Genomic DNA, 115343 nt, shown 5'->3' with positions numbered 1-115343 from the left:
TGGCATTTTGTAAGACTTTTAGTTTTTCCTCGCTGAGTGTTTCCTCCGGAGCTTCCCTGCCTGCCTGCATCAATAAACTGATGAACCTTTCCATACGTTGCGGAGTAGGCTTTTCTTTTTCTATCTCATAAGAAGATCGGGTCTCCTTATTGTACAAATAGTTCGTTGCTCTATGGAAAATTTCCGGAGAATAAGCTTCTTTCAAATGACTTAGACCAGCTTTTAAGTCAAATTTCAGTAACTCATCTAAATGCTCCGTTCTTTTGATGACCGGACAAAAATCAACAGTCCCCAAAAGGTTGTCATTGATTTTCCAACGTTTATTTTTTATGCTTTCTCCCGTAATGTAATGTTGAGTACTCAGTAAATCGACATAATTTCCGGTTATTTCGATATTTAGGTCCAGCTCTTTTTGAGTCAGAAATTCATACAGGAAACCTATTCTGCGCGCATACCTTCCTGATGGAGCAGCTTCAATATAATTAATCAGTTCCTGCGGATCGGTATGCTGGAATACCTTTTTTAGGAAGAATAGATTCAAATCATCGTATTTCAAAGCAAATTCCAGATGATCCGGAACCATATCATTTGATGGGGCGTACTTTATGCCATAGATCTGGTTGATTTCCCCGGTTTGAGCCAGTTCAATCTTCCCATTACTGCCAATATAGGAGCGGTGTGATATGGAGAATTGTTTTAAACCAAGTTTTTCTTGTAGCCATAGATTTCCGGCAGATCTAAGTTCCATAATGATGATTTTTACTGTAAAACGATTATTTCGTACTGTAATTGTTATAAATATAGCAATTCCTACTGTAAAACAGTTGCGTTTTTCGTTAAGGAACCAGGATGATGATTTGAAATATTATGCTGCGGCGCTCAAACCCATTTTTATCGCCATACCCACTAACACTGCTGCCATTACCCATTTCTGCACCTTTACCCAGGTTGGATTGTTGGCAAAGAACCGGGCAACCTGTGCCGCACTCAACACGATTAAAAAGTTAATTGAAGCACTGATACTGACTTGGGTAAGTCCTAATTGTATGCTTTGTAGAAATACCGAACCATATTCTGGTTTGATGAAATAAGGGAACAACGACAAATAGAACACCGCGACTTTAGGATTAAGCATCGTGGTAATCACGCCAATTTTGAAAAGTCTTGCCGGTGGATCATTGGCTAATGTGGTATTGGCCTCAAATAAAGGCTTCCCATTTGGGTTAACGGACTGGTAGGCCAGATAAAGCAGGTAAATCACCCCTAGAATTTTAATCGCGGTAAAAGCATGAGGAACTGCAAACACGACGGCCGTGAGGCCAAAAGCGACCATGAAAATATGGAAAAGGAATCCGCACATTAATCCGGCTAAAGAAACCAGACCGGCATTGCGGCCCTGTGTGATAGACCGGGAAATCAGGTAAACCATGTTCGGCCCCGGACTCAGAACCAGCATTAAAGCGGCTAAAGCAAAATAAGTAAGTTCTTGAATGGGTACCATGGTGTTCCGGCTGGCTGCAAAATTACTTAAAATAATCAGATTGATTCCAGAACCGCCGGGATTTTGCCAAAATGGAGGGGTTGTGGTCGGGTTGTGGTCGGGAAGAGTGGCATCTTCGGATAGAGTATGGAAAGGGGTCAGGATGAGTTGTTCATAGTTTGATGTACATTTAGGTATCCAGACCCTTTCCTATAGTTTAGGCAACCATAACCAGTATAAACACTGTTCCCGACTACAACTAAACCAGTTCAGGATCTGTTTTTCTGCGCTTCGATTAAAGACCTTGGCGTTTTAGCAATAAGTTGTAATTTTAGCGGATGGAAGAAATAACCTGGAATGATTTTGAAAAAGTCGAACTTCGTGCAGGGACGGTTCTGGAGGTTTTAGAATTTCCGGAGGCCAGAAAGCCCGCTTACAAGCTGAAAGTTGATTTCGGCGACTACGGTATCAGAATGAGCAGTGCGCAGGTGACGAAGCATTATTCAAAAGAAGAGCTTGTGGGTCAGCAAATTGTAGGCGTCGTCAATTTTCCCAAAAAACAGATCGGTAAGTTTATGTCTGAGTTCCTGGTAACGGGTTTTGCAGATGAGCATGGCGATATTGTGTTGACAACGTTAAATGGTACCGTGCCGAATGGCAGTAAAATGTGTTAAATGACTTATTTTAATTTTTCAGAAGAAGAAGATCCTGCTGCTCAGGATGAACATTATATGCGCCTTGCTTTGCAGGAAGCGCAGAAAGCCTATGATGCAGAAGAGATCCCGATCGGGGCGATTATCGTGTGTAAAGGAAGGATTGTGGGCCGTGGATATAACCTCACCGAACAATTGAATGATGTTACTGCGCATGCGGAAATGCAGGCTTTTACTGCCGCAGCACAGACTTTAGGGGGTAAATACCTCAAAGATTGCACTTTATATGTTACGATTGAACCTTGTGTAATGTGTGCCGGTGCAAGCTACTGGACGCAAATCGGACGCCTTGTTTATGGCGCTACAGAGCCTAAACGCGGTTTTAGCTCCAAAAATGCGAACCTGCTTCACCCGAAAACGGAATTGAAGGGTGGCGTACTGGCAGAGCAATGCGGGTCCTTAATGACGCGGTTTTTCGCCAACAAAAGAGGCTAACTTGACAAACTATTGAACAAAAACTAAGCTTTGAATGTTATATTTGTACAAGAAATAATATTTAACCTTAAAATATAATAATATGGCTTTTGAATTACCTGCGTTACCTTACGCAACAGATGCACTAGAACCGAATATTGATAAACTTACTATGGAAATTCACCACGGTAAACATCACCAGGCATACGTTACCAACTTAAACAAAGCTTTAGAAGGTAAGCCAGAAGCGAATCAGAGCATCGAAGAAATCATTAAAAACATCTCTAAGTTTCCTGCAGCAGTAAGAAACAACGGTGGTGGTCACTATAACCACTCTTTATTCTGGGAAATTTTAGGCCCAAACAAAGGTGGCGAACCTAAAGGTGAATTGGCTGAAGCAATCAATGCTGCTTTCGGTTCTTTCGCTGATTTCAAAACTAAATTCGCAGAAGCTGGTGCTACTCGTTTTGGTTCTGGATGGGCTTGGTTAATCGTTACTCCTGAGAAAAAATTAGCAGTATGTTCTACGCCAAATCAAGATAGTCCATTAATGGATATCGCTGAAGTAAAAGGTACTCCACTATTGGGTATGGACGTATGGGAACATGCTTACTACTTAAAATATCAAAACAGACGTCCTGATTATATTGCAGCTTTCTGGAATGTAGTAAACTGGGATGCAGTTGCTGAACGTTTCAAAAAAGCATAGTCAACGAGTTTTCAAAAGAAAAGCCTGTAAGGAACTCCTTACAGGCTTTTTTCATTTATGATCTTTTGCTTTTAGCAGCAATCAATCAGGAGTCAACAGGCGTATTTTCAATAGCCCCTTAAATCCCAACAATATCTTTTCTCTTTTTCTGTTTCATGGCCTTAGGAATCACTGCCAGAATTTCTTCTTTTAAAGCGTTCAGCATGCGTTTCTTAATGAAGTTCTTATGAGTCACCAGACTGATCTCTCTAACCGGTTCTGGGGACTTAAAATGGCGTACTTTGCTGAGTTGTTTACTGCTCAGGTCGGTTAAAGCCAGTTCAGGAAGTAAAGTTGCGCCATTATTCACATCTACCATGCGGATCAGGGTTTCTACACTGCCCGTGTTATAGGTTAATCCGGCCAGGCGATTGTCTTTGGTAGAGCGACAAATATTTAAAACCTGAGATCGCATACAATGCCCTTCATTTAGAAGCCAGATGTTTTCTTCTTCCAGGTCATTGGCATCAATAGTTTTCTTTTTATAAAGCTTGCTGTTCTTGCTGATATAAGTCACAAAGTTTTCATAATACAGCGGAAGCTCATGGATATGGTTGTCGGCAAGGGGGGTGGCCAGAATACCACAATCCAATACCCCCGTTTTCAGGTGGTGAATGATGTCTTCAGTAGTATATTCCCAGATCAGCAGCTTCAAATCAGGAAATTTTTCCATCATTCCGGAGATCACCCTGGGTAGTAAATAAGGGGCCACCGTAGGAATAATCCCTACTTTAAGCTCACCTACAACGTCTTGCTGCTGACTACTAATAATTTCTTTGATCTTTTGGCTTTCCTGTAGCACCAGTCTGGCCTGTTCAATCACCTGGGCGCCGATTTCTGTAGGGACTACCGGTTGTTTGCTGCGGTCAAAGATTTTGACATTCAGCATTTCTTCCAGCTTTTGTACCTGCATGCTTAAGGTTGGCTGTGTCACAAAACACTTTTCTGCGGCGCCAACAAAGCTTCTGTAGGTATCTACGGCAACAATGTATTCCAGTTGAACTAAGGTCATATAGTTAAAATTTATCTAGTTTGGCAAAGATATCAATTTAAACTATATGACCTTGATGTAGGTTTAGTTGTGACCTAAATATGTTTCGCTAAAAAGTCCAGATAAGCCATTTTAATGCCTTCTTCCAGTTCTATAGTGTGTTTCCAGCCTAATTCATGCAGTTTAGAAACATCCATTAATTTACGAGGTGTTCCATCAGGTTTACTGCTGTCTAAAGTCAATTCTCCTTCAAAACCGATCACTTTTTTGATCAGTAAAGCAAGATCTTTGATGCTCAGGTCTACTCCGGTTCCGATATTCACAAAGCCAGCTTCGTTATAATTTTGCATCAGGAAATAACAGGCATCTGCCAGATCATCGGCAAAAAGAAACTCGCGCATTGGAGATCCGGAACCCCAGATGTTGACTTCCGTAACCCCATTTACCTTTGCTTCATGAAACTTACGGATCAAGGCAGGCAGCACATGGGAGTTTTGCGGGTGATAATTGTCGTTATAACCGTATAAATTGGTCGGCATTACCGAGATAAAATTGCAGTTGTATTGCGCTCTGTAAGCTTCACACATTTTGATTCCCGCGATTTTAGCAATGGCATAAGGCTCATTGGTTTCTTCCAGCAGGCCGGTCAGCAGGTATTCTTCTTTCAATGGCTGAGGTGCCAGTTTCGGATAAATACAGCTCGATCCTAAGAACATCAGTTTCGTTGCCCCGGTTTTGTAAGCCTCATGGATCACATTGTTCTGAATGCAAAGATTTTCATATAAAAAGTCTGCTCTGTAGGTGTTATTGGCAATAATGCCACCCACTTTTGCTGCGGCAAGGAAAACATATTCCGGTTTTTCTGCTGCAAAGAAGTCGGCCACATCCTGCTGATTGCGTAAATCCAGTTCCGATGAAGTTCTGGTGATCAGTTGGGTATATCCTTCCTTAACCAGCTTACGATAGATTGCGGAGCCTACCATACCGCGATGGCCGGCTACATATATTTTTGCGTTCTTTTCCAATTAAAATTCGATTATAGGGGCAAAACTACGAAATAGTTCGCATCATCTTTAAGACACTGATTTAATTGTATTTTTGCATAAAAATATTTTAGTAGTGGGTAAAGATAAATTAAGAAAATTTGCAGAGATAGATACTTTTTCCAATGTATATCAGATGGAAGAAGGGAAACCTTTACAGGGTAAATGGGGTTCAGAACATTTCAAAAATGAGCAGCCAATTGTATTGGAACTGGCTTGTGGTAAAGGAGAATACTCGGTAAACATGGCGAAATTCTTTCCGGAGAAAAACTTCATCGGGATCGATTTAAAAGGAAACCGTATCTGGAGAGGCGCAAGAACAGGTGTGGATGAGAACATTGAAAACCTGGCCTTCCTGAGAATTCAGATTGAAGACCTGACGGAATACTTCGCCAAAGGAGAAGTGGATGAGATCTGGATTACTTTCCCTGATCCGCAGCCTCAGGACAGCAGAGAGAAGAAAAGATTAACTTATGATCGCTTCCTGGATATGTACAAAATCCTGCTTAAACCTGGTGGAAGAGTAAATTTGAAAACTGATAATGATGGTTTATACGCATATACCGTTGAAAAAGTAGCGGAATTGGGCTTAATTTGTCATAAGAAAACAGATCATTTATATACTTCGGAATACTATGATGACGTTTTAAAGATTAAAACTCATTACGAGCGTATCTATTTGAAACATGATAAAAATATCAATTATATACAGTTCTCTTTTGAATAGGTAACCTTAAAAAACTGCCATGGAGCAATCATTTTATGACCAGGTTTTTGAATTGGTGAGGCTCATTCCTAAAGGAAGGGTGTCTTCTTATGGTGCAATTGCGAAAAGTTTAGGCGCCGGTGGTTCCGCTCGTATGGTAGGTTATGCCATGAGTACTGCCGGTGCCGCGCATCCGCCTGTTCCCGCCCATCGGGTGGTGAATAGTTCCGGTTTGCTGACCGGGAAGTTCCATTTTAAGACTCCGGAAATGATGCAGGAATTGCTGGAAGCAGAAGGGGTACTGGTGAAAAATGATAAGGTGCAGAATTTTAAAAACCTGCTTTGGAATCCTTTGCTGGAACTTTAAGCGACTTACTTTAGTAGATTATACGATGTCAGAAATTATCAGATGCGGATGGTGTGGTACCGATCCTTTATATGTAAAATACCACGATGAAGAATGGGGTAAGCCGGTTTATGACGACCAGACCTTATTCGAATTTCTAATTCTCGAAGGTGCCCAGGCTGGTCTCAGCTGGATCACCATTCTAAAGCGTAGAGCAGGGTATCAAGCTGCTTTTGCAAATTTCGACGTGCAAAAAGTAGCCGCATTTACGGAAGCCGATGAGGAGCGATTAATGAACGACCCGGGTATCATCAGGAACAAATTAAAGGTAAAAGCAGCGATCACCAATGCGCGTCTTTTTATTGATATCCAAAAAGAATTTGGTTCATTTTCAGATTTTATCTGGGGATTCCTGCCGGATAAAAAGCCCATTGTGAACGTAGTAAAGACTTTAGCAGACGTTCCTGCGCGTACAGAAATATCGGATGCCATCAGTAAAGACATGAAAAAACGGGGCTTTAAGTTCTTCGGGACAACGATTTGCTATGCGCATATGCAGGCCACAGGCATGGTTAACGACCACCTGGATAGTTGTATCTGTAAAGCAAAAAAGTAAATCTTTAATTTTTATGGGCTTCATTGTAAGCCGTCACAAAAGCGATAATTAACTTTGAATCAAAGTTTTCTGTCGCTTTTATTCTTTCTGCCAGATCCGCATCGTCGCCTAGTTGTTCCAATAATACTTTCTTGATCTGCTCGTTTTTCTCCGGTATTCCGGCACCTTCAACAGGCATTTCCATCAATCGGCCAGTGCCTGGCTTCTCTATAAAGAAGGTAGCAGGCATCATTTTCCTTGCCGGCGGATCTTGTCTGCGGCCACCTAAAATGGTGATTCCGGCACCAATTCCTACGCCACTGCCGAAACTACCTGTACCGGCTCCAATGCCAATACTCGGTATAATCCGCGTTTTTTTAGGCTCCGGAGCATCAGCCAACGCATTTCCACCTCTTGAATACAGGTTGATCGGGCCATGTTCGATGATTTTGAAAAACTTGTACTCCTTCTTTTTATTGATCACTACGGGTTTACTCACATACGTTTCCCCATTCCACACAAATTCATGGATGTCTGAAGCTTTGAATTTTACCACAGATTCGTCGTCTTTAGTGAAAATTACGGTCGAATAGTCGGTTCCCTGGATGGTTCCGCGGATGAAATTTCCGGGTTCTATCACTATAATATCCTGCGCCATTGCGCCAATACCTGCAATCATTAGGATAACTAACAGGTTAAGGGTTTTTATCGCTTTCATCATAATCAAATAACGGAAATTATTTGCGCTTGTTATGGATAATGACAAACAATTATTTAAGTATTAGTACCTTTATCCGATGCGGTTAATTCCGGGATGGTGCGAAGCTTCCATACCCATAACCGGGTTATAATAACGTACAAATATAATGGAGGATCAGCAGCTGATGATGACTTCCCAATCCATAAAATAACGACATACTGATGAAAAAACTTTTTCTTCTTGACGGCATGGCGCTCATCTACAGAGCGCATTTTGCATTGAGTAAAAACCCCCGGTTTACGTCCACAGGAATCAATACATCGGCAGTGATGGGTTTTGCAAACACCTTAATGGAGGTGCTGAAAAAGGAAAAACCAAGTCATATTGCCGTAGTTTTTGACACATCGGCTCCTACCGAAAGACATACCGATTATGAGGCTTATAAAGCCCACAGACAGGCCATGCCGGAAGATCTTTCTGCGGCTTTACCATATGTGTTTAAACTGATTGAAGGCTTTAAAATCCCTGTGATTACCAAAGATGGCTTTGAGGCGGATGATATCATCGGAACTATGGCCAAAGAAGGCGAAAAACAAGGGTTTACCGTGTTTTGCATGACGCCCGATAAAGATTTTGCACAACTGGTGTCTGAAAATATTTTCATTTACAAACCTGCACGTATGGGGAATGAAATGGAAATTATGGGCGTAGATGAAGTGAAAGCGAAATGGGAAATTGAAGATGTGAAGCAGGTTATTGATATCCTGGGCCTTTGGGGTGATGCAGTGGATAATATCCCTGGTATCCCCGGTATCGGAGAAAAAACGGCGAAATCATTGATTCAGAAATATGGCTCAATGGAAAACATCATTGCGCATTCTCATGAGTTAAAAGGAAAACAACGTGAAAACGTAGAAACCTATGCAGAACAAGGGTTATTGTCTAAAAAACTGGCAACGATCATTCTGAATGTTCCCGTATCATTTAATCCGGAAGAGCTGATTTTAGAATCTCCGAGTAGGGAGTTATTGGAGCCATTATTTGCAGAATTAGAATTCAGAACCATCGGTAAACGTGTTTTTGGAGAAGAATTTAATGTGAATGAGGCAAAAGCGCCTGCCGCTTCTCAACAAATAGACTTATTTGGCAGCCCTGTGGATCAACCAGCAGCGAAGACCGGCACTTTTGTGTCTGCTCCAACCTTCTCCGAAGAAACACAAGCGTCGAAAACCATAGAAAATACGACCCACGATTACCAATTGGTGGATACTCCGGAACTGCGCAAATCATTGATCGCGCACCTGGAAAAACAAGAAAGCATTTGCTTCGATACCGAAACGACAGGAACTGATGCCAACCTTGCTGATTTAGTAGGGATGTCTTTCAGTACCAAACCCGGCGAAGGTTATTATATACCTTTATCGGCAGACCGTGAAGAGGTATTGCCTATTCTGGAAGAATTCAGAGGGCTTCTTGAAAATGAGAACATTGGAAAAATCGGACAGAACATCAAATATGATATTCTGATCATGAAATGGTATGGCATTGAGATCAAAGGAAAACTTTTTGATACGATGCTGGCGCATTACCTGATCGATCCGGATACCAGACATAACATGGACGTTCTGGCGGAAAACTATTTGGGTTATACCCCAATCTCTATTACCAAACTGATTGGCGCGAAAGGGAAAAATCAGGGAAATATGAGAGACGTTCCCGTAGCGGATGTGGTAGATTATGCCGCAGAAGATGCCGATGTGACTTTACAACTGGCTGATATTTTCAGACCGATGTTAAAGGAACTGAATGTAGAAGAACTGGCCAGAGATGTTGAAAATCCTTTGGTATATGTGCTTGCTGCCATTGAAAAAGAAGGGGTGAAAATCGACGTAGACACGCTAAACAACTATTCAAAAGAACTGGAAATCGACATCAGAAAATTTGAACAGAATGTTTTCGAAAAATGTGGCGTTACTTTTAACCTGGCTTCGCCAAAACAACTTGGGGAAGTTCTTTTCGATAAATTACAACTAGATCCTAAGGCTAAAAAAACTAAAACCGGACAGTATCAAACCGGCGAAGACGTGTTATTAGCATTGGCCAATAAAAGTGATATTGTACAGGACATCCTTGATTTTCGCCAGTTACAAAAGCTAAAATCTACTTACGTTGATGCTTTACCGCTATTGGTAAATCCAAAAACCGGACGCGTACATACCAGCTATAATCAGGCTGTAGCGGCTACAGGAAGGTTAAGTTCTAACAATCCAAACCTGCAAAACATCCCTATTCGTAGCGATCGCGGTAAGGAAGTGCGTAGAGCCTTTATCCCAAGAGATGAAAATCATGTGTTGCTTTCTGCGGATTATTCACAAATTGAACTTAGAATCATTGCCGAAATCAGCAAGGAAGAAAATATGCTGGAAGCTTTCAATAATGGAATTGACATTCACACGGCTACCGCAGCCCGTGTTTATGGAATTGCCATTGATGAAGTAACTTCCGATCAACGTCGTAATGCGAAAGCAGTAAACTTTGGGATTATCTACGGCCAGTCTGCCTTTGGATTGTCTCAAAACCTGGGCATTCCAAGGAAAGAAGCAGCGGCCATTATTGAACAATATTTTGAACAATATCCCGGTATTCAGCGCTACATGTCTGATACCATGAATTTCGCCAGAGAAAATGGCTTTGTAGAAACCATATTAGGCAGAAGAAGATACCTGAGAGACATCAACTCCGCCAATCAAACGGTACGTGGTTTTGCAGAGCGAAATGCGATCAATGCCCCAATTCAGGGTTCTGCCGCAGATATGATTAAGGTAGCCATGCTGAACATCTATAAAGACATTCAGGATCAGGGCTTACAATCTAAAATGACCATGCAGGTTCATGATGAGTTGGTCTTTGATGTGTTGAAAACGGAAGTGGAAGCCATGAAAAAGATCATTACACACCGCATGAAAACCGCTATAAAAACCACAGTGCCGATTGAAATAGAAATCGGTGAAGGTAATAACTGGTTAGAAGCGCACTAAAAAAATACTCCGGATTTTGTATACTCAAAATCCGGAGTAGCACGAATAAAAAAAGGAGATATGTCGGGAGATTCCCCGGAAATTTTGCCCTTCTTCAGGGTAAAAGATTCCAGAATCGACGACATGTCTCCTTTTTATTATAGACTTATTTTAGTTTTATACAATCTACTCAGATCGCACTTACAATTCAATCGTCTCGCCAATCGCTGGCAACAACAACACTTTATTTTCTCTGTTAAACTTTGCAACCGCCTCTTCCGTATCAATCTCGATCACCGGAAAAGTATTGTAATGTACCCCAATCACCTTGTCACAGTCGAAATATCTCGTTGCAATCAGTGCATCATCTACATTCATTGTATAATTTCCACCAATCGGTAAAATCGCATAATCTAAATTGTAAAGTTCCGCAAGCAATTTCATTTCTATTGTTAACGAAGTATCACCGGCAAAATAAATGCTCTTTCCGCCAGTTTCCAGTACAAATCCAGCAGGATTTCCACCATAACTGCCATCCGGCATAGAGCTCGAATGCGCTGCCCATACCATTCTTAATTTACCGAACTCAAATTTCTGAGCGCCATAATTCATATCATGCGTATTGGTAACGCCCTGAGCTTTTGCCCAGGCGATGACTTCCGGCATGGCAATTACCTGCGCATTCGTTTGTTTGGCAAGGCTCACCAGGTCGGCCACATGATCACCATGTCCATGACTCACCAGAATATAATCTGCTTCGATCCTGGTGGTGTCAATGTGTTTCGCCAGCCCATTCGGACTAATAAATGGATCAAAAAGAAATTTCTTGCCAGCTGCTTCTAATAAAAAGCAGGATTGACCAAAATAAGTATACTTCATGAGGCTATGAAATTAAGGTTAAAAACGACTATTGTCCGAACATTCCACCAAGGCCACCCATCATAGATTGAGTTGCTGCTTGCATTTCATGTGAACTTACTTGCTCTGCCTGGGCTAAAGCTTTGTTGATCGCAGTTAGTAAAAGCTCTTCTAATTCTTCTTTATCTGCTTGTTTAAAAAATTCTTCATCGATTTCTACAGCAGTAATTGCTTTGTTTGCGGTTGCAGTAATGCGAATGGCACCACCTTCTACTTCACCAAAAACAGAAACGGTGTCTAATCTCTTTTTTATCTCTTCGGCCTGCTGTTGTGCAGCCATTAATTTCTCGAACATAAGCTTGTTTATTTTATTATAACAACGAAATTAAGGGAAATTGGTTTAAAGAAAACATTTTGTGCAAAGATTTCCTGGTGGAGATTTAAAAAAAACAGCCGTACCCTAATGGATACAGCTGCCGTCATAAGTAGATAAAAGAAGGTTACATTCCTAAGCCAAGGGTCATTGCGGTCACTGTTTTCGGGAAATCAGTAACTGAGGTGGCTATCCCGCTGGTTAGGTTAATCGTATATATTTTGTTGATACCGCCAACCGTAAATATGGCGTATGCGGTTCCGGAGGCACTGCCGATGTCGAAGCCATTGGTGCTTTCTACATTGATGCCCAGACTGCCAACCTCGACTAAAGTTCCGTCATTTGGTGGCGTTTGTTTGTACAATTTATCGGTTGCATGGTCGATATCGAAGAGGATGGTTTCTGTGGCTCCGGCAAAGTTATTGGTATAAGCGGCGGCACTTACCGATGGTGTTCCGGGTTTTAATATTCCGTCTATAGCGGCTACAGCCCCTGTTTCAGGGTGTAATCGTAAATTCTGACCGTCATTACCCACCACGCGAATACGATCTACGGTTGGGTTGAAATCAAAGCCATAGCTAGTGCCGGTCAGCAGGGTAGTCAAGACACCTGGACCCACCAGGGTAAAAGCACCTGTTGCGGTATTTACGGTGTAGAGTCTACTGCTGCTCCCTAAAGCATAAATCTGGCCGTTAAGCGGTCTGAAATCAATGCCAAGCACAGTTTCAGCAGCGGCTAAACCGGTGATCGGTTTAGAAACCATTCCTGTCGGATTTGTTGGGTTAAAGATTAAAAAGTTGTTGGCATTGTCTACCGCATAGGCTACCGGATCTGTAGGAATCGCCAGGCCTTCAATTGGTGTAGCTGCTGGAAATTTCCCTGCAAGCGTCGCTTTTCCGCTTTCCAGATTGATGGTATAAAGGCTGGAAGCACCGGAAAGGGTTCCCGCAGCAAGCGCTTTGGTATTGTCAGGGGAAATGTCAAAAGCAGCGCTAGTACCGATTTCTACGCCTAATGCGCCAACTTCTACCAGTTTTCCGTCGTTTGGCGGATCTTGCTTATAGAGTTTTTTGCTCGTCAGGTCGATATCAAAAAGAACAGTAGTTGCAGCTCCGGCTTTACTATTGGTATAGGCTGCACCGGAGATATTTGGATTGGTAACGCCATTGATATTACCGTCTGTGGCCGCTACAGCGCCTGTTTCCGGGTGTAATCTCAGGTTTTGTCCGGTATTGGTAATCAATCTGATGCGGTCTACAGTTGGATTAAAATCCAGGCTAACAGCCGTACCGTTAATTGCAGGGTTAAGGCCAGTGCCAATTGCCCGTGCCGCTCCGTTTAACCGGATCACAAATAATTTATTGGTATTGCTGACACCGTAAAGTTCGCCTGTGGCAGGGCGGAAGTCGATACTCAGGATTTTCTCCGTCCCGGTAAGTCCGGTAATGGCCACAGTAGACATTGCTGTGGTAATGTTTTTCGCATTAAATTTAAGGATGCTGTTGTTGGATAAGGCGTAAAAAACCTGATCGGGCCCGACAACAGGTAGTGTTGGCGGTTCAATAACCAGCGCTTTATCTTTCTTACAGGCGGTTATCGTTGCTGCAAAAAGCAGCAGGAAGAGCAGGGATTTTGCGGGGACTATCCCTTTTAGGTTAAAGTTTTTCATAGGTAGGTGTTTTTAGTAGAAGGTTAGGGTACCTACGGAAAAACACCAGGACTGGTTTTGTGCGTCCTGACCTTAGCTTATTTCATTAACGCAGTGTTGAAATCTACAAACAATTTGAAAAGGTTTTCAAATGCGGTAAACGGTAAAGTCGCGGCTTGATCATTGACATCATGGTAAGCCGCAATCCCACCTAATGTGTAGATGAAAAATGCCGGAACACCCTTTTCTGTGAAAAAGTAATGATCACTATTTGCCGCTTTTCCTCTGGAATTGATTTTAGGTAAATAGCTTTTATCCTGATTGATCTCCTGAAGCATGGCGAATTCTTTGGGGTGTAACGTGGCATTCACTACAGTAATGCCGTTTTCTCCGGTGCCCACCATGTCTACATTGGTCATAAACCTGATTTTGCGAAGGTCAGTTAAAGGGTGTTCTGTAAAATACTTAGAGCCTAACAAGCCGATCTCTTCGCCGGCAAAGCAAATAAAGGCCATGGTATAGGGCTGTGGGCGATTGGCGTAATATTTTGCGAGATTCAGTAATAAGGCAACCCCACTGGCATTGTCATTGGCGCCGGGGAAATAAGTATCCTTCCCTAAGCCTCCTAAATGGTCGTAATGTGCGGTAATTAACACCACTGAATCTGGATTTCGGGTGCCTTTTACCAGCCCACAGATATTGGCGGCCGCAAATTCAGGAAGGAATTTGTTTTCTATATTGATCGCTATGTTTTCAGGAGTACCGGATATCGCTTTAGGGTCTACTTCTATCCCGGTAAAATCCGCTACTGCGGGTGCTACAGACCAGGTGAGTTTGTCTTTTAATTTTAGCAGGATCCGGTGCTCCGGACTGAGGAAGGTGATGCTGTCTTTCTGTGTCAACGTGCCCTCTGCTTGTTGTCCCATGCTTTCCGGACGCACTAAAAATTCTTTCCCCGGAAGTAGCTGTTTTCCATTAATACGCAAAGACATTGTTCCGGGAAAGGTGTTTGCCGGGTAGTTAAAGCGTTGTTTGAAATCTTTGCCATCCATTGGAACCAATCCGTAATCCGCAAAGGTTGCGCTGATAAAGTCGGCTGCTTTGGCCATCCCATCCTGAGTATAACCACGTCCCCACATTTCTTTTGAGGTCAGTGCATCTACCACCTTTCTTGCGCTTTTTAAATCCTGTCCGAAGACTGGTCTGGTAAAAATAAACAGCAGGAGCAGCAGGCACTTTTTCATGGAAAGAGGTGGTTTGAAAACGAATATAAGGGATTTATAGCTGTTGGAGATTAAAACACATCGGTAAAACTATTGTTATTGGCTAAGCTGATGTGATTGTCTGCTTCCAGACCATTTCTGAATACCTGAACCCCTAAACGATGAACATTAGATCAAATGAACCTTTCTGGTTAGTGAAAAATGGATTACTGCATACTTATCCTTCCCTGAAGGAGAATATCATTTGCGAAGTCTTAATTGTTGGAAGCGGGATTACCGGTGCATTAATGGCCCATTCCATGATGAAGCAAGGATATGATACGGTATTGATCGACAAAAGAGAAATCGCCCATGGCAGCAGCTCGGCCACCACTTCCATGCTACAATATGAAATCGATGTGCCACTCTACCAATTAACGGAAATGATTGGGGCACAAGGTGCAATTGCCAGTTATAAAGCTTGCAGGGATGCCATTTACACCCTAAAAGATGTGGTTGCGGAGATTGATTCGCCCTGCGGATTTGAAAGGAAGGATTCGCTTTATTTTGCGGGTAGGCGCAAAGATGTTCCCGGGCTTAAAAAGGAGTTTGAAGCCCGTAAGACCGCTGGTTTTAAGCTGGAATGGTTAGAGAAAAAGGAAATTAATGAGCGCTATGGGCTGCTCGCTGAAGGTGGGATTTTATCAGCAGACGGAGGAAGTGTGGATGCTTTTTGTCTGGCACATGATCTCTTGTTTTTTAATGCGAAAAAAGGGCTGCGGGTGTTTGATAAAACGGCTTTAAAAAAGGTAAAGTACGAAAAAGATCAGGTTTTGGCCGAGCTGGAAACGGGATTGCAGATTAGGGCAGGAAAGATCATTTATTGTACCGGTTATGAAACACAGGCGATGTTACCGGAAAAAATTGTCTCGCTAAAAAGTACTTATGCCATGGTGAGCGAGCAGGATCGAACCTTATCACCGGAAATGGAAAACACCCTGTTTTGGAATACGGACACCCCATATCTGTATATGCGGACTACCGCCGACGGGCGCTTATTGGTTGGTGGGGAAGATGAAAACTTTAAAAATCCGGGATTAAGAGATGCTTTACTCGGCCGTAAAAGAGATAAACTGATCAAGACCTTAAAACAGTATCTGCCAGATAATCAGTTTGTTGATGACTTCTGCTGGTGCGGAACTTTTGGCGAAACCAAGGACGGGCTCCCTTATATCGGAGCGCATCCGAAGTTCCCAAACAGCTATTTTGTATTGGGCTTCGGTGGGAATGGCATCACTTTTTCTGTAGCAGGGATGGACATCATTCCCGAAATGATGAAAGGGACACCAGGCTTGCTTTCTCATTATTTCAGGTTCGGAAGGTAATTTGTTGTTTCTAAGTCATTTATAAGATTCCCTGGTTTGGAGATTTAATGAAAACTTAATGCTTATAGGTGTCATACTTTTATCTATTAGCTTAATTTTGAACGATAAGTTAAAACCAGGATGGGTCATATTTTAGAAAAACCGTTGATGTTATGTCATTTAAATGGACATAAAAATAGAAAGGGAGGACAAAAACAGAAAGCATGAAAAAGGGGCTTGATTATTGATAAAATAGAGCAGCGAAAGGAGAGAAGGGAACTCCGTTTTTAAATCTATCTTTTTTCACCTAAAAGTGTAAAAAAACTAAAAACGTATTGCACAACTCAATATTTATTTAAACCTTTGCGCCTCAACTATTTTAAAGAAGTATCAGACACAAGAAATGATTAAGCAAATTATACATAAACTTTCTATTGTAGAAGCAAAGAACATTGCTTCCAAAAGTCTGTTTATTGTCCGTTTGCGACCCATATTTTCTGTTACCACTAATCGGCAAAATTTCACGCCCCGGATTTGAATCATTTCTGAGTAACCCTCAGTACATTTCCATAGAGGATTGCCTCTTAAAAAACAATTAATCAGAACATTTATTTTTTTCGTTAACCTATTAATGAATACAAACGATTTTATAGTGCAAGTTGCACTTCCTGAACATCGTGTCTTTGCCGAAGAAATTTGCGAAGAAATGGCCGAATCGGCCAAAGCACGTGGTACAGGTATCGCTAAACGCTCTCCGGAGTACGTTGCAGGTAAAATTTCGGATGGAAAATCTGTCATCGCTTTCCATAAAGATGGAAGCTGGGCAGGTTTCTGTTATATCGAAACCTGGAGTCATGGACAATTTGTGGCCAACTCTGGCCTCATCGTAAGTCCTAAATTCCGAAAGGCGGGCCTGGCCCATGCCATCAAAGAAAAAATCTTCGAACTTTCCAGACAGAAATATCCGAAAGCTAAAATTTTCGGCCTCACTACTGGTCTGGCGGTCATGAAGATCAATTCTGACCTTGGCTATGAGCCGGTTACCTACTCCGAACTTACCCAGGATGAAGATTTCTGGAAAGGGTGTCAAAGTTGCGTGAACTTTGAAATCCTGACGATGAAGGAACGTAAGAATTGCATGTGTACCGCAATGCTCTACGATCCTGCAACGCAAAAGCACGATGTGGCAAAGAAATTTGCAGAAGAATTAGCGCGAAAGCCGAAATTGTATGAACGCTTTATGCGCATCAAACAAAGACTGGTCCTGAGACCTAAACCTTCGGGAAAAGGGGGATTAAAAGCCCTTGTATTATTGTTTACCTTTTTATTTAAATAGCGGTTATTTTAAGATGAAGAAAAAAGTTGTTTTAGCTTTTAGCGGAGGTTTAGATACTTCGTTTTGTTGTATTTATTTGGCACAGGATCGTGGAATGGAAGTTCACTCTGTGATTGTTAATACCGGTGGTTTTTCTGAGGAAGAACTTCAGGAAATTGAAAAACGTGCTTATTCCTTAGGTGTAGCTTCTCATGCAGTAGTGGATGAAACCACCAACTATTATGAAGGCTGTGTTAAATATTTAGTGTTCGGTAATGTGTTGAAAAATGCAACTTACCCGCTTTCTGTAAGTGCAGAACGTGTGAGCCAGGCAACTGCCATTGCGAACTATGTGAAAAAAATTGGTGCTGATTATGTTGCTCACGGGAGTACCGGTGCAGGAAATGATCAGGTACGTTTCGATATGATTTTCAATATCATCATCCCGAATGTAGAAATCATCACGCCAATCAGAGATTTAAAATTATCCCGCGAAGCGGAAATAGAATATTTAGCCAATCATGGCGTAGATTATAGTGCTGAAAAAGCAAGATACTCTATCAATAAAGGGTTATGGGGTACTTCTGTAGGAGGAAAAGAAACTTTAACTTCTAATGAAACTTTACCTGAAGAGGCATGGCCAACGCAGGTTTCGGTAACGGAGCCACGTAAATTGGAGCTGACTTTCGAAAAAGGTGAATTAGTAGGTATCGACGGAGAAACTTTAGCTCCGGTTGCTGCCATCCAGAAATTACAAGCGATTGCACAGCCTTATGGCATTGGAAGAGACATTCACGTTGGTGATACCATTATCGGGATCAAAGGTCGTGTAGGTTTTGAAGCTGCGGCTCCAATGGTGATCATCAAAGCACACCATACTTTAGAAAAACATACTTTAACCAAGTGGCAGTTGTCATGGAAAGAGCAATTGGGTTCTTTTTATGGAAACTGGTTGCATGAAGGTCAGTTCCATGATCCGATTATGCGTAATATCGAAGCTTTCTTAGCCGATACGCAGAAAACAGTGAGCGGAAAAGTATTCGTAGAATTGTTGCCTTACCGCTTCCAGATCATCGGTATCGAGTCGGCACATGATTTAATGAGCAATAAATTCGGTAGCTACGGCGAAATGAACAACGCATGGAGTGGTGAAGATGTGAAAGGTTTCTCTAAGATTTTTGGCAACCAGGTGATGATCTGGCACAAAGTGAACAGCGATGAAAGTTAGAGCCGGAATCGTTGGCGGTGCCGGTTATACCGGTGGGGAGATGCTTCGTTTGCTGATCAACCACCCTTCGGTAGACATCGTTTTTGTAAATAGCAAAAGCAACGCCGGAAACCTGATTTCTGACGTACACACGGATCTTTTTGGAGATACCGACCTGCGTTTTACCGGAGCATTGTCTTCGGAAATTGACGTCTTGTTTTTATGTGTAGGTCATGGCGATGCGAAGAAATTTTTGGAAGCTAATCCTGTGGCTGCTGGGATCAAAATCATTGACTTGAGTCAGGATTTTAGATTGAAAGCTGCGGCGGGGGAAGATTGGGTTTATGGTTTACCTGAACTGAATCGCGAACGCATAAAAACAGCAAGTTATATTGCAAATCCAGGTTGTTTTGCCACTTGTATCCAGTTGGGATTATTGCCACTGGCGGCTAAGGGCTTGTTAAAAGGAGAGGTACATGTAAACGCGACGACCGGTTCTACCGGCGCCGGACAAAGTTTATCGGCAACTTCTCATTTTAGCTGGAGAAACAATAACCTGTCGATTTATAAAGCTTTTGATCACCAGCACCTCAATGAAATCGGCGAAAGCCTGTTACAGATGGACCCAAATTTTGATGGTGTCCTGAATTTCATCCCACAACGTGGAGATTTTCCAAGAGGAATTCTGGCTTCCATGTATGTGGAAAGTGATTTGACGGCTGAGGAAGCGCAAACCTTGTATGAGGAATATTATGCGGCACATCCTTTTACGCATGTGAGTAAGAAAAATATAGATTTGAAACAGGTGGTGAACACAAATAAAGCGTTAGTGCATGTAGAAAAACATGGCAATAAGCTGTTTGTGATCAGTATCATCGATAATTTATTAAAAGGGGCGAGCGGACAGGCAGTGCAGAATATGAATTTGATTTTTGGACTGGAAGAGCGGCAGGGTCTGGCGCTTAAAGCAGCAGGGTTTTAATTAAACCCCGCTGTACGGAACGTTGTTCCCAAACCGTTTAATCTTTTGATCACCTATTCAAACCCAAAAAAATGAACTTATTTGACGTATACCCGTTAAACAATATTGAAATCGTAAAAGCCGCAGGTAGCACCGTTTGGGATGCCGATGGCCAGGAATATTTAGACCTTTATGGCGGCCATGCCGTGATTTCTATCGGTCATACGCACCCTCACTATGTGAAAAGACTGACTGATCAGTTGAATAAAGTGGGTTTTTATTCTAATTCCGTGAAAATTCCTTTGCAGGTAGAACTGGCTGAAAAGCTGGGGAAAGTCTCTGGAAAAGTAGATTATCAGCTGTTTTTATGTAATTCAGGCGCTGAAGCGAATGAAAATGCCTTGAAATTAGCCTCTTTCTATAACGGTCGTAAAAAAATTATTGCCTTCAAAGACGCCTTCCACGGAAGAACTTCTTTAGCAGTTTCTGCGACAGATAACCCTAAAATTATTGCTCCGGTAAATGAAACGGAAAACGTTGTTTTCCTTCCTTATAATGATGAAGCCGCTTTAGAAGCAGCTTTCGCTTCCTTCGGAAACGAGGTTTGTGCGGTAATTATCGAAGGTATTCAAGGTGTAGGTGGCATTAAAGAGGCTTCTGTAAGCTTCCTTCAAAAGATCCGTTCCCTTTGCGATCAGTATAATGCGGTTTACATTGCGGATAGTGTGCAATGTGGCTATGGCCGTACAGGAAAATTCTATTCTCATGATTATGCCGGCGTTGATGCTGATGTGTACACGATGGCAAAAGGAATGGGGAATGGCTTCCCGGTAGGTGGTATTTCTATCGCTCCGAAATTTAAACCATGGCATGGGATGTTAGGCACTACTTTCGGTGGTAATCACCTGGCTTGTGCTGCTGCATTATCCGTACTGGAAATCATGGATCAAGATCAACTGATGAAAAATGCGGAAGAAATCGGTGCTTACCTGATCTCGGAACTTCAGAAAATTGAAGGCGTAACAGAGGTTCGTGGTCGTGGTCTGATGATCGGGATCGAACTTCCGGAAAGCTTACCAAACGTAAAGAAAGACCTGCTGTTTAAGCACCATATCTTTACCGGTGAAGCTAAACCGAATGTCATCAGATTATTGCCGGCTTTAAACTTAACAAAAGCACAGGCAGATCAGTTCTTAACCCATTTTAAAATCGCTTTAACAGGATCATAAGATGAAACAATTCACTTCAGTAAATGATGTTGATGACATCAAAGAGTTAGTAGAAGCGGCATTGGCATTGAAAAAAGAGCCTTATGCGCATCAGGAATTAGGAAAGAACAAGACTTTAGGTCTGGTTTTTCTGAATCCGAGCTTGCGCACCCGCTTAAGTACGCAAAAAGCAGCCCTGAATCTGGGTATGAACGTAATGGTGATGAATATGGACAAGGAAGGCTGGGCATTGGAAACACGTGATGGTGTGGTGATGAACGGTACAACTGTAGAACATATCAGGGAAGCTGCCGCTGTAATGGGGCAGTATTGTGATGTATTGGGATTGCGTTCTTTTCCGAAATTAATAAACAGGGAAGAAGATTATAACGAGGAGTTTTTTAATAAATTTATCAGCTTTTGCGGCGTTCCCGTAGTGAGTCTGGAAAGCGCTACCCGTCACCCCCTACAAAGTTTGGCGGATCTGGTAACGATCAAAGAAACCTGGAAAGGCAGCAAAAAGCCGAAGGTAGTTTTAGCCTGGGCTCCACATATCAAGGCTTTACCACAGGCTGTACCGAATTCTTTTTCGGAATGGATGTGTAAAGCACAGGATGAGGGAATGTTGGATTTCACAATTGTGCAACCAGCAGGTTATGAGCTTTCTAAAGATTTTACGCCAGGTGCGAATATCAGTCATAATATAGATGAGGCTTTGAAAGATGCCGATTATATTTATGTGAAAAACTGGTCGAGCTACAACTATTATGGAAAAGTATTGCCTTTTCCAGAGGGTTGGATGATCACCAATGAACGGCTAAAAGGGACAAATGATGCGAAAGTGATGCATTGTCTGCCAGTGCGCCGGGATCTGGAACTGTCCTCAGAAGTGCTGGACGGGCCAAATTCTTTGGTGATACAGGAAGCTGGAAATCGCCTTTGGGCCGCGCAGGCAGTCCTGAAATCAGTTTTAGAAGATTTATAAATGACATAGAGGATGCCGGAATAAATCCGGCATCCTTTTTTTATAGCCCCTGGTTTTTTCCATCGGGCTTGTACCTACTGAACATTGAAAAAATTTGGAATAGAAATGAAGAAACTTAGTGTAATTAAAATCGGCGGAAATGTAATCGACAACTCGGAGAAACTGCATCAGTTCTTACTGGACTTTAAGGCACTTTCCGGAGATAAGATTTTAATTCATGGTGGGGGTAAAATCGCGACTGAACTCGGAGTTTCTCTGGGTGTAGCAGCGAAAATGGTAGAGGGCAGACGCATTACCGACATCGAAACGCTGCGCGTGGTGACGATGGTTTATGCCGGACTGATCAACAAAAATATGGTGGCACAATTGCAGGCGAAAGGTTGCAATGCAATCGGCCTCAGTGGTGCTGATGGAAACATCATTAAGGGCGTTAAGCGTCCTGTAAAAGATATTGACTATGGTTTTGTAGGCGATCTGGATGAACATTCGGTGGCTTCCGGAACCCTGGATAGTCTGATGAAAGCTGGTTTAGTACCCGTTCTATGCGCGATTACGCATGATGGCGAAGGTCAGTTATTAAACACCAATGCGGATACGATTGCCTCTGCGGTAGCCATCGCAATGTCTGATTTATACGATACCGTATTGGTCTATTGTTTTGAAAAAAGAGGCGTGATGCGTGATATTGAGGATGATCACTCTTTAGTTCCTGAGATTAAAATGGAAGAATTTGAAGGATTAAAATCCGAAGGGGTCGTATCCGGTGGAATGATTCCGAAATTACACAATGCTTTTGAAGCGATTAAAAAAGGAGTAGCCGCGGTTTATATCGGCAAGGCCGATGAGCTTCCTCAGTTAAATAAAGCGGGTTTTGGGACCCGGTTAATCATTTAACTACCTTTGAACACCTGCAATCAATCACCAACCAAACATATAAAAGATGAAACAGTTTAACGGCAATATCGCCATTTTAGGAAGCGGAAATATTGGCATTTCTTTGGCCAGGGGACTAGTGAAAGCAAATTATGCAACACCCGGTCAGATTAGTTTAACCAGGAGAAACGTTGACAATTTAGCCCCCTTTGCAGCGCAAGGCTTTATCGTTAGTGGCGATAATGCAGCGGTTGTTGCTCAGGCAAACGTGATTGTGCTGGCGGTTTTGCCCCAGCAGTTAAACCAGTTAATGGATCAGATTCGCCCTGCGGTAGACCTGAAAAAACATCTTTTTATCTCGGTGGCCTCCGGTGTGAGCTGTGCGGATATCAGAGCTAAACTGGGCGAGGAAGCTCAGGTAGTTCGTGCCATGCCAAATACGGCCATCGCCATCGGGCAGTCCATGACTTGCATTGCGACCGATCAGGCTTCTGCCGAATATATGGAAGAGGTGACCCGGATGTTTGAAACTGTAGGTGCGGTAGTGAAAATAAATGAAGACTTAATGACAGCCGCTACAGCGCTTTGTGCCTGTGGCATTGCTTTCTTTTTAAGAGGAATCAGAGCGGCTTCGCAAGGTGGGGTAGAGATTGGTTTCCATGCGGATGAAGCCTTGAAAATGGCGGTTCAAACGGCAAAAGGAGCCGCAGACCTGCTGTTGCAAATGCAGTCGCACCCGGAACAGGAAATAGATAAAGTAACTTCGCCGAAAGGCTGTACCATTGCCGGATTAAATGAGATGGAGCACAACGGCTTTAGCTCCTCTTTGATTAAAGGCATCAAGCTGTCGGCTCAAAAAGCCGGCGCTTTATATACCAAAGAATAAAAATTATGATAGAACAACTGCAAAAAGATAGTTTAGAACTGTTGAAACAATTGATTAGCATCTCTTCCTTTTCTAAAGAAGAAGATCAGACCGCTGATGTAATTGAACAGTTTTTGCAGACGCGCGGGGTAAAAACTCAGCGCAAATTGAATAATGTGTGGGCTTATAACAAGCATTTTGATCCGAAAAAGCCAACCTTGCTTTTAAATTCGCATCATGATACGGTGAAGCCAAATTCGGGCTTTACACGTGATCCATTCGCGCCAACTGTTGAAGACGGTAAATTGTATGGATTGGGGAGTAATGATGCGGGAGGATGCCTGGTTTCGCTTATCGCAACCTTTCTTTACTTCTATGAGCAGGAAGGTTTAAGTTACAACCTGTGTCTGGCAGCTACTGCAGAAGAGGAGATCTCGGGAAATAATGGTCTGGAGTGTATTCTTCCGGAATTAGGGGAACTGGAGTTTGCCATCGTAGGCGAGCCTACTTTAATGAATTTAGCGGTCGCAGAACGCGGTTTGCTGGTTTTAGATTGTGTAACTACCGGAAAAGCCGGTCATGCCGCCCGCGAAGAAGGTGACAACGCGATTTATAAAGCGTTGAAGGATATTGAATGGTTCCGCAATTACCGTTTTTCTAAGGTTTCAGAAATGTTTGGCCCTTTGAAAATGTCGGTAACCATTATCAATGCCGGTTCTCAGCATAATGTGGTGCCTGCAACTTGTACATTTACCGTAGATGTGAGGGTAACGGATGCCTATGCAAATGAAGAGGTTTTGAGAATCATCAGAACGAATGTGGATTGTACGGTAACCCCAAGATCTGTTCGTTTGAAACCTTCTTCAATTGATAAGGATCATCCGATTGTGCTTTCCGGTATTGCGTTGGGTAGAACAACTTATGGTTCTCCTACAACTTCTGACCAGGCGTTATTGAGCATCCCTTCTTTGAAAGTAGGACCTGGTGATTCTGCCCGCTCCCATATGGCAGACGAATATGTGTTTGTAAATGAGGTAGAAGAAGGAATTAAGCTGTATATCGAAATGTTAAAACCAGTAATTAAGGGGAAATAAAAGTACGATCAGGTTTTTATTCAGGTCAGTTTTCCTGAATGGATCTTTTTGAAATAAATGAACATGGCGCAACACCGATTTGGTATTGCGCCATGTTTGTTTTGGACTAAGTATGTTTTTTATTGTTCTTCAGCGTTTTCAAATGCTCTGGCTTCCAGGTGTTTTTCCATGTCAGAACGGTTGATTCCTTTTGCCCACCAATCCGGTGCCGGTTTATCTTTCAACATATAATCGAAATATTCCATCATGCGAACCGCGTAATCTTTTCTGTTTGGCAATTTAGCGATCCCGTGATTCTCTCCGCGGTAAGTGATCATTACCACCGGTTTATTCAGTCTTCTAAGCCCGTTATAGTACTCAATACCTTGTGTATAATCCACTGCGCCGTCTTTGTCGTTGTGTAGTAATAACAATGGGGTTTGTACTTTTTTGATGTGGTATATCGGAGAATTTCTGGTAAAAGCATCCCAGTTGTCCCAATAGCCTGGAGTTAACCTGCCCTGACTTGCTTCAAAAATCGCCTGATTTGTACCACCACTGTTCCAGTAAATCAGACTATACATACTGATCATATTGGTTAATGGAGCACCAGCCGCTGCGGCTTTGAAAATGTTGGTTTGAGTAATCAGGAAGGAAGTTTGATAACCGCCCCAGGAATGTCCATGGATGGCCACATTTTTCTCATCCACAATGCCGGTCGCAATTGCCGCTTTTACCGCTGGAACCACACAGGCAACAGCCGACATACCAGGATCGTTTAATTTATACTTGATATCAGGCATTAAAACCGCATAACCATTGCTGGTATACATGGCTCTGTTGAAACCTCCGCCAGGGAAGCCAGGCATCGCATAACTATTCATTTGATCTGTTAAACGCTCATAGATGTAAGTGATCGTAGGATAGCTTTTTCCTTCCTGATAGTTTGCCGGGAGGTATAAAATTGCCTGCAAAGAATCGCCGTTTGCACTTAAGTAATTGATGAGCTTAACGCCCTTAGACCAGGCATATTTTTCCTGATCAGGTGTGTTTTGAGTAATTTGTTTAGCACCGGCCAGATGAGCAGAAGTAGTTGCATAAACTTCCGCCGATTTTTCATTGTCCTGTTTCGCGTAAATGAAAACATTTCCATCAGTTGCTTTGCTGATTCCGCCGTAAATATGATCATCTAAGAAAAGCGGCTTGATACTGGTTTTACCGGCTTCTAAGATGCCAATTCCTGATTTCTTATTCTGGTTATTGAAAATAGTATAGTATTGGTCTTTGCTCAGGTCTGTCCCTTTCTCTTTCGGGTAGCTAAAAGATCTTCCCTGTACCTGTAGCTTTTTGCTTTTCCAGTTGTCAGAAAGAGCAACCGCAGTTTTTCCATCCGCAGAAATACGCCATAGGTCGTAATTGTCTTTGATCAGTGCATATTTGGAATCGGCAGTCCAGCCGAAATTGGATGTAGCAGGTTTAAGGACATTATGGTCGTCCAATTCATCTACAAAAGAAGCTTTGATGTTTTGAGTCAGGTTGTATTGCTGCCCGCTTTCCAGATTGATGCTGTAAAAGGCGCCATCTTTGCTGAAACTGGCCCATTTTCCGTTTGGAGCCATGCTCAACAAGCCTCTGCCTTCGGTATAGAACTTTTCAAAAATACGCTTTTTAGCCCCTGTTTTTAAGTCGATTACGTAGATGTCGGTATAGCCTTGTCCATCCAGATTACCCATTAATTCATAGTTAGAATCGTCATAACCGATGGCATATAGGTTTTTCGGGCCCATGACCACGGTTTTTAACGTGCTATCTGCCAGCTGACTGAATTTCTGATCTGCAATGCGGTAAGCACTGAGGTAACTGTAGTTTTTATCTCTGGTCTCCTGAGTTTGTTGTGCAGATTGAAGACGTTTATCCTGCCAGTTCCAAATGATCATATCCGGTTTTTCAATATCTTCTTTTGCCAGAGATTTATGGTCCGCTTTGGATTTTATGGTGCTGTCTGCTTTAGCGTTCGCTAGCTTGCCGGCAGTCTTATCTTTTGCCGTGCTATCTGTTTTCTTTTCCTGAGTACTGATCCCAAAAAACAGCGTAGTTTGGTCTTCTGACCAATAAGGAGTACCATTGCCGCTAATTCCCATGGTGTTTGGGAAGTTTTTAGTGCTGAGTCCGCTGAAAGATATCTTGTTGCTCAGTTCTCCGGCAATTTTATTAATCCCGATGACGGTAAAAACGGCTTCTTTATATTTTTCATTCTTGTTGGATTTGAGCAAGGCAAATGCGTCGCCATTCTCATTCCAATTGATGCTTTTATAATTTGCTTTGTCGTTTTCTATGGCGGTGATGAGTCCGGTTTTCATGTCTCTAATGAAAGTTCCGTTTCCATTTTGACCGTTGGCATCAATGATATAAGCCAAAATTGTTCCGCCTTTATTGAAGGAATATTCGGATACATTGCCCAGATTGAAGCTCTTTTTTGTGTTCAATTGATAAAGTAAAAGATCGGTTCCTTTCGGAGCGTCTTTATCTTTTGAAGCGTTCTCTGCTGCGGTAAAATGAATCGCCAGCCATTCCGGATTATCCGCCGAAAAACTGAAAGTCTTTACTTTTTCAAAAGTTGTCTTTTGATTCCCCGGTAAGGAAACCAAAACCAGCTGATCGTACAGTGGTTTCATCGTTTTTTTAACCGCCTTGACTTCCGCTTCTTTCGCTGATACTTTAAACGCTGCGTATTTCGAGTCTTTAGAATAGGCTACACCTGAAGCTGTTGCCCCAATCGGGTAACTGAAATTGCTGGTATCTGAAACTTTTCTAATGACTGTTTGAAGATCGCCTTCCGTAGGCCCTTTTGCCCAGGACAACCATTGTCCGTTGGGGGAGAGGCTATACGTGTTACTTCGGATGAAATTCCATTTGGAAACATCTTTCCAGCTTAATGCCGGTTTCTGCTGTGCCAGGACGCTTGTGCTGAATGGTAGGATCAACAGTAAGAGCGAATACTTGATGCTGTTCATTAGGTTAAAGATTTTCCCTAAATTATTGTTTTAGTTTAACAATATTCTAATGTGACAAGAATATTGTACATGACCCTTTGTAGCGTAATTATTGTATTTTTGCAAAATAACTTTAGCCTTTAAAGAACCTAAACTATAGATTGATAAATGAAGATTTGGCAAAAAAACGTAGACGTAAATAAGGATATTGAAACTTTTACTGTTGGTAAAGACAGAGAACTGGATTTACAAATGGCAGCTTTTGATGTGTTAGGCTCTTTAGCCCATGTGGAAATGCTGGAAAGTATCGGACTATTAACCGCGTCAGAGCTATTAGAAATACAGATTGAACTCAAACATATATACGCAGATATCGCCGCTGGGAAATTCACTATCGATGATACGGTAGAAGATGTACACTCGCAGGTAGAATGGTTGCTGACACAACGCATCGGCGATGCCGGAAAGAAAATCCATAGCGGACGCTCCCGTAATGATCAGGTTCTGGTAGATTTAAAACTTTATTTCAGGAGCTGTATCGAAGAAATGGTGGGTAATACAACTGTACTTTTTGAACAGCTTATTGAACTAAGCAATACCCATAAAGACAAATTATTGCCGGGATATACGCATTTACAGATCGCCATGCCTTCTTCTTTTGGCTTATGGTTTGGCGCTTATGCCGAAAGTCTGGTCGATGATATGGAAATGATGCTGGCCGCCTATAAGATTTGCAACAAGAATCCATTGGGTTCCGCGGCAGGTTACGGCTCTTCTTTTCCTTTAAACAGAACGATGACCACGGAATTACTGGGCTTCGAAAGACTCAATTATAATGTGGTTTACGCACAGATGGGCAGAGGAAAAACGGAACGTGTATTGGCTCAGGCCATGTCTTCGGTAGCGGCTTCACTGGCTAAAATGGCCATGGATGTTTGCTTGTTTATCAACCAAAACTTCGGATTTATCAGCTTCCCTGATGAGTTAACAACCGGTTCGAGCATCATGCCTCATAAAAAGAACCCGGATGTTTTTGAACTGATCCGCTCCAGATGTAATAAAATTCAGGCCCTGCCGAATGAAATCGCATTGATGACCACCAACTTGCCTTCCGGTTACCACCGCGATCTGCAATTGCTGAAAGAAAACCTTTTCCCTGCCATTACTTCTCTGAATGAATGTCTGGAAATGACCACTTATATGCTGCAACATATCCGCATTAAAGATGATATCCTTGCGGATAAGAAATATGCTTACCTATTCAGCGTTGAAGTAGTAAATGAACTGGCTTTAAAAGGAATTCCTTTTAGAGAAGCGTATAAAATTGTTGGAGAAACGATTGAAAATGGCACATTCTCGCCTTCTACACAGGTAAATCATACCCATGAAGGTAGCATTGGGAACCTTTGCAATCCCGAAATTAAAGGCATGATGAATGAAGTGCTCTCCCAGTTTAAATTTGAGAAAACGGATGCCGCAATTGAAAAGTTGCTGGCTTAATTATTCATATATAAATAAAATACAATGAAAGTATCAGTATTAGCTAACACGCTTATCGGTTCGGAAATCATTAAAATTGGAAACGAAGTCAATGAAATGAAGCGAAAGGGGGCAGATATTGCAAACCTGACCATCGGTGATTTCGACCCTTCTATTTTCCCGATTCCCGCTGAACTGAGAGATGAGATTATTGATGCTTATCACCAAAATCAAACCAATTACCCACCCGCAGATGGTATTTTGCCATTACGCGAAACGGTAGTCGGTGTTTTAAAAGACAGGTATGCCTTAAATTATACCACCCAGGATATTCTGGTTGCAGGCGGTTCCCGCCCTTTAATTTATGCAACTTACCTGGCCTTGATCGATCCGGGAGATAAAGTGATTTATCCGGCACCATCATGGAACAACAACCACTATTGTCACCTTTCTTCTGCAAAAGGAGTTGCTGTGGAAACCATAGTAGAAAATAATTTTATGCCTACTGCGGCACAGTTAAAACCTCATTTGAAAGGCGCAACACTATTGGCTTTATGTTCTCCGCTAAATCCTACAGGGACGATGTTTACCAAAGAACAGCTGGAAGAAATTTGTGATGTGGTCATTGCAGAAAACGACAGCAGATCTCCGGATGAAAAGCCATTGTACATCATGTACGACCAGATTTATTCGTTGTTAACTTTTGGTAAGGAACACATCAACCCAGTGAGTTTACGTCCGGAATTGAAAGACTATGTGATTTATATCGATGGAATTTCTAAATGTTTGTCGGCTACCGGAGTACGTGTAGGCTGGGCTTTTGGACCAGAGAATATCATTAGTAAAATGAAATCAATATTGGGGCATATCGGAGCATGGGCGCCTAAAGCAGAACAGGTGGCTGTTGCCAAGTATTTTAAAAATGCAACTTTAGTAGATCAGTACCTGACTTCCTTTAAAAAGCAGGTTCAAAATAGCCTTGATGCACTTTATAACGGTTTTCAGCAATTGAAAACAGCAGGATTTGCGGTTGATGCCGTGATTCCGATGGGTGCCATTTACCTGACGTTAAAAATCGATTATATCGGAAAAACTACGCCGGAAGGTGAGGTGTTGAAAAACAGCGCAGATGTGAATTTCTACCTGATCAAAGAAGCTCAGGTGGCATTGGTTCCTTTCTCCGCGTTTGGAACAGATGAAACGGTAAACTGGTTCCGCGCTTCTGTTGGAGGTTGCTCTTTGAGTGATATTGAAAACATGATTCCAAGAATCAAAACAGCATTGGCTAAATTGAAATAAGATATAGGCCTTTATTTAGCAGGAGGAATAAGTATCCTGAATGAAAACCTGCTGAAAAAAAACGCTTAAAAAAGAAATGCCCCGGAAAAGTTAACTACTTTTTCGGGGCATTTTTTTTGATATTCAGTTCGCTGCGGAATATTTCAGGCGCTTAATTTTAAGGGCCTATTTAAATTCCGAAGTCTTGTGGAATTCAATATCCGGATAATCACGCATGGTCATATTGATCATGAAATCATTATCCGCAAGGAATACTGGATTACCATCCTTATCCTCACCAATATGTTGTTGTTTCCTTTTCAGGAATTCTTCTAATTTTTTCTTGTCTTTAGACGTAACCCAGTTCGAACGGCCATAACTTAAAGTACGGAAATGTGCTTTTGCACCATACTCATGTTCCAGACGGAAAGCGATTACTTCAAACTGTAGCTCACCAACTGCACCAATAATCTTACGGTTACCCGGTTGTGCAGTAAACAATTGTGCTACGCCTTCTTCTGTAAGCTGCTGTATGCCTTTTTCCAGCTGTTTTGTGCGCAATGGATCTTTGTTCTCTACTTCCTTAAATATCTCAGGAGAGAAGCTAGGAATGCCTTTAAACTTCAATTGTTCGCCTTCAGTTAAGGTGTCCCCAATTTTAAAGTTTCCACTGTCGTATAGTCCGACAACGTCTCCCGGCCATGCTTCTTCTACAATACTTTTCTCATTGGCCATGAAATCCATCGGGTTAGAGAATTTCAGTTTTTTGCCCTGACGGGTATGGTAGTAGAATTTATTACGCTCAAACTTGCCCGAACAAACTCTTAAAAAGGCAATACGGTCGCGGTGTTTCGGATCTAAATTGGCGTGTATTTTAAATACAAAACCACTAAAGTTCTTTTCTTCTACTTTCACTTCACGCTCTTCTGCTTCCCTGCTTCTAGGGCTAGGCGCAATCTGAACGAAAGTATCCAGCAATTCTTTAATCCCGAAGTTATTGATCGCACTTCCGAAAAACACAGGGGCAAGTAAGCCTTCCGTGTACATGCTTTTGTCTAGCTGACCATAAACACCTTCTACCAATTCCAGTTCGCTTTTCAGTCCATCCAGTTCTTTTGGTTTCAGGAAATTATTCAGGTTCGGATCATTCAGGTCATTAACCTCAATTACCGACTGACTGATTTTGGTTTTATCCGCCTCAAAAAGATTCAGGTGCTTGTTATATATGCTATACACCCCTTTGAAAGTATGCCCCTGGCCAATTGGCCATGACAAAGGACAAAGACTGATGTTCAATTTATTCTCAATTTCGTCTAGCAAGTCGAAAGCATCTTTACCCTCTCTGTCCATCTTATTGATAAAGATGATTACCGGAGTATTTCGCATGCGGCAAACTGCCATCAACTTTTCAGTCTGCTCTTCCACACCTTTTACACAGTCGACCACCAAAATAACACTATCTACAGCAGATAAAGTACGGTAAGTATCTTCCGCGAAGTCCTTGTGACCCGGCGTATCTAATATATTAATGCGTTTTCCACTATATTCAAAGCCCATTACTGAGGTAGCCACGGAAATTCCACGCTGTTTCTCAATTTCCATAAAATCGGAAGTATTGCTTTGATTGGCCTTGTTGCGTTTAACCGCTCCGGCTGTATTAATTGCACCTCCAAAAAGTAAAAACTTCTCTGTAAGGGTAGTTTTACCGGCATCGGGGTGACTGATAATAGCGAATGTTTTTCGTTTTTCTATTTCTGGGTGAATCATAAAGAATTAAGCCTGTTGTGCTTGATGAGGCTGCAAAGATAAATATAATATATAAAAGAAATCGTATCGCTTCCTGTAGTGCTGCGGATCAGCAAAATCGGACAAAAGAAAACCGGCCATTTCTGACCGGTTTCTAATGATTTTTAGAAATATTTAACCTCTTCCACCTCTGGAAGATCTTCCTCCTTCAGTACGACCTTCCCTGCCGCTACCTTCAGAAGAACGGGGAGGGGCACTTTGACGCTCCTGTCTTTCCATTCTCTGTGGCTGTGCCTGCGGTTGTCTTTGCGGCTCCGGCTGCCTTTGTGGTTCCGGTTGACGCTGTGGCTCTGGCTGGCGTTGCGGCTGTTGTTGAGGCTGTTGCTGTTGCACTGGCCTTTCTCTTCTCTCCGTCCTTTGCGGTTCCGGCTGCCTTTGTGGTTCCGGCTGGCGCTGCGGTTGCTGTTGAGGCTGCTGCTGAGGCATCTGTCTTTCTGGCCTTTGCTCCCGTTGCGGTCTTACCTGAGGCTGTTGAGCCGGTTGTTGAGGCATTGGTTGTTGTTGCGGCACATTTTGCGAAGCATCAGGTACTCTCTGTGTCCTTGACGGACGATTATTATCTCTGCCTGTATTCGTACGGTCCGGCTGCGCGGGATTCATATCAGGATTCCTGTTGGGTAAAGTTGCAGGTCTGTTATTTTCTCTCGAGGGCCTATTGTTGCCGTTGTTCTCCCCGGCAGGCGTATTATTAGGTGATGAGTTCAGATCCCCCCGGTTTCCTCTTCCTATGCGGTCTGTACCAGGATTTCTTGTGCCGGCTGTACCCTCATTTCTGGAAGGACGATCAATAGCATTAGAATTTACCGGCGAAGTACGATCACCTCTGGTTAAGTTCGCATCGCCTTTAATGGCGTTTCTCGGCGCTTCAGCCGTTCCTCTTCCTGTTCTTGAAGATCTCGGGTTGTAGATATTCAATTCATTGCCTCTGATTTCGGATCTTCCTGCTCTGTCGGTTCTGTTCACACGATAAACGGGTACATCGCTTCTGGTTGCACGTCTAACATCGTCTACTCTCGGACCAGTATAATAAGTTCTTCTTCCCCTCACGTACGTATTGTTAATGATGGTGGTATTGTGAATAATTGTCACATTTCTACGGGAATAATATCTTGGAAATCTATCGTAATAAATGTTTGCCTGAGGGATAAATACCCACCAGTTATCAGGGATGCCAATATTGATGTTGATATTGAGGCCTGGACCTAAAGGTGCCCATCCATAATATCCACCACCGCTTCTCCAGGTTACCCAAGCCGGTCCCCATACCGTATCAGGAATCCATAACCACTGTCTGTAGCGGTTGTAAACCCATCTTCCATAGTGAAACGGTGCCCAACCCCAGTCATAATCAGAGACCCAGGTATTCCCGTATTCGGTCATTGCCCATCGGCCATTGCTATAATAAGGTCTAAAATCTTGTTGGTCAACGTCAGGTCTCCAGACATACCCATATTGTGGGTCCTGTATCCAGGTGCCATAAGGGGACAGCTCATCATAAAATGATTGAAGAGATACCTCCTCGTCCTGCGCCATAGCGCGTTGTGTGAAACCGGTCACCAGGAGCAGTAGCCCCAGCACAATTGCCGGTAATTTGATTAACTTTTTCATCTGTGTGTGTGTTTAATTTACCTAACGCTTTTGATATAACAATTTGAGTTCCAAATCATACGCAAAGTTTAAAGCGCAAGAGAAATATTACATTAGGATTAGGAAGATTTGCCTAATAAAATTGGCTTTGTCGAGGTGTTTGCGGATATTTAATTTGTTAACGATGCAATGATTTCCCGGTAAATAAGCAAAAAATATTTTTTATCATCGTTAAAATAAGGTCAGATTGTAATATTAAATCCCCGGTCTTGCTCTTTCCAGGAATATATTTTCTTCTTTTGTAAACAAAACACAACTTATGCAAAAAGGCACTTTATTTTTAATACCTGTACCTCTGGCAGAAAATGCTGCCCAGAAATCTTTTACCCCTTTTCTAGGCGATACCATTAACTCGATCGACACTTATATTGTGGAGAATGAGAAGTCCGCCAGAAAATTTTTGAAAGAGGCTGGATTGAAAATGCCACAGAGTGAGCTGGTGGTTCATGATTATGGCAAACATCAGCGTAATGCCTCCCTTGCGCCTTATTTTAAAGAGCTTGGTGCCGGAAAAGATGTAGGTCTGATGAGTGAAGCCGGATGCCCGGGAGTAGCAGATCCAGGTGCTGAAATCGTTGCCGAAGCACATAGAAGAGGAATTAAAGTAGTTCCTTTGGTAGGACCGAGTTCTATTCTACAAGCATTAATGGCTTCAGGATTTAACGGACAAAGTTTTACTTTCCACGGATACCTGCCTATTGATAAGGTAGAAAGAGCGAAAAGAATTAAAGAAATCGAGTTATTGTCGACTAAAAACAAGCAAACGCAAATTTTTATGGAGACACCTTTCAGAAATAACCATTTGTTTGAAGACGTATTGAAAAATGCTTCTCCACAGGCAATGTTATGTGTAGCTTCTAATATCAATGCAGAAGAAGAGTACATTAAAACACTGTCGGTAACCTTCTGGAAAAAGGAACGTATCGACCTTCATAAAAAGCCAACGATCTTTTTGCTGTATAAACCAGCTTAATTCACAGAAATTGGTTTAGCGGTACATGTTTTTATTGTCCATGAAAGACAAGACATTATCCGGAACAAAATATTGAACATTTCTTCCATCTTTTAACGCTTTGCGAATAAAGGTAGAAGAAATGTCCATTTGTGGGGTATCCGTAATGGTAATTGAAGGGTGGTTTTCCCACTCTTTCACGTCTACACCCGGTCTTGGGTAGACAAAAATCTCATAATTTTTCAGCAGAGTCTCATAGTTCTTCCACTTTTTCAGTGAAGCTAGATTATCTGCGCCCATGATCAGTACAAACTCCCTTCCAGGGTATTTCTCCTGGAGGAAAGCCAACGTATCAATGGTATAAGAAGGTTGGGTAAGGCCAAATTCAATGTCACTTACCTTGATATGATCGGCGGTTTCCGTGGCTAGTTTAGCCATTTCCAGCCGGTCGTACATATTGGTCAGCCCGGTTTTATTTTTCAGGGGATTATGTGGCGAAACCACCAGCCATACCTCTTTAAGCCCGGTAAAACCCGCCATATAATTGGCGATTACCAGGTGTCCGATATGGATGGGATTAAAGGAACCAAAAAATAACCCTGTTTTCATTTATTTTTTATTGATAAAGTCACCAACTAGTTTTTCTGCTTCTTTACAAGCAGTTTCCAGGTCGTAGTTTTTCAAAATCACATCAAATTTATCTGCATAGGCCAACTCTTTTTCCGCCTTGATAAAGCGTTCCTGAAGTTTTTCCTCACTATCAGTACCTCTACCAGTTAAACGTTCTTTTAAAATCTCTAAAGATGGTGGCTGAACAAAAATAGCCAATGCATCCTCTTCATATTTGCGTTTAAGGCGTAAGCCACCTTCTACGTCAATGTCAAAAATTACATGTTTGCCGGTATTCCAGATGCGTTCAATTTCAGATCTCAAGGTGCCATAAAAAGTACCCGTGTAGACTTCTTCGAACTCCACAAATTCCTGGTGTGCTACTTTATGAAGAAAGCTTTCCTGAGAGATAAAATAATAGTCTTTTTCATGCGCTTCATCTCCTCTTGCTGGGCGGGTAGTCGCTGAAATAGAGAAGCTTAACGTAGGGAATTTTTGTAAAAGGTGTTTTACGATAGTGGTTTTGCCTGCGCCTGATGGTGCAGAAAATATAATGAGTTTACCTTGTGTCATGCTTACTTATAAAACGTTTAATAGTTGTTCTTTAATTTTCTCCAGCTCTTCTTTCATCCCTACTACTAACTGTTGTATTTGTGCATCATTTGCTTTAGCACCCATAGTATTGATTTCTCTACCAATTTCCTGGGAGATGAATCCTAATTTTTTACCGTTGGCATCTTTGCTTTTTAAAGTCTCTGTAAAATAGTCACAGTGGCTTTTCAGACGGGTTTTTTCTTCGGTAATGTCTAATTTGTCAATGTAATAGATCAATTCCTGCTCCAAACGATTCTGATCAACGTTGATTTTACCTACGTTTTCTTCTAAAAACTGGTTCAATCTAGATCTGATCTGTGGAATTCTTAGGGGTTCTAATTCTTCTACCTGAGCAAAAAACTGTAAGATATTTTTGATTCTCAGTTCCAGATCCGTCTTTAAAACGTTTCCTTCGGTGTGTCTGAACTGATTAAAGCTGTCTAAAGCTTTGTTGAATGTGCTGTATAAGATATCCCAATCGCCTTCATTGATTTCTTCTTCCTGGTAACTGATTACCTCAGGGAAGCTTAAAACGGCCTGTAAGAGATTAGTTGAGTTTGCGCCCAGATCCACATTAATGGCTTCCAGTTGCTTGTAATATTTGCTCAATAACGCTGCATTGATGGTTGCGCCTTTCAGACTTTCCTCGCCACGGTCGATGTTGATAGAAACACTTACTTTTCCACGCTCAATCTCTTTACTGCAAACATTACGCAATAACAACTCCTTTTCGGAGAAAGCTCTGGGAAGTTTTAAGTTGAGTTCTAAAAACTTACTGTTTAAAGACTTAATCTCTACTGCAAACTTGATGTTTTCATGATCAGTAGAGGCCAGGCCAAAGCCCGTCATTGATTTTATCATGTGCAAAGATATAATTTATTGTTAAAATCATTAAACCTATGTTACTTAATGACGCTGAGATCTCATTGGTAACTAACCTTTTTCCTGTTTATTTGTTAAATATAGCGCAGTTTTTGCTTGTTGTCAATGGTTAAAATAGCGTCATTAAAGGGTATTTTAACTTTTTTTAACGCATTTGGTTGAAAAACAATGGTTAAGTTTACAAAAAAACGATACAAAATGAAGTTTCTACACCTCCTTACGCTGTCATTTGGCGTGTTTTTCTTTACCTCGATGCCATCAGCATTCTCCCAACAGGAGTTTATACTGCGTGGCGTAGTGAAAGAACGGGGAACAAATGTCAGAATCCAGAACGCTCAGGTGATCAATAAACGCAATGGATACACGGTATTTACCACGGATCTGGGGCTTTTTCAATTGAAATCAGCGGTAGGGGATAGCCTTTTAGTGATTAAAAAGGACTATTCTGATGGAGAAGCAGGGGTATTTACCACTGCCGACCTGACTATTTACCTGAATAAAGGGATGAATCTGGAGGAAGTAAAGATTATTGGACAAACAAAAAGGCAGGAACTAACCGATATTAAACGCGAATTTAAAAATAAAGGCTCTTTTTATCAGGGAAAACCACCGCTTTTGGCATATATATTCCAGCCTTTAACGGCAATGTATGAGCTATTTGGGCGTACGCCTAAGAATGCCAGACGATTTGGAAAGTATTACGACAACGAGATTAAGCAAACACAGGTAGATGGTGTTTTTAATGAATCATTAATTCAGAGCCATACCGATCTTAAAGGAAAAGAGCTGGAAGAATTTATGCTCAATTACAGGCCTGACTACGAAAAAACGCAGAATTGGGCGGAATACGATGCCATAAAATACATTCGTGATTCCTATAAGCAGTATAAGGATTCCTTAAATAAGAAACCCTAAATTAGATGGATAGTGCTTCACAGGCTTTTTCGGCTGCAAGCTTTTCTGCATTCTTTTTGTTGTAATCACGACCGATTCCATAACTTTCACCTTCTACAACAGCACTGATGGTAAACAACTTAGGACTGTCTCCTTCCGTATTCTGAACCATGTCAAAAGTAATGTCTTTTCCATGGCGCTGGCACCATTCAATCAACTTGCTTTTGAAATTCGTTTCGGTAAGTTCCAGGGTATGAATGTCAATGTAAGGCTTAATGATTCTTTTTAATAAGAAATCCTTGGTATAATTATATCCTTTATCCAGATAAACTGCCCCAATTAAAGCCTCAAAAGCATCTCCAAGCATGGAATGATGTTTGGTTTGAATGTTTACTGCCTTCTGATCGAAGACCATCAACTGGTCGAAACCCATTTTTCGTGCGAGCTGATTCAGATTAGCCCTGTTCACGATTTTTGAACGCATTTCCGTTAAAAAGCCTTCTTCTTTGTAAGGGTAGGCCTTGAAAAGGACTTCTGCGATAACAGAGCCTAAAATTGCGTCTCCAAGAAACTCAAGACGTTCATTGCTACTTCTGCTTCCGTTCTTCAGAACTTTTGCTACAGACCTGTGCCTGAATGCCATTTTGTATAAAACAGTATTTCCAGGAACAAAGCCTAAAATATTTTTTAGCTTTTTTATAAAGACCTTATCTGGTGACAAATAAAGCTTGTACAGGTCGAAAATCGGCATTAATTATTACAGAAATTAGTGGATCATATTTGTGAATAGTCTCCTGTTACAGAGACTAATTATTATTCTTCGTATTTTTTGAATATCACAGATGCATTATGACCACCGAAGCCAAAAGTGTTGCTTTGTGCAGCACGAATGGTGCGTTTTTGTGCCTTGTTGAACGTGAAGTTTAATTTAGGATCACATTCCGGATCATCAGTAAAGTGATTGATCGTTGGTGGTACTATATCATTCTGGACAGCAAGAATCGCAGCAATTGCCTCAATAGCCCCTGCAGCACCTAGTAAATGGCCTGTCATTGATTTTGTAGAGCTGATGTTTAGTTTGTAAGCATCTTCGCCATATAAATCAACAATTGCCCTGCTTTCGGAGATATCTCCCAGCGGAGTCGAAGTACCATGGACATTGATATAATCAATATCTGCGGTAGTTAAACCAGCATCTTTTAAAGCATTTGACATGACCATTCTCGCGCCAAGTCCCTGAGGATGAGGTGCAGTAATGTGATTCGCATCTGCGCTCATTCCTCCGCCAACTAATTCGGCATAGATCTTCGCACCGCGTTTTTTCGCATGCTCTAACTCTTCAAGGATGATCGTTCCTGCACCTTCACCGGCTACAAATCCATCTCTGTCTTTGTCGAACGGCCTTGAAGCTGTTTTTGGATCATCATTTCTGGTTGATAGTGCATGCATTGCATTGAATCCTCCGATTCCAGCCTCATTAATGATGGCCTCAGAACCTCCGCTAATGATCACGTCACACATATTCAAACGAATATAGTTGTAAGCATCAATCATGGCGTTAGTGGATGAAGCACAGGCAGATACAGTGGCAAAATTCGGTCCGCGTAACCCATATTTTATAGAAATATGGCCGGGAACGATGTCAATAATTACCTTAGGGATAAAGAACGGGTTTATGCGTGGAGTACCATCGCCTAAAAAGAAGTTCTTCATTTCGTCCTGAAATGTTTTAAAACCGCCAATACCTGATCCCCAGATAACGCCGATACGGTTGCAATCTAATTGTGAAAAATCAAAATTACCATCCTTAACTGCCTCATCTGTTGATACTAAAGCGTATTGAACAAATGGATCTAACTTGCGGGCTTCTTTTTTGTCTAAAAAATCTTCAGGATTGAAGTTTTTAAGTTCACATGCAAACTTCGTCTTGAACTTTGATGTGTCAAAACCTGTAATAGGGCCAGCGCCGCTCACGCCATTCAGCAAACCATCCCAGAATTCTGGGATCGTATTGCCAATTGGAGTGAGCGCACCCAACCCTGTAACTACTACTCTTTTTAATTCCATTTATACGGATTATACGGAGACCGTATTTTTACTTAACGTTTTTCTCTAAGTAAGCAATTGCTTGACCAACAGTACCAATAGTTTCAGCCTGATCATCAGGAATCGCTACATTGAATTCTTTTTCGAACTCCATAATAAGCTCTACTGTATCTAAAGAATCAGCACCTAAGTCGTTAGTGAAAGAAGCTTCTGGTGTAACTTCGTTTTCATCTACACCTAATTTTTCAACGATAATAGCCTTAACTCTTGAAGCAATATCAGACATAATGTTTATAATTTAATGGTTAAATAATTCAGTGCAAAGAAAAATAAATAATTACACATTTCAAATGTTTTTATTTCTCTTCCAATTTTAATGTTTTTATTTTGAACATTAATGTAAAATTAGTTTTATAATTTTGTAATTCCCGTAAAAAAGTGTGTTTTGAACAAAACTTATTTAAAACTGTCCTTAGATCTTGATTTTGTTTTAATCGCCATTACTGCTTCATTGAAGGATTATATGCTCTGTCATAAGGTCAATACCAGCCTGAATTTCGACTTCGAAAAGATTGAAGATCACGAAGTTTACTTCAATGTGGATGAAAATCCGCTCGCCTTTTCGAAGTATTATTTTTTTGTAGAACAAGGCGAAATCGAGTACTATATCATCAATAATCGCAACGCCGAGGGATTTTTAATCCCGGAAATGAATAAAGTTGACTTTTTTATGATAATTCATCAGTATATTGACAAAGAAGACCTGAATTTTATTTTAACCGGCCTGAACAAACTAGCTGATATTCAGGTGGCTGCACAGATTGATCCAAAAAAATTGAAGTCCCGGGAAAATTTGGTAATGTAAATTTTATATTGAAGGTGTATTAAATACACTATATTTGATTTTATAAGATTCAGAAATAAAATATTAATAACCAGGCCAACATCGGTTTTAGACATCGAAGCCTTCATTTTGTTGGGCCATATAAATTTAAGTAACCAAAATGAAACCATTTCATTCCAGAACAAAAATCGTAGCGACGCTTGGTCCTGCTTCAGCAAAACCAGAAGTTTTATTTAGCATGTTTAATGCCGGACTTGACGTATGCAGATTGAACTTCTCACACGGTTCTCAGGCAGATCACCAGGAAGTTTTAAATACCATCCGCAGTCTTAATAAAAAACACAATTATAACGTAGGTATTCTGGCAGATTTACAGGGTCCTAAGATTAGAATTGGAATGGTAAAAGACGGTGGTATTCACTTAGTTAACGGTAACAGAACGGTCATCACGACTAAAGAATGTATCGGTAATGAAGAGCGTATCTACATCACTTATAACACTTTCCCTCAAGATGTAAAAGCAGGAGAAATCATCTTGTTAGATGATGGTAAACTTCAAATGAGAGTGATCGAAACTAACCTTGTTGATGAGGTGGTTTGTGAGATCGTTCATGGTGGTATCCTGACTTCAAGAAAAGGGGTAAACCTTCCAAATACTAAAGTTTCTATCCCTTCTCTAACTGTAGAAGATCGTAAGAACTTAGATTTCGTATTGGAGAATGATGTAGAGTGGATCGGACTTTCTTTCGTTCGTAACGCTGCAGACATCGTTGAATTAAAGGAGATTATCAAACAAAGAGGTAAAACTGCACGTGTAATTGCGAAGATTGAAAAACCTGAAGCAATTGCAAATATTGATGAAATCATCGCAGTTTCTGACGGTATCATGGTTGCCCGTGGTGACCTGGGTGTTGAAATGCCGATGGAAGAAGTTCCATTGCTACAAAAAATGATCGTTCAGAAATGTAGAGCCGCTTCAAAACCAGTAATTATCGCAACTCAAATGCTGGAAAGCATGATCACTACACCAAGGCCAACACGTGCAGAGGTGAATGATGTAGCCAACTCAGTATTAGATGGTGCAGATGCAGTAATGCTAAGTGGAGAAACTTCAGTAGGTGAATTCCCGCTGATTGTTATCGAAACCATGCAGAAAATCATTCAGAACATTGAGGTTAACAACTATCCATTCCACCCGGAAAAGTTCCTTAAACCGAAATCTGAGAGCTTCCTGAGCGATGCAATTTGTGATACAGCTTGTTTCTTATCAAAACAAACAAACGCAGTTGGTATCGTTTCTATGACGGTAAGTGGTTATACTGCTTTCGAAATTTCAAGTCACAGACCAAAAGCATTAACTTATATCTTCACCAGCAATGTATCTCTGCTAAATACTTTAAGCTTATTATGGGGCGTTCAAGGCTTCTATTACGATAAGTTTGACAGTACTGACGATACTATTCAGGATGTAAATAACTTGCTTAAAGAATACAAAATGATCAAAAAAGGTGATGTAATCATCAACACAGCGGCTATCCCAATGGAGAAAAAAGGGAAAACCAATATGTTAAAAATCACTGTAATTGATTAATCTCTTGTAGCAATCAAAATTTTTTCTACTTTTGCAATCCGCAAAAAGGAGAGGTGTCCGAGTGGCTGAAGGAGCACGCTTGGAAAGCGTGTGTACCTCCAAAGGGTACCGAGGGTTCGAATCCCTCTCTCTCCGCGAATTACAAAAGTATAAAAGGGTTATTCCATAAGGAGTAACCCTTTTTTTATGTCAACCGGCTTTACCTAATCTGAGAATGTTCAATGAGCTGCATTAATCCCGATGGGTATATCCCAACCGAGAGGATCAATATGGTTAAAAGCGTATACGATGTTGTTTGTTTCTCGTTGATTTTCAGTATATTTAAGAATAAGTATTTCTTTTTTGGATTCCCTTTTATAGCGGTGTGTCGCAATCCTGATTTTAGTTAAAATAACTGTCCTTTTGGTTTTCTTTCGATGTTGATGAACTTATGGCTGAATAAGCTGCAATAGTTATGAAAAATAAGATTTTTTTCTTCCTGGTTTTTCTGTGTTGCTTTCCCTTGTTCCTGGCTGCCCAAAAAGTGGTTGTGGTTAAAATTGATGGGGCAATTAATCCGGTATCGGCTTCTTTTATTCATAAGGAAATTGAAAAGGCGGGGAAGGAAAAGGCGGCTTGTCTGCTGATTCAGCTCAATACGCCGGGAGGTCTATTGCAATCCACCCGTAGCATAGTTAGTGATATTCTGTTGTCACCGGTCCCCGTGGTGGTTTATGTTGCGCCCTCCGGCGCACATGCCGGTTCAGCCGGAGTCTTTATTACCCTTGCCGCTCATATTGCCGCCATGGCACCGGGAACTAATATTGGTGCCGCACATCCTATTAGCCTTGTTGGCCGGGCAGATTCTGTGATGAATATAAAAGCAACGAATGATGCTGCGGCATTTATTCGAAGCATTGCAGAAAAGCGAAACCGGAACCTGAAATGGTCAGAAGATGCAGTTAGAAACAGCTTGTCTATTACGGAAAATGAAGCCCTTAAATTAAAGGTAATTGATACTATCGCAGTAACGGAACGCGCGCTCCTCAACCAGATAGATGGGAGAACGGTGGACCTAAACACAGGGCGCGTAACCCTGCATACCAGGGGCGCAACCATTCAATATGTGGAAATGACTGCTGCCGAAAAGTTTCTTGATTTCATCAGTATTCCTGATGTTGCCTATATTTTACTGATGATGGGTATGATTGGGATCTGCCTTGAGCTGTTTAACCCGGGTGCAATAATGCCGGGCATTGTGGGTGTAATTAGTTTGATCCTTGCATTTTATGCGATGAATACCTTACCCGTTAATTATGCAGGATTATTGCTAATCGGCTTTTCATTGCTGTTGTTCCTGCTGGAAATTAAAATAGTCAGCCATGGCTTTCTGGCAATTGGCGGAGTGGCTGCTCTTTTTCTGGGCTCAATGATGCTGTTCAAATCAAGTTCATCATTGGATATGATCAAAATCTCCACTGGAATTATAGCCTCCGTAACGCTGATTAGTACGGTTTTCTTTCTCGTTGTGATTAGTCTGGGCCTAAAGGCACAAAGGCTAAAAACAGTCACGGGCATTCAGATATTACTGGGAAAAACAGGCGAAACGCTCAGTGCATTAGATCCACAAGGGCAGGTGCAGATCAACGGAGAGTTGTGGATTGCAGAATCTCAGACCGGGAAAATCAGTCAGGATGAAATGGTAAGAGTCGTTAAAATCAGGGGACTTGTTTTGATTGTGGAGCCAATCGGAAAGGTCTGACACATATTTATTTAATAAAAGGAGGTGTTATGTTTTTCAATGTATTTGTGTTTGTACTTGTTTTTTTTGCCATCGTGGTGCTGGGCAGTGCAATTCGTATACTTCGTGAATATGAACGGGGTGTGATTTTTCGCTTGGGGCGTGTACTTGATAAAGGTGCAAAGGGGCCCGGATTGGTTATTCTGATTCCTTTTATTGATAAGATGGTGAGAATCTCCTTGCGTATTGTCGTCATGGATGTACCGCCACAAGATGTGATCACCAGAGATAATGTATCCATAAAGGTCAATGCGGTCATTTATTTCAGGGTAGTAGATCCTCAGCGGGCGGTGGTGGAGGTGGAGAACTTTTTAACGGCTACTTCCCAGTTTTCACAAACCACCCTGCGTAGTGTGCTTGGCCAGTCTGAACTGGACGACCTGCTTTCCCAGCGGGATAAAATCAATCTCCATCTGCAGCAAATCATTGACCTGAAAACGGAACCATGGGGGATAAAAGTAACTGCCGTGGAAGTAAAACAAATAGACCTTCCTCAGGAAATGCAGCGTGCAATGGCTAAACAGGCAGAAGCAGAGCGTGAGCGCCGTTCAAAAGTGATCTCTGCTGAAGGAGAGTACCAGGCCTCACAAAGGCTATCTGATGCGGCGAAAATCCTGAGTGAGCAGCCGAGTGCCCTTACCTTACGTTACCTGCAAACACTCCGTGAAATTGCTACAGAACACAATTCAACTACCATTTTCCCCGTTCCTATCGACCTGTTGAAACCCTTTATGCAACCATCCGTTGAGCTACGACCTAAGGAAGCCGGTCCAGCAGAAGGCACCGAAAAGAAGATTTAGATCTTTTTTTCTCCAATACAGCTTTTTTAATTAGGGCTTTAAACACCTTTAAAACCGCTTTCGAAAAATAAGCAATTTATTAACCGTACATTGCGCTTTTACCTGATTATGAGCGATATTACAAAAGAGTTGCACCAGGGTGCAGATGAGAAGAAGAGACTAGAGTTTGAGGAGAAACTTAAACAAATTGCTCTAAAATATGATCGTTGGTTTAGCGGGCATACCAATAAAGATACAGGAGATAAGCCTGATAAAATTCAGAACTACTTCCGTTACTTCCAAAACCATGAAGGATTAACCCAACTTTATATTAAAGATGGTATGCCAATAGAAGTTGATTTGGACTGTAGAGAAGCCTTTAAAGCGACCTTTAAAGCTTAAAAACTCCCATAAATCGCTTCATTCATACCTTGCTGATTTGTCTGTTCTTCCTTTTTCATCCACTGAAACAGGAAGAAGAGATGAGTCTGTCTGGGTTTTAGCAAGCCTGCTTCCTTACTCGAAAACGAAAAAGGGTCTGAGCAAAGGAAGGCTTTTAAAATCCGCAGGTGCCAAGGCACTTTCTCCCTTTAGTTTCCATAATTTGAGGTTTTTAATAGCCCCGGTACCATTAAAGGCGAATCCAAATTGTCCTTTAGGCTTTACAAAACCATGCTTATCCTGGAAAGAGATCACCGCCTCCTGGTTGATCCAGATGAAAAACTGATTTCCTGATCGTTGTATTTTCCAGTCCTGCCAATCGTGTTGTGTGGTTCTTTTTACTTTGGGTAAAGTGCCGATATGGCCGCTGGTATGGATAAACATGCCTCTGCTGTCTATGTTCCCAAATAAGGAGCGGTCTTCAATAGCCACTTTATTTTCCAGTTGATTGAGTAGAATGCCCAGGAATTTTGAGCCGTTTAAGTTCAGAATCACCTCAAACAGGTATGTTTTCGGATCTGCGATAGCGGAGAAAGTTAAAATATAGTCTTCAGGTAAAGGCTTATTGGCGAGTAAAATTGCCCAGTTGATGTCTTTGCTGGCATGAAGTTCAGCATCCTTGATTTCCCAGTTCCCGTTAACAGGCATCCAGTTTTTTGAAAGCTTATTCTTTTTAAAGCTTTCTTCAAAGATCAGTTTGCTTTGGGCCTTTACAGTAAAAACAGTGCTAAAGGCTAAAAATGAGGATAAAATAAAAACAGGGAACTTCATCATAAGGTAAAATGGGCAGAATCTCGAGGCAAATATAGGAATTACAGACCCGGAATCTTTTGGGAAGATATCACGGGTTTGTAATTCCGGTAAAGGCCTGGCTTATGTTAAAAATTGCCGGAGGATTCTACGTAGTTTTTGAAGTTATCAAGAATGGCCTGCCAGCCACCTTTTTGCATTTCTATCGGATTCGTGTTTTCAGCCTCAAAACTTTCTGTGATTTTCACACCATCTGTGTTCTTTTCAAAAATGATTTTCACTTTCCTTTGATCCCCAAGGGTATAGCTAATCAATTCATGGGGTATAACCTCATCATAAACTCCATCAAAATCAAAGCCGAAACTACCATCTTTAGCTTCCATTCTCGAGCTGAATTTTCCGCCGGGGCGCAAATCATTTTCCGCTTTAGGAGTATGCCATTCATCGGAAGCAGCATTCCATAGCTTAATGTCTGATGGGTTGGTCCATGCCTTCCAAACAGCTTCGATTGGCGCATGTACAGTCGCTGCTACCGTAATTACGGTTTGATCGTGTGTTGTCATAATCGTTTCTTTTAATTGGTTGATGAATTAAAGTTAACGCAATTATTGCTGATTTACTATGGGTAAAAACGACAATTTAACCAATCTTCAGCCATCCGGTAATACTCATTCTTGATTTATTAGTGACCAGCACTTCATGTTCCAGCTCACTACTTTTAAAGAAAACGCTCTTACCGTTCATGGGCGGAATGTTCTGCAGAGTGGCATTGGCATGATGAACACACAATTCACCGCCATCTTCAAGCTGCCAATCGGTGTTCAGGTACATAATCATCGAATACTGTCTGCTGGTATTGCTCCGGAACTGATCCAGGTGTTTTTTATAGAAACTCCCTTCTTCATACATGGTATAGTGGAACTCATAACCAGTAATTCCGGTATAGCAGGTGCTGTTCAGGTGACTCACAAACTGATCCATTAGGTCAAAAAAGGAATTCTCATGGGGGTCATTGTGGGCACGATCGAGCCAGTAAATCCGGTCACTCCGAAATAATTTGTCTTGCACAACAACGGTATCGTTGCCTGTTCCTGCGGATAAAAGTAGGTTTCCCTGGTAGAGCCGTGTTAAATTGTTTTTTAGATGACTGGATAAATTGTCATTTAAAAAGAGGTCTGCTATGCCAACTTTATCTTTTATAAAGCTGTCAATTAGCGTATTAAATATTTCTTCCAATGGAAAAGTACGGCGCGATCAAGGCAGAATTGCCCTTATCCGGTGAAGGTAGTTTTAATTAATGGTAACTGATTGTATGTCAGTGCGATTTACAAAACTATAAAAGTCTATGGGATTAGTAGTTTATTTGTCTACCTTTGAAATATTATAAGATTAAAACCATTCAATACCATGAACATATTTAAGTTTTCCATTTTAGGATTATTGCTGAGTAGCACTGCAATTTATGCACAGGTTGAAAGTAAGGTAACGATTTCCGGAACCGTTACAGAGGCTCCCTCGGGGAAAGTATACCTGCAGAAGTTTGATAACAAAATGTTTAAAACGCTGGATTCTGCGGAAGTTAAAAACGGTAAATTCAAGTTCAGTAAAAGTCTGAAATTACCGGAATTATATGGGTTGACCGTTGATAAAGAGGAAAGTCCGTTGTACGTGTTCCTGGAAAAAGGCGAGGTTAAAGTAGCACTTGATCCGGAAAACTATTATAGAAATTCGGTGGTAACCGGCTCTGTTTCCAATGATCTGTTTACTGATTATAAGAAAGAAAAGGGCGTCAAAATTGAGGAGTTCATCCAAAAGAATCCTAAATCATTAGTGGCTGCTTATGTCCTGTACAGAGATTTCTCTTACAGATTGAGCCCGGAAGAAATCAGCCAAAACCTACAATTACTAGATCCTGCTTTGCAGAATACGCCTTATGTAGCGGTGTTAAAAGACCTGGTGAACGTATTGAATTCAGTAAGTATTGGTAAGAAAGCTCCGGATTTTGAAGGCAATACGCCGGAAGGAAAGACGATAAAACTATCTGATCATTTTGGGAAATATTTATTGCTTGATTTCTGGGCATCCTGGTGTGGACCATGCCGGAGAGAGAATCCAAACCTGGTAAAAGTCTACCAAAAATACCATGATAAAGGATTTGACATCTTCGCGGTGTCTTTAGATAAATCAAAAGAAGCCTGGTTAAAAGGGATTAAAGACGACAACCTGAGCTGGACACATGTTTCTGACCTGACCTTCTGGAACAGCGCAGGAGCGAAGTTATATGGCGTAAGGGCCATCCCTGCAAACGTGCTGATTGACCCGAATGGAGTGATTATCGCCAGAAACCTGAGCGGAGAAGCGCTGGATAAAAAACTCGAAGAGTTATTGGCTACCCCTTTGGCGAAAACAAAATAAAGCCAGTTTCAAAAGCAATAAAGAAATGGGGGGCTTCCCTCAGGATAAGCTTAGACAAGTATAAAAAAGAACAGGGTGTATCATGATACACCCTGTTCTTTTTTGATAGCAAATTTAGGCCTGATGTAAGTATAGGTTAAGTAAGGCAGCAAGCGTAGCGCCAAGTAGCGGACCAAGCACAGGAACCCAGGCATAAGACCAGCCACTATCACCTTTTCCTGAAATTGGCAAAATAGCATGCATAATCCTCGGACCCAAATCTCTTGCCGGATTAATGGCATAACCAGTGGTTCCTCCCAGCGATAATCCAATCACCCAAACCAGAAAAGCAACCGGTATTGCACCGAGTGACCCCAATCCTATGGCTGTTTTTTCGCTGCCTAATACTGCATCTGTAAAGTGAAGAATCGTGAAAATCAGCACAAATGTGCCTATGATTTCAGAGATCAGGTTTGACCATTTGTTTTTAATCGCTGGAGCGGTACAGAAAGTGGCCTGTTTTGCGCCCTGATCTTCCGTCGGTTTATAATGGTCTCTATAGGTTAACCAAACCAGAAATGCGCCTAAAAATGCGCCGATAAACTGGGCGGCTACATACATTGGAACTTTTGCCCAGCTGAATTTTCCGGCAATGGCAAGGCCAACAGAAACGGCAGGGTTGAGGTGCGCACCGCTATATGGCCCGGCAACAACTACGCCTACAAATACAGCCAGCGCCCAGGCTGTAGTGATGACGATCCAGCCGCCATTATTTCCTTTAGTACCGGATAAGACGACATTCGCGACTACCCCATTTCCCAAAAGTATCATTAACATAGTACCGATCACCTCGGCCGAAAATTCCGACATTTCTATAGATTTAAGTTTTTTAATGTACTAAGCGCAATTATACGTAAGTATAAACAAACGACGGGTCTTTTACCCTGGCTATTTAAACTGGCCTGGTATATAAACAGCAGTTTTTAAAAAGAGGTGTAGCTAAGATTAATTGTATCAAATTTGATACAATTATAGGAGATGGAGGAAGGCCCTGTTTCTGCCTCCCCTGATTTTCTTTTCGGAGGGGTAAAACGCTTCAAATGAGTGTTTCAACACCGGTTTTCAAAGTCATCATATCTTTGCCATCACAATTTGGCACATTTCTTTCTAAGGCCCTTGAATAAAAACACACATTATGAAAAAGATCATTATTCTGGCAATTTGCCTATTCACCGCCGGTGCTGTAAATGCACAGAGCCCAATCAGAGTTGGGATCAAGGCCGGACTAAACGTTCCTAATATTATCAAAGGAGACGGAAATAACGACTATAAAACTAAAGTAAACCCAGGATTTAACGCCGGTCTTACCTTAGATATTATGTTGATCAAAGGCCTGGCATTCACTCCTGAGCTTTTGTATTCGACTAAAGGATATAAATTGGAAACACCACTTGGTGAGTTCAAACAAACCACTCATTTCGTAGATATTCCAATTTTAGCGACGATTAATGTAGGTGGTTCAGGATTAAACCTGGTTGTAGGACCTCAGGTTTCCTTCTTAACCTCTACTAAAAACAAGTACTCAAGCAATTTCGGCCCAACTGTAGAAGAAGAATACAATGAAGATTCAGACAGGTTTAAAAAGAGCCTTTTAGGAGGTGTAATTGGTTTTAGATACGATATCAATGACAAAGTTGATCTTCACGGTCGTTATGCACTGGATTTCCAGAAAAATAATGAGCATGGAGGAAACAGAACTCCGGAATACAAAAATCAGGTATTCTCGATTGGTATGGGTGTAAAATTCTAAGCACAGCTAAATTTGAGTTAGCTGTACAAATGAAATTGTCATAAAAAAAAGAATGCTTTAACCGGCATTCCTTTTTTTTTAGCCCTTTCCTGAGCTAACCTTCGCTGCTGCATGAATCCGGTATATGACGTGTGTGTTAAATTCCGGACAATTAACTACAAATGGAACAAAGCAATCGGATTAGCGCTTTCTGACTTTAATATATTGATAGTCAGCGGATTTTTCTGTCCTTAATCGCTCTTTTTCACCCTGATAATTAAGTTTTTGGCATGGTTATTACAATAGCCTGTCCGAATTTTAAAAATAATTAAAATCAATAACTATGAAAAAAGTATTCATTTTAGGGTTAGGTCTAACGATGAGCAGTATAGCCTTCAAAGCGCAGGCACAACAATCACAAAGTGCAGCAAATGATCAGATCAGGTTCGGTATCAGAGCCGGAGCCAATCTGATGAATATGGGTAAGATCTCTATTGGTGATCAAAATTATTCTACAGATTCAAAAGTAGGATTTCAGGCAGGTGTGTACGCAGATCTACCTTTAGGTGGTGGTTTCGCCTTCTTACCGGAGGTAATGTACTCCCAAAAAGGTGCTAAGGTTAAAGAAACTTTTGCTGGAAATACTGCAGAATTTGATGCTAAAGTAGGTTACCTGGATGTACCGATTCTGATTGGTTTCAGACCAACTCCGGAACTGACCATTTTTGCTGGTCCTCAGGCTTCCTTCTTACTTTCTCAGGAATCTTCATTTAAGGTGAATGGCGAACAGGTAGGAGATAGCTTTACCAACAAAAAAGATTATAAAAAATCAATTGCAGGTGGTGTAATCGGTCTTGGATATAACATTACGCCTAATATCAATGTGAATGGTAGATATGCAATGGACTTTCAAAAATCATTTAATGATGATTTAAACCAGGATAAATTGAAAAATAAAGGTTTCGCCTTATCATTAGGTTATACTTTTTAATACCTGATATTAAAGGTTTAGGGAAGACCGTATAATTCGGTAATCTCCAACATTACTTTAATACCGATTAATTACCGAAGCCTGTATCGCCACAAACGATACAGGCTTTTGTGGTTTATATACTTTAGCGGCTACCATTGGCTTGCCGCCACATTCTCCCTGTTTTTTATATATATTTGAGATTTAACCGAATACCAGCTCAATGAAATTTAAGTACCCTATCCTTGCCTTCTTTTGCGCTCTAACCAGCCTTTCTGTAGTTCAGGCGCAACAGTCGCAACCATTAAAACCAGCCGCCTTTCAAGCACAGCAGCAACAAAAAAGCTATATAGAAATGTCGTCTATGCCCAATCCATGGGTCGATTCTGTGTTTAAGAAATTAAACAGGCGCCAGAAAATTGCTCAGTTGTTTTTTGTGCGGGCGCATACGGATATGGGCAAGGTTTTCGAGGATTCTATAGCCAGAGTGGTTAAAAAAGAACGTATCGGCGGACTCGTGTTTTTTCAGGGAGGTCCCGGCCGGCAAGCCATTTTAACCAATAAATATCAGGCCCTGGCCCGTGTACCTTTATTGATTACTTCTGATGGAGAATGGGGATTGGGAATGCGCTTAGACAGCACCATTTCTTACCCTTATCAAATGGCTTTAGGGGCCGTTCAGGACAAACAACTGATCTATAAAATGGGTCAGGAAGTGGCCAAAGACTATAAACGTATCGGAATGCACATGAACCTTGCACCCGATGTAGATGTAAATAATAACCCGAAAAACCCGGTGATCAATTACAGATCATTTGGTGAAAATAAATACAATGTAACCGCTAAAGCTTCCGCTTATATGAAGGGGATGCAGGATGGCGGACTATTGGTCAGCTTAAAACATTTCCCTGGTCATGGCGATACCGATGTAGATTCTCATTACGACCTTCCCAAGGTGCCTTTTTCAAAAGAAAGACTCGATAGTCTGGAGATTTATCCTTTCCGCGAATTGATTAAAGAAGGAGCGGCAGGGGTGATGATCGCGCACATGAATATACCGGCCTTAGACAATACCCCGAATATGCCTTCTACCTTATCCAAACCAATTGTTACCGGGATTTTAAAAGAAGAACTGGGCTTTAAAGGCATTATTATTACTGATGCCATGGGCATGAAAGGAGTTGTAAAATACTTTAAAGACGGCGAGGCCGATGTGATGGGTATCATAGCCGGAAATGACATTCTGGAGCTTTCGGAAAATAGCGAAAGGGCGATTAAGCTGGTTAGAAAAGCGGTGAAATCAGGCCGTATTCCTATGGAACGTATCAATGAGAGTGTAAAGAAAATCCTGACGGCTAAATATTGGGCGGGCTTAAATGTGAAAGACACGGTAAATGAAAACAATGTGTATGCGGAAGTAAACCGACCAGAGAGTAAAGTATTGCTACAACAGCTTGCAGATGCCTCTATGACCTTGTTGAGGGGGAAATCCTACCTGAAAACACTTTCTGCTCAAAAGAGAACTGCAATCATCAGTATTGGAACGGCAGAGGTAACCACTTTCCAGCAGGATTTGGGTAAATATTATAAAAACGCTGTTTTTTATACCCTGGATAAAACGGCAAATGCGAATGACATTGCTAAAGTATTAAGAGGAATGGGGCATTTTGATCAGGTGATTATCGGAATCCATGATACCCGTAACCGCCCCGGAAATGGGATGGTGCTAACTGCAGACCTGAAAATGTTTATTAAAGACATGGCAAATAAAAACGCCATGTTTGCCTTGTTCGCCAATCCTTACAATATTGCCGCCCTACCTGGCCTTGAAAATAGCAAGGTCTTGCTGGTCGCTTATCAAAAGGAAGACTTTATGCAACGTGCAGCATCAGCAGTATTTAAAAATCAATTGATACCTTCTGGTAAATTACCAGTTACGGTAAATGCCAGTTTTAAATACGGAGACGGCGAGTAAAAGATTAAAACCATAAAAAAAATGCCCCGGTAATTTAGAAATTGCCGGGGCATTTTTTTTATGATTTTAAAACCCTGTTATTTGCTGTTGACCAGCTGTTATTTGCTGCTGACCGGCTTCAAAGCTTCAACATTCCAGTTTTTCAGGAATTCTGTGATCTTTTTCACACTGTGACCTTTTCCTTCTTCCAGATAAGCCGAGTTTTGAGTATGTAAAAGTTTTCCATTACTATCAAGAATCAGAAATACCGGAAAGCCGAAACGTCCGGGATTTTGCAATTTCGCCAATACCGCTTCGTTTTTGTTTTCCTTGCTATAGTTGATCAATACCGTTTCATAATTGTCGTTCAGCAACTTTTTAAGCTCCGGAGTATGGTCTACTAAATTGTGAAAAGCGATACACCAGGAACACCAGTTTCCACCTACCTGAACAAATACATGTTTACCTTCTTTTTTAGCTTTGGCTATCGCAGCATTAAGGTCGGCCTGTGCATTTGCAGCCGGATTATAGATTTTAACAGCTTCTTTTGTCTCCTGAGCGAAGGTGCTGGCAGAAATGGTGACAAACGCAAAAAGTAATAATGCTAGTTTCTTCATGGTATTTATTTTTGATACACCTGTATTTATTTTATGCTTAGTATCTGTGTTGATATCTCCTAAAAGATATACTAAATCCAAAAATATAAAACTATTCACAGCTTTTTGTAATCTGAGTATAAAATTAATCCACTAATCTACTAGACTACTATTTTGTGGAAACTTCGCAAGAATCCTTTAGCTTTACCTAATGCCTCAACAGCCGCTAAAAATACTACAAGCTTCCGCCGGATCTGGTAAAACATTCAGTCTTACAGCCCATTATTTGACCCTTTTATTATCCGGAGAAACCAAATACCGGGAAATTCTTGCCGTAACCTTTACCAATAAGGCTACCGAAGAGATGAAAACCAGGATCATGGAGGTGCTGAAAGGCTTTGCGCTGGGCCAGGAAGACGTAGAAAGCTACCGGGTATTGGTCTTAAAAGCACATCCCGACCTCAATAAAGCCCTGCTTCAGGAAAGATCGGAGAAGATATATAAGAGAATCCTGCACGATTACAGTCGCTTTTCGGTGAGTACGATTGATGGCTTCGTCCAAAAGGTGATCAGGGGCTTTGCCTTTGAACTGGGACTCGATTCCGGTTATGCCCTGGAGATGAATTTTGAAAAGGTAAAGAACGAACTTGCCGATAAACTCGACGAGCAAATGGATCACAATCCAAACCTCTTACAGTGGATTATCGACCTCGCTTTAGACCGCATCAGCAACAATGTAAGCTGGAACTATAGAAATGAGCTGACCGACCTTGCCGGTGAGATTTTCAAAGAGCGTTATCAGCCTTTCGACAATGCCATTCAGGACTTAATTGAGCATAACGACCTTAACGTCATGTTTGGGGAGTACAGTAAATCGACCAAAAAGCAAATCAATTTATTTGAAACACAGCTTAAAGAACTCGCTTTACGTGCTACAAATCTATTTGAAGAAGCCAATATTGCCACAGATCAGCTCAAAGGAAAATCGAGGTCGCCATTGCTGGCAATCGCTAAGATTTCCGATGGTGATTTTGAGAAAATTGGAAACATTGCGAAACTAATTAATGAACCCGAAGAGTGGTTTAAACCAGGTGCCGACGATAGTTTGTACTATAGGCTAAATCCTGTTCTCGATCAATTATACCAACATTATATCAATGGCCTGCCGGATTATATCCTTGCGCTGGCCTTTCAGAAAAACTTGTACTACCTGCGTTTAATGCAGGAAATGGCGGTTTTACTGAAAACTTACCGACAGGAAAGTGGCAATCTGCTGATCAGCGATGCGCAAAACTTACTGAAAGGAATTACCGGAGAAGATGATGATAACCCTGCTTTCATCTGGGAAAAAACCGGTAGCCGATACCGACATTTCCTGTTTGACGAGTTCCAGGATACTTCTGCCAACCAATGGGGCAACTTTAAGCCACTATTGAAAAATGCGATGGCAGAAGCCAATGGTAAACTGATTGATCATTTGATCGTTGGCGATGTAAAACAATCCATTTACCGCTGGAGGAACGGGGATTGGAACATCCTCCACCAACAGGCAAAGAAAGATATTGGCGATACCTATGTTGTTGCCGCAAATCTGGAAGAGAATTACCGGAGTACAGAAAACATCATTTCCTTCAACAATACCCTGTTTAAAGCGCTGCCGATTCTCATGCAACGCCGCTTAAATGAAACGATCGGAGAACAAGCTACCAACCAAAAACTAGCGGATTGGTGGGAAGAAAAAGGCTTCAGCCACATCATGACAGACGTATATGCCGAAGTAGAACAAAAGATGACCCCATCAACTGCGGAAGGTGGAGCTATTGATTTCTCGGTGTTAAAAACCGATGCCGATGGTAAAGCGCTGGGCAGACCAGGCTTCAAACCGGAAGCTTTAAGGCGCATGGTAGAAACCTTAAAACGCCTTATTCTGGAAGAAAAGCGCTATAAAGCAGGCGATGCTTGTGTATTGGTGCGCTCCAATTCGGAAGCCATAGCCGTGGTAGACGCTTTAATGGAAAACAACATCAATGTGATCTCCGGTGAAGCCTTATTAATTGAAAATAATACCGCGGTAAAAATCCTGATCAACACCTTAAAAGTGATGGCAGGAATCCCCGGAAACAGCGCTTTATATAAAGCGAATATCATCAGCCTTTATGCGCAGCTCAGGGAAGTAGAAGTGCTTCCGGATCAGCTTTTTAACCTGAAAATTAAAGGTCTGGAGCATTTAACCGACATCCTTCCGCCCGAACTTTGTGAAAACTGGAAGAGCTGGATGCAGCAGCCATTGCCGGAATTGCTGGAAAAACTGATCCATGCTTATGGCTTGAGTCAGGCCATACATGCCACCTATTTACCGTATTTATTTGCCTTAAGAGACCTTGCAGGGAATTTCGCCCGACAAGGAGAAAAGGGCATCACGGCCTTCCTGACTTACTGGGACGAAGAGGGGAAAAGAAAAACTTTACCTTCCTCAGAAAGCACCGATGCGGTACAAGTGATCACCATTCATAAATCCAAAGGACTGGCCTTTAAAGTGGTTATGGTGCCGTTTTGTAACTGGGAAATCAATGGGAAACCCAATGGGGTCTTCTGGGTGCCCACCGCAAATACCCCTTATCACCAGTTGCAAAGTATTCCTTTGAAATACAATAAAGAACTCGGACAATCGGCCGTAGCCATCCCTTATTATGAGGAATTGCTGTACAATAATATGGATGCGCTAAACATGTTATATGTAGCCACCACGCGGACAAAAGAGTACCTGTATATCACTTGTCTGGGCAAAAAAACAGATACCGTAAGCACCATAGGCGATGTTCTGGCGATGACTTTAAAGGATCAGCTGGACGAAGATGGTCGCTTTTTTGTAGATGTGCCGGTGATTAAAAAGAGCAAGTCGAAATCAATAGAAGAAAACGCGCCAACGCTCATCAATCTCCAGGAATACCCAACCTCCGAAAGGCTTTCAGAAGTTTTCAATAACAAGCTCAAAAGAAAAGAACTGGAAATGCTGACCGGCACCAATGCCGGTAGGGAAGGGACGATTTTACATGAAGTCCTTGCCAGATCTTCCGATCTGGAAGAGATGGAAACGGCACTCAGCAGTATGCTCAATGAAGGGTTTTTTAAAGCAGAAGAATTGCCTTCTCTACGCCGGCAAGCGGGTAATGTATTGGCACATACAGAATTACAGGCCCTGCTAAAAACCAGCAAAGAAACCATCAATGAAAAGAGCATTATTGATATCCGCGGAAAAATGTACCGACCGGATAAAGTGCTGATCTCCGGAAATGAGGTCATTGTAATTGACTATAAATTTACGCTTAAAGAGAGCGATTCACATATCAAACAAGTGTACGGATACCGCGACTTGTTATTGGCAATGGGCTACCAGAAGGTAAAAACCTATTTGTTTTATGCACATAGTGCAACCTTAAAATCAGTGTAAAGATGAAGGCGTTTTTAAAAGAAGTTGCAGAAGATTTAGTAAAAAGATTGGGTTCGGATCTGCACCATGCCGCAGTAGTTTTTAACAATAAAAGACCGGTGCCATACCTGCAAAACCATTTGGCAGATACGCTGAGGAAGCCTTTTTGGGCACCCTCTTTCTTCACCATTCAGGAGTTTTTTGCGCTGTCTACCCATTTGCAGGTGGCGGATGGCTTTACGCAGTTTTTCACCCTGTTAAAAGAATACAATAAGCTAATTATTGAAGAAGGCGGAAAACCGCTGAATCCCGATGTTTTCTACCCGATTGCCAGGATTATTCTGAGTGATTTTTCACAGATAGACAATGATCTTGTCGAGGCAGATCAGCTGTTTCAGGAGTTGGAAGATATTGCGGTGATTGAAAAGGATTTCCAACACCTGACCGAAGAACAGCAGCAGTTTTTAGAGCAGTTCTGGTCGTCATTTTCTTCCGGAAAGCAACAATACCACCAGGAACAGTTTATCCGCATGTGGAGACGGATGCCTAAACTCTACCGCGGATTTCATGCGGCACTAAGGGAAAAAGGCTATACCACGATGGCTTATATCTATCGCCAGCTGGCAGAAGGAAAAGCCGATTTACCGGAATTTACCGATGCTTTTAAAGCCGGAAAAATTGTGCTGGCGGGTTTCAATGCCCTCAGTAATGCGGAAGCGGTAATTTTCAAAAGATGGAATAAAGATGAAAAAGCCTTGTTCTATTTTGATGTCGACAAATACTATATGGATGATGACACTCAGGAAGCCGGTTTATTCCTGAGAAAAAATATTCAGAAACTGGGCTTGCCCAATGCTTTAGGCGCAGCAAAAGACCTGATTAGAGATCAGCAGAAAGAAATAAATGTCTACAAAACGCAGGGACAAACGGCGCAGGCAAAGATTCTTCATCAGGAATTGTTGCAGGATTATCCATTACTGGATGTTGCAGACAATGCAGGTAAAATTGCACTGATTCTTGCGGATGAAAGCTTGTTGTTGCCGGTTTTACAAACCATTCCGACCAAATATCAACATGCTGCTGGCGTCTCCAACATCGAACTGAACGTCACGATGGGCTATCCTTTATTGGCGACTTCCATTTTCGGTCTTGCCGATCTATGGTTAAGCGTACAGGCGCAACTGATTGAAGGTAAAAAAGACACCATCTATTACAGAGAAGTAGAAGCTTTCCTTTCCCATCCTTTAACAGGCGTTTTACCTGCTTTGAGGGATGCCATACAACAGGAAATCCTGGGAGATCAATTGATTGATGTTCCGGTAAAAACGTTGCAAAAAGATCCCTTATCTACCTTGTTTTTCGCGAAAGTGGATAAAGGATTAACGGCTATTGAACACCTGCAACAGGTTTTCAAAATGATACTGGAAAGACAACTGGAAGAACAGACTTTAAAGCAAACGGAAGCTGATTTATTTGGCGCTACTTTAAAAGAACTCAACAGATTACACGATACTTTAGAAGATTATGCGGCACATCTGCCCCTTTCTTTTGTGCTTTCGCTGATGCAAAAAGCGGTGCAGGGCATTGCGGTTCCATTGAGCGGAGAGCCTTTACAAGGGGTACAGGTGATGGGATTACTGGAAAGCAGGAGCCTGGATTTCGAGCATGTTTATGTACTTGGTGTTACGGAAGGCATCCTTCCACAGATTAATGTTTCGCCTAGTTTCATCCCTGATAGTATCCGCAGGGCCTATGGGTTACCGGTTATCGAAAACCAGGACGCGATTTCTGCCTATATGTTTTACCGGTTATTACAGCGTTCCAGAAAGGTAAGTCTGGTGTATAACGGCCAGGCAGATGATAGCAATACCGGCGAACCCAGTCGCTTTTTAAAACAGCTGGAATTTGAAAGTGGCTATACGTTTAAATATTTCGACCAGTCGCAATCTCTGGCTATTGAGCCGAAAGTAGAATTTGATATTAAAAAAGAAGGGGAAGTTTTAAGGCGTTTATATACTTATCTGGACAATCAGGAACAGGATCCGGTTCGGTTATCGGCTACCAGATTAACCACTTACCTCAATTGTCCGGTTCAGTTTTTCTATAAATACATTGCTAAAGTAGAAGAGCCGAAAGAGCTGGCAGAAAACCTCGAAGCCAACAGTATTGGATCTACTTTACACCTTGTGCTGGAGAATTTTTACCAGAAATTAAAGGATGAAAGCCCCTATATCACTAAAGAACGTATTGCCGAAAACAGGAAACAGCTCACAGAAATGTGCAAAGTTGCGTTCTCAAAAGTGATGTTTAATAAGGACGAGCGGATGTCGGAATACAATGGTATGCAGCAGGTCATGCTGGCTATTGTGGCCGAATATGCCAATGTAATTCTGGATCATGACGAGCAGCAGGCACCATTTTCGCTGGTAGAACTGGAAAATGCGGATGATTACGTGATCACCTTCTCGATTAAGGTAAAAGGAGAAGAAAGGAAGCTTACTTTATTTGGCATTATTGATAGGGTAGACCAACGTAACGGGGTCACCAGGATTGTGGATTACAAAACCGGAAGGGATGAAGTTGGTTTCTCTTCTATTGATGAACTGTTTGACAGCGAGAGTGATAAGCAGAATAAAGCCCTGGTGCAAACCTTGTTCTATACCTATGTATATGAGCAGGCGAAAGGTATTTCCGGCGTAGAACCCAACCTTTACATCGTGCGTAAAATGCGGGAAGAGGGCACCTTGTTCTATCTAAAAGAAAACAGAAAGAGAGTGCTTTTACAAGCAGAGCATCTGGAAGAATTAAAAGGCAGTTTTACGACGTTATTACGCGAAAAACTAGAAGAATTATTCAATCCGGAGCTTCCTTTTAAGCATACTACGGTAGCAGAAAATTGCATGTATTGCCCTTATCTCACCCTTTGTGGAAAATAATTAACCTAAAAAACAACGCCTATGTTACGATCAGCGGTTCCTATTCTGGCCTTCTGTAATTCAGCAGAAACCATTGCTTTTTACACCCAAAAATTGGGCTTTACCTTCCATTCTGAATGGGATGGTTACCTGATTTTCAGTCGGGAACAAGTGTTCATTCACCTCTGGTTTACCGAAGATCCGGCCATTCCAAAGCATACAGGCTGTTATATTAATGTAAATAATGTTGCGCAATTGTATCAGGAATACGAGCAACAAGGGATTATCCATCCGAACGGAAAGCTGGCTTTAATGCCCTGGGGAATGCGTCAGTTCTCGATTTTGGACAATAATGGCAACATTATTCATTTCGGTGAACCCTCCGAAAACGAAGACAAATCAGCGGAAAACACAGTGTAATTAAAACACTACTTTATAATTAATTTACAATGGTTATATTTGCCATCAGTTAATATTTGAATATACAATGAGAGAAATTCAATTTAGAGAAGCGTTACGTGAAGCCCTAAGTGAAGAAATGCGTAAAAACGAGAACATTTTTTTGATGGGTGAAGAAGTAGCGCAATACAATGGTGCTTATAAAGTAAGTCAGGGTATGTTAGACGAGTTTGGCGACAAACGCGTGATTGATACTCCTATTGCCGAAATGGGCTTTACCGGTATTGGTATTGGCGCAGCAATGAATGGATTAGTTCCGGTCATAGAATTTATGACTTTCAATTTCTCATTGGTTGCCATTGATCAGATTATTAACGGTGCAGCCAAAATGCTTTCAATGAGTGGGGGTCAATTCTCTATTCCGATCGTATTCCGTGGCCCAACCGGAAATGCAGGTCAGCTAGGTGCACAGCACTCTCAAAACTTTGAGAACTGGTTTGCAAACTGCCCGGGTTTAAAAGTAGTAGTTCCATCTACTCCTTACGAAGCTAAAGGTCTGTTAAAACAAGCTATTATTGATCCGGATCCAGTAATTTTCATGGAATCTGAGGTGATGTATGGTGATAAAGGTGAAGTTCCTGAAGAAGAATATTACCTTCCTATCGGAAAAGCTAATGTGGTAAAACAAGGTACTGATGTAACGATTGTTACTTTCGGTAAAATGTTAACCCGCGTAGTAAACCCGGCTGTTGAAGAGTTGACTAAAGAAGGAATCAGTGTTGAAGTAATCGATTTACGTACGGTACGTCCTATTGATTATGAAACCATCATCGAATCTGTAAAGAAAACCAACCGTTTAGTGGTAGTTGAAGAGGCATGGCCATTGGCTTCTATCTCTTCTGAGATCGCGTTTAATGTTCAAAAGAATGCTTTTGACTTCTTAGATGCTCCGATCTTACGTATCACTTGCGCTGACGTTCCACTTCCATACGCTCCAACACTTATCGCGGCTAGTTTACCTAACGCTGAAAGAGTGATTAAAGCAGTAAAAGAAGTGATGTACGTAGCAAAATAAGTTACACATTACATCGTTAATATAGGATCCCGTTGGTATTTACCAACGGGATTTTTTTTATTTTAGGATACCAATTGTTAGTCTTAATTTTGGCCGCAATTGTACGTTAGCATATCAAAAGATCATTAAATGAGTCATCATTCCAAAATAATCGCTGCCGAGCTTTCGGTAGCTGAAAAACAGGTTGTTGCAACCATCGAATTGTTAGATGCCGGTGCAACTGTACCCTTTATTTCCCGCTATCGGAAGGAAATGACCGGAAGTCTGGATGAAGTTCAGGTAGCGGCAATCCGCGATAGATTTCAACAACTTCGCGAGCTGGATAAGCGTAGAGAAGCGATTCTTAAAGCTTTAAGCGCACTGGATAAACTGAGCCCTGAACTAGAGCGTCAGATCAATGAAGCAACCAATATCACCGCAATCGAAGATATTTACCTTCCTTACAAACCTAAACGCAAAACCAGAGCTTCTGAAGCACGTAAAAAAGGGCTGGAGCCATTGGCGCTTACGCTTTTGGAGCAAGGAAAAGGAAATCCGGATTCGGACGCTAATGCTTTTTTAAATGCGGAACTCGGTGTAAATTCTATCGAAGAAGCCCTTGCAGGTGCAAGAGATATCATTGCGGAAATTGTAAATGAGCATGTGGAAGTGAGAACTTCAATGCGTCAGTATTTTCAGCAGAAATCTTCTTTTAAATCTTCCGTAATGAAAGGAAAAGAAGCAGAGGGGATCAAGTATAAAGATTATTTTGAATGGGAGGAGCCCTTAAAAGTGGCACCATCACACCGTGTGCTGGCCATGAGAAGAGGGGAAAATGAAGCGATTTTGAAGCTGGAAACCATGCCGGAAGAAGAAGGCGCAATTTCCATCATCGAAGGGCAGTTCCTGAAAGGGAATTCTCCGGCGGCGAAACAAGTGAAAATGGCAATTCAGGATTCTTACAAACGTCTTTTAGGACCAGCAATGGAAACCGAAATCCGTTCTTTCTCTAAAGAGAAAGCCGATATCGAAGCCATTCGTGTCTTTGCTGAAAATGCAAGACAGCTGTTATTGGCCGCGCCAATGGGACAGAAAAACGTGTTGGCTATCGACCCTGGATTCCGTACCGGATGTAAGGTGGTTTGTTTAGACCGACAAGGAAAACTATTAGAAAATACAGCGATATACCCACATACCGGACAAGGGAATGTGAAAAACGCAGCAGATAAAATTATTGAGCTTTGCAAAAAGCACCAGATAGAAGCCATTGCTATCGGAAATGGTACGGCCGGAAGAGAAACAGAAGTGTTTGTCCGCGGTTTACAGATTCCGGAAGTCATGATTGTGATGGTAAATGAAAACGGGGCCTCTATTTATTCCGCTTCGGATGTGGCACGTGAAGAGTTTCCTACCCAGGATATTACCGTTCGTGGGGCCGTTTCTATCGGCAGAAGATTGATGGACCCATTAGCGGAACTGGTAAAAATCGACCCTAAATCTATTGGTGTCGGTCAATATCAGCACGATGTGGATCAGAACAAATTGCAACAGTCGCTGGATGATACCGTGATGAGCTGTGTGAATGCGGTAGGGGTAGAGTTAAATACTGCTTCTAAGCAGGTATTGGCTTATGTTTCCGGTCTGGGCCCACAATTGGCGCAGAATATCGTGACCTACAGAGATGAAAATGGCGCGTTTAAAAATAGAGAAAGCCTGAAAAAGGTGCCTCGATTAGGCGGTAAGGCATTTGAGCAGGCTGCGGGTTTCCTGAGAATCAGGGATGCAGCACAGATCCTGGATGCGAGTGGCGTTCACCCGGAGCGTTATGCTTTGGTGAATAAAATGGCCAGAGACCTGAATTGTAGCGTTGCGCAACTGGTAAAAGATGCGGAATTAAGAAAACAAATCAAGCTGCAACAATATGTAACGGAAGAGATCGGTTTGCCGACTTTAAACGACATCATGAACGAATTGGCAAAACCAGGTAGAGATCCAAGGGAGCAATTCGAGGCCTTTAGCTTTACAGATGGGGTTAATGAAATCGCAGATTTAAGGATAGGAATGAAACTTCCTGGCATTGTAACCAATATTACCAACTTTGGCGCATTTGTGGATATAGGTGTTCATCAGGATGGTTTGGTGCATACCAGTCAGCTGGCAGACCGCTTTGTAGCCAATCCTAATGATGTGGTCAAAGTGCATCAGAAGGTTGAAGTAACGGTTGTAGAGGTAGATGCGGCAAGAAAACGTATTTCTTTATCGATGAAATCCGGGGAGGCGAAGCCTAAAACAACTGGAAAACCAGAAGAACGTAGCAAGACTTTCCAGAAACCGGCTAATACAGGTGGTGCCAGACCAAAATCTGCTCATAAACCGGAACAAAAAGGAAAAGCAGCAGCAGAAGGCGATTTACAGGTGAAACTGGAAGCTTTGAAAAATATGTTTAAATAACAATATAGATTGATCTTGCGATTTGAGATCAAATAGAAAGGGTTCGGCGTAATTGCCGGACCTTTTTTGTTGGAGGGGATTTGGCTATTACAGCTTATTAAAAAATGAAATGGTGAATATTACTTCCATTTTTGTTATTTTTGGTGAAAGTATTCACCATTATGAAGTCAAAAAAGATCGTGGTATTTCCCAAACACCAGAAAATTCTGGATTTATTGGGTGAGCATATAAAATTGGCGAGGAAGCGTCGAAAACTAACTGCTGTTCAGCTTGCGGAACGTTCAGGTATAGATAGGGTAACACTTCGGGCTATTGAAAAAGGGAGTCCAAGCGTCGCAATGGGGTCTTATTTTAATGTATTGAGATCGCTCAATCTACATGAAGACTTTCTTAAACTTGCTGCAGACGACGAGCTGGGTAAGAAATTACAGGATCTTGATTTACTGAAATAATGGCAACCGATAAAACAGATATCTGGGTATACGCCCATTGGCAGGGGCTGGAGAGTCCGGAGTGTATTGGTGTTTTATCAGCACACCAAAGTAAAGGTAGAAAGGTGTTTAGCTTTGATTATGATAAAAAATGGCTGACATCTAAGACAAGGTTTCTTTTGGATCCAGATATTCAATGGTACCAGGGCTCCCAATTCCCTGGTGGTAAGGAAAATTTTGGAGTGTTTATGGATTCTATGCCGGATACCTGGGGGAGGAGGCTAATGCAGCGAAGAGCCGCTCAATATGCATTAACTCAAGGGACTCTGGTACCAACGTTGTATGAATTGGATTTCTTACTTGGGGTTCATGACTTTACACGTATGGGAGCATTACGGTTTAAAAAAGATCCTGACGGGGCATTTTTAGATGATAATCTTGAAAATCCTGCACCACCAATAGCCCATATAAATGCATTACAGGAGAGCGCAAGGTTGTATGAGGAAGATGCAGATGGGAAAAAAAGTGATAAATGGATGCAGATGTTGATTGCTCCTGGCTCATCTCTTGGTGGAGCCAGACCAAAAGCGAGCATTCTTGATGCTGATGGTAATTTATTTATTGCAAAGTTTCCTTCAAAAAGTGATACTACAGATAAAGCTGCCTGGGAATACCTTGCCTATAAGTTGGGCTGCAATGCAGGGCTACAGATGCCAAAATGCAGGTTGGTAAAAGTGCAGGGTCCATACAGGACGTTTTTGTCTAAGCGATTTGATCGCGTTGGGGCAGAAAGAATACATTTTGCCTCGGCTATGACTATGACTGGAAACAATGAGGACCTTATTCGGGATTCAACACCAAGTTATCTGGATATTGCAGAATTCTTACAGTATTCCGGAACAACACATATTGAGAAAGACTTGCATCAGCTTTGGAGAAGAATAGTATTTAGTATGGCTATCTCGAACACCGATGATCACCTTCGTAATCATGGTTTTCTTTTAGATCAGGATGGTTGGCGGCTTTCGCCAGCTTACGATATCAATCCTTCAATTGAAAAAGATGGATTAGCCATAAATGTGGATACTCATAATAATAGCCTGGATTTTGAACTTGCAAAGAGCGTTGGCATATATTTTCAATTGAACGAGGAACAAATGAATATAATTATACAGGAGGTTATTTTTGCGGTTAGGGGTTGGAGGTCTATTGCTAATGAAATTGGAATTCCAAGAGCTGAACAGGAATTGATGTCACCTGCATTCTCTTTGAGTATATAATCTCTGCTCTTTTATTAGCCTGCGAAAATCATATACTTAATATATAAATAGAAAAACAGATTGAATTACAATTCAATCTGTCTTCTGATACTTTCTTCCAGTGAGATCAGCGTTTCCGTACGTTGAATACCTTCTACCGCCTGTATTTCTTCATTTAGTACATGTCTCAAATGATTGGTATCTCTACAAATGATTTTGGCGAACATACTATAGGCACCGGTTGTGTAATGTAGTTCTACTACTTCCTTGATTTTACTCAGTTGTGCGACTGCATCTTTATATTGAATTCCTTTTTCCAGGTAGATTCCCAGGAAGGCACAGATATCATATCCTGCTTTTTGCGGATCAATCATCAAATGAGAACCTTTAATAATGCCCATTTCCTGCAATTTTTTCATTCGCACATGGATGGTTCCACCGGAAACGATCAGATCTTTAGCGATTTCCGTATAAGGTTTGGTCGCATCCTGCATCAACTGTTTTAAAATGTCAATATCCAGGTTATCAATTTCTAAATTTTGGCTTTCTTTTTTAAGCATGATTTTGATATTTGTTAACGATATTCAAATATAATTATTAATATGGTAATAATAAAATAAAATGATTAAAATATTTGCAACATAATCGGGTTGTTGTTACATTTGTATCAAGCAAGAAACAAAAAATAATCGTTCTTTTAACATTTGCTTATATCCTGTAGGGTGGTGGAATTGGCAGACGCACCTCCTTGTCTCGGTGGTGGAGAATATGGAAAACCCGTAAGGGCTAACTACTCCTTGAAGGTTCGACTCCTTCCCCTACAGCCATGAGTTTTTGAGTGGTAAGTTTTTCAGATCTAATATAAGGTGCATTGGAAATTTACGACTTAACGCTTAAAACTCAGAAGATTGTACTTTATTTATTTTGTTGGGTGGTGAAATTGGCAGACACGCCTCCTTGTCTCGGTGGTGGGGATTAATGGGATAAACGTAGTTTATGGGTTGACCACAATTGATTTTGAACTATAGCTAACTACCCCTTGAAGGTTCGACTCCTTCCCCAACAGCCAGTTTTTTTATGAATAATAAGTTAGTTAAAAAAAAGTGACCTTGGATGAGGTCACTTTCTTTTTAACGCCTTTCCTATCAAAACTCCTTTTCTTTAAAGCATCATCAAATCCATTTCTTTTAAATTTTCCAATCAATCCTACAAACACGCTTTTAAAAACCTTGTGTTAACGTAGATTTATGCCATTTTTTAGGTAAAGCATGATCATTTCGGCCTCCTGAATCAGATAAATTCAGAATAGTGTTTGTGGTCGGGTTGTGGTCGGGAAGAGTGGCATGTTCGGATAGGGTATGGAAAGGGTTCGGTATAGGTTGCTGGTACTTTGGTATACCTTTTACTATCCAGACCCTTTCCAAAGGGTTAGGCAACCCTCTCGCAACTAAGCGCTCTTTCCGACCAGTCCCAAACCAGTTCCTCCCTATAATTGTTCTGATTAATGAAATAGGTCATCAAGGCTTAACCACCTTGTTTTTCAGACATAAAAAAGCGGCTGTTTTGTGAAAAAACAGCCGCCGGATAAACCGTTTAAAAAATTAAGGTTTCATTTGATACTTTGCACTGAACTTTTTGTCCAGCTGTTTATGGAGGTTATCCAGGTTGATGTCTCTTCCCTGAATAAAAGCCTGTTCCACATGATTGCTCTTCATATCGAGTGCATCGCCGGAAGAGATAAAGAACGTAGCATCTTTGCCAAGCTCCAAACTTCCGGTGGTTTTGTCGATACCCAACACTTTTGCCGTGTTCAAAGTAATCGTTTGTAATGCCTTTTCAGGATCTAAACCCCATGCAGCAACGGTTCCTGCCATAAAAGGAAGGTTGCGCTGTTGCCAGTAGCCATCAATACTGACCACCACATTTACGCCTGCATTGGCCAATACGGCTGCATTTTTATAAGGCATATTCACATCATCATCCACCGAATTTGGCAAAGCATGTGGCTGTTTTACAATCACCGACACGTTATTTTGCTTTAAGAAATCAGTGATCAGATAGGCCTCATCTCCACCGACAATTACCGGAATGACCTGATATTTTTTCGCAAAATTCACTGCTGCAATGATATCTTTCTCCTGATCTACATTGATAAATAAGCGTTGCGTACCCTTAAAAAGGTTCCTCATGGCAGCCAGACGCGCATTCGTCACCGCTGGTTTGGCGGTTTCTGCATAAGCTTTCGATTCTGCAAACAGCTGATCCAGCTCATTAATGGCATTTTGTGCCCTTTCTTTCAGCACATCAGGCGTGATTACCGGACCGCGAAAGCCAAAACCACCTCTACCTTTAGGTACTACCGGCCAGGTGATGTGCATCGCATCGTCTTTTTTAATGGCTGCATCTTCCCAGTTCCAGGCGTCGAGCTGTACAACAGACGAACTTCCGGAAACCATACCGCCTTGTGGCGTAACCTGTGCCATCAAAATACCATTACTTCTTAGCGTTGCCGGAACCTTAGAGTCCGTGTTGTAAGCAATAATAGAGCGGATATGAGGGTTAATGTTGCCAATTTCGGCAAAATCTAAGGTCGCTTTTACCGACTCAAATTCTGTCAGTCCTAAGTTAGTAACCGGCGCAATAAAGCCCGGATATACGTGTTTTCCATTCGCCTGAATCAGGTTTCCTTTGCTCATATCCAGACGAACTACCGTGGCATCACCAATTCCGGTGATCTTTCCCTGATCAAAAATCAGGTAGCCATTTTCAATGACACTGCCATTGCCGAGGTGTAATTTGGCACCCAACACATAAGTAAGCTTGCTTTGTGCCGGAGCCGGAGAAATATTCGCCTGTGCGAAAGCGGAAACCGTTGCCGCTGCGGTAAGGAATACGGTTAAAATATATTTATTCATGAGCATGTGTCCTTTCTGATTCGTTTAATTCCATAGCATAATCTTCTACGGTTTCGCAATGGTACATCCGCGGACTTTCAGCCGTTGGACGCTGTGTTTTTCCACCTTTACCCTTACTTTCCTGCATTTTTTTAATGATTCTTGCGCGTTCAATCTGCTGATCTTTTCTCAGCTGCTCATCGCGATTGAGGTCCCAGTAAGCAACACCATCTACAAAAGTTTTTTCTGCTTTTGCATAAATCGACAAGGGATTTGCCGACCAGATCACTACGTCTGCATCTTTGCCCGCTTTCAAGCTGCCCACTTTGTTGTCAATATGGAGCATTTTAGCAGGGTTTAAGGTCACAAACTTCAAGGCATCTTCTTCTGATACGCCACCATATAAGACCGCTTTACCGGCCTCCTGGTTCAACCTACGCGCCATTTCTGCATCATCAGAATTGAAAGCTGTGGTAATACCCACATTGTGCATGATTTTTCCATTGTAAGGAATCGCTTCAGCAACCTCCATTTTATATGCCCACCAATCGGAGAACGTCGAAGCATTGATGCCACGCGCCTTCATCTTGTCGGCCACTTTATAACCTTCCAGAATATGGGTGAACGTATTGATTTTGAAGCCCAGACTGTCGGCCACGTTCATCAACATATTGATTTCAGACTGTACATAAGAATGACAAGTAATGAAACGCTTATTGTCCAGTATTTCGACAATCGCATCCAGCTCTAAATCTTTGCGAACGTTATTCCCTTTAGCAGCTAATGCCGCTTTATATTCCTTTGCGCGGGTAAACTCGTCTACAAAAGACTGCTCAACACCCATTCTGGTCACCGGAAAACGTGCTCCTGTTCCAAAATTACTTTGCTTCACATTTTCACCAAGGGCGAATTTGATAAAGCCATCTGCCCCTGCAAATTTCAATTCTTCCGGCAGTTTTCCCCAGCGAAGTTTGATCAGCTGCGCTTGTCCGCCAACCGGATTTGCCGAGCCATGCAGGATATGAGAAGTAGTGACCCCACCAGCCAGCTGACGGTAGATATTCACGTCTTCAGAATTGATGATATCCGCAATCCGAACTTCCGCAGAGGAAGATTGTGCGCCTTCATTGATCCCGCCTGTGCCAGCAATATGGGAATGTTCATCGATCATTCCCGGGGTAATGTGTTTCCCTGTCGCATCAATTATTTTCGCATTGCCTGCGCTCAGGTTTTTCCCTACTGCTTTAATTTTGCCGTTTTCCAGCAATACATCCGCATTTTGAAGGATTCCTTCTTTTTCATTCGTCCAGACCGTTGCGTTTTTTAACAACACGCTTTCCTGTCCGATAGGATTCGCTGTGCCGAAAGCCGTAAATGGATAAATCAGTGTACCTGCATTGAGTACTGGTTTTTCCAGGTCTTTTTTAGCTGGTGTTTTCGCTACCGTATCTTTTTCATCCTTTTTTCCGGTGATAAATCTTTTACCCTGTACCCAGTTTTCCAATACGATATTGGTCTTTTTAAAGAGACTATCGGAAGTGATAATGAAATTGGCCAGTTTACCTTTTTCCAGGCTTCCTACTTTGTCGGACACACCGATCATCGCTGCTGGAATCTCTGTAATGGCTAAAAGCGCTTGTTTTTGGGTTAAGCCATTGTCTATTGCTGTGCGGATATTGGCCCAGAAATCAGCGGCTTTATCTAAGCCGTAAGGCGTTAACGAAAATCTGATGCCTGCTTTTTCCAGAATTCCCGGATTGGTAGGGGCCATTTCCCAGCCTTTCATCTGTGCTAAAGTCACGTTTCTCGCATCTGCTGGATCTTCCACATCGTAGGCTTTAACGAAGTTGATGGGAATAATTAAGCTGGCACCAGTTGCTTTTACAGCCTCAATGCGCTGATACTCATCACCATTAGATTTAATGATATACTGTTTGCCAAACTCTTTTCCGATTTTATCAGCACGGAGAATATTTTGCCAGCCATCGGCTTCAAATATCTGAGGGATAGCCTGTTGTTTGTTAAAAGCTTCCAGAGAAATGTTGTATTCTTCCTTTTGTTTGCCATACCAATTTGCATCGTAATAGGTTTGACGCAACAGGGCAATGGAGCCCATTAAGGAAGTTGGGTAGTCATTTTGCGAAGTTCCTTTATTGAAAGAATAATTGGCGGAGGCTTCCGGTTTCAGCATCGTGCTGTTTTCTCTTTCGTCGCTTAAAGTAACCACGGAGGAGGTTCCACGGGAAATCCCGTCTCTGTTGATCACGTTTACGCTACCAAATCCTGCTTTACGCAGTTCATCAGCTTTTTTAGTATCAATTGAAAATATTCCGTTGACTTGTGTTTCCGGTCTGATGGCTTCATTCCAGCCATAAGCTCCTTTTTTTGTAGAGGTAAATATCGATTGACGCGTGCCTCCGGTTAAGGTTCTGCTGCTTTCGGGTACACCATACGTAGAAAAAGCATCCACCAAAGAAGGGTAAATGAATTTCCCTTTGAGGTCGATCACCACATAGCCTTTCGGTACAGCGGTTCCGGATCCTACCGATTGGATAGTTTGTCCTTTAATCAACAGGGTTCCGTTGGGAATCGTCTGACTGGCATTGACCACAATATTTGCATTGGTAAAAGCGTAATTTCCCGGCCTGATGTCGTAAGATCCGTTTACCGGATAGGTTTGCTGTGCAAATACCAGGCTGCCAGAAAAAATCAACGCTACGGAGAGTAGAGTTTTCTTCATAAAAATTTAGTTTTAGTAGCTAAATCTAACCTAAAAAAGTGGGAGGATTTGTTTATAACCTATTTTTTACCAACCAAAGGGAGCGCGGTTGTCCACAATTATGTAAGGTTTTGTCCACAAATGTGTAAAGCTGGTGGGGAATTGTGGATTGTCGGTCGCATCTTATGGAAGATCGCTGTGTAAAACAGTAAGATTTAGTCGGAAATGTGGAAAGCCTACCAGATATTGTGAATTGCAGCCGGGTAAAACTGTCCGGTTAACCACAAAATGTGGATATCCTCTATTCAATTGTGAATTGAAGCTAAAAAGCCGGATTATCCGCCCATTTTCTATAGTTTAAAATGGTTTTAAATATCGATTACTAATTTTCCTTTTTTTTAAACTGTTTTTTATTAGCTAAGTTTGAAAAAAAAACTCGTTATGGATAAGATTTATCATATTTTGAAAAGCGCGCATTCAGGATGGCGTTACCTGGTTTTAATTTTTCTGGTATTGGCCATTATTCAGGCATTGGCTGGATGGTTAGGTAAGAAACCATATACAGAAGGAAATAGAAAATTAAATGTTTTCGCACTAATCGCGGTACACGTCCAAATTTTATTTGGATTAGGCTTATATTTCATGAGTCCACTGGTAGAAGCGGGGATTAGATATTGGAAAATGGAACATATCGGAATGATGATTTTTGCCGCTATTTTAGTGACTGTTGGCAATGCAAGATCGAAACGTATTGAGGATGCAGCAGGTAAACACCGCACTATAGCCCTTTATTTTGGTCTTGGATTGATCGTTATCATTGCTTCTATCATTCAAATGATACAGATTGATCCGACAAGAACATTTTGGGGTGTCTCATAAAATTTCACAATTTAATTTGGTGTTGTAAGATTTATTTATATTTTTGTTGCACATGATTAACAATATACATACTTGGCAATGGCGCAGTAATTCTGAAAAGAGTTTCGTCGTAGCTTCGTGTACATTATAGTTTATCAACCTAAACCAAACCACACTTATAACCCGACGTAACCACACGTCGGGTTTTTTGTTATAAAATTTTTTTAACGACGTTGATGAAACCTGCTGATATGCAAGCTTCATCACAACTGAAAAACAATGATATCCCAATGAAAAACAATTGCACACTGTTGAAAACAAAGATTTAAGATGAAGAATTATATCATTAACACCACTTACAAAAAGCGTCTTGCGGATACCACCACTCCGGTAAGCATTTACCTGAGGCTGAGGGATGTATTTCCGAATACCATTCTATTGGAAAGTTCTGATTACCATAGTCGCGAGAACTCGGTGAGTTATGTGTGTGCCCAGCCGGTGGCCGGGATCGTTTTGAAAAACGGCATCCTTTCTACTTACTTTCCTGATGGAAAAAAAGAAGAAAAAGAGAACTTTGTTCTCCGCGAAGAGATTGATGCATTTAAGCAGCAATTCGAGCCGGGCGTAGTAGAAAATACGCGCTATATCTCTAACGGTTTATTTGGTTATTTCACCTGGAATGCGATCCAGCATTTTGAAGATATTACTTTCGGGGCGACTTCTCCTGAGGGTGAGGAGATCCCGGAAATGCAATACCATATTTATCGCTATATCATTGCCATCGACCACTTTAAGAACGAAGTGACCCTGTTTAAAAATACTTTTAACGGAGATGAGGATGATGATCTTGCGAAAATGGAATACCTGGTTCAGAATAAAAACTTCCCGGAATACAGTTTTAAAACTATTGGCGAAGAAAGTTCTAACCTAACTGATCAGGGTTTCATGGACATTGTTGATAAAATGAAAACACATATTTTAAGAGGTGATGTGTTTCAGATTGTACCTTCAAGAGCATTTAAACAAGGATTTTTAGGCGATGAGTTTAACGTGTACCGTTGCTTACGTTCGATCAATCCTTCTCCATATCTTTTCTATTTCGACTATGGAAACTTCAAGTTATTCGGTTCTTCTCCGGAAGCACAGATCACCATCAACAACAATGTCGCCAATATCTTCCCGATTGCCGGAACCTTTAAACGTACCGGAAATGATGAAGAGGATGCAGAACTGGCCAAAAAACTAGAACAGGATCCTAAGGAAAGCGCAGAACACGTGATGTTGGTTGATCTGGCAAGAAACGACCTGAGCAGACATTGTAGTGGGGTAGCGGTGAAATCATTCAAGGAAGTACAATATTATTCTCATTTGATTCACCTGGTGTCTAAAGTAAGCGGGAACCTGCAAAAAGGGGTTTCTTCTTTTAAAGTAGTGGCGGATACGTATCCGGCAGGAACCTTGAGCGGTGCGCCAAAATACCGCGCCATGCAGCTGATTGACAAGTATGAAGGCTTAGGACGTAATTTTTACGCCGGTGCCATCGGATATATGGGCTTTAACGATACGTTTAACCATGCCATCATGATCCGTACTTTTATGAGTAAAAATAATGAATTGCATTATAGGGCAGGAGCGGGTATTGTGGCCGATTCTATCCCTGAAAATGAAATGCAGGAAGTAAATAATAAAATTGCAGCACTTCGCAGAGCTGTAGAAATGGCCACAGGCATATAACATGACAAACGATAAAGAGATGCAAAAGAAAGTATTGGTAATTGACAATTACGATTCATTCACTTACAATTTGGTCCACCTGGTTAATGAGTTAGGTAGAGAAGTAGAAGTGTGGCGCAATGATAAATTCGAATTGTCGGCAGTAGCGGATTACGATAAAATTATCCTTTCGCCAGGTCCGGGAATTCCGGAAGAAGCAGGTTTGTTATTGGATGTGATTAAAGAATATGCGGCTACGAAGAGTATATTTGGGGTATGCTTAGGGCAACAAGCCATTGCGCAGGCATTTGGTGGAACATTATTGAACCTGGGCAGACCGATGCATGGCATTGCGACCCCGATTCAGGTACTGGATAAAACAGAAATACTTTTCCAGAATTGTCCGGAAGTGATCAATGTTGGCCGTTACCATTCCTGGGTTGTCAATAATGAAGGTTTACCTGATTGCTTAACCATAACTGCAACTGATAAAGATCAGGAGATCATGGCTTTAAGGCATAAAGAATATGATGTTAGAGGTGTTCAGTTTCACCCGGAAAGTGTGTTAACTGAATACGGTAAGGAAATGATGAAAAACTGGTTAGAAGCTTAAAAAGATGAATATTTTAGATAAAATTGTACTTCGCAAGCGCGAAGAAGTGGCCCTGGCCAAAGAACTGGTTTCTACAAAAATGCTGGAATCGGCGATTCATTTCAACCGTAGCCCTTATTCATTTGAAGAATTTTTGCTGGATGAAAAGCGCTCGGGAATTATTGCCGAGTTTAAGCGCCGTTCTCCTTCCAAAGGCATCATTAATGACAAAGTGACTGTAGAAGAGGTGACTACTGCCTATGCTGCGGCAGGTGCTTCTGCACTTTCTGTATTAACGGATGTAGATTTCTTCGGCGGTCATACCAACGACTTATTAGCAGCCAGAGCGGCGAATAATATTCCTATCCTGAGAAAAGATTTCATGATCGATGAATATCAGATCCTGGAAGCCAAAGCATTGGGTGCAGATATTATCCTGCTGATTGCCGCAATTTTAACTCCGGAGGAGATTGAAGACATGGCAGTGTTCGCTAAAAGCTTAGGATTGAATGTGTTATTGGAAGTTCATAACCTGGATGAGTTGCAGCGAAGTGTGATTCCTGAATTAGATGCTATCGGAGTAAACAACCGTAATCTGGCAGATTTCTCGGTGAATATTCAGACTTCTTTTGAGCTGGTAGACGAGATTCCTGATGACTTTTTGAAAATTTCTGAAAGTGCAATTTCTGATCCGATAACCATCAATGAATTAAGAGCAGCCGGATTTGACGGATTCCTGATCGGTGAAAACTTTATGAAAACCCAAAATCCGGGAGCTTCAATGGCCGACTTTGTCAGTCAGCTGATCTCGGTATAACTTTTGTATCTTTGTAGACTACATGGGAAAGCAAAAATATTTTGATACCGCGCTTAAACCTGAACGTGCTGTTCTTGTTGGCGTAATAAGACAAGGTGAAAAACCAGAAGAAACCAAAGAGTATCTTGATGAGCTGGCATTTCTGGTAGATACTGCCGGAGGTGTGGTGACGCACATCTTTACTCAGAAAATGGAGAAACCTGACCGTAGTACATTTGTAGGTACGGGAAAATTAGAAGAAATAGCGGCTTATGTGAAGTCGGAAGAAATAGATTTAGTTGTGTTTGATGATGAATTGTCTCCTTCACAACTTAGAAATATTGAGCGTGAATTGCAGGTAAAAGTACTAGACAGGAGTAACCTGATTCTGGATATTTTTGCTGGCAGGGCACAAACGGCACAAGCAAGAACACAAGTGGAACTTGCCCAGTTGCAATATTTATTACCACGATTAACCCGTTTGTGGACTCACTTAGAGCGCCAAAAAGGGGGTATCGGAATGAGAGGTCCGGGTGAAACTCAGATTGAGAGTGATAGAAGGATGATTCTGGAAAAAATCTCTGTTTTGAAAGAACGCCTGAAACTGATCGACAAGCAAAATGAGACACAAAGAAAAAACCGTACGGATCTGATTCGTGTGGCATTGGTGGGTTATACCAACGTTGGTAAATCAACCATTATGAACATGTTGTCGAAATCGGAAGTTTTCGCGGAGAATAAGTTATTCGCCACCTTAGACACTACCGTGCGTAAAGTGGTGATCGAAAACGTGCCTTTCCTGTTATCGGATACGGTTGGATTTATCCGCAAACTGCCTCACCATTTGATCGAATGTTTCAAATCGACCTTAGATGAGGTGCGCGAAGCAGATATTCTGATTCATGTGGTAGACATTTCTCACCCGAATTTTGAAGATCAGATCAATGTAGTGAATGAAACTTTAAAGGAACTGGGTGCAAGAGACAAGCCAACGATCATGCTATTCAATAAAATTGATGCGTATGTGAGTCCGGAAGTGGATCTGGAAAACGGCGAGAAATCTACGTTGACCATTGAAGAGTTTGAACGCAGCTGGATGGCCAGTAATAATGCCCCTGCGATGTTTATCTCGGCTCTGCTCAAAGAGAATCTGGATGAGTTTAAACAACTATTGTACGATAAAGTCAAAGCATTACACACAGATCGCTATCCTTACGATACCCTGTTATATTAATATTTAAGATTGCAAAAATTATGGAAAGTAAACGTCAGCAGAAATTTGCCGGAGTCCTGCAAGAGGAATTAGCAAGTATATTTCAACGTGAAGGAGCAGAATATTTACCTAATACCCTGGTTACCATTACTAAAGTCCGCGTTTCGCCGGATTTAGCGGTAGCAAAGGTTTATTTAAGCTTTTTAAATACCAACAATACCACTTTATCAGTGGCAGAAGTAAATTCTCATAGCAATGAGATCAGGTATAAATTAGGGGCAAGAATTCGTCACCAGGCAAGGGTAGTACCTACCTTAACGTTCTTCCTGGATGATACAAATGAGTACGTTCAACACATGGATAAGATCTTTGATAAGATCGCAAAAGAACCAAGACAACAAGAAGATACAGAAGAAACTGCGGATTAATTTATCCCGCTAAAAACAAATATGCAAGAAACAGCTCCCGTAAAGTACCAGTTAAATTTAAAAGGCGTAGTCATTAGAAATATAGTAGATTTTGATCCGGTAACAGATCAATTGTGTCCATTTAATTTTACTGCAGACAATACGGAGTTGAATCCGGAAATATTGGCCGATACGGCCGTGTTTAGCGATTGGATTAACAGTCAGTTGGCGAAAACCAATGCCCGTTATGGGATTGGTGGCTATGATGAACACCGGACAATCTATGCCCGGAGTTCTCATTTTGATGCCCATGCTGATGCAGAACCTCGTAGGTTACACCTTGGGGTGGATATCTGGGGCCCGGCTGGTACAAAAGTCTATAACTTTTATACGGCGGTAGTCCACAGTTTTAAAAACAACAACAACTTCGGAGATTACGGCGCAACGATTATCCTGGAATATAACATTAAAGGACAGGTGTTTTACGTGTTATACGGGCATTTGAGTTTAGCTTCTATCGCTGATTTACAAGTTGGACAAAAGATTCCAAAAGGCACAGCATTCGCTACTTTCGGTACTCCGGAAGAGAATGGCAACTGGCCTCCACACCTGCATTTTCAAGTGATTCGTAAATTGTTTGATGCAGTAGGGGATTATCCGGGCGTTTGTCCATTTACGCAGAAGGAACCTTTCCTCCTGAATTCTCCCGATCCTTCCGTAATATTAAAGCATACTTTTAAAGCAGCATTGAGATAATTTCCGTAAATTGGGGTATGTACAGGATCCTGCTTTTATGCTTCCTGCTGCCCGGATTTTCGGCAGTTTCACAACCCCGCTTAAAAGGGGGGCTGGAAAGTTTTGTGATGAAAAACAAAGTGTATCCGCCCTATTCCCTGCAACATTGTATTGAAGGGGTCGTGAACATCGAATTCAAGCTGAATGATCAGGGTAAGGTGTTCTATTCCGCCGTTCGCTCTGGGGTAGGCACCGATTTAGACCAGGAGGCCTTGCGTTTGATCCGCCTCAGTAGCGGGCATTGGGAAGTCCCAAAAGGGCACGACTCTACCGTTGTACTCCTCGCACCCCTGGTTTTTGAACTGAGCGGCTATGGCTGCGAAGGGAAAACTAAAGCCGAAATCAATCTGGCAATCGCCAATTATGTCTCCAATACAGGGCTTACGGAGGTGATCACTAATTTCTATAAAAACAAGGGTACAGCCAATTATAAACCGGAAGATGAAGCCAGGTTTTCCAGGCTAAAAGAAGAACTGGGTTATGATGAAGCGTATTTTGCCGAAAGGGTTAAAATCGGAAAACGTAAGCTGAAACAGCAGGATTTACAAGGTGCCTGTGAAGATTTTATGTTCGTCAAAAATATGGGCTCCAGTCAGGCTGATGAGTTGATTGCCCGGTATTGCAAGTAACAGGTTATTGATTTTCTAAGGCGTGATGATCGTAATCGCGGCCGGTAAAATCGTCGCGTCAACGCGGTTAACTTTCCCCATATACTCCCCGTCTACCTGAAAATGGACTTTATGCCTGGTTTTGATACAAAGGTCTTTGGTATGAAAAAGCTCAATCTTTTCCGGATTAAAAGGTAGTTCAGTAAACCTGACCTTCAATATTTCTACAACCGTATATTTCTTCACCAGAATCACCTCAAAAAGATCATCTGTGAGGTCGCCTTCCGGGTTGATTTTTACACCTGTGCCATAACTGGTCGCATTGGCAATCACCACCATTGCGGCTTGAGTTTTAATCTGCTTCCCTTTAATTTGAATTTCTACCTCCATTTTATGGTGGCTCCACAGTGCTTGCCAGGCGGCTTTTGCATAGCCGATCATGCCACGTTGCGGTAAATTATCGAAACGCTTGATGATATAAGCGTTAAAGCCGATATCGGCCAGGTGGATGCAAAGCTCCCCGTTGACCTTGATGGCATGGATTTTCTTTGGTTTTCCGGTGGCTGCGACCGCTAAGGCGGCTTCCAGCTCCAGGGGAATCCCTAGTTCTTTAGCCATTCCATTAGCAGAACCTGCGGGTATGATCCCAATCGGGATATTTTTGCCCTCTAAACATTCGGCAACCAGCTTTAAAGTACCGTCGCCACCTACGGCGATGACGCGGTCGGCTTTGGATTGCTCAATGGCCTGTTTTATCGTTTCTAAACTACAGTTTTTAGGGAGTTCAAAAATCTCAATTTCTTCTGGTGCTGACTTAAAATGAAGTTGTATGGCTTCGGAATAGTTAATTTGCTGGTTTCCGGAACCCGGGTTAATGATAAAAAGTAATTTTGCGCTCGAATTGCCTGCTCCCATTGATATTGTTTAATACCACAAACAACTTTCGGCTTACTCTGTTTTAATTAGCAATGAATAAATCCTGTAATGTTAAAGTATATCATGGCTACGGACATACCCACAATCTGGTTGTTTATGGTCATGTGTTTACTTTTAAGGCGAAGACAAAACAGATCTACAGCAATAATTTCTTTGTAAATATTGCCCATCTTTTGAAACTGTTTATAGTGAAACCGGCCCCTTTTACCCGGGTGCAGCTCAACTTTAACGGGCAGCTAGTAGAGCAAAAAACTGCTTATGATGGTTTTTTTAAGTTCGAATGGGAGGCGCTGGAAAATGTAGCCGCAGGATGGCATGGCGTCAAGGTGAAAGCTTTTGGTAAGGATGGAACCCAATTGGGGGAGGCTTTAGGGAAGGTTTATGTACCACACATCACGCAATATGGAATTATTTCTGATGTGGATGATACGGTAATGGTTTCTCATTCGGCCACTATCGGGCGTAGGTTAAGGGAGCTATTTATTAAAAACCCGAGGACGCGGAAAACCTTTCCCGGCATTGCCGAATTGTACCGCCAACTCGCGCTATCACATACAACCGCCGATCAGCCCAATCCGTTTTTCTATGTTTCCAGTACAGAATGGAACCTTTACGATTATCTGGTAGAAACTTTTCGCTTTAACCGCTTGCCGGAAGGGGCTTTTTTACTCAATCAATTGAAACGCTGGACCAGCTTAATCAAAACAGGTAAAACCGGACATGAAGGGAAATTGATTCGTTTGAGGAGGATTATGTCTGTATTTCCGAATCAGAAATTTGTGTTCTTTGGGGATAACTCGCAAAAAGATCCTGCTATTTATGCGGCAATTGCAGAGAAGTTCCCGCAAAATGTAGCTGCGGTTTTCATTAGAAATGTCCGGAAAGAGAAGGAAATAGAAAGCTCGAAAACATTGCGGAAAATGGAAGCTGCCGGCATTAGTACCTGTCTGTTTAAAGATAGTCAGGAAGCTTTTGCTTATGCACAGAAAATTGGGTTAATTGAAATTAATTGATTGATTTCCCGAATGGCGTAAAGGCAAGATTCATAAGCTTGAAATGTTGTCTGCCGAAAGGAATTCCGATAATCGTAATACAGAATAGTAAGCCGAAAAGTAAATGGGTTAAGGCAATCCAGAAACCGCCACAAAACAACCAGATGATGTTCATGATGGTGGATAAACAACCGGTATTAGAAGAAGTATCTGTGATTTTTACGCCAAATGGCGCCAATCCTACAAACGCACATTTGAAACATTGCAGGCCAAAAGGAATCCCTATAATGGTGAGGCATAAAATTAGTCCACCAATGATGTACTCGATAAAGATGAAAATGCCGCCAAATACGATCCAGATGATGTTGCCTAATAAGTTCATGCGTTGTTTTTCAATTAAGATACGATAAGGAAGGCTTCGTTACATTAAATTATTGTTTTTATTATTGCACCATGGTTTTTAGACTCGATGAAAAGGAGATTAGCTTTCCGGATCCGGCATTGGCAGACCCGGACGGATTATTAGCAGTAGGAGGAGATTTAAGTGTCAACAGACTGCTTTTAGCCTATCATCACGGGATTTTCCCCTGGTTTAGTGAAGATGACCCCATTTGCTGGTATTCGCCTCATGAGCGCTGCGTAATTTACCCGAATCAGATAAAGATTAGCAAAAGCATGGCAAAAGTCCTAAAAGACGGGGTTTTTAAAATCACCTATAACGAAGCTTTTCCGGAGGTAATCAGAAACTGCGCAAAAGTTGGGCGAAAAGATCAGCCTGGTACCTGGATCACAGAAGAAATGCAGGAAGCTTATATCGCACTGAACCAACATGGTTTTGCAAAAAGTGTAGAAGTATGGAAAGACGGAGAATTGTGTGGGGGCTTGTATGGGCTGGAAATCGGCAATGTTTTTTGCGGGGAAAGCATGTTTAGCCTGGTCAGTAATGCTTCTAAAGCAGCTTTGATCTGGTTGTGCCAGCATAAAAAATTCGAGCTGATCGATTGTCAGCTCCCGAATGATCATTTGATGAGCCTGGGCGCAGTGATGATCAGTCGGGAGGAATATTATACCAGCCTTTAGTTCAGGATTTCCGCAATATCTTCTTTACTCAGTGATTTGAAGAAACTTTCTTCGGTGGTAATCAAGGAACTTGCCAGTCGCTTTTTACGGTTTTGCAGGGCAAGGATTTTTTCTTCTACCGTATCTTTTGCGATAAACTTATAGATGAAAACTTTCTTTTCCTGTCCGATGCGGTGCGTACGGTCAATTGCCTGCTGTTCTACGGCTGGATTCCACCATGGATCAAGGATAAACACATAATCTGCCTGGGTAAGGTTTAAACCTACACCACCAGCTTTAATGGAAATCAAAAATACTTTCAGTTCCGTGTTTTCCTGGAACTCGGCCACAATTTCCCCTCTGTTTTTGGTGGCGCCATCCAGGTAAGAGAAAGGAATCTCTTCCTTTTCAAAATACTTTCTGAAAATATTCAGGTGCTTCACAAACTGAGAGAAGATCAAGACTTTATGGCCACCTTTTAACACATTATCCAGGGTATGGATCACGTTTTCAAATTTGCCGGAATCCGATTCATAACCTTCATCAATCATGACCGGGTGGTTGGCCAGTTGCCTCAATGCGGTTAATCCCTGTAATAACTGCACTTGTTTTTTAGCGTAAGTCCCATCGTCCATACTGCTCAACAAGTCATTTCTATAGGCCGATTTCGTTTTTTCATAACAGGCCGCCTGATCTTCAGACATATCGCAGTAAATCACCTGCTCTGTTTTCGCAGGAAGTTCTGAAGCCACCTGTTCCTTGGTTCTTCGCAGGACAAAAGGTTTGATAATCGCCTGTAATTTTCTGGCTTTTTCCTCATCCTTGCGCTTCTCAATGGCCTGCACATACTCATCGTTGAAGAAAGCCTGTGTGCCCAGTAAGCCTGGATTTAAAAAGGTAAGCTGTGTCCATAAATCGCCTACAGAATTTTCTACCGGCGTACCGCTCAGAATCAGCTTATGTCTGGATTTAAGTGCTTTTACTGCTTTAAACGATTTTGAAGAAGGGTTTTTGATGTTCTGACTCTCATCAAGGATGATGTAGTTGAAATAATAATCCTTCAGTAAATCGATGTCTACCCGGGTAATTCCGTAGGTGGTGATTACGATATCGTACTTCGCAAACTGACTGATGTCTTTGTTTCTGGAGCTTCCGGTATGGGCGTGGATCTTTAATTTTGGGGTAAATTTCTTCGCCTCATTTAGCCAGTTATAGATCAGGGAAGTGGGCATAATGATCAGCGACGTACTTTTCGTCGACTGCTCTTCGTCCTCTTCTTTGATTTTTTGTAGCATGGCCAGGGTCTGAATGGTTTTACCTAAACCCATATCATCCGCCAGGCAGCCCCCAAAATTATACTCCCTTAAAAAGCTGAACCAGTTGTATCCCGCTTTCTGATAGCTGCGGAGTTCCCCTTTAAAATTGACCGGCATTTTGGTATCGGCAATGTTTTCAAAATCGTTCAGTCTTTGCAGCTTGCGACTTAAAGTGACATTGGCAATGCCATCTTCTGCCAGCTCATTGATCAGCCCGATATGGTGTTTTTTAAGTTTCAATTCCTTGCCGCCATCAGAAAGGCTAAACAGGCTTCCATATTGAGTAAACCATTTTTCAGGAATGATCGCGATGGAACCGTCAGGAAGGGTAAATTCCCTCTTTTTATGAAGGATATGCTGTTTTAAGGCAATAAATGGAATGGGATGCGCACCGAAATATACGATGGCATTGATGTCGAACCAGTCATTATCTTCTTTAATTTCAAAATCAATTTTATTGCTGGCAAACTGGAATTTCTTAGCACTCTGGTCTTGTTCAATCTCGAATCCTTCGGCTTTTAATTGCTCAATATGCTCATTCACCCAGTTTAGGACGGCATAACTCTGGTTTTCATCCGCATGTGCAGGCAATTCCAGGTTATGATCTACCGGACTCACCTTCTTGAGTCCGAGGGTGGTTAAAAAGTTAAATTTCTGTTTCTCCCAGGTTGCATCTCTTTTGATACGGGTGAAAATATAATTGTCTTCTTCTTTCTCTATATGTACCGTTACTTTTTTCTCATTTCCCATCGCAAAAGCATGGGTATCATACCTGAAATACAATTGTAGTTGCGAAATTCCGGCATCTACATAAATCACCTTGATGACTGGTGTAGGCTCATGTTTCTCGGTTTTAATGTCGAAACCTTCCGCATAAACATGGTATTTCTCAATCAGCGGGGCTACAAACTTTTCAAAGTAAGCACCTTCAGCAGATTTGGGAATGGTGATGTAACGTTTGTTTAAAAAGGGAAGTAGTTTTTTGCCTTCAATGTCCTGTTCGAAGAAGTATAAAACGTCTGATAACAGCAGCCATGCCGGTTGGTTGCTCACCACCTGCGCTTCTTTAAACATGAAATCGATGCGCATCCCCTGGTATTTGATGGTCGGGAAATACCGTGTTTCCATCGCATTGCGTCTAAAATGAAACAATACAGAAGCAGGTTCTGTGGCGATTTCAATTTTTCGCTCTGCAGGCCAGCCATCACTGTCCATCAGGTATAATGCGCCATCCTTTTTGATCAGCTCTAAAGCTTCTGCCAGTTTCTTCTCAATTTTCGGCCTTACGGTTTCATAAAACTTATCATTGAAAAACTTGCTGAAAAACTCAACAGGGCGGATTGCTTTTTTATGAAACTTCTTAATGATGAAATCCTGCTCCGTCTCATCCAGAATTTTAATCAGCTTGAAATCCTGTTCTGTCAGGTGTGCTGCAAATTCGGTGGCCGTATGTGAAAATATACGCTGATAGGTCAAAGAATAGTCTCCCTGAGGGTTCAGCTGGACAATATGAGGCTCGATCAAATAACCGAAAAACTCGTGTTTGCACAATGAATAAACAATTTTACAGGGCTTAGAACTATCTACTCGTAACATTAGCTAAAGGTTAAAACAAAGGGAGGATAAGCATTTAAAAATCTTTAAACATACAGCAAATTGAACTTCTTTCAAATAAAATAGGAGAATTAGCGAATTTTTTTCCGGGCGTTCGTCGAAAAATATTGACCATTGGTCGGGCTTTCTTTCATAATGGTCTAAAACGGTGAAAATGACTGAAACGTTTCTGAAACGGTTGCGTCTTATCTACAAAACCTTAAGAAATCTTTAAAATCAAAATATTATGAAAACCTCTGTAAAATCACTAATCGCACTAACCCTAACAGCAATCGTTTTATCTACCTCTGCGTTTACCAGCGCATCGATGGCAGCAGTAATCCCAATGTATAATAGTCCTGAAAAACCTTTCAATATGATTGAGGTGTCTGGGAATGTTAGGGTTACCTTGATTCAAAGTAGAATGGAAAAGGTAGAATTAATTAACCAGGAGGCAGCCGAACAGATTTCCTTTACACAGAAAGGATATAAGCTGATCATCAGCTCTACCGCAAAAGAAACTTTAAATGTAGTTGTTTATGTGCAGGACTTACAAAGAATCGAAGCTTCCAATGGTGCAAAAATCTGCACTCAGGGAAAAATGAAACTGAATGTATTGCAGGTGTATCTGAACGATAATGCGACCGCAAATTTAAAAGGAAATATCAAAAGCCTGTACACGGTAAGCAATGGCAATTCAGATTTGAAATTACGTGGAACAGCTGATGAGCATATTTTAGTGAAAAACAACTTATCTAAATTGAATACAGAGGATTTTGCAGCCTTAAAAACAGAAAGCACTTTCCTTGAAAACGGAATTGCTGCAAGCACGAAAACGACTTTGGTGAAATAGAAAGAAAGATTTGCAGAATGATTGAAAAAGCGGCGGGAATTTCCCGTCGCTTTTTTTATTGGATATCATCAGGTGAGAACCTGTGATTTAGTTGAGCTAAACCCGGGACCAGGTTTTATAAATCGAACTTGATTCCCTGTGCCAGTGGTAAAGTATTGGCGTAATTAATGGTATTCGTTTGCCTGCGCATATAGCCTTTCCAGGCGTCAGAACCACTTTCTCTACCACCACCAGTTTCTTTTTCCCCGCCAAAAGCACCACCGATTTCTGCACCTGAGGTGCCGATATTGACGTTGGCGATACCGCAATCAGAGCCGGAAACCGATAAAAACTGTTCTGCTTCCCGTAGGTTTAGCGTCATGATGGCGGATGATAATCCCTGTGGAACACCGTTTTGCAAGGCAATCGCCTGTTCCAGGGTTTTATATTTAATCAGGTAGAGGATCGGGGCAAAAGTTTCTTCCTGTACAATTTCATAATGATTTTCTACTACAGCCACGCAAGGTTTTACGTAACATCCGGAGCGGTAGTTAGGGCCGGTCAGGACGCCACCTTCTACTACAAAATCAGCACCTTCCCGGATGCCTTTTTCGATGGCTTTGCTATACATTTCCACGGCTGCGGTATCGATTAACGGGCCTACATGGTGGTATTGGTCTAAAGGATCGCCAATGCGTAACTGCTCGTAAGCTTTAACCAGCCTGTCTTTAAATTCTTCGTAAATGTCTTCATGAATGATGAGGCGGCGGGTAGAGGTACAGCGTTGTCCGGCAGTACCTACGGCACCAAATACGGCTCCGATGATCGACATGGCCAGATCTGCGTCTTTCGAAATGATGATGGCATTGTTGCCACCCAGTTCCAGGATGCTTCGGCCAAATCTGCTGGCAACGGCGCCGGCAACGGTTCTGCCGATGCGGGTAGATCCGGTAAAAGAAACCAGTGGAATGCGCTTGTCGTTGTTGATCATGTCGCCTACGGAATTGCCAATCAGCAGGTTACTGATTCCTTCCGGCATTTCATTTTGTTCCAGTACTTTAGCGAGAATCCGCTGACAAGCGATCGCGCAAAGTGGTGTTTTTGAAGAAGGTTTCCAGACGCAAACATTACCGCAAACTAAGGCCAGGGCGGTGTTCCAGCTCCATACCGCAACGGGGAAATTGAAGGCTGAAATCACGCCTACGATACCCAGGGGGTGCCATTGCTCATACATCCGGTGATTTGGCCTTTCAGAATGCATGGTTAAACCGTACAACTGGCGGGAAAGTCCGACCGCAAAATCGCAGATGTCGATCATTTCCTGTACTTCTCCAAATCCTTCCTGTAAACTTTTCCCCATTTCATAAGAAACCAGGGTGCCAAGATCTTCTTTGGAAGCCCTTAAAGCATCACCCAACTGACGCACAATGTCGCCACGTTTTGGTGCCGGCAGGTTGCGCCAGAACTGAAAAGCAGTTTCCGCAGTTTTCATAACGGTTTCATAATCTTCGGCTGTTGCCACCTGAATGCTGGCAATCTTTTCGCCATCTACCGGCGAAAAGCTGTCGATGGTACTCGCCTCCGGGTTTGCAGACCATTGCTGGCCGGTGCTGTAGGCAGGGTTGATGTCCTGAATCCCTAAGTTTTTTAAAACGGAACTGATCATTCTTTTCATTCGTTTTACGGTTTATGAACGGTGATATGGCTTCATCCTCAAGGGGATGTTTAACCTTATACAACCGTGTTTTTAATATTTGGTTTCTTTTCTGACCTGAATTTTACAGGTTTTCGTTTAAAGTTATGTTATTTTGTAATATAATTCTGATCATAATCTCTATTGAAAAAAGCAATCAACTCATTTCCCCCGAGCCCTTTGCTAAAATAATACTATCAGTCATTTAGGAAATTCGGGTGTGTAAATGTTGAAAATTAGTTAGTTTATGCAAATATTTAATTTGTAAACTTATATTGTGTTTTTAAAAATTGGTTCTGTTCTTTAATTATTCGCGACATGGAAGAGGAATTTTTATTTGAGTTTAGTGACGATGCACAGCGTTCTGTAGAGCGTTACGAGGAGATGATACGCAATCAAGATCAGTACTTTTTTGATTCACAGGCTTTTGAAAACATTATTGATTACTATATAGAGAAAAGTGACCCTGTTAAGGCACTTCAGGTGACCGATTATGCGGTAAACCAGCACCCTTATGCTGCTGTATTTCTGGTGAAACAAGCACAGCTGTTTTTTGTAACCGATCAGATTGAAAGGGCTTTCCTTTCCTTGCAAAAAGCGGAAATGCTGGAAGCTTCGGAAGCAGAAATTTATATCTTAAGGGGGAATATCTACAATAGTCTGGAACGCTATCAGGAGGCACTGGATAATTTTCAGATTGCCCTGGCTTTTGCCGAATCTACAGACGAAATCCTGTTGCAAATCGCCTATGTATACCAGAATATGCTGGATTATGAACAGGCAATCGTGTATATCAAACGTAGTTTAGAACAAGATATGGAAAACAAAGACGGCTTATATGAGCTGGCATTTTGTTATGATATCCTGGATAAACAAGAGGAAAGTATCAAATTCTATCAGGAATATATCGACAATGATCCCTATTCTTATGCGGCATGGTATAACCTTGCCAATTCTTACCATAAACTAGACCTCTTCGAAAAAGCGATTGATGCCTATGATTATGCGATTTTAATTAAGGATAATTTTGCTTCGGCCTATTATAATAAAGGAAATGCACTGGTGCAGCTAGACCGTTTTGCGGAGGCTATCGAGGTGTATAAGCATACTTTTGAGTACGAACCACCTAATTCAGATACCTATTGTGCCATCGGTGAATGCTATGAAAAGCTGGATCTAATGGACGAGGCACGTGCTTATTACAAGAAATCCGTGAAAATGGATCCTAAAATGGCCGATGCCTGGTTCGGAATCGGGGTAACGCTGAATTTCGAGGAACGCTATTTTGAATCGCTTCATTTTTACCGCAAAGCTTTAGAGCTGGATGATGAAAATCCAGACTTCTGGTTCGCGATGGCGGATGCTTTTTATAAACTCGGTCAGATTGAAGAATCTATCGAAGCGTACTATAAGGTATTGGAGTTTAATCCGGTGGATATTGAGGCCTGGTTAGACTTCTCAACCGTGCTTTATGAGCAGGGAAGGCTGTTAGAAGCCTCGGAAACGATTTTAGACGGGATAAAAAATAACCCCGATGCCGCAGAGTTATATTACCGGATGGTAGCCTACCTTTTTGCACTCGGAGAGAAAAATGATGCCCTCGTTTATCTGGAAACCGCTTTGGTAACCGACCCCGATAAACATTATATTTTATTCGAATATTTGCCGCAATTGCAGGATAATGGCTCAATAATCGAAGTAATAAACCGTTATGTTAAATAATGGTACCTTTTTTTATTAGAAATACCTGATAAAAACTGTCCATTTTTTTTTCACCTTTGTGAGCAATATGAACTACCCATTAAATAATATACCCGAAAGACCAGTAAAGCCAAGAGATAAAGGAATTACAATGGTCATGGATAAAGGACTAAGCTTAAGGCAAACTGAAGATTTTATCGAAGTTGCCGGAGTACATACTGATATCGTAAAATTAGGCTGGGCAACTTCGTTTGTGACTCCTAATCTAAAAGAGAAGCTAGCCATTTACAGAGATGCAGGAATACCTACCTATTTTGGAGGGACATTATTCGAAGCTTTTGTAATCCGTAATCAGTTTGACGACTATTGCAGAGTGTTGGATCAGTTTCAGATGGAATATGCTGAAGTATCTGATGGCTCTATTACCATTGAACACGACCTTAAATGTGAGTTTATCCAGAAATTATCAAAACAGGTAACTGTGATTTCTGAAGTAGGCTCTAAAGATGCTGCCAAGATTTTTGCCCCATACAAATGGATCAAATTGATGAAAGCTGAGATGGAAGCTGGCTCATGGAAAGTTATCGCGGAAGCCAGAGAAGGTGGAAACGTTGGTATTTACAGAGGTTCAGGTGAAGTGAGAGAAGGATTAGTAGATGAAATTCTAACGCAAATCCCTCAGGAATCTATCATCTGGGAAGCACCACAAAAAGAACAACAAGTTTGGTTTATCAAGCTTTTAGGAGCCAATGTAAACCTTGGAAATATCGCTCCTGCGGAGACTATTCCATTGGAAACTATTCGTTTGGGCTTAAGAGGTGATACTTTTGACCATTTTCTAAACCTGGATAATTTGTAATCCTACATTTACCTACATGAAGAAATTTCGCCTGATCGGGTATCCCTTATCACATTCCTTTTCAAAAAAACACTTTACAGAGAAATTTGTAAAGGAGCAGATCGCTGATTGCGCATACGAACTCTATCCGATGGAGCATGTCAATTCCTTCCCGGAACTGATTGCTGATGAGGAAATTGTTGGAATTAATGTAACCATCCCCCATAAAGTGGGTGTGATGGCTTATGTTGATCAGCTGGATGAAGCAGCAGCAGAAATCGGTGCGGTTAATTGTGTCGATATCCGCAGGGAAAACGGCAAAGTAACCCTTAAAGGATATAATACCGATGCCTACGGATTTGAAGCTTCTTTACTTCCTTTTCTAAAAGAACACCATACTAAAGCCCTGGTTTTTGGCGATGGTGGTGCCGCAAAAGCGGTGAAATATGTACTGAATAAACTGGGGATCTCTTTCCTGATTGTGACGAGAAAACCAGCGGAGGGTACGATTTTATACGATGCCGTGGATGCGGAAATGATGGCCGAATATACCTTACTGATCAATACAACGCCTTTGGGAATGTCGCCGAATGTAGACAGTTGTCCGCAGATTCCTTATGAATCGATCACGGAAAAGCACCTGGCTTACGATCTGGTTTACAATCCGGAGGTAACTAAATTCCTGGAACTTAGTGCAGCATCCGGTGCCGCCATTAAAAACGGACTGGAAATGTTGTACCTTCAGGCAGAACGTTCCTGGCACATCTGGAATTCCTGATATGAAGAGATTTTTCCCATTCGGCCTCCTTATTCTGGTGCTGGCTTTTAGCGCCTGTAACCAGAATAATAATTATGCTCCGAAGCCGAGAGGGTATTTTCACATCGATTTTCCTAAAAAAGCCTACCTGACTTTTAACGAAGGTTGCGCTTATTCTTTTGAATATCCGGTGTATGCACAAATGATTCCCGATAGCGGCAGAGATACCCAGCCTTGCTGGTATAACCTGTCTTTTCCGCAGTTTAACGGGCGTTTACACCTCACTTATTACGATGTGTCTTCCAAAAAAGAGTATGAAGGACTGGTAGAAGATGCCAGAACTTTCGCTTTTAAACATACGGTGAAGGCCAATGCGATTGATCAGAAGCTGATCAATTACCCGGAAAAGAAAGTTTATGGCGTGTATTACGCGATAGAAGGGAATACCGCCTCTTCCGTACAATTCTTTCTTACCGACAGTGCAAAACACTATTTCCGTGGGGCTTTATATTTCAATGAGCGCCCGCAATACGATTCTATCCAACCGGTAGTGAATTTTATAAAGAAAGATATTGATCAAATGATCAGTACCTTCAAGTGGAAAAATTAACATCTATTTTAACTCCTATGATTAGTATCCAGCAGTTTGCTTTTAATCCATATCGTGAAAATACTTACGTTTTATTTGATGAATCTTCAGAATGTGTGATCATTGATCCCGGAATGTCTGATGCCACTGAGCAAAACGAACTGGTGCAGTTCATAAAAGAAAATAAGCTGAAACCGGTCTTGTTGTTGAATACACATTGTCATATTGACCATGTATTGGGGAATAAATTTGTGTATGATAACTGGAGCCTGAAACCTCAGTTTCATGCCGGTGAGCTACCTGTTTTACAGTCAATCCCTGGATATGCGCCACAAATGGGCTTCGATTATGAGCTTTCTCCGGAGCCGGAAGTGTTTCTGGGAGAAACCGGAACCGTTAAATTTGGAAACAGTCAGCTGGAACTGATTTTTGCACCAGGCCATTCGCCTGCACACCTTTGTTTCTACGCTGCTGCGGATAACTTTTTGATCGGTGGTGATGTCTTGTTCTATACGAGTATCGGCCGTACCGACCTTCCTGGAGGCAACCACGCGCAATTAATCAATAGCATAAAGAATAACTTGTTTATATTGCCCAATGATTGCAGGGTTTATCCTGGCCACGGGCAGTTTACCACCATTGGTTTCGAGAAGCAACACAATCCATTTTTACAGTCGTAATTTCATAATCATTTGAATACAGCCTTTTACATAGCCCGCAGGTATCTTTTTGCTAAGAAATCTACCAATGCGATCAACATCATTTCTGCGATTTCCGTGCTGGGTGTGTTTGTGGGAAGCGCTGCATTGATTATCATTTTGTCGGCTTTTAATGGCCTTGGTGAAATGGTCTTGAAAATGTTCAATACCATGACCCCTCAGCTGGTCATTATGCCGGTTAAAGGCAAGACTTTTGATCCGCACACGGCTTATTTCAATCAATTGAAAAAGGCAGATGGGATTTATTCCTATGTGGAAGTATTGTCGGAAAATGCCTTGCTGAAATACAACGACAAACAGAGCGTCGGATTGATTAAAGGGGTAAGCCCTGATTATCTAAAGAATAAAAGCCTGGATAGTACCATTATCGACGGACATTTTATACTGGATAATGCGAGTGGTCATTATGCCGTGATTGGCTCTGCATTACAGAACTTTCTGGTGGTTAATACCACAGATCCTTTCAATCCTTTACAGGTATATTCTCCTAAAAAAGGGAAAAGAGCAACTTCCATCAATCCAGGTGATAATTTTACGGTTTTAACCATTCCTGTATCCGGAGTTTTCGAAGTTCAGCAGGATTTTGACAATGTTGCCATCGTTCCATTGGCTTTCGCACGTCAGCTTTTGGCAGAACCTGAGAAAATTTCTTCGATAGAGCTGCTTTTAAATCCGGGTATAGATGACGAAAAGTTTAAAGAAGAAATAGAAGCGAAAATAGGACCGGAATTCGTTGTAAAAGACCGTATTGAGCAAAATTCGGCCTTGCACAGCATCCTTGGAAGTGAAAAATGGGCCGTATATATCATCCTTACTTTTGTCTTAATTATCGCTATCTTTAATATCATCGGATCATTAACTATGCTGGTGATAGACAAATTGAAGGATATTTCCGTTCTAAGTAGTCTGGGGGCAGGGAAAAAACTGATCAAGCGGATCTTTTTGCTGGAAGGAATGATGATTACCATGACAGGCTGTATTCTCGGCTTATTTGTCGGACTAATCTTCTGTCTGGTTCAACAGAAATTTGGCATGATCAAGATGTCGCAAGATAACCCGATGATTTCCAATGCCTATCCGATTGGCCTGAAATGGACAGATTTTTTATTAGTATTTTTAACAGTGACCGTGTTCTCTTTTATGGCATCAGCTTTGTCGTCTAATCTGAGTGTCAAGAAAATTGACCATTTAAATCAAGATCTCTAACATCATGAATATATCAATCAAATCATTACCCTTTTTAATGCTCTGCTCAGTTGTTGTCATGGCCTGTAATACCAAGCCGGTATCTGTTGAAAAGAACAATATCAGGGTGATTAAAGGCTTGTATAGCTATGGTCCGGAGATCAAATCTTTTACGGATTGCGAAGAAGGAAACGAGTACTGGGTAGCCGATAGTGCGAAAACACTGGAGCTGGCCTACAGTAATTTCAACTTCGAAAAACCGTATGAACCCGTGTATATTGAGGTAGAATGTCAGATCATCAAATCTGACAGCTTAATTATAGCCGCAGACTTTGATTCTACGATGGTGGTGACTAAATTATTGAAGATTTCTAAAGAAATTCCTGACGGGCCTTGTAACTAAAAGGCGCTCTTTAGCGGAGCTCAAAGCCGGACTGATATGGATTCCTTAACGATTAAGGAATCAGGTACAAGTCTTTTTTGATGGGTTCAATCAGGCCTTTTTCCTGTGCCATCTGAAATAGTACATCAATCGCTTTGCGGCCTTCTACACCCAGATCAATGGAATATTTGTTGACATACAGGTCGATGTGTTTGTACATCACTTCCTCGCTCATTTCCTGTGCGTATTGTTTGATGAACGCTAAACCGGATTTAGGATTCGCGAAAGCAAATTCCACCGATTTTCGTAATACCCTGTTCACCTTTTCTTTAGTCTCCTGATCTAGTTTTCTATTGATCACAATTCCGCCCAATGGGATGGCACAACCGGTTTGCTGTTCCCAGTAATTCCCCAGGTCCATCACTTTGTGTAAACCCTTGTCCATATACGTAAATCTGTTCTCATGGATGATCAAACCGAGGTCAATCTCTTCTGCCAGCAACGCATTTTCGATGGCTGAGAAAACCATTTCCTGTTTCTGTCTCAAATGGGGGAAGGCAATGCCCAACAGGAAGTTAGCTGTCGTAAACTTTCCGGGGATACCCACACGAAGTTCCGGATTAATATGATCCGGATGATTGGCGAGGTATTCATTTTTGGAGATCAGCAGAGGGCCAACGCCAAAACCTAATGCACTTCCGGCATCTAACAAGGCATACTGTTCATAAACATAGGCAAAAGCATGGAAGCTCAGTTTAGTAATATCCAGTTCCCCTTTCATGGCCTTTTGATTTAAGGTTTCCACATCATCAAATGACACTTTGAAATCCAGTCCTTCCGTATCAATTTTATGGTGAATCAGGGCATCAAAGATAAACGTGTCATTCGGGCAAGGGGAAAATCCAAGGCTTAAGGTCATTGCAGTATAATTTTTTGTTGGTTCAAAGGTAATTAACAAACCAGGGGGAATGGTTAACTATTTGTCAAAAATCCAATGGCCCATTCGTTTAAATTCTTAATGGCAAGGCCGATTTTCCAGCTTTCGCGGTTCCGTGGTTCTACATAATTGGAGATGCTGCGGATTTGCAGACAAGGGATTCCGGCTTCTTCACAACAGTAAAGTACGGCGGCACCTTCCATGCTTTCGGTAACCGGATGCAGGCGGTTTTTAATGGATTCGATGCTCCCGGAACTGCCATGAACGGTGTTTACCGTGATCCCTTTGACTTTTTTTAAGGCAGAGATGGAAGGGTGGAGGAGGTTGTTATAAGCATGATAGCTGCTTTTTCCGAAGCCCAGCTCTTCTATTGGCAGGAATTGCCCCTGATCTTCCGCTCCGAGTTCAGAGAAATCATCCTCCACTACATTTAACACCGTCCCTAAAGGAATGGAGGTGTCAAAAGATCCGGCAATACCCAGGTTGAGCACCAGATTGTACCGGTTGGATAAATGTTTTCCCAGGGAAAAAGCGGTGGCTGTCATTCCAACGCCGGTCACCAGGATGTCGAACTTTTCTGTTTTCATCAATGCTGCTCCGGATAAGCCGAAGTGTTCGGTTAATAAAGAGATTTCCGCATTTGTTGCCGCTACTAAAAGAATCTTCATAAGCCTAAGTTAGAGATTAAACCTTTCTACTTTAAGCTTTCTGCGTATATTTGTCAACAATATAACAGAGAATGATATACATAACCAGAAAAGCATCATTTAACGCTGCGCATAAATTGTCGAGACCGGATTGGTCTGAAGATAAAAACACAGAAGTTTACGGAAAATGTGCCAATCCAAATTGGCATGGACACAACTATCAGTTGTATGTAACTGTTAAAGGGGAGATTAACCCGGAAACAGGCTTTCTTGTAGATCTGAAATGGTTGAAAGACATCACCAACACACAGGTAGTCGATAAAATTGACCATAGAAACCTGAATCTTGACGTGGATTTCATGAAAGGTAAACTGGCTTCAACAGAAAACCTGGCCATCGCTATTTGGGAAGAATTACTTCCTTTTATTAAAGAGTCTGGCGCCGAACTTCATTGCATCAAAATTTACGAAACTGAAAACAACTTTGTCGAGTACTTCGGCTAATCCATCAGATATGAACAATCATACAGATCATTTAGATGAAACTGAAGACGGTTACATCAAAATAGACCGTTACAATGAAGGTAAAATCTCAGCTGTAGCTACTCATTATACAGATATTTTGACCCAGTTGGGTGAAGATCCAACTCGTGAAGGATTGGTAAAAACTCCGGAACGTGTAGCAAAAGCATTGCAATATCTGACTCATGGTTACGACCTGGATCCGGCAGCAATTCTTAAAGGCGCTATGTTCAAAGAAGACTACAGCCAGATGGTGGTTGTGAAAGATATTGAAGTATTTTCGATGTGCGAACACCACATGCTTCCTTTCTTTGGAAAAGCCCATGTGGCCTATATTCCGAACGGTCATATCGTTGGATTGAGCAAAATTCCTAGAATCGTTGATGCTTTTTCCCGTCGTTTGCAGGTTCAGGAGCGTTTAACAAATGAAATCAGAGATTGTATTCAGGAAACGTTAAACCCATTGGGCGTAGCAGTTGTGATTGAATGCAAGCATTTATGTATGGCAATGAGAGGGATTCAGAAGCAAAATTCTGTAACTACTACTTCTGCTTTTACAGGAGAATTCGCAAAAGATACAACAAGGGCAGAGTTTTTGAGGTTAATCACTGCCAACTTACACTAAACATCACACAAAAGCATAAGAATGAAAGCATATATATTTCCAGGACAAGGCGCTCAGTTTTCGGGCATGGGTAAAGAATTGTACGAAAATGAAATCGCTAAAGAACTGTTTGAAAAGGCAAATGAAATTATCGGTTTCCGCATCAGCGACATCATGTTCTCCGGATCTGATGAAGAATTGAAGGAAACGAAGGTAACTCAGCCAGCGATTTTTCTTCACTCAGTGATCTTAGCAAAAACTTTAGGCGCGGATTTCCAGCCTGATATGGTTGCAGGACACTCTTTAGGAGAATTCTCGGCATTGGTAGCGGCAAACGCATTGTCTTTTGAAGATGGTTTAAGATTGGTGATTGCGAGAGCAAATGCCATGCAGAAAGCCTGTGAATTACAACCTTCTACCATGGCCGCTATTTTAGGCCTTGCGGATGAAGTAGTAGAAAAAATCTGTGAAGAAATTGACGAAGTTGTCGTAGCAGCAAATTACAACTGCCCGGGACAAATCGTAATTTCAGGAAGCATTGAAGGCGTAGATATCGCTTGTCAAAAGTTAACTGAAGCAGGTGCTAAACGTGCTTTAAAGCTAAATGTAGGTGGTGCTTTTCACTCTCCGTTAATGGAGCCGGCAAGCGTAGAACTACAGGAAGCAATTGAAAATGTAACGGTTCTTTCTCCGGTATGTCCGATTTATCAAAATGTGGACCCGGTGCCGAATACTGATCCTGCAAAGATCAAAGCAAACTTAATTACACAATTAACCGGTGCCGTAAAATGGACGCAAACACTGGAGCGTATGATCGCTGACGGGGCTACAGAATTTGTAGAAGTAGGTCCGGGTAATGTTTTACAAGGCCTGGTGAAGAAAGTAAATAGAGCTTTCCCAACTAGTTCTGCAACGATCACAGCTAAGGTTTAACGTGAGCATCGCGGGTAAAATCAGATTTTTATTGTTGATACTTGGGGCCTGCTGTATTGGTACGGCCCTATCTTTAAAAAATACGATCAGCAAGAAAGATCTGCTTACCCATGAGGCGGCAACGCTTCAGGAAAACATTTCTGATAAGGAAAGCATTATCTACGATTTCCTTTCCGACCCGACAAGGGTTGAGCAGGCCAAGCAATTTGACCTCAATGAAAAGTTCGCCTTAGATTTCATCAATCTCTATCCGAAACAGGGAATCAACCTGTTGGTCTACGAAAAAAACAACTTAAAATTCTGGAGCTCTTTTAGTGCATTTCCTTCCAGTCTGGAGGGCGTTGCAGAAGGCTCCTCCTTTGTTCAGCTACCGAATGGCTGGTATGAACTGATCCGGAAAACCACCGGAAACTATAGCCTGGTCTTCCTCATTGAGGTGATCAACCAATACAATATCCAGAATCAGTACCTCCGAAACGATCTCTCCCCCTTCTTATTACCCTCCAATTCTTTATCACTCGGCTCCTTTACGGATGCAGATGTATATGGCATCAATAATTTTGATGGGAAGCTGCTGTTTGAAGTGAAGTTGAAACCGGATTATACGGAAAGTATTTATGCGAAAATAGAAGTCTGGCTCTGGGTAATCGGCATGTTCAGTATCTGCCTGTTTATGAACTCTTTATGTGTATGGATGGTTAAAAAGGGGCGCTTGCTCTCTGCAACGGGACTTTTAATCTTATTCTTTGCCCTCTTAAGGGTCAGCGACCTGGAATATGGTTGGTTCAATCAGCAGTTCGATCTGCTGATCTTTAGTCCGACGATATACGCGGAAAGTTTCTTTTTACCCTCTTTAGGGGACTTTCTGCTCAATGTATTTGCCATTACCTGGGTACTCTATTTTATTTATAAACATAGAGATGAATACCACCTGCCTGTCTGGTTAAACCAGAATAAAGTAGCCGGTTGGGCGTTTTACCTGGTCATACTGGCCTTTTTCGGCCTGCTGGCGCTGATTAGTGATGAGGTTTTCTTTGGACTCATCATCAATTCCAAGATCAATTTCGACATTACCAATATCATCAATCTGGGTTGGGTAAGCTGGGTCAGTATTGTCATTTTATGCCTGGTATGGTTTAATATTTATCTGATTATTACAGTATTGCTGGAAATGAGCAAAAGCTTAAATGTGACCAATAAAGAACGGTTAATCTTGTTTTTACTGGCCTTTTTTAGCTATTTAGGCTATCAGCTGATTACCGGGTTCAGCATATTCTTTGTGGTATATGCGATATTTATCCTCATTGTAGGCTGGAATGTGTTCCTGAGAGACAATAGCTTCTCCATAGGGATATTTACCGCGATGTTTTTCTGTCTGGCCTTCATGTCCTCGATCAAATACCTGAAATTTATCGATATTAAGGAGCGGAATAAAAGGCTTACCATTGCGCAAAAACTGGAATCTACAGACGATCCTAAGATCATTAGTGCCATTGAGAGCCTGGAAGTTGGTATTTACACGGATAGTTTTGTAGCAGATTATTTTAAACAACCGGATTTAAGGCGTTCTGATCTGTTACAAAAACATATTTATAAGCAGTTTTTAGGCGGCTACCTTTCCAAATTTGAATACAATATTTACGAATATGACGGCAGGGACTCTTCTACAAATCAGTTAAAGGTTCCTTTATCTTATTATAAAAAACTGGTGCGATCGGGTTCTGTAAAGGCCTCTGAATCGAATTTCTTTTACCGCCTGAATGATACTTTTGGTTATCAGACTTATTTCGGAATCATTCCTATTTTTGAAGACAATAAGATCCTCGGAACCCTGGTTATTGAGCTTAAATCTCAGCAATACAATTACAATAGTCAGCTGCCGGAGATCCTGATCGACCGTAAGAATAAAAGCGAAGACGATTACAGCAATTACTCTTTTGCCTTCTATAGTTATGGGAAACTGGTCATACAATCCGGCCCATATACCTATAAGTTGTCCGGACAGGATTTTAAAGCGGAGCCAGGAAAGCACCACACGGTCACAGACAGCCTTGGGTATACGCATGTGGTCTATATGCCAATTGCCTCTAAAATGATCGTGGTGAGCAAGGAAAAGGTGTCCTACGTGGCACGTTTAGCTACGCTGTCTTTCTTCTTTTTAGTTTTCATTATTTTTTCAATTACCCTGTATGCTTTGATCTGGATATTGAAGAATATTGATGAGAGCTGGGGAGGCTGGTTTAACATCAACCGGTCTTTGATGATCAATGCCAATAAAATCCTCTATAAAACGCGGATTCAGTTTTCTATTGTCCTTTCTGTAGTAGCTACTTTAGTTATTGTGGGCTGGACTACCTATTTCTACATCCGAGATGAGTATCGCCGCCAACAGGAAGATTACATTCAGGATAAAATAAGAAAAGTTCAGTTCTCTTATGAGAAACGCATATTTTCAACTGGAATACCGGCTTCCAATGAGGAATCTGTCCGCTTTTTCAATGAGTTTGCCGATGTGAATGGCGCTTATCTCAATCTTTTTGATGCCAATGGTAGCCTCTTGTTCACCTCTTTACCGAGGATTTATGATTTCGGGATTATCGGCCGGAAGATGGGCGCAAAGGCTTATGTGTACCTGAATCAGATGCAAAGATCGGAATATATCAATCCGGATGAGCACATTGGCGATTTCAGTTATTCTTCTGCCTATGCACCAATTCGCAATGCGATGAATGAGACTGTTGCGTATATCGGACTGCCTTATTATGGTAATGAAGCCGATTATCAACGTAAAATCGGCCTTTATATCAATACTTTGATTAATATTTATGCCCTGGTATTTGTAGCGATTGGGATTCTGGCAGTGTTTCTCGCCAATCAGATCACCAGTCCGCTGACCTTTATTCAGGAAAGCATCCGGAAAACCAAACTGGGTCAGAAAAATCAACCCATTCAGTGGTCCAGGCATGATGAGATCGGTTCCCTGATCCGTGAATACAATAAAATGATTGCCGCACTGGAAGAAAGTGCCACCAAACTCGCGCGCTCCGAAAGGGAAATTGCCTGGCGGGAAATGGCCAAACAGGTGGCTCATGAGATTAAAAACCCTTTGACCCCATTAAAACTAGGCGTCCAGTTGCTGGAGAAATCATGGAGAGAGAAAGACCCGAATTTTGAGAACAAATTTGAGCGCTTTAACAAGTCATTTATAGAGCAGATCGACAGTCTGGCTTCCATCGCTTCGGAGTTCTCTAACTTCGCGAAAATGCCGGATACGAAACTGGAAAAACTACGCTTATTGCCGATCATTCAACAGGCAAGGGATGTTTTTACGCATACCGAAAACGTAGAAATCTATATTTTCAACCATACCAGTATAGAAGTAGTGATCCTTGGCGACAAAGATCAGCTGCTGCGCACCTTCAATAACCTGCTCAAAAATGCCATCGAAGCCGCCAATGGGGAAGGCCGTTGCGTCATCAAAGTGAATCTGATGAATGATGAGGAAAACGTCTTTGTAGAGGTAGAGGATAATGGGAAGGGGATTGATCCGGAGCAACAGGATAAGATCTTTGTGCCCAATTTCACCACTAAATCATCGGGAACGGGCTTAGGTCTGGCCTTTGTGAAACAAGCGGTAGAGAATGCAGGAGGAACGGTTTCGTTTAAATCGGTAGCGGATGTGGGAACGACATTTTACCTGAGCTTCCCGCTATCCTAGTTACTGGTTAAAGAAGCCTATTTTAATTCAATTGCAGCTTTCCCCATGGTAAAGCCATCTGCATAGAGAATAACCGAATAAGTGCCTTTAATGAAGGGATTAGGGTTGATCCAGTCCATTTTATAAACGGTATTGTCGTCGTTGTAAGAGATGGAAGTAGCGGAAGTATATTGCATTTGCTCGCCATCAGCTTCAAATAGGTTCTCGCCATTGGCAATCAGGTTTCCTGCAGGATCAAACACACGCAAATATATTTTATGGTAGTCTTTTGCTGCCAAAGGATTTGGGGCAATATTAAAGCTCACGGTTAGTTTTTTCGCAGAACCTGCACGGGTAACTTCTATGTTTTTTCCGCTGTTTTTAACCTTGTAAGCCAGAATAGATACGTTTCCGGCTTTTAATGCGGCACCGGTTTTCACCTTTTCCTGAAGCTCAGTATTCTTTTTTTCCAGGTTGTCGACCTTCTGACTGGCAGTATAAGCGAACTCTTTTAAGCTGTCCTTTTGATTCCGTAAATAAGCATTTTCTCTTTCCAGGCGACTGATCTCTTCCTTGTAGCTTTTAACAAATTCACGTAAGTTCTTGACATCGTTCTGGGCAGCAACAAAGGCTTCACTTGACATCACATCACCTTTCAGCTGTAGTTTTAGTTCTGCAATCTTTACTCTGGCCAGGCGCTGTTCCTCCTGTAGCTTGTCTGTTAACTGAACATTGAGCACATTTACTTTATCCAGCTCTGCTTCGACCTTTTCAACTTCCAGTTTTACCCGGGCTATTTCGGAGCCGATACTGATGTAACGCTCGCTTTGATGCCTGTCTTTTAAGTATAGGTAAGCATTGGTGCCTAAAAGGGCTAGAATGACTACAATTAGAAAATATATCTTATTGCGGTCACCCTTATTTACCATCTCATTTTGGTCTGACATTTCTTGAATTCTTCTCTAAAGGTGTTTAAAACGCGAACATAGTATAAAAATATAGGAAATAGTAAAAAAAACAGGCTATTTGTATGAGACTTTAAAAAAAATCGTTTACTTGCTAAGATCTCTGGTTGATAACGTCTACCTGAGTGCACAAATGAAAAGATTTATTAAGTACAAATTACATAAAATGTTTAAAAACACTTGCTATGCGCTATTGTTCCTCCTTGCAATAACCCCACTAATATCTCCCGCACAAAACACAACAAAAATTGCTCCAAAAAGAGAGTTCCGCGGGGTCTGGGTAGCAACAGTCGCCAATATTGACTGGCCTTCTAAACCTGGCTTGAGTATAGACCAGCAAAAGCAGGAATTGATCGGTCTTTTAGAGCTTCACAAAACGAACGGAATGAACGCGATCATGTTACAGGTAAGACCTGCCGCTGACGCTTTTTATGCCAAATCCAGGGAGCCGTGGAGTCAATGGCTGACCGGAAAACAAGGCCTTTCTCCGGGACCTGATTATGATCCTTTGGCTTTCGCAATTAAAGAAGCACATCAGCGTGGAATGGAACTTCATGCCTGGTTTAACCCATACCGCGCCACCACAAGTCCGAATACGGTGGTCAGCGCAGATCACATGACCAGAAAACGCCCCGAATGGTTCTTTACCTATGGTGGTAAGAAACAGTTTGATCCGGGAATTCCGGAAGTAAGAGCGTATATCATTCAGGTGATTCTCGATGTGGTTAAAGGTTATGATGTAGACGGGATTCATTTCGATGATTACTTCTATCCTTATAAAATTGCCGGTCAGACGATTAATGATGCGGCCACATTCAACAAGTATCCAAATGGTTTTACCAATGTGAACGACTGGAGAAGGAACAATGTAGACTTACTGATTGAACAATTAGACGATAGCATTCACTACCATAAAAAGTACGTTAAATTTGGTGTCAGCCCGTTTGGGATCTGGAAAAACGACAATGAAGATGTGCTGGGTTCTGCGACTCGCGGACTGTCAAATTTCCATGAGTTATTTGCCGATTCGAGAAGATGGGTTAAAGAGGGTTGGGTTGATTATATCAATCCACAGATTTATTTCAGCTTTACCCGTAAAGTGGCTCCTTTTGCTACTTTGGTAGATTGGTGGGCTGATAATACCTATGGCCGTCACCTTTATATTGGTCAGGGTGCCTACCTGGTGAATCAAAAGATGGAAGCTGCCTGGAGATTACCGGAGCAGGTGCCGGATCAGATCCGCTACCTCCGTCAGAGTAACCGCGTGCAGGGAAGTGTGTTTTTTAGCTCAAAATCCTTTTCTACGGTCGCCCGTGCAGTTGGTGATTCTTTAAGAAATGACTTGTATAAGTATCCGGCATTGCCACCGCAAATGCCATGGCTGGATGATGTGGTACCTAATGCACCGCAAGGATTAACGGCCGAAGCAAAACAAGATGGCGTACACCTGAAATGGGAAAAACCAACGCTGGCAAGTGATGGTGAAACCGCATCAGGATACGTGATTTACCGTTTCAATGAAGGTACGAAAGTGGATGTCCTGGATGCCAGAAATATCCTTAGAATCAGTTTTGAAAACTATACTTCCTTTATCGATACCAATGTGGAGAAAGGAAAAAGATATACTTACCTGGTTACCGCATTAGACCGCCTTAAGAACGAAGGTGATCCAACCAATCCGGTGGGAATTGAAACCAGTACGCTTTCCAGTGTAGCGCAATAATCAGCTGACCGGATCAGATAAATACGCATAAAAAATGGCCTGATGCTTTTAAACATCAGGCCATTTTTGTTTCTGGTGATACCAGTCTTATTTCCCGCTTACTTTTGTGGAAGCAGTACGAAACGCAGGTAATTGTTTTCGTTCAGGTACTTGTTTGCCGAAGCTTTTGTACTTTCTACGGTTACCTGTTCCATTAATTTTGGTTGTTGTAATACCAGGTCAAGTGGTTCGCCATTTTTAACAGCGCCGGCCAGGTAGCCTAACCAGAAACCATTGTTTCTAAGACTAAGTTCCATCTGACGTTGCTCTTCAGATTTAAACTTCGCAAGGTCATCTGTTGATGCACCGCTTTGTTTGATCTTATTCACCTCATCTAATGACGCTGCAATCAGCTTATCTACATTAGCAGGGGCACAGCTAAATGAAATCGTAAAATAATAGTGCGCTTTAGGGTGTTTGCTGGTGCTTAAACTCACTTTAGGACTATAAACGCCACTTTCTTTCTCTCTTAAACGTTCCAGTATCTTGATTTTAAGGGCTTCATTTAAGGCCTCTAACTGGACATTATTTTCCGGTGTGTAGTCATAATCTCCGTGAATATATAACTCCACGGCCGCTTTATCTTCCAGGCCTTTGTAAACAGTTTTGCTGATTTTTCCTGTCGGAGGATTCACGCCATTGTCTACGAAGTTTTGTGGTTTACCAGCTGCAGGCAGACTGGCAATATAAGTTTCGATTAAAGGCTTGATTTTCTCTACATCAAAAGCACCAACGATCACGAAAGTCTGATCTCCAAGATCTGCGAAACGGTCTTTATAGAAAGCGAAAGCTTTATCTAAGGAGATTTTATCCAGGTCAGTTAAGTTCATCGGCATACCTCGTTCATGGTAATTTGACAATACTGCCTGAACCGTATCTGCAAAAACACTACTCGGATTGGCACCTTTACTACCTAAAATCACCTTGTAATCACCCATGTTTTTATTGAAAATCTCGGCATCTTTTCTAGGTTTGGTTGCATACGCATAAACCAGTTGAAAAGAAGTTTCCAGATCTTTTGGTGAAGCGCCACCGCTGAAACCCTGGTAAAGATCGCTCACATAAGCCGTTGCAGAACCCGTATTACCAGCAAGCAATTTATTCAGGTTGGAAGGGTTAAATTCGCCAACACCACTTTCCGGAATCAGGCTCACCATCTCCGCAGAACGGAAATCGTTGTTACTGGCCAGGGAAGTTCCTCCCTTACCGAATGAACTGAAAACAATTTGATCATTTTTGAAATCTGTAGGCTTCAATAACACCTTAATCCCATTGCTTAAGGTCAATTCGGTGACGCCTACGGCATCAATTTTCTTTTCTGCAACAATCTTTCCGGCAACCGGCTTTTTGTCCAGCAGCGGCTTGTTGATCGAATTGTCTACATAAGGAGTTACACCATTTCCTGCATTTTTCATCACCGCAAGTAATTTTGCTTCCGTAGGTAAAGCCGCTTTGTCTTTTTCAGGTGCCTGAACCAGGATAATCTGATTGTCTTTGGTCAACAGTGTTTTTGCCAGTGCATTTATTTCGGCAAGGCTGATCTCCTCCAGTGTCTTTTTGGTGAGTTCGTAACTATACTCTGTAGAAGGAATGCTAGTACCTTGCAGGAAGTTATTCAGATATTTCTGAACAAAAGCTGCAGAAGCAGTTTTATCTTTTTCTTTCAGGCGTTTTTCATTTCCCGCGTTGATATTTTTCTTTGCAACTTCAAGTTCTGAAGGTAGAAAGCCAAACTTCACCACGCGTTCATTTTCCGCTAAACCAGCGGCAAGGGCTTTTTCAAGGGACTCAGCAGTGCTGGAAACCACTACGGTATGAAAAGCATTCACATTCGGTACTAATCCGCCCTGGAATGGGCCATAGCTAGACTGAGCGACTAAAAACGGCGGCGTTCCTTTTTGAAGAATCTCTTGAAAACGCGCTGAAATCATGCTGTTGATCATAGAATACATTAGACTTTTTTTAAAGTCTTCCGTAGTTTTAACTACACCACCACGTTGTTTGTACATGATTTGTGCAATGTTGTAAGGCTGCTCAGGGTCAGTAATGATCTTTACCAAAGGCTCCTTATTGTCTGGAAGGTCATAAGCCAAACGTGGTCTTGGATTGGCCGGATTAGCCAGTTCCGAAAAGTTTTGTTTGATCAGTTGTTCTACCTCATTCACATCAAAATCACCTACTGCAATCACAGCCTGTAAATTTGGACGGTACCAGTCTTTATAGAAATCACGGATTTTATCGTGTGTAAATGTCTGTAGCAATTCCACTTTACCAATTGGCAAACGGTTTTCATAGCGGGAACCTTTCAAGATCAAAGGCAACATCTGTTTTTGCATCCTTTCCTGCGCATTTTTTCCACGCTGACGATCTTCTTCGATGATTACACCACGTTCTTTATCGATTTCTTCCCCATCCATGGTGATTTTTCCTGCCCAGTTGGCCAGAATTTTAAATCCTGATTTGAATACTGAGGCACTATCCGTAGGAATCGGCAATTGATAAACCGTCTGATTAAAACTGGTATAAGCGTTTAAGTCGGCACCAAAACGAACTCCTGCTTTTTGCAGGTAATTGATCATGTCGTTTTTGGGGAAATCTTTGGAGCCGTTAAAGGCCATATGTTCCGTAAAATGGGCCAGTCCCAGTTGGTCATCATTCTCCATTAAAGAACCGATACTCGTGGCCAGGTACAATTCAGCTCTGTTTTTCGGTTCTGTATTCTTTCTTATATAATAGGTTAATCCGTTTGGAAGCTTCCCGATTTTAACATTTGGGTCATTGGGAATTAACTGACCTGTTGATTTTTTTACTGCGGTTGAGGTGCTGGTCTTTGCGGCGGTTGCCTTTTTCTGGGCATAACCAGGACTATATACCGCCAGTTGGGCGACAAGTCCTATCGCAAGGATATAAATGTTCTTCTTCATGTAGTTTGTTAATAAGTCAGACTAAATTATACTTTTAAAATGAGTTTCTGGTAATACCTCCGCAAAGAATTTAAGGGAAATAAGGGGAGGATGATTTCGCTATGCTGTTGAGGTTCTGAATTATAGCTACAGGAAAAGCTTCCGACAGGCCCCCTTGATGCCAACAACCGCGCTGCAAACCGATTTAACATAAAAAAACCGTTAAGCCAGGAGGCTTAACGGTTTGAAAATATGATCATTTAGGGATTAAAAATACCTAAAATAAATTTCTAGAAATGGTAACGTACAAACGCTTCCATCGCTTCGTATTCTGCTAATCCAAGGTTGTCATAAGCTTCGGCAGTTTCTCTGTTTCTGTCTTCTGCTCTAACCCAGAATTCTCTCGAATCATCACCAGGGAAAACCGCACGGTCTTTTTGTGATTGGTGTTTGAAAATAGCGAATTTCTTTTTCTCTACTTCTTGTGGACTCAACGGCACTGCCATTTCAATCTCATAAGTATCAAACTCTAACCAGGCACCACGGTATAACCATAACCAGCAGTCCTTAACCCAGCTTTCAGTTTTCGCTAGTCTTTGTAAAGCTGATAAAATGATATTGAAACATACGATGTGCGTTCCATGTGGATCTTCAAAATCTCCTGCAGCAAATACTTGCTCTGGTTTGATTTTTTGTAAAAGCTCCATAGTCAACTCGATATCTCTTTCCGTAACCGGATTTTTCTTCGTTTTTCCACTTTCGTAGAAAGGAAGGGCCATGAAATGGATATGGTCATCATCTAAACCACAGAACCTTGCACCAGCAATCGCTTCTCCTTTTCTGATCAATCCTTTTACAGATTGTAATTCAGGAGTATCAACCTGATTAGGTTGTTTAGTTTCGATAAAGCTGCGGATATCCTGGTAGATATCTTTCATTCCTTGCTGCGGCATTCCCATTTTTTCTGAGAAGTCGATGTTGAATTCTACGAAACGTAGGGCATCATCATCCCAGACAGCAGTATTACCTGAAGTTTGGTAAGCCACATGCACATCATGTTTCTGATCAACCAGACGGATGAAAGTACCACCCATAGAGATGACATCATCATCAGGGTGTGGTGAGAAAATTACGACACGTTTGTTAGCTGGTTCCGCGCGCTCTGGTCTTTGAGAATCATCAGCGTTTGGTTTACCACCTGGCCATCCAGTGATGGTGTGTTGTAATTTATTGAAAATATGAATGTTGATATTGTATACCGGACCTTGTTCCACTGCAAGCTGTGCCATGCCGTGGTTGTTATAATCGTCTTCAGTAAGTTTTAAAATTGGCTTATTTAACGTGTTTGCCAACCAGATTACTGCTTTTCTGGTCATAACCTCGTCCCAGATACAATCTTTTACTAACCAAGGGGTATCAAAACGCGTCAATAAAGAAGCTGCATCTTCATCAAGAATAAATTCTACATGGTCAGATAATTGCAGGTAAGTAGCAGGAACTTCACTTGAAATTTCACCTTCTACTGCTTTTTTAATGATCGAAGCTTTCTTTTTATTCCAGGCCATAAGAATGATCTCACGGGCTTTGAAAATAGTACCGATACCCATGGTAATCGCTTTTGTTGGAACAAAAGTTTTACCACCAAAGTCGCGGGCTGCATCTCTTCTTGTCAAATCGTCAAGTGTAACTAAACGAGTTCCTGAGTTTGGCGCAGAACCCGGCTCATTGAAACCAATGTGACCAGTACGACCGATACCCAGAATCTGAATATCTAATCCACCAACTTCAGTGATTTTTTTCTCATAAGCCAGACAGAAAGCAGGAATATCTTCCAGTTTCAAAGTGCCATCAGGAATGTTTATGTTTTCTTTTTCAATGTCAATATGAGCAAATAAATGCTCATTCATGAAAGATACATAGCTCTGTGCAGCAGTTGGCTGCATAGGGTAGTACTCATCAAGGTTGAAAGTGATTACATTTTTGAAGCTCAAACCTTCTTCCTTATGCATTCTAACTAATTCCGCGTACACTGCAATTGGTGTAGCTCCGGTAGCCAGGCCTAAGACAGCCTTGGAATTGTTCTTTTGTTTTTCTTTAATAAGGTCCCCGATGCGGTGAGCAACACTTAAAGATGCTGCTTTAGGATTTTCAAAGACAGAAACGGGCAGTTTTTCAAAACGCGTTTCTTCCAGAAGATTTAATCTTGCCATTTAATTGTTCTTAAATTTTGTACGGAGCAGTAAATATAGGGACTCTACCGACTTAATCCAAATTTTTAACCCCACTGTGTTTTTTGTTTGAAAATGGCAATCAAAACAGGTGTTTATTGTGAAATTGTTAGTTTTTTTAGCAAATCCAGAGGATTTTTTATGAAATCCCTTGAGGCAATTGATTTTAGCCTATTTTAGTAACCAGGAAACAGCCTTATGAATTCAAACTGGAAACAACTCTTCGAAATACTGCATAAACCGGAACGCCTGATTATCGGATTGATGTCTGGCACCTCTTTAGATGGCTTGGATATCGCATTATGTGCGGTAAAAGGGAATGGTGCAGCAACAAACATAAAAGTGTTGGAATTTACTACAGTCCCTTATACTGAGGAGTTTAAGAAAGAAGTAAAGGCGGTTTTTTCCCGGAGGGATGCGGATCTTCAAATGGTCTGTCTGATGAATGAGAAGATTGGCTTACAACATGCAGCCCTGATTTTAGAAACCCTGAAAACCTGGGGAAGAACACCGGCAGAGATTGATGTGATCGCGAGTCATGGCCAAACGATTTTCCATGCCCCAAAGGCCTTACATGGCTTGCCGGATTATCCAAATGCTACGCTTCAAATTGGGGATGGCGACCATATCGCCGTAAAAACCGGCATCATTACCATTGCCGATTTCAGGCAGAAACACCTGGCAGCAGGAGGGGAAGGCGCTCCGTTAGCCGTTTACGGAGATTACCTGCTGTTCTCTAAAAAAGGAGAAGACCGGATTATGCTCAACATCGGAGGGATTGCAAATTTCACCTACCTGCCGGCAGATAATGACGCTGCTAAAGTGTTTTCTACGGATGTTGGTCCGGGGAATACCATGATGGACCAATATGTTCAGCTGCATTATCCCGGCTTGTATTTCGACGAAAATGCAGCGATTGCCAGCAAAGGCGAGGTTAATGAGGCTTTATTAACAGCTTTACTAACAAATGTGTTTATAGACGCTGATTTTCCGAAAACCACCGGACCAGAACTTTTCAACCTGGCCTACTTATCCACAGCACAGGAAAATTCCGGTACACTGGATCTGAAAAAAGAAGATGTGCTGGCCACTTTATGCGCCTGTTCGGCAAAAGTGATTCTGGAAGCAATCCAACGATGTTTTGAAAACACGGTAACACCTTATATATATATGAGTGGAGGCGGGATGCACAATCCGCTGTTAACAGGTATGTTGAAAGCTGGTTTGCCAAAGGCGATATTCAGGACTACGGCAGACCTGGATATCAACCCTGACGCTAAAGAGGCGGTGCTTTTTGCCGTCCTTGCCAATGAGACTTTGACAGGCGAAAAAACCAGTTTCGGGCAGCGGGAAGGTGTCCCTTCCATCCGTATGGGAAAAATCTGTTTGCCAGATTAACCAGAGAATGCGGATTCCAGGTGTACCTCTCATAATTTTTCCTATTTTTGCAGCCAAACTATAATACATTATGGCAAGTTTTACACTTACTCCTGAGACCTGGACAAAGGTTAAAATTAAGTTTCTTAGAAAATACCGTGACCTGGCGAAAGAAAACCTCGCTTTTGTTCCCGGACAAGAAGACCAATTGGTAGAACAACTGATGAGCTTAGTGCATAGAAACCGTGAGTATGTAGAGTTCACCATCAGGAAAGCTTTGGCTGATCCGAATGGTAACAGGCTATAATTCCCAATAGCCTATTGAGTTACAAGCCTTTTTTGTAAATTTACCCTTCAACAGATTGGGTAATATGAAAAAATTAAGACTTGTAGCCGCTTTTTCACTGATTGCTTTTGCTTCTTTAACCTGGTCTTTTAAGGAAGACCTTTTTCAGGTTTCCAAAAATCTGGATATTTTCGCGTCCCTATATAAAGAGATTAACATCAATTATGTAGACGAAACCAATCCCGCCGACCTCATGCGCAATAGCATTGATGCGATGCTCGATGGATTGGACCCCTATACAGAATACATTCCCGAGTCTGAAGTGGAAGACTATAAACTTAAATATGTAAGCACCCAATACGGTGGCATCGGCGCAAGTACGCTTTTTATCGAAGGAAAGCTGTTTGTAAACGAAGTATCCGAAGGTTACCCTGCCGATAAACAAGACCTGAAACCCGGCGATCAGATTGTAAAGATCAATGATGTGGCGGTCAAAGGAAAAGAACGTGCGCAGGTAAGTCAGTTGTTGCGTGGCCCTCGTGGTTCCGCCTTGACTTTATTAATCATCAGAAACGGGGCTGTTATTACCAAGAACCTGAACCGCGATGAGATTAAGCAGCCGAATGTACTTTATTCGGGCATGACCGATGATCATTTTGCTTACATCAGATTGGATAAATTCCTCGAGAATGCGGCGCAGGAAGTGAAAGATGCGGCCATCAACCTGAACAAACAACAACCTAAAGGCATGATTCTGGACCTACGCTATAATGGCGGAGGAATCTTACAGGAAGCCGTTAAGATTGTGAACCTGTTTGTGAATAAAGACATTTTAGTGGTGACCCAAAAGGGGAGAAATCCTCAGAAAACCATTACCTATAAAACCTTAGCAGATCCCTTACTTCCACAGATTCCATTGGTGATTCTGGTGGGTGGTAATTCGGCTTCGGCTTCTGAAATCGTTGCCGGTGCTTTACAAGACTTAGATCGCGCCATCATTGTAGGGCAACGAAGCTATGGAAAGGGCCTGGTTCAGCAAACCTTCCCATTGCCTTATAACAGCCTGGTTAAAGTAACTGTGGCGAAGTATTTCACGCCATCAGGCAGGTGTATCCAGGCTTTGGACTATGCCCATAAAGATCTAAACGGAAAAACGCCTAAAGTAGCGGATTCTGTGATGAACAAATTCAATACCCGTACCGGCAGAAACGTATACGATGGTAACGGGATTTACCCTGATGTACTGGTGGAAACGGCTAAATTAAGTCCGATCACGATTTCTCTTTTGAATAAAAGCTTATTTTTCGATTATGCCAATGCCTATAAAAAGGACCATAAGACCATTGCTGCTGCGGAAAGTTTTCAATTGACAGATCAGGACTATGCGGCATTCCTGACTTCCCTCGATGGAAAGGACTATGCTTATGTTTCCAGAACGGAACGTTTACTAGCTGATTTACGTACAGAGGCCGAAAAGGAAAACAAACTACCGGCAGTGAAAGCAGATCTGGAAGACCTCAAGACTAAAATGTTGGGTGCAAAGAAAACAGACCTGACTACCTTTAAACCGGAGATCAAAAGAGTATTGGAGACACAGATTGTCAGCAGGTATTATTATGAAAAAGGAAAGGTGATACAGTCTTTTCAATACGATAAAGAGCTGACAGCTGCGAAAGCAGTGTTGGGCAATACTTCAAAAATGCTGGCAATATTGAAAGGGGAGGGCGAATATAAAACTATAGGCAGCCCAATCAAGACAATTGCGGCTGCTCCTATAGAAAATTAGTTTTAGTGTAGCTTCACTACCAGTCCGTCCATTGCTGGACTTAACTGTAGCTGACAAGCCAATCTTGAGTTCGGAAGTAAATCTGGTAAGGTATCCAACATGGCGTATTCGTCATCGGTCATCTCATTCAGTTTTTCTTCCCCTTCTAACACGTCTACGCAACAAGTTGCGCAGAGTGCCATTCCACCACAGGTGGCAAGGATATCGTATTCACATGCTTTCAGGTATTCCATCAAGCTCAGGCCCATATCTACAGGCGCTTCTAAAGTTGTTCTGCTGCCGTCCGGATTTTGAACGTGCAGGGTAATGTTATTTTCTTCCATGTTTAGAATTCGGCAACGCCGTTAACAGTAGTATATTTCATGGTGTATTTAATGCCTGGATTCATGTACTGGTAAGCACTATGACTCATTAATGCTGCTTCATGGAAACCGCAAAGGATTAATTTTAACTTGTTGGTGTAAGTATTGATGTCGCCGATAGCGTAGATACCCGGGATATTGGTCGAGTAATCATCAGTATTTACTTCAATTGCACTTTTGTTGATGTTTAAGTTCCATTGCTCAATCGGGCCTAATTTAGGACTCAATCCGAAAAGTGGAATCAAATGATCTGCATGAATCGTGCTTTTCTCCAGACTGCGGTTGTGAACCAGTTCTACCGTCTCTAATTTCCCGTTTCCGTGAACAGAGCTAAGGTTACTATTTAACACTAAGTTGATTTTTCCGCTTTCGGCTAAGGCCATTACCTTATTAACTGAATCCGGTGCACCACGGAAGCTTTCGCTACGGTGAACTAAAGTCAGTTCTTCTACGATATCAGCAAGGAAAATAGTCCAGTCTAAAGCAGAGTCACCACCACCGGCAATAACCATTTTCTGACCACGGTATTTTTCAGGATCAAGAATCATATAATTCACCCCTTTACCGTTTTCAAATTGCTCTAATCCTTCTACTGCTGGTTTACGAGGCTCAAAACAGCCTAATCCACCTGCAATAACCACTACTTTAGCTTCGATGATCGTGCCCATATTAGTGGTCAACACAAAATCTCCTTCACCACGTTTCTCCAGACCTTCAATACGTTCTCCTAAAGTAAAACCAGGATGGAAAGGTTTCCCTTGTTCCATTAGGTTATCAATCAGTTCCTGAGCAAGTACTGTTGGGTAGCCCGGGATATCATAAATAGGTTTCTTAGGATATATTTCAGACAACTGACCACCTACCTGAGGTAAGTAATCGATCAAATGACAACGCATTTTAAGGAGTCCTGCTTCAAAAATTGCAAATAAACCAACGGGTCCGGCGCCAATAATGGCTATATCTGTAGAAATCATGTGTTTAAATTTTGTGCGAATTTACGAACTTTTGTTTTAATATTCGCGGTTGTTTAGATATATTCTACATAATTGGTAGAACTTATGACAAAGTTGCGCTGTTATTTTTACTTATCTTTGTTGATACTGATGACAAAAAACATATATTTTGCTTCTGATTTCCACCTGGGTTCTCCCAGTCATCAGGAAAGTAGAAAGCGCGAAGATCGGATCATTCGCTGGTTAAATGCTATAGAAAGCAGTTGCAGCGAACTTTTTTTGATGGGCGATATCTTTGACTTCTGGTTCGAATACCATGAGGTAGTCCCAAAAGGCTTTGTTCGCCTGCAAGGCAAATTAGCTTCCATGACTGATGCCGGAATTAAGATTTATTTTTTCAAGGGTAACCATGACATGTGGGTCAAAGATTATTTTACCACAGAGATGGGGATTGAAGTGATTAGTGATGAGCTGATCATAGAGCGTAACGGCAAAAGTTTTTACCTGCACCATGGTGATGGACTGGGCCCGGGCGATGAAAAGTATAAGTTATTAAGAAAGGTGTTCAGAAATCCGGTTTGTCAGTGGTTATTTTCTATCGTGCCGCCACGTATTGGTTTAGGAATCGCCAATTGGTGGTCTGGAAGTAGCCGGATAGCCAATAAAACTGAAGAAGCATTTCATGGCGAAGAATTCGAATGGCTGGCGATTTATGCAAAAGAACAATTGCAAAAGAGACACTATGACTATTTCGTTTTCGGACACCGTCACTTGCCATTAGAGATTGATCTGAATGGTAAAAGCAAGTATGTGAACCTCGGCGAATGGATTAATTTTAATTCTTATGCGGTATTTGACGGCAAAGAATTAACACTGAACTATTTCGAAAAGTAATCATCAGGGATAGAAGAATCCGGCAAGCATTAAATTTTTAGTGTCAATTAACTGAAAAAGCCGTATTTTTGCCTTCCAAAATAAATCAATTGCCAGGACAGGATCCGCAGGACGGATCTGAATGGAAAGGGCAACAAGTTTTAATTTTCTGAAAAAAGAATATGTTAGAGAAATTAGAAGCAATTAAGTTACGCTGGGAAGATGTTGAAGAACAGCTGAGTAATCCTGATACGATGCAGGATATGAAGCGTTTCGCGGCTTTAAATAAAGAGTATAAAGATTTAGGCAAGATTGTAGATCAATATAAAATCTACAAGAATGTAATGAGCAATATCGATGCAAATAAGGAAATCCTATCTACGGAGAAAGATGCCGAAATGCGCGAAATGGCTAAAGAAGAACTGGATATGTTGCTGAAGCAGCAGGATGAACTGGAAGAAAAAGTACGTTTGATGCTGATTCCTGTAGATCCTGAAGATGCTAAAAATGCCGTATTCGAGATTCGTGGCGGTACTGGTGGTGATGAAGCAGCTTTATTTGCTGGTGATTTATACCGTATGTACAGTCGTTTCTTTGAACAAAAGGGCTGGAAGGTTGAAACTGTTGATGTAACTGAAGGTACTGCCGGTGGTTATAAAGAGGTGATCCTGAAAGTTAGCGGAGATGATGTTTACGGACAATTGAAATATGAATCAGGTGTACACCGTGTACAACGTGTACCAGATACAGAAACTCAGGGCCGTGTACATACTTCAGCAGCCTCTGTAGCGGTATTACCGGAAGCAGAAGAGATAGATCTATACTTAAACCCTGCCGATATTGATTTACAGACTTCCCGTTCAGGTGGAGCCGGTGGTCAGAATGTAAATAAGGTAGAGACGAAAGTGCAGTTAACCCACAGACCTTCGGGACTGGTAGTGGTTTGTCAGCAGGAACGTTCTCAGCTTGGCAACAGGGTGATCGCAATGGAAATGCTACGTAGTAAACTATATGATATCGAATTGCAGAAGAAAAATGGAGACATTGCTGCAAGACGTAAGACGATGGTATCTACCGGTGACCGCTCTGCAAAGATCAGAACTTACAATTATCCACAAGGAAGAGTAACAGATCACCGCATCGGATTGACACTTTATAACCTAAATCATGTGATGGATGGTGGTGTTCAGGAACTGATCGATGCGTTACAGTTTGCAGAGAACGCTGAAAAGATGAAAGAAGGCTCTGTGGCTTAACCAGTTGCGATTATTTTAAAAAATAGTTTGTAAATATAAATAAAGACTCTATATTTGCAATCCCGAAAGGGAACAACGGACCGGTAGTTCAGCTGGTTAGAATGCCGCCCTGTCACGGCGGAGGTCGCGGGTTCGAGTCCCGTCCGGTCCGCAAAAGTATCTCAGTCGAGAACTTGAAGTTGTTAAGTAGAGGATCTACTATAAAATCCACCCGTAAGGGAAACACGGACCGGTAGTTCAGCTGGTTAGAATGCCGCCCTGTCACGGCGGAGGTCGCGGGTTCGAGTCCCGTCCGGTCCGCAAAAAGCCACTCCAACGAGTGGCTTTTTTGATTTACAAGAATTTCGTTGGCCGGCCGGCCATGACACACAAAG

101 protein-coding genes and 5 tRNA genes (1 of these 106 running past the window's edge) are annotated in these 115343 nt (G+C 41.7%); 69 read left to right on the top strand and 37 right to left on the bottom strand.

Going from position 1 to position 115343, the window contains the following annotated elements; translation table 11 throughout:
• Both R2Q66_RS14550 and R2Q66_RS14545 read right to left on the bottom strand, forming a co-directional pair.
• Window positions 1–748 carry the 5' portion of a Fic family protein gene (locus R2Q66_RS14550; protein WP_316750170.1) on the bottom strand. It extends 749 nt beyond the left edge of the window, so the window shows 748 of its 1497 coding nt (coding positions 1–748); it begins with the start codon at window positions 746–748; its stop codon lies beyond the left edge, outside the window.
• 117 nt (window positions 749–865) lie between these two features.
• On the bottom strand, window positions 866–1501 hold the full coding sequence (locus R2Q66_RS14545) for a LysE family translocator (RefSeq protein WP_316750168.1): 636 nt from the start codon (window positions 1499–1501) through the stop codon (window positions 866–868).
• Between the two features lie 317 nt (window positions 1502–1818).
• On the opposite strand from R2Q66_RS14545, the gene R2Q66_RS14540 reads away from it, so the two are divergent.
• From R2Q66_RS14540 to R2Q66_RS14530, 3 genes are all read left to right on the top strand, one after another.
• Window positions 1819–2154 (top strand): tRNA-binding protein, encoded by a 336-nt coding sequence (locus R2Q66_RS14540; RefSeq protein WP_316750166.1) that lies wholly within the window; start codon window positions 1819–1821, stop codon window positions 2152–2154.
• A complete protein-coding gene (locus tag R2Q66_RS14535; RefSeq protein WP_316750164.1) occupies window positions 2155–2628 on the top strand; it encodes a nucleoside deaminase in 474 nt (157 codons plus the stop codon).
• Between the two features lie 82 nt (window positions 2629–2710).
• Entirely contained in the window at window positions 2711–3316 is a 606-nt protein-coding gene (locus tag R2Q66_RS14530; protein ID WP_316750162.1) for a superoxide dismutase, read from the top strand.
• A gap of 118 nt (window positions 3317–3434) precedes the next feature.
• Here the strand turns inward: R2Q66_RS14530 and R2Q66_RS14525 are convergent, their stop codons facing one another.
• Both R2Q66_RS14525 and R2Q66_RS14520 read right to left on the bottom strand, forming a co-directional pair.
• Window positions 3435–4367 carry a hydrogen peroxide-inducible genes activator gene (locus tag R2Q66_RS14525; RefSeq protein WP_316750160.1) on the bottom strand — a complete coding sequence of 311 codons (933 nt, stop codon included), beginning with the start codon at window positions 4365–4367 and terminating at the stop codon, window positions 3435–3437.
• A 74-nt stretch (window positions 4368–4441) separates the two neighbouring features.
• Entirely contained in the window at window positions 4442–5371 is a 930-nt protein-coding gene (locus R2Q66_RS14520) for a GDP-L-fucose synthase (RefSeq protein ID WP_316750158.1), read from the bottom strand.
• A gap of 94 nt (window positions 5372–5465) precedes the next feature.
• Between R2Q66_RS14520 and trmB the strand changes: the two genes are divergently transcribed.
• From trmB to R2Q66_RS14505, 3 genes are read left to right on the top strand one after another with little or no spacing between them, the layout of a single operon-like run.
• Entirely contained in the window at window positions 5466–6116 is a 651-nt protein-coding gene (gene trmB / locus R2Q66_RS14515; RefSeq protein ID WP_316750578.1) for a tRNA (guanosine(46)-N7)-methyltransferase TrmB, read from the top strand.
• Window positions 6117–6135: 19 nt separating this feature from the next.
• The gene (locus R2Q66_RS14510) at window positions 6136–6462 is read left to right on the top strand and encodes an MGMT family protein (RefSeq protein ID WP_316750156.1); all 327 of its coding nucleotides are present in this window, start codon (window positions 6136–6138) and stop codon (window positions 6460–6462) included.
• A 25-nt stretch (window positions 6463–6487) separates the two neighbouring features.
• Window positions 6488–7057 carry a DNA-3-methyladenine glycosylase I gene (locus tag R2Q66_RS14505; protein WP_316750153.1) on the top strand — a complete coding sequence of 190 codons (570 nt, stop codon included), beginning with the start codon at window positions 6488–6490 and terminating at the stop codon, window positions 7055–7057.
• A 4-nt stretch (window positions 7058–7061) separates the two neighbouring features.
• Here the strand turns inward: R2Q66_RS14505 and R2Q66_RS14500 are convergent, their stop codons facing one another.
• Window positions 7062–7757: a hypothetical protein gene (locus R2Q66_RS14500; RefSeq protein WP_316750151.1), complete on the bottom strand. Its 696-nt coding sequence runs from the start codon at window positions 7755–7757 to the stop codon at window positions 7062–7064.
• A gap of 200 nt (window positions 7758–7957) precedes the next feature.
• On the opposite strand from R2Q66_RS14500, the gene polA reads away from it, so the two are divergent.
• Window positions 7958–10774, top strand: a complete 2817-nt coding sequence (polA, locus tag R2Q66_RS14495) for a DNA polymerase I (RefSeq protein ID WP_316750149.1) — start codon at window positions 7958–7960, stop codon at window positions 10772–10774.
• 180 nt (window positions 10775–10954) lie between these two features.
• Here polA and R2Q66_RS14490 read toward each other — a convergent pair whose 3' ends face one another.
• From R2Q66_RS14490 to R2Q66_RS14475, 4 genes are all read right to left on the bottom strand, one after another.
• Window positions 10955–11632 (bottom strand): metal-dependent hydrolase, encoded by a 678-nt coding sequence (locus R2Q66_RS14490; protein ID WP_316750147.1) that lies wholly within the window; start codon window positions 11630–11632, stop codon window positions 10955–10957.
• A gap of 28 nt (window positions 11633–11660) precedes the next feature.
• The gene (locus R2Q66_RS14485; protein WP_316750145.1) at window positions 11661–11966 is read right to left on the bottom strand and encodes a YbaB/EbfC family nucleoid-associated protein; all 306 of its coding nucleotides are present in this window, start codon (window positions 11964–11966) and stop codon (window positions 11661–11663) included.
• A gap of 145 nt (window positions 11967–12111) precedes the next feature.
• The gene (locus tag R2Q66_RS14480) at window positions 12112–13653 is read right to left on the bottom strand and encodes a DUF4394 domain-containing protein (protein WP_316750142.1); all 1542 of its coding nucleotides are present in this window, start codon (window positions 13651–13653) and stop codon (window positions 12112–12114) included.
• A gap of 77 nt (window positions 13654–13730) precedes the next feature.
• Window positions 13731–14876, bottom strand: a complete 1146-nt coding sequence (locus R2Q66_RS14475) for a M28 family metallopeptidase (protein ID WP_316750140.1) — start codon at window positions 14874–14876, stop codon at window positions 13731–13733.
• A 140-nt stretch (window positions 14877–15016) separates the two neighbouring features.
• On the opposite strand from R2Q66_RS14475, the gene R2Q66_RS14470 reads away from it, so the two are divergent.
• From R2Q66_RS14470 to R2Q66_RS14430, 9 genes are all read left to right on the top strand, one after another.
• Window positions 15017–16219 (top strand): FAD-dependent oxidoreductase, encoded by a 1203-nt coding sequence (locus tag R2Q66_RS14470; protein ID WP_316750138.1) that lies wholly within the window; start codon window positions 15017–15019, stop codon window positions 16217–16219.
• A 610-nt stretch (window positions 16220–16829) separates the two neighbouring features.
• Window positions 16830–17534 carry a GNAT family N-acetyltransferase gene (locus tag R2Q66_RS14465; protein ID WP_316750135.1) on the top strand — a complete coding sequence of 235 codons (705 nt, stop codon included), beginning with the start codon at window positions 16830–16832 and terminating at the stop codon, window positions 17532–17534.
• 13 nt (window positions 17535–17547) lie between these two features.
• Window positions 17548–18741: an argininosuccinate synthase gene (gene argG / locus R2Q66_RS14460; RefSeq protein WP_316750133.1), complete on the top strand. Its 1194-nt coding sequence runs from the start codon at window positions 17548–17550 to the stop codon at window positions 18739–18741.
• Window positions 18731–19702: an N-acetyl-gamma-glutamyl-phosphate reductase gene (argC, locus tag R2Q66_RS14455; RefSeq protein WP_316750132.1), complete on the top strand. Its 972-nt coding sequence runs from the start codon at window positions 18731–18733 to the stop codon at window positions 19700–19702. Before argG ends, argC begins: the two co-directional genes overlap by 11 nt.
• A gap of 71 nt (window positions 19703–19773) precedes the next feature.
• A complete protein-coding gene (locus tag R2Q66_RS14450) occupies window positions 19774–20910 on the top strand; it encodes an aspartate aminotransferase family protein (protein ID WP_316750131.1) in 1137 nt (378 codons plus the stop codon).
• A gap of 1 nt (window position 20911) precedes the next feature.
• Complete coding sequence (locus tag R2Q66_RS14445; protein WP_316750129.1) at window positions 20912–21874, top strand: acetylornithine carbamoyltransferase; 963 nt, start codon at window positions 20912–20914, stop codon at window positions 21872–21874.
• 105 nt (window positions 21875–21979) lie between these two features.
• A complete protein-coding gene (gene argB / locus R2Q66_RS14440) occupies window positions 21980–22768 on the top strand; it encodes an acetylglutamate kinase (protein ID WP_316750127.1) in 789 nt (262 codons plus the stop codon).
• A gap of 46 nt (window positions 22769–22814) precedes the next feature.
• On the top strand, window positions 22815–23633 hold the full coding sequence (gene proC, locus R2Q66_RS14435) for a pyrroline-5-carboxylate reductase (protein ID WP_316750125.1): 819 nt from the start codon (window positions 22815–22817) through the stop codon (window positions 23631–23633).
• A gap of 5 nt (window positions 23634–23638) precedes the next feature.
• Window positions 23639–24706 (top strand): M20 family metallo-hydrolase, encoded by a 1068-nt coding sequence (locus R2Q66_RS14430; RefSeq protein WP_316750123.1) that lies wholly within the window; start codon window positions 23639–23641, stop codon window positions 24704–24706.
• A 119-nt stretch (window positions 24707–24825) separates the two neighbouring features.
• On the opposite strand, the gene R2Q66_RS14425 is transcribed toward R2Q66_RS14430, so the two are convergent.
• Complete coding sequence (locus R2Q66_RS14425) at window positions 24826–27699, bottom strand: S9 family peptidase (protein WP_316750122.1); 2874 nt, start codon at window positions 27697–27699, stop codon at window positions 24826–24828.
• A gap of 147 nt (window positions 27700–27846) precedes the next feature.
• Here R2Q66_RS14425 and argH point away from each other — a divergent pair, with 147 nt between their 5' ends.
• Entirely contained in the window at window positions 27847–29178 is a 1332-nt protein-coding gene (gene argH, locus R2Q66_RS14420; RefSeq protein WP_316750120.1) for an argininosuccinate lyase, read from the top strand.
• Between the two features lie 24 nt (window positions 29179–29202).
• The gene (locus R2Q66_RS14415) at window positions 29203–30456 is read left to right on the top strand and encodes a pyridoxal phosphate-dependent aminotransferase (RefSeq protein WP_316750119.1); all 1254 of its coding nucleotides are present in this window, start codon (window positions 29203–29205) and stop codon (window positions 30454–30456) included.
• Between the two features lie 165 nt (window positions 30457–30621).
• Here the strand turns inward: R2Q66_RS14415 and R2Q66_RS14410 are convergent, their stop codons facing one another.
• Complete coding sequence (locus tag R2Q66_RS14410; RefSeq protein ID WP_316750118.1) at window positions 30622–32202, bottom strand: peptide chain release factor 3; 1581 nt, start codon at window positions 32200–32202, stop codon at window positions 30622–30624.
• A 153-nt stretch (window positions 32203–32355) separates the two neighbouring features.
• Window positions 32356–33849: a DUF6600 domain-containing protein gene (locus R2Q66_RS14405; RefSeq protein ID WP_316750117.1), complete on the bottom strand. Its 1494-nt coding sequence runs from the start codon at window positions 33847–33849 to the stop codon at window positions 32356–32358.
• 298 nt (window positions 33850–34147) lie between these two features.
• Between R2Q66_RS14405 and R2Q66_RS14400 the strand changes: the two genes are divergently transcribed.
• Window positions 34148–34861, top strand: a complete 714-nt coding sequence (locus R2Q66_RS14400) for an SAM-dependent methyltransferase (RefSeq protein WP_316750116.1) — start codon at window positions 34148–34150, stop codon at window positions 34859–34861.
• A 15-nt stretch (window positions 34862–34876) separates the two neighbouring features.
• Here the strand turns inward: R2Q66_RS14400 and nadD are convergent, their stop codons facing one another.
• Genes nadD through R2Q66_RS14385 form a run of 3 tightly spaced genes read right to left on the bottom strand, consistent with a single transcriptional unit; the run spans window position 34877 to window position 36892 of the window.
• Window positions 34877–35449, bottom strand: coding sequence for a nicotinate (nicotinamide) nucleotide adenylyltransferase (gene nadD / locus R2Q66_RS14395; RefSeq protein WP_316750114.1), 573 nt, complete (start codon window positions 35447–35449; stop codon window positions 34877–34879).
• Complete coding sequence (gene gmk, locus R2Q66_RS14390) at window positions 35450–36022, bottom strand: guanylate kinase (protein ID WP_316750112.1); 573 nt, start codon at window positions 36020–36022, stop codon at window positions 35450–35452.
• A gap of 6 nt (window positions 36023–36028) precedes the next feature.
• Window positions 36029–36892 (bottom strand): YicC/YloC family endoribonuclease, encoded by an 864-nt coding sequence (locus R2Q66_RS14385; protein WP_316750576.1) that lies wholly within the window; start codon window positions 36890–36892, stop codon window positions 36029–36031.
• A 231-nt stretch (window positions 36893–37123) separates the two neighbouring features.
• On the opposite strand from R2Q66_RS14385, the gene R2Q66_RS14380 reads away from it, so the two are divergent.
• On the top strand, window positions 37124–37840 hold the full coding sequence (locus tag R2Q66_RS14380; RefSeq protein WP_316750110.1) for a hypothetical protein: 717 nt from the start codon (window positions 37124–37126) through the stop codon (window positions 37838–37840).
• A gap of 1 nt (window position 37841) precedes the next feature.
• Here the strand turns inward: R2Q66_RS14380 and rnc are convergent, their stop codons facing one another.
• From rnc to R2Q66_RS14365, 3 genes are all read right to left on the bottom strand, one after another.
• Window positions 37842–38570, bottom strand: coding sequence for a ribonuclease III (gene rnc, locus R2Q66_RS14375; protein ID WP_316750109.1), 729 nt, complete (start codon window positions 38568–38570; stop codon window positions 37842–37844).
• Between the two features lie 62 nt (window positions 38571–38632).
• On the bottom strand, window positions 38633–39886 hold the full coding sequence (gene fabF / locus R2Q66_RS14370) for a beta-ketoacyl-ACP synthase II (protein WP_265842847.1): 1254 nt from the start codon (window positions 39884–39886) through the stop codon (window positions 38633–38635).
• 28 nt (window positions 39887–39914) lie between these two features.
• On the bottom strand, window positions 39915–40151 hold the full coding sequence (locus R2Q66_RS14365; protein WP_008241990.1) for an acyl carrier protein: 237 nt from the start codon (window positions 40149–40151) through the stop codon (window positions 39915–39917).
• Window positions 40152–40310: 159 nt separating this feature from the next.
• Here R2Q66_RS14365 and R2Q66_RS14360 point away from each other — a divergent pair, with 159 nt between their 5' ends.
• From R2Q66_RS14360 to R2Q66_RS14335, 6 genes are all read left to right on the top strand, one after another.
• Window positions 40311–40730, top strand: a complete 420-nt coding sequence (locus R2Q66_RS14360) for an IPExxxVDY family protein (RefSeq protein ID WP_182959055.1) — start codon at window positions 40311–40313, stop codon at window positions 40728–40730.
• A gap of 139 nt (window positions 40731–40869) precedes the next feature.
• Window positions 40870–42300, top strand: coding sequence for a pyruvate kinase (gene pyk, locus R2Q66_RS14355; RefSeq protein ID WP_316750104.1), 1431 nt, complete (start codon window positions 40870–40872; stop codon window positions 42298–42300).
• A gap of 47 nt (window positions 42301–42347) precedes the next feature.
• Window positions 42348–42435, top strand: a tRNA-Ser gene (locus R2Q66_RS14350).
• Window positions 42436–42754: 319 nt separating this feature from the next.
• Window positions 42755–44041: a nodulation protein NfeD gene (locus tag R2Q66_RS14345; RefSeq protein ID WP_316750102.1), complete on the top strand. Its 1287-nt coding sequence runs from the start codon at window positions 42755–42757 to the stop codon at window positions 44039–44041.
• Between the two features lie 29 nt (window positions 44042–44070).
• Complete coding sequence (locus R2Q66_RS14340) at window positions 44071–44880, top strand: slipin family protein (RefSeq protein ID WP_316750101.1); 810 nt, start codon at window positions 44071–44073, stop codon at window positions 44878–44880.
• A gap of 108 nt (window positions 44881–44988) precedes the next feature.
• A complete protein-coding gene (locus tag R2Q66_RS14335) occupies window positions 44989–45261 on the top strand; it encodes a hypothetical protein (RefSeq protein WP_062546460.1) in 273 nt (90 codons plus the stop codon).
• Window positions 45262–45375: 114 nt separating this feature from the next.
• Here the strand turns inward: R2Q66_RS14335 and R2Q66_RS14330 are convergent, their stop codons facing one another.
• The 3 genes from R2Q66_RS14330 to R2Q66_RS14320 form a co-directional block, all read right to left on the bottom strand.
• The gene (locus tag R2Q66_RS14330) at window positions 45376–46074 is read right to left on the bottom strand and encodes a hypothetical protein (RefSeq protein ID WP_316750100.1); all 699 of its coding nucleotides are present in this window, start codon (window positions 46072–46074) and stop codon (window positions 45376–45378) included.
• 104 nt (window positions 46075–46178) lie between these two features.
• On the bottom strand, window positions 46179–46613 hold the full coding sequence (locus R2Q66_RS14325; RefSeq protein ID WP_316750099.1) for an SRPBCC family protein: 435 nt from the start codon (window positions 46611–46613) through the stop codon (window positions 46179–46181).
• Window positions 46614–46689: 76 nt separating this feature from the next.
• Entirely contained in the window at window positions 46690–47286 is a 597-nt protein-coding gene (locus R2Q66_RS14320; RefSeq protein ID WP_316750098.1) for a 2OG-Fe(II) oxygenase, read from the bottom strand.
• Window positions 47287–47457: 171 nt separating this feature from the next.
• Between R2Q66_RS14320 and R2Q66_RS14315 the strand changes: the two genes are divergently transcribed.
• On the top strand, window positions 47458–48465 hold the full coding sequence (locus tag R2Q66_RS14315) for a TlpA disulfide reductase family protein (RefSeq protein WP_316750097.1): 1008 nt from the start codon (window positions 47458–47460) through the stop codon (window positions 48463–48465).
• Window positions 48466–48579: 114 nt separating this feature from the next.
• On the opposite strand, the gene R2Q66_RS14310 is transcribed toward R2Q66_RS14315, so the two are convergent.
• Complete coding sequence (locus R2Q66_RS14310; RefSeq protein WP_316750096.1) at window positions 48580–49314, bottom strand: MIP/aquaporin family protein; 735 nt, start codon at window positions 49312–49314, stop codon at window positions 48580–48582.
• 325 nt (window positions 49315–49639) lie between these two features.
• On the opposite strand from R2Q66_RS14310, the gene R2Q66_RS14305 reads away from it, so the two are divergent.
• The 3 genes from R2Q66_RS14305 to R2Q66_RS14295 all read left to right on the top strand — a co-directional run bounded on the left by R2Q66_RS14305 (window position 49640) and on the right by R2Q66_RS14295 (window position 53178).
• Window positions 49640–50254 carry a porin family protein gene (locus R2Q66_RS14305; protein WP_316750095.1) on the top strand — a complete coding sequence of 205 codons (615 nt, stop codon included), beginning with the start codon at window positions 49640–49642 and terminating at the stop codon, window positions 50252–50254.
• A gap of 322 nt (window positions 50255–50576) precedes the next feature.
• Window positions 50577–51224 (top strand): porin family protein, encoded by a 648-nt coding sequence (locus R2Q66_RS14300; RefSeq protein WP_316750093.1) that lies wholly within the window; start codon window positions 50577–50579, stop codon window positions 51222–51224.
• 202 nt (window positions 51225–51426) lie between these two features.
• Window positions 51427–53178: a glycoside hydrolase family 3 protein gene (locus R2Q66_RS14295; RefSeq protein ID WP_316750092.1), complete on the top strand. Its 1752-nt coding sequence runs from the start codon at window positions 51427–51429 to the stop codon at window positions 53176–53178.
• A 98-nt stretch (window positions 53179–53276) separates the two neighbouring features.
• Here R2Q66_RS14295 and R2Q66_RS14290 read toward each other — a convergent pair whose 3' ends face one another.
• On the bottom strand, window positions 53277–53774 hold the full coding sequence (locus R2Q66_RS14290; RefSeq protein WP_316750091.1) for a thioredoxin family protein: 498 nt from the start codon (window positions 53772–53774) through the stop codon (window positions 53277–53279).
• 190 nt (window positions 53775–53964) lie between these two features.
• On the opposite strand from R2Q66_RS14290, the gene R2Q66_RS14285 reads away from it, so the two are divergent.
• From R2Q66_RS14285 to R2Q66_RS14255, 7 genes are all read left to right on the top strand, one after another.
• A complete protein-coding gene (locus R2Q66_RS14285; RefSeq protein ID WP_316750090.1) occupies window positions 53965–57204 on the top strand; it encodes a UvrD-helicase domain-containing protein in 3240 nt (1079 codons plus the stop codon).
• A gap of 2 nt (window positions 57205–57206) precedes the next feature.
• Entirely contained in the window at window positions 57207–60119 is a 2913-nt protein-coding gene (locus tag R2Q66_RS14280) for a PD-(D/E)XK nuclease family protein (protein WP_316750088.1), read from the top strand.
• Window positions 60120–60140: 21 nt separating this feature from the next.
• The gene (locus R2Q66_RS14275) at window positions 60141–60518 is read left to right on the top strand and encodes a VOC family protein (protein WP_316750086.1); all 378 of its coding nucleotides are present in this window, start codon (window positions 60141–60143) and stop codon (window positions 60516–60518) included.
• Window positions 60519–60585: 67 nt separating this feature from the next.
• Window positions 60586–61572: a pyruvate dehydrogenase complex E1 component subunit beta gene (locus tag R2Q66_RS14270; protein WP_316750084.1), complete on the top strand. Its 987-nt coding sequence runs from the start codon at window positions 60586–60588 to the stop codon at window positions 61570–61572.
• A 129-nt stretch (window positions 61573–61701) separates the two neighbouring features.
• Window positions 61702–64002 carry a Tex family protein gene (locus R2Q66_RS14265; protein WP_316750082.1) on the top strand — a complete coding sequence of 767 codons (2301 nt, stop codon included), beginning with the start codon at window positions 61702–61704 and terminating at the stop codon, window positions 64000–64002.
• 161 nt (window positions 64003–64163) lie between these two features.
• Window positions 64164–64454, top strand: coding sequence for a helix-turn-helix domain-containing protein (locus R2Q66_RS14260; protein ID WP_316750080.1), 291 nt, complete (start codon window positions 64164–64166; stop codon window positions 64452–64454).
• Window positions 64454–65713 carry a HipA domain-containing protein gene (locus R2Q66_RS14255; RefSeq protein WP_316750078.1) on the top strand — a complete coding sequence of 420 codons (1260 nt, stop codon included), beginning with the start codon at window positions 64454–64456 and terminating at the stop codon, window positions 65711–65713. Before R2Q66_RS14260 ends, R2Q66_RS14255 begins: the two co-directional genes overlap by 1 nt.
• 65 nt (window positions 65714–65778) lie before the next feature.
• On the opposite strand, the gene R2Q66_RS14250 is transcribed toward R2Q66_RS14255, so the two are convergent.
• Complete coding sequence (locus tag R2Q66_RS14250) at window positions 65779–66252, bottom strand: Lrp/AsnC ligand binding domain-containing protein (protein ID WP_182959096.1); 474 nt, start codon at window positions 66250–66252, stop codon at window positions 65779–65781.
• A 156-nt stretch (window positions 66253–66408) separates the two neighbouring features.
• On the opposite strand from R2Q66_RS14250, the gene R2Q66_RS14245 reads away from it, so the two are divergent.
• Window positions 66409–66519, top strand: a tRNA-Asp gene (locus R2Q66_RS14245).
• Between the two features lie 98 nt (window positions 66520–66617).
• Window positions 66618–66761, top strand: a tRNA-Asp gene (locus tag R2Q66_RS14240).
• 532 nt (window positions 66762–67293) lie between these two features.
• Here the strand turns inward: R2Q66_RS14240 and R2Q66_RS14235 are convergent.
• Window positions 67294–68607: an amidohydrolase family protein gene (locus tag R2Q66_RS14235; RefSeq protein WP_316750074.1), complete on the bottom strand. Its 1314-nt coding sequence runs from the start codon at window positions 68605–68607 to the stop codon at window positions 67294–67296.
• Window positions 68600–71326, bottom strand: a complete 2727-nt coding sequence (locus R2Q66_RS14230; RefSeq protein ID WP_316750072.1) for an amidohydrolase family protein — start codon at window positions 71324–71326, stop codon at window positions 68600–68602. The genes R2Q66_RS14235 and R2Q66_RS14230 overlap by 8 nt, the downstream gene beginning before the upstream one ends.
• A 420-nt stretch (window positions 71327–71746) precedes the next feature.
• On the opposite strand from R2Q66_RS14230, the gene R2Q66_RS14225 reads away from it, so the two are divergent.
• The 8 genes from R2Q66_RS14225 to R2Q66_RS14190 all read left to right on the top strand — a co-directional run bounded on the left by R2Q66_RS14225 (window position 71747) and on the right by R2Q66_RS14190 (window position 78308).
• Entirely contained in the window at window positions 71747–72184 is a 438-nt protein-coding gene (locus R2Q66_RS14225) for a cytochrome B (RefSeq protein ID WP_316750071.1), read from the top strand.
• A gap of 309 nt (window positions 72185–72493) precedes the next feature.
• Window positions 72494–73897 (top strand): anthranilate synthase component I family protein, encoded by a 1404-nt coding sequence (locus tag R2Q66_RS14220; protein ID WP_316750070.1) that lies wholly within the window; start codon window positions 72494–72496, stop codon window positions 73895–73897.
• A 19-nt stretch (window positions 73898–73916) separates the two neighbouring features.
• Window positions 73917–74489 carry an aminodeoxychorismate/anthranilate synthase component II gene (locus R2Q66_RS14215; protein ID WP_316750575.1) on the top strand — a complete coding sequence of 191 codons (573 nt, stop codon included), beginning with the start codon at window positions 73917–73919 and terminating at the stop codon, window positions 74487–74489.
• A gap of 4 nt (window positions 74490–74493) precedes the next feature.
• Window positions 74494–75285: an indole-3-glycerol phosphate synthase TrpC gene (gene trpC, locus R2Q66_RS14210; protein ID WP_316750068.1), complete on the top strand. Its 792-nt coding sequence runs from the start codon at window positions 74494–74496 to the stop codon at window positions 75283–75285.
• Window positions 75286–75307: 22 nt separating this feature from the next.
• Window positions 75308–76498 carry a GTPase HflX gene (hflX, locus tag R2Q66_RS14205; RefSeq protein ID WP_316750066.1) on the top strand — a complete coding sequence of 397 codons (1191 nt, stop codon included), beginning with the start codon at window positions 75308–75310 and terminating at the stop codon, window positions 76496–76498.
• Between the two features lie 20 nt (window positions 76499–76518).
• Window positions 76519–76905, top strand: coding sequence for a 30S ribosome-binding factor RbfA (gene rbfA / locus R2Q66_RS14200; protein WP_316750063.1), 387 nt, complete (start codon window positions 76519–76521; stop codon window positions 76903–76905).
• 21 nt (window positions 76906–76926) lie between these two features.
• Window positions 76927–77640, top strand: coding sequence for a peptidoglycan DD-metalloendopeptidase family protein (locus R2Q66_RS14195; protein ID WP_316750061.1), 714 nt, complete (start codon window positions 76927–76929; stop codon window positions 77638–77640).
• Between the two features lie 17 nt (window positions 77641–77657).
• Window positions 77658–78308, top strand: coding sequence for an energy transducer TonB (locus tag R2Q66_RS14190; RefSeq protein ID WP_316750059.1), 651 nt, complete (start codon window positions 77658–77660; stop codon window positions 78306–78308).
• Between the two features lie 15 nt (window positions 78309–78323).
• On the opposite strand, the gene R2Q66_RS14185 is transcribed toward R2Q66_RS14190, so the two are convergent.
• Window positions 78324–79202, bottom strand: a complete 879-nt coding sequence (locus R2Q66_RS14185) for a diacylglycerol/lipid kinase family protein (protein WP_316750057.1) — start codon at window positions 79200–79202, stop codon at window positions 78324–78326.
• 53 nt (window positions 79203–79255) lie between these two features.
• Between R2Q66_RS14185 and R2Q66_RS14180 the strand changes: the two genes are divergently transcribed.
• Window positions 79256–80236: an App1 family protein gene (locus tag R2Q66_RS14180; protein WP_316750055.1), complete on the top strand. Its 981-nt coding sequence runs from the start codon at window positions 79256–79258 to the stop codon at window positions 80234–80236.
• Here R2Q66_RS14180 and R2Q66_RS14175 read toward each other — a convergent pair.
• The gene (locus tag R2Q66_RS14175; RefSeq protein WP_316750053.1) at window positions 80229–80597 is read right to left on the bottom strand and encodes a YccF domain-containing protein; all 369 of its coding nucleotides are present in this window, start codon (window positions 80595–80597) and stop codon (window positions 80229–80231) included. The two genes, R2Q66_RS14180 and R2Q66_RS14175, sit on opposite strands and share 8 nt — an antisense overlap.
• 71 nt (window positions 80598–80668) lie before the next feature.
• Here R2Q66_RS14175 and aat point away from each other — a divergent pair, with 71 nt between their 5' ends.
• Window positions 80669–81295: a leucyl/phenylalanyl-tRNA--protein transferase gene (gene aat, locus R2Q66_RS14170; protein ID WP_316750052.1), complete on the top strand. Its 627-nt coding sequence runs from the start codon at window positions 80669–80671 to the stop codon at window positions 81293–81295.
• On the opposite strand, the gene R2Q66_RS14165 is transcribed toward aat, so the two are convergent.
• Window positions 81292–84186: a DEAD/DEAH box helicase gene (locus tag R2Q66_RS14165; protein ID WP_316750051.1), complete on the bottom strand. Its 2895-nt coding sequence runs from the start codon at window positions 84184–84186 to the stop codon at window positions 81292–81294. The genes aat and R2Q66_RS14165 overlap by 4 nt on opposite strands.
• A 244-nt stretch (window positions 84187–84430) precedes the next feature.
• Here R2Q66_RS14165 and R2Q66_RS14160 point away from each other — a divergent pair, with 244 nt between their 5' ends.
• Complete coding sequence (locus tag R2Q66_RS14160; RefSeq protein ID WP_316750049.1) at window positions 84431–85036, top strand: GIN domain-containing protein; 606 nt, start codon at window positions 84431–84433, stop codon at window positions 85034–85036.
• 115 nt (window positions 85037–85151) lie between these two features.
• On the opposite strand, the gene R2Q66_RS14155 is transcribed toward R2Q66_RS14160, so the two are convergent.
• The gene (locus R2Q66_RS14155) at window positions 85152–86690 is read right to left on the bottom strand and encodes an aldehyde dehydrogenase family protein (RefSeq protein WP_316750047.1); all 1539 of its coding nucleotides are present in this window, start codon (window positions 86688–86690) and stop codon (window positions 85152–85154) included.
• Window positions 86691–87026: 336 nt separating this feature from the next.
• On the opposite strand from R2Q66_RS14155, the gene R2Q66_RS14150 reads away from it, so the two are divergent.
• From R2Q66_RS14150 to R2Q66_RS14120, 7 genes are all read left to right on the top strand, one after another.
• Window positions 87027–88430, top strand: a complete 1404-nt coding sequence (locus tag R2Q66_RS14150) for a tetratricopeptide repeat protein (RefSeq protein ID WP_316750045.1) — start codon at window positions 87027–87029, stop codon at window positions 88428–88430.
• 67 nt (window positions 88431–88497) lie between these two features.
• Entirely contained in the window at window positions 88498–89268 is a 771-nt protein-coding gene (locus tag R2Q66_RS14145; protein ID WP_316750043.1) for a phosphosulfolactate synthase, read from the top strand.
• A gap of 16 nt (window positions 89269–89284) precedes the next feature.
• Window positions 89285–90025, top strand: a complete 741-nt coding sequence (gene aroE / locus R2Q66_RS14140; RefSeq protein WP_316750040.1) for a shikimate dehydrogenase — start codon at window positions 89285–89287, stop codon at window positions 90023–90025.
• Between the two features lies 1 nt (window position 90026).
• Complete coding sequence (gene gldD / locus R2Q66_RS14135) at window positions 90027–90614, top strand: gliding motility lipoprotein GldD (RefSeq protein ID WP_316750039.1); 588 nt, start codon at window positions 90027–90029, stop codon at window positions 90612–90614.
• Window positions 90615–90631: 17 nt separating this feature from the next.
• Window positions 90632–91273 (top strand): MBL fold metallo-hydrolase, encoded by a 642-nt coding sequence (locus R2Q66_RS14130; RefSeq protein ID WP_316750037.1) that lies wholly within the window; start codon window positions 90632–90634, stop codon window positions 91271–91273.
• Window positions 91274–91285: 12 nt separating this feature from the next.
• Window positions 91286–92518 (top strand): ABC transporter permease, encoded by a 1233-nt coding sequence (locus R2Q66_RS14125; protein WP_316750035.1) that lies wholly within the window; start codon window positions 91286–91288, stop codon window positions 92516–92518.
• A 4-nt stretch (window positions 92519–92522) separates the two neighbouring features.
• Window positions 92523–92900, top strand: coding sequence for a hypothetical protein (locus R2Q66_RS14120; protein ID WP_316750033.1), 378 nt, complete (start codon window positions 92523–92525; stop codon window positions 92898–92900).
• A 52-nt stretch (window positions 92901–92952) separates the two neighbouring features.
• On the opposite strand, the gene R2Q66_RS14115 is transcribed toward R2Q66_RS14120, so the two are convergent.
• A complete protein-coding gene (locus R2Q66_RS14115; protein ID WP_316750030.1) occupies window positions 92953–93798 on the bottom strand; it encodes a 1,4-dihydroxy-6-naphthoate synthase in 846 nt (281 codons plus the stop codon).
• 53 nt (window positions 93799–93851) lie between these two features.
• Window positions 93852–94484: a futalosine hydrolase gene (mqnB, locus tag R2Q66_RS14110; protein WP_316750028.1), complete on the bottom strand. Its 633-nt coding sequence runs from the start codon at window positions 94482–94484 to the stop codon at window positions 93852–93854.
• Between the two features lie 71 nt (window positions 94485–94555).
• Between mqnB and R2Q66_RS14105 the strand changes: the two genes are divergently transcribed.
• Genes R2Q66_RS14105 through R2Q66_RS14090 form a run of 4 tightly spaced genes read left to right on the top strand, consistent with a single transcriptional unit; the run spans window position 94556 to window position 100239 of the window.
• Window positions 94556–94966, top strand: coding sequence for a 6-pyruvoyl trahydropterin synthase family protein (locus R2Q66_RS14105; protein WP_182959172.1), 411 nt, complete (start codon window positions 94556–94558; stop codon window positions 94964–94966).
• A gap of 10 nt (window positions 94967–94976) precedes the next feature.
• Window positions 94977–95609: a GTP cyclohydrolase I FolE gene (gene folE, locus R2Q66_RS14100; RefSeq protein ID WP_316750022.1), complete on the top strand. Its 633-nt coding sequence runs from the start codon at window positions 94977–94979 to the stop codon at window positions 95607–95609.
• Between the two features lie 21 nt (window positions 95610–95630).
• Entirely contained in the window at window positions 95631–96521 is an 891-nt protein-coding gene (fabD, locus tag R2Q66_RS14095; protein WP_316750019.1) for an ACP S-malonyltransferase, read from the top strand.
• Window position 96522: 1 nt separating this feature from the next.
• Window positions 96523–100239 (top strand): HAMP domain-containing sensor histidine kinase, encoded by a 3717-nt coding sequence (locus tag R2Q66_RS14090; RefSeq protein WP_316750017.1) that lies wholly within the window; start codon window positions 96523–96525, stop codon window positions 100237–100239.
• A 17-nt stretch (window positions 100240–100256) separates the two neighbouring features.
• On the opposite strand, the gene R2Q66_RS14085 is transcribed toward R2Q66_RS14090, so the two are convergent.
• Window positions 100257–101147, bottom strand: a complete 891-nt coding sequence (locus R2Q66_RS14085) for a hypothetical protein (RefSeq protein ID WP_316750015.1) — start codon at window positions 101145–101147, stop codon at window positions 100257–100259.
• Between the two features lie 202 nt (window positions 101148–101349).
• On the opposite strand from R2Q66_RS14085, the gene R2Q66_RS14080 reads away from it, so the two are divergent.
• Window positions 101350–102906: a glycoside hydrolase family 10 protein gene (locus R2Q66_RS14080; RefSeq protein WP_316750013.1), complete on the top strand. Its 1557-nt coding sequence runs from the start codon at window positions 101350–101352 to the stop codon at window positions 102904–102906.
• A 98-nt stretch (window positions 102907–103004) separates the two neighbouring features.
• Here the strand turns inward: R2Q66_RS14080 and R2Q66_RS14075 are convergent, their stop codons facing one another.
• Together R2Q66_RS14075 and nagB are read right to left on the bottom strand one after the other, a co-directional pair.
• Complete coding sequence (locus tag R2Q66_RS14075) at window positions 103005–105869, bottom strand: M16 family metallopeptidase (protein ID WP_316750011.1); 2865 nt, start codon at window positions 105867–105869, stop codon at window positions 103005–103007.
• A gap of 269 nt (window positions 105870–106138) precedes the next feature.
• Window positions 106139–108058 (bottom strand): glucosamine-6-phosphate deaminase, encoded by a 1920-nt coding sequence (gene nagB / locus R2Q66_RS14070; protein WP_316750009.1) that lies wholly within the window; start codon window positions 108056–108058, stop codon window positions 106139–106141.
• Window positions 108059–108274: 216 nt separating this feature from the next.
• On the opposite strand from nagB, the gene R2Q66_RS14065 reads away from it, so the two are divergent.
• The 3 genes from R2Q66_RS14065 to R2Q66_RS14055 all read left to right on the top strand — a co-directional run bounded on the left by R2Q66_RS14065 (window position 108275) and on the right by R2Q66_RS14055 (window position 111525).
• Window positions 108275–109474: an anhydro-N-acetylmuramic acid kinase gene (locus tag R2Q66_RS14065; RefSeq protein ID WP_316750007.1), complete on the top strand. Its 1200-nt coding sequence runs from the start codon at window positions 108275–108277 to the stop codon at window positions 109472–109474.
• Window positions 109475–109544: 70 nt separating this feature from the next.
• Complete coding sequence (locus R2Q66_RS14060; RefSeq protein WP_316750005.1) at window positions 109545–109760, top strand: hypothetical protein; 216 nt, start codon at window positions 109545–109547, stop codon at window positions 109758–109760.
• Between the two features lie 64 nt (window positions 109761–109824).
• Window positions 109825–111525, top strand: coding sequence for a S41 family peptidase (locus R2Q66_RS14055; RefSeq protein ID WP_316750003.1), 1701 nt, complete (start codon window positions 109825–109827; stop codon window positions 111523–111525).
• 2 nt (window positions 111526–111527) lie between these two features.
• Here R2Q66_RS14055 and R2Q66_RS14050 read toward each other — a convergent pair whose 3' ends face one another.
• Both R2Q66_RS14050 and R2Q66_RS14045 read right to left on the bottom strand, forming a co-directional pair.
• Entirely contained in the window at window positions 111528–111848 is a 321-nt protein-coding gene (locus tag R2Q66_RS14050; protein WP_062546508.1) for a 2Fe-2S iron-sulfur cluster-binding protein, read from the bottom strand.
• A 2-nt stretch (window positions 111849–111850) separates the two neighbouring features.
• Window positions 111851–112861, bottom strand: coding sequence for an NAD(P)/FAD-dependent oxidoreductase (locus tag R2Q66_RS14045; protein WP_316749999.1), 1011 nt, complete (start codon window positions 112859–112861; stop codon window positions 111851–111853).
• Window positions 112862–112990: 129 nt separating this feature from the next.
• On the opposite strand from R2Q66_RS14045, the gene R2Q66_RS14040 reads away from it, so the two are divergent.
• From R2Q66_RS14040 to R2Q66_RS14025, 4 genes are all read left to right on the top strand, one after another.
• On the top strand, window positions 112991–113734 hold the full coding sequence (locus R2Q66_RS14040) for a UDP-2,3-diacylglucosamine diphosphatase (protein ID WP_316749997.1): 744 nt from the start codon (window positions 112991–112993) through the stop codon (window positions 113732–113734).
• 161 nt (window positions 113735–113895) lie between these two features.
• Window positions 113896–114969, top strand: a complete 1074-nt coding sequence (gene prfA, locus R2Q66_RS14035; RefSeq protein WP_316749995.1) for a peptide chain release factor 1 — start codon at window positions 113896–113898, stop codon at window positions 114967–114969.
• Between the two features lie 77 nt (window positions 114970–115046).
• Window positions 115047–115120: transfer RNA gene (locus R2Q66_RS14030), tRNA-Asp, on the top strand.
• A 75-nt stretch (window positions 115121–115195) separates the two neighbouring features.
• A tRNA-Asp gene (locus R2Q66_RS14025) sits at window positions 115196–115269 on the top strand.
• The last annotated feature ends 74 nt before the right edge of the window (window positions 115270–115343 follow it).

This window comes from Pedobacter gandavensis (assembly GCF_032677645.1).
Classification (GTDB): domain Bacteria; phylum Bacteroidota; class Bacteroidia; order Sphingobacteriales; family Sphingobacteriaceae; genus Pedobacter; species Pedobacter gandavensis_A.
Note: the sequence above shows the minus strand (reverse complement) of the source record. Positions and strands in the feature narration are given on the sequence as shown.

What these genes read in the sequence shown, in the direction of transcription:
- R2Q66_RS14545 (WP_316750168.1), bottom strand. Translation starts at nt 1,501, where the DNA reads ATGGTACCCATTCAAGAACTTACTTATTTTGCTTTAGCCGCTTTAATG.
- R2Q66_RS14540 (WP_316750166.1), top strand. Translation starts at nt 1,819, where the DNA reads ATGGAAGAAATAACCTGGAATGATTTTGAAAAAGTCGAACTTCGTGCA.
- R2Q66_RS14535 (WP_316750164.1), top strand. Translation starts at nt 2,155, where the DNA reads ATGACTTATTTTAATTTTTCAGAAGAAGAAGATCCTGCTGCTCAGGAT.
- R2Q66_RS14530 (WP_316750162.1), top strand. Translation starts at nt 2,711, where the DNA reads ATGGCTTTTGAATTACCTGCGTTACCTTACGCAACAGATGCACTAGAA.
- R2Q66_RS14525 (WP_316750160.1), bottom strand. Translation starts at nt 4,367, where the DNA reads ATGACCTTAGTTCAACTGGAATACATTGTTGCCGTAGATACCTACAGA.
- R2Q66_RS14510 (WP_316750156.1), top strand. Translation starts at nt 6,136, where the DNA reads ATGGAGCAATCATTTTATGACCAGGTTTTTGAATTGGTGAGGCTCATT.
- R2Q66_RS14505 (WP_316750153.1), top strand. Translation starts at nt 6,488, where the DNA reads ATGTCAGAAATTATCAGATGCGGATGGTGTGGTACCGATCCTTTATAT.
- R2Q66_RS14500 (WP_316750151.1), bottom strand. Translation starts at nt 7,757, where the DNA reads ATGATGAAAGCGATAAAAACCCTTAACCTGTTAGTTATCCTAATGATT.
- polA (WP_316750149.1), top strand. Translation starts at nt 7,958, where the DNA reads ATGAAAAAACTTTTTCTTCTTGACGGCATGGCGCTCATCTACAGAGCG.
- R2Q66_RS14490 (WP_316750147.1), bottom strand. Translation starts at nt 11,632, where the DNA reads ATGAAGTATACTTATTTTGGTCAATCCTGCTTTTTATTAGAAGCAGCT.
- R2Q66_RS14485 (WP_316750145.1), bottom strand. Translation starts at nt 11,966, where the DNA reads ATGTTCGAGAAATTAATGGCTGCACAACAGCAGGCCGAAGAGATAAAA.
- R2Q66_RS14480 (WP_316750142.1), bottom strand. Translation starts at nt 13,653, where the DNA reads ATGAAAAACTTTAACCTAAAAGGGATAGTCCCCGCAAAATCCCTGCTC.
- R2Q66_RS14475 (WP_316750140.1), bottom strand. Translation starts at nt 14,876, where the DNA reads ATGAAAAAGTGCCTGCTGCTCCTGCTGTTTATTTTTACCAGACCAGTC.
- R2Q66_RS14470 (WP_316750138.1), top strand. Translation starts at nt 15,017, where the DNA reads ATGAACATTAGATCAAATGAACCTTTCTGGTTAGTGAAAAATGGATTA.
- R2Q66_RS14465 (WP_316750135.1), top strand. Translation starts at nt 16,830, where the DNA reads ATGAATACAAACGATTTTATAGTGCAAGTTGCACTTCCTGAACATCGT.
- argG (WP_316750133.1), top strand. Translation starts at nt 17,548, where the DNA reads ATGAAGAAAAAAGTTGTTTTAGCTTTTAGCGGAGGTTTAGATACTTCG.
- argC (WP_316750132.1), top strand. Translation starts at nt 18,731, where the DNA reads ATGAAAGTTAGAGCCGGAATCGTTGGCGGTGCCGGTTATACCGGTGGG.
- R2Q66_RS14450 (WP_316750131.1), top strand. Translation starts at nt 19,774, where the DNA reads ATGAACTTATTTGACGTATACCCGTTAAACAATATTGAAATCGTAAAA.
- R2Q66_RS14445 (WP_316750129.1), top strand. Translation starts at nt 20,912, where the DNA reads ATGAAACAATTCACTTCAGTAAATGATGTTGATGACATCAAAGAGTTA.
- argB (WP_316750127.1), top strand. Translation starts at nt 21,980, where the DNA reads ATGAAGAAACTTAGTGTAATTAAAATCGGCGGAAATGTAATCGACAAC.
- proC (WP_316750125.1), top strand. Translation starts at nt 22,815, where the DNA reads ATGAAACAGTTTAACGGCAATATCGCCATTTTAGGAAGCGGAAATATT.
- R2Q66_RS14430 (WP_316750123.1), top strand. Translation starts at nt 23,639, where the DNA reads ATGATAGAACAACTGCAAAAAGATAGTTTAGAACTGTTGAAACAATTG.
- R2Q66_RS14425 (WP_316750122.1), bottom strand. Translation starts at nt 27,699, where the DNA reads ATGAACAGCATCAAGTATTCGCTCTTACTGTTGATCCTACCATTCAGC.
- argH (WP_316750120.1), top strand. Translation starts at nt 27,847, where the DNA reads ATGAAGATTTGGCAAAAAAACGTAGACGTAAATAAGGATATTGAAACT.
- R2Q66_RS14415 (WP_316750119.1), top strand. Translation starts at nt 29,203, where the DNA reads ATGAAAGTATCAGTATTAGCTAACACGCTTATCGGTTCGGAAATCATT.
- R2Q66_RS14410 (WP_316750118.1), bottom strand. Translation starts at nt 32,202, where the DNA reads ATGATTCACCCAGAAATAGAAAAACGAAAAACATTCGCTATTATCAGT.
- R2Q66_RS14405 (WP_316750117.1), bottom strand. Translation starts at nt 33,849, where the DNA reads ATGAAAAAGTTAATCAAATTACCGGCAATTGTGCTGGGGCTACTGCTC.
- R2Q66_RS14400 (WP_316750116.1), top strand. Translation starts at nt 34,148, where the DNA reads ATGCAAAAAGGCACTTTATTTTTAATACCTGTACCTCTGGCAGAAAAT.
- nadD (WP_316750114.1), bottom strand. Translation starts at nt 35,449, where the DNA reads ATGAAAACAGGGTTATTTTTTGGTTCCTTTAATCCCATCCATATCGGA.
- gmk (WP_316750112.1), bottom strand. Translation starts at nt 36,022, where the DNA reads ATGACACAAGGTAAACTCATTATATTTTCTGCACCATCAGGCGCAGGC.
- R2Q66_RS14385 (WP_316750576.1), bottom strand. Translation starts at nt 36,892, where the DNA reads ATGACGGGCTTTGGCCTGGCCTCTACTGATCATGAAAACATCAAGTTT.
- R2Q66_RS14380 (WP_316750110.1), top strand. Translation starts at nt 37,124, where the DNA reads ATGAAGTTTCTACACCTCCTTACGCTGTCATTTGGCGTGTTTTTCTTT.
- rnc (WP_316750109.1), bottom strand. Translation starts at nt 38,570, where the DNA reads ATGCCGATTTTCGACCTGTACAAGCTTTATTTGTCACCAGATAAGGTC.
- fabF (WP_265842847.1), bottom strand. Translation starts at nt 39,886, where the DNA reads ATGGAATTAAAAAGAGTAGTAGTTACAGGGTTGGGTGCGCTCACTCCA.
- R2Q66_RS14365 (WP_008241990.1), bottom strand. Translation starts at nt 40,151, where the DNA reads ATGTCTGATATTGCTTCAAGAGTTAAGGCTATTATCGTTGAAAAATTA.
- pyk (WP_316750104.1), top strand. Translation starts at nt 40,870, where the DNA reads ATGAAACCATTTCATTCCAGAACAAAAATCGTAGCGACGCTTGGTCCT.
- R2Q66_RS14345 (WP_316750102.1), top strand. Translation starts at nt 42,755, where the DNA reads ATGAAAAATAAGATTTTTTTCTTCCTGGTTTTTCTGTGTTGCTTTCCC.
- R2Q66_RS14340 (WP_316750101.1), top strand. Translation starts at nt 44,071, where the DNA reads ATGTTTTTCAATGTATTTGTGTTTGTACTTGTTTTTTTTGCCATCGTG.
- R2Q66_RS14335 (WP_062546460.1), top strand. Translation starts at nt 44,989, where the DNA reads ATGAGCGATATTACAAAAGAGTTGCACCAGGGTGCAGATGAGAAGAAG.
- R2Q66_RS14330 (WP_316750100.1), bottom strand. Translation starts at nt 46,074, where the DNA reads ATGATGAAGTTCCCTGTTTTTATTTTATCCTCATTTTTAGCCTTTAGC.
- R2Q66_RS14325 (WP_316750099.1), bottom strand. Translation starts at nt 46,613, where the DNA reads ATGACAACACACGATCAAACCGTAATTACGGTAGCAGCGACTGTACAT.
- R2Q66_RS14315 (WP_316750097.1), top strand. Translation starts at nt 47,458, where the DNA reads ATGAACATATTTAAGTTTTCCATTTTAGGATTATTGCTGAGTAGCACT.
- R2Q66_RS14310 (WP_316750096.1), bottom strand. Translation starts at nt 49,314, where the DNA reads ATGTCGGAATTTTCGGCCGAGGTGATCGGTACTATGTTAATGATACTT.
- R2Q66_RS14305 (WP_316750095.1), top strand. Translation starts at nt 49,640, where the DNA reads ATGAAAAAGATCATTATTCTGGCAATTTGCCTATTCACCGCCGGTGCT.
- R2Q66_RS14300 (WP_316750093.1), top strand. Translation starts at nt 50,577, where the DNA reads ATGAAAAAAGTATTCATTTTAGGGTTAGGTCTAACGATGAGCAGTATA.
- R2Q66_RS14295 (WP_316750092.1), top strand. Translation starts at nt 51,427, where the DNA reads ATGAAATTTAAGTACCCTATCCTTGCCTTCTTTTGCGCTCTAACCAGC.
- R2Q66_RS14290 (WP_316750091.1), bottom strand. Translation starts at nt 53,774, where the DNA reads ATGAAGAAACTAGCATTATTACTTTTTGCGTTTGTCACCATTTCTGCC.
- R2Q66_RS14285 (WP_316750090.1), top strand. Translation starts at nt 53,965, where the DNA reads ATGCCTCAACAGCCGCTAAAAATACTACAAGCTTCCGCCGGATCTGGT.
- R2Q66_RS14280 (WP_316750088.1), top strand. Translation starts at nt 57,207, where the DNA reads ATGAAGGCGTTTTTAAAAGAAGTTGCAGAAGATTTAGTAAAAAGATTG.
- R2Q66_RS14275 (WP_316750086.1), top strand. Translation starts at nt 60,141, where the DNA reads ATGTTACGATCAGCGGTTCCTATTCTGGCCTTCTGTAATTCAGCAGAA.
- R2Q66_RS14270 (WP_316750084.1), top strand. Translation starts at nt 60,586, where the DNA reads ATGAGAGAAATTCAATTTAGAGAAGCGTTACGTGAAGCCCTAAGTGAA.
- R2Q66_RS14265 (WP_316750082.1), top strand. Translation starts at nt 61,702, where the DNA reads ATGAGTCATCATTCCAAAATAATCGCTGCCGAGCTTTCGGTAGCTGAA.
- R2Q66_RS14260 (WP_316750080.1), top strand. Translation starts at nt 64,164, where the DNA reads ATGAAGTCAAAAAAGATCGTGGTATTTCCCAAACACCAGAAAATTCTG.
- R2Q66_RS14255 (WP_316750078.1), top strand. Translation starts at nt 64,454, where the DNA reads ATGGCAACCGATAAAACAGATATCTGGGTATACGCCCATTGGCAGGGG.
- R2Q66_RS14250 (WP_182959096.1), bottom strand. Translation starts at nt 66,252, where the DNA reads ATGCTTAAAAAAGAAAGCCAAAATTTAGAAATTGATAACCTGGATATT.
- R2Q66_RS14235 (WP_316750074.1), bottom strand. Translation starts at nt 68,607, where the DNA reads ATGAATAAATATATTTTAACCGTATTCCTTACCGCAGCGGCAACGGTT.
- R2Q66_RS14230 (WP_316750072.1), bottom strand. Translation starts at nt 71,326, where the DNA reads ATGAAGAAAACTCTACTCTCCGTAGCGTTGATTTTTTCTGGCAGCCTG.
- R2Q66_RS14225 (WP_316750071.1), top strand. Translation starts at nt 71,747, where the DNA reads ATGGATAAGATTTATCATATTTTGAAAAGCGCGCATTCAGGATGGCGT.
- R2Q66_RS14220 (WP_316750070.1), top strand. Translation starts at nt 72,494, where the DNA reads ATGAAGAATTATATCATTAACACCACTTACAAAAAGCGTCTTGCGGAT.
- R2Q66_RS14215 (WP_316750575.1), top strand. Translation starts at nt 73,917, where the DNA reads ATGCAAAAGAAAGTATTGGTAATTGACAATTACGATTCATTCACTTAC.
- trpC (WP_316750068.1), top strand. Translation starts at nt 74,494, where the DNA reads ATGAATATTTTAGATAAAATTGTACTTCGCAAGCGCGAAGAAGTGGCC.
- hflX (WP_316750066.1), top strand. Translation starts at nt 75,308, where the DNA reads ATGGGAAAGCAAAAATATTTTGATACCGCGCTTAAACCTGAACGTGCT.
- rbfA (WP_316750063.1), top strand. Translation starts at nt 76,519, where the DNA reads ATGGAAAGTAAACGTCAGCAGAAATTTGCCGGAGTCCTGCAAGAGGAA.
- R2Q66_RS14195 (WP_316750061.1), top strand. Translation starts at nt 76,927, where the DNA reads ATGCAAGAAACAGCTCCCGTAAAGTACCAGTTAAATTTAAAAGGCGTA.
- R2Q66_RS14190 (WP_316750059.1), top strand. Translation starts at nt 77,658, where the DNA reads ATGTACAGGATCCTGCTTTTATGCTTCCTGCTGCCCGGATTTTCGGCA.
- R2Q66_RS14185 (WP_316750057.1), bottom strand. Translation starts at nt 79,202, where the DNA reads ATGGGAGCAGGCAATTCGAGCGCAAAATTACTTTTTATCATTAACCCG.
- R2Q66_RS14180 (WP_316750055.1), top strand. Translation starts at nt 79,256, where the DNA reads ATGAATAAATCCTGTAATGTTAAAGTATATCATGGCTACGGACATACC.
- R2Q66_RS14175 (WP_316750053.1), bottom strand. Translation starts at nt 80,597, where the DNA reads ATGAACTTATTAGGCAACATCATCTGGATCGTATTTGGCGGCATTTTC.
- aat (WP_316750052.1), top strand. Translation starts at nt 80,669, where the DNA reads ATGGTTTTTAGACTCGATGAAAAGGAGATTAGCTTTCCGGATCCGGCA.
- R2Q66_RS14165 (WP_316750051.1), bottom strand. Translation starts at nt 84,186, where the DNA reads ATGTTACGAGTAGATAGTTCTAAGCCCTGTAAAATTGTTTATTCATTG.
- R2Q66_RS14160 (WP_316750049.1), top strand. Translation starts at nt 84,431, where the DNA reads ATGAAAACCTCTGTAAAATCACTAATCGCACTAACCCTAACAGCAATC.
- R2Q66_RS14155 (WP_316750047.1), bottom strand. Translation starts at nt 86,690, where the DNA reads ATGAAAAGAATGATCAGTTCCGTTTTAAAAAACTTAGGGATTCAGGAC.
- R2Q66_RS14150 (WP_316750045.1), top strand. Translation starts at nt 87,027, where the DNA reads ATGGAAGAGGAATTTTTATTTGAGTTTAGTGACGATGCACAGCGTTCT.
- R2Q66_RS14145 (WP_316750043.1), top strand. Translation starts at nt 88,498, where the DNA reads ATGAACTACCCATTAAATAATATACCCGAAAGACCAGTAAAGCCAAGA.
- aroE (WP_316750040.1), top strand. Translation starts at nt 89,285, where the DNA reads ATGAAGAAATTTCGCCTGATCGGGTATCCCTTATCACATTCCTTTTCA.
- gldD (WP_316750039.1), top strand. Translation starts at nt 90,027, where the DNA reads ATGAAGAGATTTTTCCCATTCGGCCTCCTTATTCTGGTGCTGGCTTTT.
- R2Q66_RS14130 (WP_316750037.1), top strand. Translation starts at nt 90,632, where the DNA reads ATGATTAGTATCCAGCAGTTTGCTTTTAATCCATATCGTGAAAATACT.
- R2Q66_RS14120 (WP_316750033.1), top strand. Translation starts at nt 92,523, where the DNA reads ATGAATATATCAATCAAATCATTACCCTTTTTAATGCTCTGCTCAGTT.
- R2Q66_RS14115 (WP_316750030.1), bottom strand. Translation starts at nt 93,798, where the DNA reads ATGACCTTAAGCCTTGGATTTTCCCCTTGCCCGAATGACACGTTTATC.
- mqnB (WP_316750028.1), bottom strand. Translation starts at nt 94,484, where the DNA reads ATGAAGATTCTTTTAGTAGCGGCAACAAATGCGGAAATCTCTTTATTA.
- R2Q66_RS14105 (WP_182959172.1), top strand. Translation starts at nt 94,556, where the DNA reads ATGATATACATAACCAGAAAAGCATCATTTAACGCTGCGCATAAATTG.
- folE (WP_316750022.1), top strand. Translation starts at nt 94,977, where the DNA reads ATGAACAATCATACAGATCATTTAGATGAAACTGAAGACGGTTACATC.
- fabD (WP_316750019.1), top strand. Translation starts at nt 95,631, where the DNA reads ATGAAAGCATATATATTTCCAGGACAAGGCGCTCAGTTTTCGGGCATG.
- R2Q66_RS14085 (WP_316750015.1), bottom strand. Translation starts at nt 101,147, where the DNA reads ATGGTAAATAAGGGTGACCGCAATAAGATATATTTTCTAATTGTAGTC.
- R2Q66_RS14080 (WP_316750013.1), top strand. Translation starts at nt 101,350, where the DNA reads ATGTTTAAAAACACTTGCTATGCGCTATTGTTCCTCCTTGCAATAACC.
- R2Q66_RS14075 (WP_316750011.1), bottom strand. Translation starts at nt 105,869, where the DNA reads ATGAAGAAGAACATTTATATCCTTGCGATAGGACTTGTCGCCCAACTG.
- nagB (WP_316750009.1), bottom strand. Translation starts at nt 108,058, where the DNA reads ATGGCAAGATTAAATCTTCTGGAAGAAACGCGTTTTGAAAAACTGCCC.
- R2Q66_RS14065 (WP_316750007.1), top strand. Translation starts at nt 108,275, where the DNA reads ATGAATTCAAACTGGAAACAACTCTTCGAAATACTGCATAAACCGGAA.
- R2Q66_RS14060 (WP_316750005.1), top strand. Translation starts at nt 109,545, where the DNA reads ATGGCAAGTTTTACACTTACTCCTGAGACCTGGACAAAGGTTAAAATT.
- R2Q66_RS14055 (WP_316750003.1), top strand. Translation starts at nt 109,825, where the DNA reads ATGAAAAAATTAAGACTTGTAGCCGCTTTTTCACTGATTGCTTTTGCT.
- R2Q66_RS14050 (WP_062546508.1), bottom strand. Translation starts at nt 111,848, where the DNA reads ATGGAAGAAAATAACATTACCCTGCACGTTCAAAATCCGGACGGCAGC.
- R2Q66_RS14045 (WP_316749999.1), bottom strand. Translation starts at nt 112,861, where the DNA reads ATGATTTCTACAGATATAGCCATTATTGGCGCCGGACCCGTTGGTTTA.
- R2Q66_RS14040 (WP_316749997.1), top strand. Translation starts at nt 112,991, where the DNA reads ATGACAAAAAACATATATTTTGCTTCTGATTTCCACCTGGGTTCTCCC.
- prfA (WP_316749995.1), top strand. Translation starts at nt 113,896, where the DNA reads ATGTTAGAGAAATTAGAAGCAATTAAGTTACGCTGGGAAGATGTTGAA.